Annotated in this window: 99 protein-coding genes, 2 tRNA genes and 1 pseudogene (2 of these 102 only partly in view); 62 read left to right on the top strand and 40 right to left on the bottom strand. The window is 67.0% G+C overall.

Annotated features, from left to right (window positions below; translation table 11 throughout):
• Together A5740_RS05675 and holA are read left to right on the top strand one after the other, a co-directional pair.
• Window positions 1-871 carry the 3' portion of a ComEC/Rec2 family competence protein gene (locus A5740_RS05675; protein ID WP_076192152.1) on the top strand. It extends 695 nt beyond the left edge of the window, so the window shows 871 of its 1,566 coding nt (coding positions 696-1,566); its start codon lies off the left edge, out of view; it ends in the stop codon at window positions 869-871.
• A gap of 24 nt (window positions 872-895) precedes the next feature.
• Complete coding sequence (holA, locus tag A5740_RS05670; RefSeq protein WP_175616175.1) at window positions 896-1,846, top strand: DNA polymerase III subunit delta; 951 nt, start codon at window positions 896-898, stop codon at window positions 1,844-1,846.
• Window positions 1,847-1,879: 33 nt separating this feature from the next.
• Here the strand turns inward: holA and rpsT are convergent, their stop codons facing one another.
• A complete protein-coding gene (gene rpsT / locus A5740_RS05665) occupies window positions 1,880-2,140 on the bottom strand; it encodes a 30S ribosomal protein S20 (protein WP_076192150.1) in 261 nt (86 codons plus the stop codon).
• Between the two features lie 393 nt (window positions 2,141-2,533).
• On the opposite strand from rpsT, the gene A5740_RS05660 reads away from it, so the two are divergent.
• From A5740_RS05660 to A5740_RS05650, 3 genes are read left to right on the top strand one after another with little or no spacing between them, the layout of a single operon-like run.
• Entirely contained in the window at window positions 2,534-4,039 is a 1,506-nt protein-coding gene (locus A5740_RS05660; RefSeq protein WP_254849086.1) for a circularly permuted type 2 ATP-grasp protein, read from the top strand.
• Between the two features lie 12 nt (window positions 4,040-4,051).
• Window positions 4,052-5,026 (top strand): alpha-E domain-containing protein, encoded by a 975-nt coding sequence (locus A5740_RS05655; RefSeq protein ID WP_076192274.1) that lies wholly within the window; start codon window positions 4,052-4,054, stop codon window positions 5,024-5,026.
• A 35-nt stretch (window positions 5,027-5,061) separates the two neighbouring features.
• Window positions 5,062-5,901, top strand: coding sequence for a transglutaminase family protein (locus A5740_RS05650; protein WP_076192148.1), 840 nt, complete (start codon window positions 5,062-5,064; stop codon window positions 5,899-5,901).
• Here A5740_RS05650 and A5740_RS05645 read toward each other — a convergent pair.
• Window positions 5,885-6,745, bottom strand: coding sequence for a ribonuclease Z (locus A5740_RS05645; RefSeq protein ID WP_076192271.1), 861 nt, complete (start codon window positions 6,743-6,745; stop codon window positions 5,885-5,887). The genes A5740_RS05650 and A5740_RS05645 overlap by 17 nt on opposite strands.
• Window positions 6,746-6,844: 99 nt before the next feature.
• On the opposite strand from A5740_RS05645, the gene A5740_RS05640 reads away from it, so the two are divergent.
• Both A5740_RS05640 and A5740_RS05635 read left to right on the top strand, forming a co-directional pair.
• Window positions 6,845-7,279: a CBS domain-containing protein gene (locus A5740_RS05640; protein ID WP_076192269.1), complete on the top strand. Its 435-nt coding sequence runs from the start codon at window positions 6,845-6,847 to the stop codon at window positions 7,277-7,279.
• A gap of 107 nt (window positions 7,280-7,386) precedes the next feature.
• Window positions 7,387-7,995 (top strand): annotated as a pseudogene (locus A5740_RS05635) (GNAT family N-acetyltransferase).
• Between the two features lie 12 nt (window positions 7,996-8,007).
• Here the strand turns inward: A5740_RS05635 and A5740_RS05630 are convergent.
• Both A5740_RS05630 and A5740_RS05625 read right to left on the bottom strand, forming a co-directional pair.
• Window positions 8,008-8,256 (bottom strand): DUF6480 family protein, encoded by a 249-nt coding sequence (locus A5740_RS05630; protein WP_076192146.1) that lies wholly within the window; start codon window positions 8,254-8,256, stop codon window positions 8,008-8,010.
• 41 nt (window positions 8,257-8,297) lie between these two features.
• Window positions 8,298-8,933: a type II toxin-antitoxin system PemK/MazF family toxin gene (locus A5740_RS05625; protein ID WP_139334945.1), complete on the bottom strand. Its 636-nt coding sequence runs from the start codon at window positions 8,931-8,933 to the stop codon at window positions 8,298-8,300.
• Window positions 8,934-9,012: 79 nt separating this feature from the next.
• Here A5740_RS05625 and lepA point away from each other — a divergent pair, with 79 nt between their 5' ends.
• The 6 genes from lepA to A5740_RS05595 all read left to right on the top strand — a co-directional run bounded on the left by lepA (window position 9,013) and on the right by A5740_RS05595 (window position 17,520).
• A complete protein-coding gene (lepA, locus tag A5740_RS05620) occupies window positions 9,013-10,887 on the top strand; it encodes a translation elongation factor 4 (RefSeq protein WP_076192142.1) in 1,875 nt (624 codons plus the stop codon).
• 72 nt (window positions 10,888-10,959) lie between these two features.
• A complete protein-coding gene (locus A5740_RS05615; protein WP_076192140.1) occupies window positions 10,960-12,264 on the top strand; it encodes an NtaA/DmoA family FMN-dependent monooxygenase in 1,305 nt (434 codons plus the stop codon).
• On the top strand, window positions 12,261-13,643 hold the full coding sequence (locus A5740_RS05610) for an LLM class flavin-dependent oxidoreductase (protein ID WP_076192138.1): 1,383 nt from the start codon (window positions 12,261-12,263) through the stop codon (window positions 13,641-13,643). Before A5740_RS05615 ends, A5740_RS05610 begins: the two co-directional genes overlap by 4 nt.
• Before the next feature lie 125 nt (window positions 13,644-13,768).
• Window positions 13,769-15,301 carry an APC family permease gene (locus A5740_RS05605; protein ID WP_076192136.1) on the top strand — a complete coding sequence of 511 codons (1,533 nt, stop codon included), beginning with the start codon at window positions 13,769-13,771 and terminating at the stop codon, window positions 15,299-15,301.
• The gene (locus A5740_RS05600) at window positions 15,298-16,284 is read left to right on the top strand and encodes a GNAT family N-acetyltransferase (RefSeq protein WP_076192134.1); all 987 of its coding nucleotides are present in this window, start codon (window positions 15,298-15,300) and stop codon (window positions 16,282-16,284) included. Before A5740_RS05605 ends, A5740_RS05600 begins: the two co-directional genes overlap by 4 nt.
• Window positions 16,285-17,520 carry an acyl-CoA dehydrogenase family protein gene (locus A5740_RS05595; protein WP_076192132.1) on the top strand — a complete coding sequence of 412 codons (1,236 nt, stop codon included), beginning with the start codon at window positions 16,285-16,287 and terminating at the stop codon, window positions 17,518-17,520.
• A gap of 7 nt (window positions 17,521-17,527) precedes the next feature.
• Here the strand turns inward: A5740_RS05595 and A5740_RS05590 are convergent, their stop codons facing one another.
• A complete protein-coding gene (locus A5740_RS05590; protein ID WP_076192130.1) occupies window positions 17,528-18,442 on the bottom strand; it encodes a zinc-binding dehydrogenase in 915 nt (304 codons plus the stop codon).
• 66 nt (window positions 18,443-18,508) lie between these two features.
• Here A5740_RS05590 and A5740_RS05585 point away from each other — a divergent pair, with 66 nt between their 5' ends.
• On the top strand, window positions 18,509-19,051 hold the full coding sequence (locus A5740_RS05585) for a bifunctional 2-polyprenyl-6-hydroxyphenol methylase/3-demethylubiquinol 3-O-methyltransferase UbiG (protein ID WP_076192268.1): 543 nt from the start codon (window positions 18,509-18,511) through the stop codon (window positions 19,049-19,051).
• A gap of 29 nt (window positions 19,052-19,080) precedes the next feature.
• Here A5740_RS05585 and A5740_RS05580 read toward each other — a convergent pair whose 3' ends face one another.
• The gene (locus A5740_RS05580; RefSeq protein ID WP_076192128.1) at window positions 19,081-21,111 is read right to left on the bottom strand and encodes a glycoside hydrolase family 15 protein; all 2,031 of its coding nucleotides are present in this window, start codon (window positions 21,109-21,111) and stop codon (window positions 19,081-19,083) included.
• Between the two features lie 114 nt (window positions 21,112-21,225).
• Between A5740_RS05580 and A5740_RS05575 the strand changes: the two genes are divergently transcribed.
• The 6 genes from A5740_RS05575 (at window position 21,226) to A5740_RS05555 (ending at window position 25,655) form a co-directional block, all read left to right on the top strand.
• Complete coding sequence (locus A5740_RS05575) at window positions 21,226-21,429, top strand: hypothetical protein (RefSeq protein WP_076192127.1); 204 nt, start codon at window positions 21,226-21,228, stop codon at window positions 21,427-21,429.
• Between the two features lie 139 nt (window positions 21,430-21,568).
• The gene (locus tag A5740_RS29385) at window positions 21,569-21,661 is read left to right on the top strand and encodes an Ms4533A family Cys-rich leader peptide (protein WP_353588723.1); all 93 of its coding nucleotides are present in this window, start codon (window positions 21,569-21,571) and stop codon (window positions 21,659-21,661) included.
• A gap of 181 nt (window positions 21,662-21,842) precedes the next feature.
• Window positions 21,843-22,874, top strand: a complete 1,032-nt coding sequence (locus A5740_RS05570; RefSeq protein WP_076192266.1) for a sulfate ABC transporter substrate-binding protein — start codon at window positions 21,843-21,845, stop codon at window positions 22,872-22,874.
• The gene (gene cysT, locus A5740_RS05565) at window positions 22,871-23,731 is read left to right on the top strand and encodes a sulfate ABC transporter permease subunit CysT (protein ID WP_076192125.1); all 861 of its coding nucleotides are present in this window, start codon (window positions 22,871-22,873) and stop codon (window positions 23,729-23,731) included. The genes A5740_RS05570 and cysT overlap by 4 nt, the downstream gene beginning before the upstream one ends.
• A complete protein-coding gene (gene cysW / locus A5740_RS05560; protein WP_076192123.1) occupies window positions 23,728-24,549 on the top strand; it encodes a sulfate ABC transporter permease subunit CysW in 822 nt (273 codons plus the stop codon). The genes cysT and cysW overlap by 4 nt, the downstream gene beginning before the upstream one ends.
• A gap of 35 nt (window positions 24,550-24,584) precedes the next feature.
• Window positions 24,585-25,655, top strand: coding sequence for a sulfate/molybdate ABC transporter ATP-binding protein (locus A5740_RS05555; RefSeq protein ID WP_076192122.1), 1,071 nt, complete (start codon window positions 24,585-24,587; stop codon window positions 25,653-25,655).
• A gap of 12 nt (window positions 25,656-25,667) precedes the next feature.
• On the opposite strand, the gene A5740_RS05550 is transcribed toward A5740_RS05555, so the two are convergent.
• The 9 genes from A5740_RS05550 to A5740_RS29380 form a co-directional block, all read right to left on the bottom strand.
• Complete coding sequence (locus tag A5740_RS05550) at window positions 25,668-25,928, bottom strand: metal-sensitive transcriptional regulator (RefSeq protein ID WP_076192120.1); 261 nt, start codon at window positions 25,926-25,928, stop codon at window positions 25,668-25,670.
• Between the two features lie 63 nt (window positions 25,929-25,991).
• Window positions 25,992-26,852, bottom strand: a complete 861-nt coding sequence (locus A5740_RS05545) for a sulfite exporter TauE/SafE family protein (protein WP_076192118.1) — start codon at window positions 26,850-26,852, stop codon at window positions 25,992-25,994.
• Window positions 26,849-27,445 (bottom strand): rhodanese-like domain-containing protein, encoded by a 597-nt coding sequence (locus A5740_RS05540; protein ID WP_076192117.1) that lies wholly within the window; start codon window positions 27,443-27,445, stop codon window positions 26,849-26,851. The genes A5740_RS05545 and A5740_RS05540 overlap by 4 nt, the downstream gene beginning before the upstream one ends.
• Window positions 27,445-28,656, bottom strand: a complete 1,212-nt coding sequence (locus A5740_RS05535) for an FAD/NAD(P)-binding oxidoreductase (protein WP_076192115.1) — start codon at window positions 28,654-28,656, stop codon at window positions 27,445-27,447. Before A5740_RS05535 ends, A5740_RS05540 begins: the two co-directional genes overlap by 1 nt.
• A 22-nt stretch (window positions 28,657-28,678) precedes the next feature.
• Complete coding sequence (locus A5740_RS05530; RefSeq protein WP_076192113.1) at window positions 28,679-30,058, bottom strand: rhodanese-like domain-containing protein; 1,380 nt, start codon at window positions 30,056-30,058, stop codon at window positions 28,679-28,681.
• A 112-nt stretch (window positions 30,059-30,170) separates the two neighbouring features.
• Complete coding sequence (locus A5740_RS05525) at window positions 30,171-30,884, bottom strand: sirohydrochlorin chelatase (protein WP_076192112.1); 714 nt, start codon at window positions 30,882-30,884, stop codon at window positions 30,171-30,173.
• Window positions 30,885-30,891: 7 nt separating this feature from the next.
• On the bottom strand, window positions 30,892-31,635 hold the full coding sequence (locus tag A5740_RS05520) for a phosphoadenylyl-sulfate reductase (protein WP_371454718.1): 744 nt from the start codon (window positions 31,633-31,635) through the stop codon (window positions 30,892-30,894).
• Entirely contained in the window at window positions 31,632-33,350 is a 1,719-nt protein-coding gene (locus A5740_RS05515) for a nitrite/sulfite reductase (RefSeq protein WP_371454717.1), read from the bottom strand. Before A5740_RS05515 ends, A5740_RS05520 begins: the two co-directional genes overlap by 4 nt.
• Window positions 33,351-33,443: 93 nt before the next feature.
• Window positions 33,444-33,548, bottom strand: coding sequence for an Ms4527A family Cys-rich leader peptide (locus A5740_RS29380; protein WP_371454723.1), 105 nt, complete (start codon window positions 33,546-33,548; stop codon window positions 33,444-33,446).
• A gap of 94 nt (window positions 33,549-33,642) precedes the next feature.
• On the opposite strand from A5740_RS29380, the gene hemW reads away from it, so the two are divergent.
• The 3 genes from hemW (at window position 33,643) to A5740_RS05500 (ending at window position 41,741) form a co-directional block, all read left to right on the top strand.
• Window positions 33,643-34,815 carry a radical SAM family heme chaperone HemW gene (gene hemW, locus A5740_RS05510; RefSeq protein WP_076192108.1) on the top strand — a complete coding sequence of 391 codons (1,173 nt, stop codon included), beginning with the start codon at window positions 33,643-33,645 and terminating at the stop codon, window positions 34,813-34,815.
• Between the two features lie 128 nt (window positions 34,816-34,943).
• Complete coding sequence (locus A5740_RS05505; protein ID WP_076192107.1) at window positions 34,944-36,341, top strand: salicylate synthase; 1,398 nt, start codon at window positions 34,944-34,946, stop codon at window positions 36,339-36,341.
• 216 nt (window positions 36,342-36,557) lie between these two features.
• Window positions 36,558-41,741: a type I polyketide synthase gene (locus tag A5740_RS05500; protein WP_076192105.1), complete on the top strand. Its 5,184-nt coding sequence runs from the start codon at window positions 36,558-36,560 to the stop codon at window positions 41,739-41,741.
• Between the two features lie 7 nt (window positions 41,742-41,748).
• Here A5740_RS05500 and A5740_RS05495 read toward each other — a convergent pair whose 3' ends face one another.
• Window positions 41,749-43,398, bottom strand: a complete 1,650-nt coding sequence (locus A5740_RS05495; protein WP_076192103.1) for a (2,3-dihydroxybenzoyl)adenylate synthase — start codon at window positions 43,396-43,398, stop codon at window positions 41,749-41,751.
• Between the two features lie 121 nt (window positions 43,399-43,519).
• On the opposite strand from A5740_RS05495, the gene A5740_RS05490 reads away from it, so the two are divergent.
• The 9 genes from A5740_RS05490 (at window position 43,520) to A5740_RS05450 (ending at window position 64,404) form a co-directional block, all read left to right on the top strand.
• Window positions 43,520-47,089 carry a non-ribosomal peptide synthetase gene (locus tag A5740_RS05490; RefSeq protein ID WP_076192263.1) on the top strand — a complete coding sequence of 1,190 codons (3,570 nt, stop codon included), beginning with the start codon at window positions 43,520-43,522 and terminating at the stop codon, window positions 47,087-47,089.
• A 90-nt stretch (window positions 47,090-47,179) separates the two neighbouring features.
• Window positions 47,180-47,920, top strand: coding sequence for an AMP-binding protein (locus A5740_RS05485; RefSeq protein ID WP_076192102.1), 741 nt, complete (start codon window positions 47,180-47,182; stop codon window positions 47,918-47,920).
• Window positions 47,917-48,663 carry a thioesterase II family protein gene (locus tag A5740_RS05480; RefSeq protein WP_076192100.1) on the top strand — a complete coding sequence of 249 codons (747 nt, stop codon included), beginning with the start codon at window positions 47,917-47,919 and terminating at the stop codon, window positions 48,661-48,663. Before A5740_RS05485 ends, A5740_RS05480 begins: the two co-directional genes overlap by 4 nt.
• Entirely contained in the window at window positions 48,653-49,996 is a 1,344-nt protein-coding gene (locus A5740_RS05475; protein WP_076192098.1) for a polyketide synthase, read from the top strand. The genes A5740_RS05480 and A5740_RS05475 overlap by 11 nt, the downstream gene beginning before the upstream one ends.
• The gene (gene mbtD, locus A5740_RS05470) at window positions 49,993-53,010 is read left to right on the top strand and encodes a mycobactin polyketide synthase MbtD (protein WP_076192096.1); all 3,018 of its coding nucleotides are present in this window, start codon (window positions 49,993-49,995) and stop codon (window positions 53,008-53,010) included. The genes A5740_RS05475 and mbtD overlap by 4 nt, the downstream gene beginning before the upstream one ends.
• Window position 53,011: 1 nt before the next feature.
• Window positions 53,012-58,486 (top strand): non-ribosomal peptide synthetase, encoded by a 5,475-nt coding sequence (locus tag A5740_RS05465; protein WP_139334957.1) that lies wholly within the window; start codon window positions 53,012-53,014, stop codon window positions 58,484-58,486.
• Window positions 58,483-62,916, top strand: a complete 4,434-nt coding sequence (locus A5740_RS05460; RefSeq protein ID WP_076192093.1) for a non-ribosomal peptide synthetase — start codon at window positions 58,483-58,485, stop codon at window positions 62,914-62,916. Before A5740_RS05465 ends, A5740_RS05460 begins: the two co-directional genes overlap by 4 nt.
• Window positions 62,913-64,214 carry an NADPH-dependent L-lysine N(6)-monooxygenase MbtG gene (mbtG, locus tag A5740_RS05455; RefSeq protein WP_076192092.1) on the top strand — a complete coding sequence of 434 codons (1,302 nt, stop codon included), beginning with the start codon at window positions 62,913-62,915 and terminating at the stop codon, window positions 64,212-64,214. The genes A5740_RS05460 and mbtG overlap by 4 nt, the downstream gene beginning before the upstream one ends.
• Window positions 64,192-64,404: an MbtH family protein gene (locus A5740_RS05450; RefSeq protein ID WP_076192090.1), complete on the top strand. Its 213-nt coding sequence runs from the start codon at window positions 64,192-64,194 to the stop codon at window positions 64,402-64,404. The genes mbtG and A5740_RS05450 overlap by 23 nt, the downstream gene beginning before the upstream one ends.
• Window positions 64,405-64,425: 21 nt before the next feature.
• On the opposite strand, the gene A5740_RS05445 is transcribed toward A5740_RS05450, so the two are convergent.
• Entirely contained in the window at window positions 64,426-64,740 is a 315-nt protein-coding gene (locus A5740_RS05445; RefSeq protein ID WP_076192088.1) for a type II toxin-antitoxin system VapB family antitoxin, read from the bottom strand.
• Window positions 64,741-64,968: 228 nt separating this feature from the next.
• On the opposite strand from A5740_RS05445, the gene hrcA reads away from it, so the two are divergent.
• From hrcA to era, 8 genes are all read left to right on the top strand, one after another.
• Window positions 64,969-66,012 carry a heat-inducible transcriptional repressor HrcA gene (gene hrcA, locus A5740_RS05440; RefSeq protein ID WP_076192087.1) on the top strand — a complete coding sequence of 348 codons (1,044 nt, stop codon included), beginning with the start codon at window positions 64,969-64,971 and terminating at the stop codon, window positions 66,010-66,012.
• A 24-nt stretch (window positions 66,013-66,036) separates the two neighbouring features.
• On the top strand, window positions 66,037-67,179 hold the full coding sequence (gene dnaJ / locus A5740_RS05435; protein ID WP_076192085.1) for a molecular chaperone DnaJ: 1,143 nt from the start codon (window positions 66,037-66,039) through the stop codon (window positions 67,177-67,179).
• Window positions 67,180-67,183: 4 nt separating this feature from the next.
• Window positions 67,184-67,933 carry a 16S rRNA (uracil(1498)-N(3))-methyltransferase gene (locus tag A5740_RS05430; protein ID WP_076192084.1) on the top strand — a complete coding sequence of 250 codons (750 nt, stop codon included), beginning with the start codon at window positions 67,184-67,186 and terminating at the stop codon, window positions 67,931-67,933.
• Between the two features lie 208 nt (window positions 67,934-68,141).
• Window positions 68,142-69,191: a PhoH family protein gene (locus tag A5740_RS05425; protein ID WP_076192082.1), complete on the top strand. Its 1,050-nt coding sequence runs from the start codon at window positions 68,142-68,144 to the stop codon at window positions 69,189-69,191.
• Window positions 69,188-69,724 (top strand): rRNA maturation RNase YbeY, encoded by a 537-nt coding sequence (gene ybeY / locus A5740_RS05420; RefSeq protein WP_067773811.1) that lies wholly within the window; start codon window positions 69,188-69,190, stop codon window positions 69,722-69,724. Before A5740_RS05425 ends, ybeY begins: the two co-directional genes overlap by 4 nt.
• On the top strand, window positions 69,721-71,004 hold the full coding sequence (locus A5740_RS05415) for a hemolysin family protein (protein ID WP_076192080.1): 1,284 nt from the start codon (window positions 69,721-69,723) through the stop codon (window positions 71,002-71,004). Before ybeY ends, A5740_RS05415 begins: the two co-directional genes overlap by 4 nt.
• 3 nt (window positions 71,005-71,007) lie before the next feature.
• Complete coding sequence (locus A5740_RS05410) at window positions 71,008-71,325, top strand: cytidine deaminase (RefSeq protein ID WP_076192079.1); 318 nt, start codon at window positions 71,008-71,010, stop codon at window positions 71,323-71,325.
• A gap of 70 nt (window positions 71,326-71,395) precedes the next feature.
• Window positions 71,396-72,295: a GTPase Era gene (gene era, locus A5740_RS05405; protein WP_076192077.1), complete on the top strand. Its 900-nt coding sequence runs from the start codon at window positions 71,396-71,398 to the stop codon at window positions 72,293-72,295.
• 18 nt (window positions 72,296-72,313) lie between these two features.
• On the opposite strand, the gene A5740_RS05400 is transcribed toward era, so the two are convergent.
• From A5740_RS05400 to A5740_RS05380, 5 genes are all read right to left on the bottom strand, one after another.
• Entirely contained in the window at window positions 72,314-72,688 is a 375-nt protein-coding gene (locus tag A5740_RS05400; RefSeq protein WP_076192075.1) for a hypothetical protein, read from the bottom strand.
• A gap of 67 nt (window positions 72,689-72,755) precedes the next feature.
• Entirely contained in the window at window positions 72,756-73,304 is a 549-nt protein-coding gene (locus A5740_RS05395) for a hypothetical protein (protein ID WP_076192074.1), read from the bottom strand.
• 4 nt (window positions 73,305-73,308) lie between these two features.
• The gene (locus tag A5740_RS05390) at window positions 73,309-73,623 is read right to left on the bottom strand and encodes an ESX-1 secretion-associated protein (RefSeq protein WP_076192072.1); all 315 of its coding nucleotides are present in this window, start codon (window positions 73,621-73,623) and stop codon (window positions 73,309-73,311) included.
• 25 nt (window positions 73,624-73,648) lie between these two features.
• Window positions 73,649-74,938, bottom strand: coding sequence for an EspA/EspE family type VII secretion system effector (locus A5740_RS29285; protein WP_076192071.1), 1,290 nt, complete (start codon window positions 74,936-74,938; stop codon window positions 73,649-73,651).
• Window positions 74,939-75,120: 182 nt separating this feature from the next.
• Window positions 75,121-76,611, bottom strand: coding sequence for an amidase (locus tag A5740_RS05380; protein ID WP_076192261.1), 1,491 nt, complete (start codon window positions 76,609-76,611; stop codon window positions 75,121-75,123).
• Between the two features lie 63 nt (window positions 76,612-76,674).
• On the opposite strand from A5740_RS05380, the gene recO reads away from it, so the two are divergent.
• Genes recO through A5740_RS05360 form a run of 4 tightly spaced genes read left to right on the top strand, consistent with a single transcriptional unit; the run spans window position 76,675 to window position 79,216 of the window.
• Window positions 76,675-77,529, top strand: coding sequence for a DNA repair protein RecO (recO, locus tag A5740_RS05375; RefSeq protein ID WP_076192069.1), 855 nt, complete (start codon window positions 76,675-76,677; stop codon window positions 77,527-77,529).
• Window positions 77,465-78,358 carry a decaprenyl diphosphate synthase gene (locus tag A5740_RS05370; RefSeq protein WP_076192068.1) on the top strand — a complete coding sequence of 298 codons (894 nt, stop codon included), beginning with the start codon at window positions 77,465-77,467 and terminating at the stop codon, window positions 78,356-78,358. Before recO ends, A5740_RS05370 begins: the two co-directional genes overlap by 65 nt.
• A gap of 1 nt (window position 78,359) precedes the next feature.
• Entirely contained in the window at window positions 78,360-78,806 is a 447-nt protein-coding gene (locus tag A5740_RS05365; RefSeq protein WP_076192066.1) for a hypothetical protein, read from the top strand.
• Window positions 78,803-79,216, top strand: a complete 414-nt coding sequence (locus A5740_RS05360; RefSeq protein WP_076192065.1) for an NUDIX domain-containing protein — start codon at window positions 78,803-78,805, stop codon at window positions 79,214-79,216. Before A5740_RS05365 ends, A5740_RS05360 begins: the two co-directional genes overlap by 4 nt.
• 60 nt (window positions 79,217-79,276) lie before the next feature.
• Here the strand turns inward: A5740_RS05360 and A5740_RS05355 are convergent, their stop codons facing one another.
• Together A5740_RS05355 and A5740_RS05350 are read right to left on the bottom strand one after the other, a co-directional pair.
• Entirely contained in the window at window positions 79,277-79,675 is a 399-nt protein-coding gene (locus A5740_RS05355; RefSeq protein ID WP_076192063.1) for a Fur family transcriptional regulator, read from the bottom strand.
• Window positions 79,672-79,965 (bottom strand): helix-turn-helix transcriptional regulator, encoded by a 294-nt coding sequence (locus A5740_RS05350; RefSeq protein ID WP_254849085.1) that lies wholly within the window; start codon window positions 79,963-79,965, stop codon window positions 79,672-79,674. The genes A5740_RS05355 and A5740_RS05350 overlap by 4 nt, the downstream gene beginning before the upstream one ends.
• Window positions 79,966-80,137: 172 nt before the next feature.
• Here A5740_RS05350 and A5740_RS05345 point away from each other — a divergent pair, with 172 nt between their 5' ends.
• The gene (locus A5740_RS05345; protein ID WP_076192060.1) at window positions 80,138-81,523 is read left to right on the top strand and encodes a glycine--tRNA ligase; all 1,386 of its coding nucleotides are present in this window, start codon (window positions 80,138-80,140) and stop codon (window positions 81,521-81,523) included.
• Window positions 81,524-81,594: 71 nt separating this feature from the next.
• Here the strand turns inward: A5740_RS05345 and A5740_RS05340 are convergent, their stop codons facing one another.
• Window positions 81,595-83,643, bottom strand: a complete 2,049-nt coding sequence (locus tag A5740_RS05340) for a TPM domain-containing protein (RefSeq protein ID WP_076192058.1) — start codon at window positions 83,641-83,643, stop codon at window positions 81,595-81,597.
• A 59-nt stretch (window positions 83,644-83,702) separates the two neighbouring features.
• On the opposite strand from A5740_RS05340, the gene A5740_RS05335 reads away from it, so the two are divergent.
• The 3 genes from A5740_RS05335 (at window position 83,703) to A5740_RS05325 (ending at window position 87,337) form a co-directional block, all read left to right on the top strand.
• Complete coding sequence (locus tag A5740_RS05335) at window positions 83,703-84,977, top strand: deoxyguanosinetriphosphate triphosphohydrolase (RefSeq protein ID WP_076192057.1); 1,275 nt, start codon at window positions 83,703-83,705, stop codon at window positions 84,975-84,977.
• A 109-nt stretch (window positions 84,978-85,086) separates the two neighbouring features.
• The gene (gene dnaG / locus A5740_RS05330; RefSeq protein ID WP_076192055.1) at window positions 85,087-86,988 is read left to right on the top strand and encodes a DNA primase; all 1,902 of its coding nucleotides are present in this window, start codon (window positions 85,087-85,089) and stop codon (window positions 86,986-86,988) included.
• A 61-nt stretch (window positions 86,989-87,049) separates the two neighbouring features.
• On the top strand, window positions 87,050-87,337 hold the full coding sequence (locus A5740_RS05325; RefSeq protein WP_175616166.1) for a hypothetical protein: 288 nt from the start codon (window positions 87,050-87,052) through the stop codon (window positions 87,335-87,337).
• A 6-nt stretch (window positions 87,338-87,343) separates the two neighbouring features.
• Here A5740_RS05325 and A5740_RS05320 read toward each other — a convergent pair whose 3' ends face one another.
• Window positions 87,344-87,607: a hypothetical protein gene (locus tag A5740_RS05320; RefSeq protein ID WP_076192052.1), complete on the bottom strand. Its 264-nt coding sequence runs from the start codon at window positions 87,605-87,607 to the stop codon at window positions 87,344-87,346.
• 194 nt (window positions 87,608-87,801) lie between these two features.
• Here A5740_RS05320 and A5740_RS05315 point away from each other — a divergent pair.
• Window positions 87,802-87,874 (top strand) — tRNA-Asn (locus tag A5740_RS05315).
• A gap of 16 nt (window positions 87,875-87,890) precedes the next feature.
• On the opposite strand, the gene A5740_RS05310 is transcribed toward A5740_RS05315, so the two are convergent.
• A complete protein-coding gene (locus A5740_RS05310; protein WP_076192050.1) occupies window positions 87,891-88,205 on the bottom strand; it encodes a hypothetical protein in 315 nt (104 codons plus the stop codon).
• 124 nt (window positions 88,206-88,329) lie between these two features.
• Here A5740_RS05310 and A5740_RS05305 point away from each other — a divergent pair, with 124 nt between their 5' ends.
• Window positions 88,330-88,821, top strand: a complete 492-nt coding sequence (locus A5740_RS05305) for an LppP/LprE family lipoprotein (RefSeq protein ID WP_076192048.1) — start codon at window positions 88,330-88,332, stop codon at window positions 88,819-88,821.
• On the opposite strand, the gene A5740_RS05300 is transcribed toward A5740_RS05305, so the two are convergent.
• Window positions 88,818-90,740 carry an acyl-CoA dehydrogenase gene (locus tag A5740_RS05300; RefSeq protein ID WP_076192047.1) on the bottom strand — a complete coding sequence of 641 codons (1,923 nt, stop codon included), beginning with the start codon at window positions 90,738-90,740 and terminating at the stop codon, window positions 88,818-88,820. The two genes, A5740_RS05305 and A5740_RS05300, sit on opposite strands and share 4 nt — an antisense overlap.
• 96 nt (window positions 90,741-90,836) lie before the next feature.
• On the opposite strand from A5740_RS05300, the gene A5740_RS05295 reads away from it, so the two are divergent.
• Both A5740_RS05295 and A5740_RS05290 read left to right on the top strand, forming a co-directional pair.
• Window positions 90,837-91,571, top strand: a complete 735-nt coding sequence (locus A5740_RS05295; RefSeq protein WP_076192260.1) for a VIT1/CCC1 transporter family protein — start codon at window positions 90,837-90,839, stop codon at window positions 91,569-91,571.
• Entirely contained in the window at window positions 91,571-92,629 is a 1,059-nt protein-coding gene (locus A5740_RS05290) for an esterase-like activity of phytase family protein (protein ID WP_076192045.1), read from the top strand. Before A5740_RS05295 ends, A5740_RS05290 begins: the two co-directional genes overlap by 1 nt.
• Before the next feature lie 96 nt (window positions 92,630-92,725).
• Here the strand turns inward: A5740_RS05290 and A5740_RS05285 are convergent, their stop codons facing one another.
• Genes A5740_RS05285 through A5740_RS05275 form a run of 3 tightly spaced genes read right to left on the bottom strand, consistent with a single transcriptional unit; the run spans window position 92,726 to window position 95,153 of the window.
• Window positions 92,726-93,403, bottom strand: coding sequence for a YoaK family protein (locus A5740_RS05285; RefSeq protein ID WP_076192044.1), 678 nt, complete (start codon window positions 93,401-93,403; stop codon window positions 92,726-92,728).
• 50 nt (window positions 93,404-93,453) lie between these two features.
• Window positions 93,454-94,665, bottom strand: a complete 1,212-nt coding sequence (locus tag A5740_RS05280) for an MFS transporter (RefSeq protein ID WP_076192042.1) — start codon at window positions 94,663-94,665, stop codon at window positions 93,454-93,456.
• 17 nt (window positions 94,666-94,682) lie between these two features.
• Window positions 94,683-95,153: a MarR family winged helix-turn-helix transcriptional regulator gene (locus A5740_RS05275; protein WP_076192040.1), complete on the bottom strand. Its 471-nt coding sequence runs from the start codon at window positions 95,151-95,153 to the stop codon at window positions 94,683-94,685.
• 105 nt (window positions 95,154-95,258) lie between these two features.
• Here A5740_RS05275 and A5740_RS05270 point away from each other — a divergent pair, with 105 nt between their 5' ends.
• Together A5740_RS05270 and A5740_RS05265 are read left to right on the top strand one after the other, a co-directional pair.
• On the top strand, window positions 95,259-97,301 hold the full coding sequence (locus tag A5740_RS05270) for an ABC transporter ATP-binding protein (RefSeq protein WP_076192039.1): 2,043 nt from the start codon (window positions 95,259-95,261) through the stop codon (window positions 97,299-97,301).
• The gene (locus A5740_RS05265) at window positions 97,298-98,140 is read left to right on the top strand and encodes an energy-coupling factor transporter transmembrane protein EcfT (RefSeq protein ID WP_076192037.1); all 843 of its coding nucleotides are present in this window, start codon (window positions 97,298-97,300) and stop codon (window positions 98,138-98,140) included. Before A5740_RS05270 ends, A5740_RS05265 begins: the two co-directional genes overlap by 4 nt.
• 7 nt (window positions 98,141-98,147) lie before the next feature.
• Here A5740_RS05265 and A5740_RS05260 read toward each other — a convergent pair whose 3' ends face one another.
• From A5740_RS05260 to A5740_RS05250, 3 genes are read right to left on the bottom strand one after another with little or no spacing between them, the layout of a single operon-like run.
• Entirely contained in the window at window positions 98,148-99,431 is a 1,284-nt protein-coding gene (locus A5740_RS05260) for a sugar ABC transporter substrate-binding protein (RefSeq protein ID WP_076192258.1), read from the bottom strand.
• Between the two features lie 38 nt (window positions 99,432-99,469).
• Window positions 99,470-100,282, bottom strand: coding sequence for a carbohydrate ABC transporter permease (locus tag A5740_RS05255; RefSeq protein ID WP_076192036.1), 813 nt, complete (start codon window positions 100,280-100,282; stop codon window positions 99,470-99,472).
• Complete coding sequence (locus tag A5740_RS05250) at window positions 100,269-101,141, bottom strand: carbohydrate ABC transporter permease (protein ID WP_076192034.1); 873 nt, start codon at window positions 101,139-101,141, stop codon at window positions 100,269-100,271. The genes A5740_RS05255 and A5740_RS05250 overlap by 14 nt, the downstream gene beginning before the upstream one ends.
• A 291-nt stretch (window positions 101,142-101,432) precedes the next feature.
• Here A5740_RS05250 and A5740_RS05245 point away from each other — a divergent pair, with 291 nt between their 5' ends.
• On the top strand, window positions 101,433-102,191 hold the full coding sequence (locus tag A5740_RS05245; RefSeq protein WP_254849075.1) for a cutinase family protein: 759 nt from the start codon (window positions 101,433-101,435) through the stop codon (window positions 102,189-102,191).
• A 9-nt stretch (window positions 102,192-102,200) separates the two neighbouring features.
• Here the strand turns inward: A5740_RS05245 and A5740_RS05240 are convergent, their stop codons facing one another.
• Both A5740_RS05240 and A5740_RS05235 read right to left on the bottom strand, forming a co-directional pair.
• Window positions 102,201-103,187, bottom strand: a complete 987-nt coding sequence (locus A5740_RS05240; RefSeq protein WP_076192031.1) for an NAD-dependent epimerase/dehydratase family protein — start codon at window positions 103,185-103,187, stop codon at window positions 102,201-102,203.
• Window positions 103,188-103,294: 107 nt separating this feature from the next.
• Window positions 103,295-104,962 (bottom strand): sulfatase-like hydrolase/transferase, encoded by a 1,668-nt coding sequence (locus A5740_RS05235; RefSeq protein ID WP_076192029.1) that lies wholly within the window; start codon window positions 104,960-104,962, stop codon window positions 103,295-103,297.
• A gap of 52 nt (window positions 104,963-105,014) precedes the next feature.
• Here A5740_RS05235 and A5740_RS05230 point away from each other — a divergent pair, with 52 nt between their 5' ends.
• From A5740_RS05230 to A5740_RS05215, 4 genes are read left to right on the top strand one after another with little or no spacing between them, the layout of a single operon-like run.
• Window positions 105,015-106,532 (top strand): TldD/PmbA family protein, encoded by a 1,518-nt coding sequence (locus A5740_RS05230; protein WP_076192028.1) that lies wholly within the window; start codon window positions 105,015-105,017, stop codon window positions 106,530-106,532.
• Complete coding sequence (locus tag A5740_RS05225) at window positions 106,529-107,890, top strand: metallopeptidase TldD-related protein (RefSeq protein WP_076192026.1); 1,362 nt, start codon at window positions 106,529-106,531, stop codon at window positions 107,888-107,890. Before A5740_RS05230 ends, A5740_RS05225 begins: the two co-directional genes overlap by 4 nt.
• 5 nt (window positions 107,891-107,895) lie before the next feature.
• Window positions 107,896-108,594: a TIGR02206 family membrane protein gene (locus A5740_RS05220; RefSeq protein ID WP_076192024.1), complete on the top strand. Its 699-nt coding sequence runs from the start codon at window positions 107,896-107,898 to the stop codon at window positions 108,592-108,594.
• Window positions 108,595-108,618: 24 nt separating this feature from the next.
• Complete coding sequence (locus A5740_RS05215; protein ID WP_076192023.1) at window positions 108,619-109,446, top strand: carboxymuconolactone decarboxylase family protein; 828 nt, start codon at window positions 108,619-108,621, stop codon at window positions 109,444-109,446.
• Between the two features lie 60 nt (window positions 109,447-109,506).
• Here the strand turns inward: A5740_RS05215 and A5740_RS05210 are convergent, their stop codons facing one another.
• Together A5740_RS05210 and A5740_RS05205 are read right to left on the bottom strand one after the other, a co-directional pair.
• Window positions 109,507-110,547, bottom strand: a complete 1,041-nt coding sequence (locus tag A5740_RS05210) for a low specificity L-threonine aldolase (protein ID WP_139334940.1) — start codon at window positions 110,545-110,547, stop codon at window positions 109,507-109,509.
• Between the two features lie 17 nt (window positions 110,548-110,564).
• Entirely contained in the window at window positions 110,565-110,933 is a 369-nt protein-coding gene (locus A5740_RS05205) for a phage holin family protein (RefSeq protein WP_076192021.1), read from the bottom strand.
• 94 nt (window positions 110,934-111,027) lie between these two features.
• Between A5740_RS05205 and A5740_RS05200 the strand changes: the two genes are divergently transcribed.
• Both A5740_RS05200 and A5740_RS05195 read left to right on the top strand, forming a co-directional pair.
• A tRNA-Ile gene (locus A5740_RS05200) sits at window positions 111,028-111,101 on the top strand.
• Window positions 111,102-111,310: 209 nt separating this feature from the next.
• Complete coding sequence (locus A5740_RS05195) at window positions 111,311-113,452, top strand: P-loop NTPase fold protein (protein ID WP_175616165.1); 2,142 nt, start codon at window positions 111,311-111,313, stop codon at window positions 113,450-113,452.
• An 84-nt stretch (window positions 113,453-113,536) separates the two neighbouring features.
• Here A5740_RS05195 and A5740_RS05190 read toward each other — a convergent pair whose 3' ends face one another.
• Together A5740_RS05190 and A5740_RS05185 are read right to left on the bottom strand one after the other, a co-directional pair.
• Window positions 113,537-113,899 (bottom strand): hypothetical protein, encoded by a 363-nt coding sequence (locus A5740_RS05190; protein WP_254849084.1) that lies wholly within the window; start codon window positions 113,897-113,899, stop codon window positions 113,537-113,539.
• A gap of 321 nt (window positions 113,900-114,220) precedes the next feature.
• A complete protein-coding gene (locus A5740_RS05185) occupies window positions 114,221-114,874 on the bottom strand; it encodes a type IV toxin-antitoxin system AbiEi family antitoxin (RefSeq protein ID WP_076192255.1) in 654 nt (217 codons plus the stop codon).
• Between the two features lie 196 nt (window positions 114,875-115,070).
• Between A5740_RS05185 and A5740_RS05180 the strand changes: the two genes are divergently transcribed.
• A protein-coding gene (locus A5740_RS05180) for a sensor domain-containing protein (protein WP_076192018.1) crosses the window boundary here: on the top strand, window positions 115,071-115,343 show its start. 441 nt of this gene lie beyond the right edge of the window; only the first 273 of its 714 coding nucleotides appear in the window; its start codon is at window positions 115,071-115,073; its stop codon lies off the right edge, out of view.

The raw sequence follows: 115,343 nt of genomic DNA, 5'->3' as shown, positions 1-115,343 counted from the left end.
CACTTCGGCGGTCACCGGGCAGACGACAGCCCAGTTCCGCACGGCGGGCCTGACCCATCTGACGGCGGTGTCCGGAGCCAACGTGACGATCGTGTGCGGCGCGCTGCTGCTGTCGGCTGCGGTGCTCGGGCCGAGGCCGGCCGTGCTGCTCGCCGGCGTCGGGCTGGTCGGTTTCGTCATCGTCGTGCAGCCCTCGGCGAGTGTGCTGCGCGCCGCGGCGATGGGCGCGGTGACCCTGCTGGCCGTGCTGACACATCGGCGGCGCCAGGCGGTGCCGGCTCTGGCGGCCAGCGTGGTCGTGCTGATGATCGCCGCCCCGGAGCTCGCCGTCGACGCGGGCTTCGCGTTGTCGGTGTGCGCGACGGCGGGAATCGTCGTCGTGGCCCCGGTGTGGGCGGACCGGTTGCGGGCCCGAGGCTGGCCGCGCCCGCTGGCCGCGGCGGTCAGCGTCGCGGCGGTGGCCCAATTGGTCACCGCCCCACTGGTGGCCGGGATCTCGGGCTCGGTCAGCCTGGTGGGGGTGGCGGCCAACCTCGCGGTGGCCGGCGTCATCCCGCCGATCACCGTGCTGGGCACCGCAGCAGCCGTGGGCTCGGCGATCTGGCCGTCCGGGGCCCAACTGTTGATCCGGTTCACCGGACCGGAACTGTGGTGGTTGCTGTCGGTGGCGCGGTGGGCAGCGGCGGTGCCGGCCGCGGCGGTGCCGTCGCCCTCGGGGGCGTTCGGCGTGCTGTCGGTGGCAGCGGCCGGGGTGGCGCTGACAGTGCTGTGGCGGCTGCGGTGGGTGCGCCGCGGGCTCGCCGGCTTGGTGTTCGGCATGCTGGCCTGGACGCTGGCGGGCCAGGTGCTCGGAGCTGTCGGCTCGGCGTGACACCATCATCGGGTGAGTCAACAGATCGACGGTCTGCACCTGGTTCTGGGCGATGAGGAACTGCTGGTCGAGCGAGCGGTGGGGGCGGTGCTGCGAGCACTGCGCCGGCAGGCCGGATCCGATGACGTCCCGGTGGACCGGATGCGCGCCGGTGAGGTCAGTACCAGCGAGCTTGCCGAGCTGCTGAGCCCGTCGCTGTTCGCCGAGGAACGCATGGTCGTGCTGGAGGCGGCGGCCGAGGCCGGTAAAGATGCCGTGGCCCTGATCGCCTCGGCGGCAGCCGATCTGCCGCCTGGCACCGTGCTGGTGGTCATCCACTCCGGCGGTGGGCGGGCCAAGGCATTGGCCGATCAACTGAAAAAACTTGGGGCACAAGAGCATCCGTGTGCCCGCATCACCAAGCCGGCCGAGCGGGCCGATTTCGTGCGGGGTGAGTTCCGGCAATTGCGGGTCAAGGTGTCCGACGACACCGTGACCGCGGTGCTTGATGCAGTCGGCTCGAATGTCCGTGAGCTCGCCGCGGTCTGTTCACAGCTCGTGGCCGACACCGCCGGGCAGGTCGATGCGGCAGCGGTACGCCGGTATCACAGCGGCAAGGCCGAGGTGAAGGGCTTCGACATCGCCGACAAGGCGGTCGCCGGGGATGTCGCCGGGGCGGCCGAGGCGCTGCGATGGGCGATGCTGGCCGGTGAACCGCAGGTGGTGTTGGCCGACGCGTTGGCCGAGGCCGTGCACACGATCGCGCGGGTGGGTCCCCTGTCTGGTGATCCGTACCGGTTGGCCGGTGAACTGGGGATGCCGCCCTGGCGGGTGCAGAAGGCGCAGAAGCAGGCGCGCGGGTGGTCCCGTGACTCGGTGGCCGAGGCGATGCGCGTGGTGGCCGCGCTCAATGCAGACGTAAAGGGCGCAGCCGCAGATGCTGACTACGCCCTTGAGACAGCGGTACGCCGGGTGGCGCAACTCGCCACCCGGTGAACCGGGAAAACTACTTCGGTGTGAACCGAAAGATCAGAGCTTGTTGAAGGCCAGCGCCAGCGCCGACTTCTTGTTGGCAGCCTGGTTGGCGTGGATGACGCCCTTGCTGGCGGCCTTGTCGAGCTTGCGGCTGGTCGACACCAGCAACTCACCGGCCTTGTCCTTCTCGCCGGCCTCGACGGCCTCGCGGAAGCCGCGGACGGCCGTGCGCAGCGACGACTTCACCGACTGGTTACGCAGCCGACGACGCTCGTTGGTGCGGATGCGCTTTTCCTGCGACTTGATGTTGGCCACGTAAAAGTTCCTTCGTAATTTCTCGCTGGGGTTACCGAAGTCTGGGTGCGCTCGCCCGCACTGCGGGTAGCGACTGTTCAGGGTACCAGCGAGGTCCTTGAACTCCCAAAGCGCGACCGCCCGCCACGACTGGATCCGCTGCCCTGAGGCCCCCGCCATACCACCTCAACCGGCCTTTGGCCTGCCGAAACGGTTGCGTCGTTGACCCGGCGAAATCAGCATCGGTGCGGCAGCATGATGACGGTGAGCCCGAGAACCGCCCGTGCGCAGGGAGCCGAGTCGAACGGGTCGGTTCCGGCCGGGTCACGCGGTGCGCCGTCACGTCGCGTGCGGCTTCAGGGTGTGTTCGACGGCTACAACCGGCTCGGTCGGTACTCGGAGGCCTTCGACGAGATGTTCGACGCCGCCGGCAACGTGCGCGGACCGTACAAGGGCATCTTCGCCGAGCTTGCTCCCTCGGACGCCTCGGAACTGCGGTCGCGTTCGGATGCGCTCGGCCGGGCGTTCATCGATCAGGGCATCACGTTCTCGCTGTCGGGCCAGGAGCGGCCCTTCCCGCTCGACCTGGTGCCGCGGGTGATCTCGGCAGCGGAATGGTCGCGGCTGGAGCGTGGGATCACCCAGCGGGTCAAGGCGCTGGAGATGTATCTCGACGACATCTACGGCGAGCAGGAGATCCTGCGCGACGGCGTGATCCCGCGCCGCTTGGTGACCTCCTGCGAGCACTTCCACCGGGAGGCCGCGGGCATCGTGCCGCCCAACGGGGTGCGCATCCACGTCGCCGGCATCGATCTGATCCGTGACGCCTTGGGTGATTTCCGGGTGCTCGAGGACAACCTGCGCTCACCGTCGGGGGTGTCCTACGTCATGGAGAACCGGCGCACGATGGCCCGCGTCTTCCCGAACCTGTTCGCCACCCATCGGGTGCGCGCGGTCGGCGACTATTCGTCGCATCTGCTGCGGGCGCTGCGCAATGCCGCGCCCACCAACGTCGCCGACCCCACGGTGGTCGTCCTCACCCCCGGCGTCTACAACTCGGCCTACTTCGAGCACTCCCTGCTGGCCCGGCAGATGGGGGCCGAGCTCGTCGAGGGCCGCGACCTGTTCTGCCGCGACAACGCCGTCTACATGCGCACCACCGAGGGGGAGCGTCAGGTCGACGTCATCTACCGCCGCATCGACGACGCGTTCCTGGACCCGATGCAGTTCCGTCCCGATTCGATGCTCGGGGTCGCCGGGCTGCTCAACGCCGCCCGGGCCGGAAATGTGGTGATCTCCAGTGCGGTGGGCAATGGGGTGGGCGACGACAAGCTGGTCTACACCTATGTGCCGACCATCATCGAGTACTACCTCGGTGAGAAGCCGGTCCTGGCCAACGTCGACACCTACCGTTGTTGGCTGGACACCGAACGGGAGGAAGTGCTCGACCGGATCGACGAACTGGTCATCAAGCCGGTCGAAGGCTCTGGTGGGTACGGGATCGTGTTCGGCCCGGACGCCTCGGGCAAGGAACTGGCGGCAATCGCCAAGAAGATCCGCACCGACCCACGTGGCTGGATCGCCCAACCGGTGATGCAGCTGTCCACGGTGCCCACCCAGATCGACGACGAGCTGGCGCCGCGGCACGTCGATCTGCGTCCGTTCGCGGTCAACGACGGTAACGACGTCTGGGTGCTGCCGGGCGGGCTGACCCGGGTCGCGCTGCCCGAAGGCTCGCTGGTGGTGAACTCCAGTCAGGGCGGCGGGTCGAAGGACACCTGGGTGCTGGCGTCGCGGACGTCGGCGGCCGACCGCGAGCTGGCTGCCGCCGAGGTGGTGCGGTCCCTGCCAAAAACTGCCCAGGCGTCCAACGGCGATGGCGCACTTGACGGTTCGTCGTCTCAACAACAGCAGCAGTAGGCGGTGGTCTTGATGTTGGCGCGCAATGCCGAGTCGTTGTACTGGATCGGCCGTTACGTGGAGCGGGCCGATGACACTGCACGCATCCTCGATGTCACGGTGCATCAGCTGTTGGAGGATTCCAGCGTCGACCCGGATGTCGCGTCGCGAACGCTGTTGCGTGTGCTGGGAATCGAGCCACCCAAAGCGCGCCTGGACGTCTGGTCGCTGACCGACATCGTGGCGTTCAGCCGGGACAGCAACGGTAACTCGATCGTCGATTCGGTTTCGGCGGCACGGGAGAATGCGCGCGGTGCCCGCGAGGTCACCTCGACCGAGATCTGGGAGTGCCTCAACACCACCTACAACGCCCTGCCCGAGCGGGAGCGGGCGGCAAAACGGTTGGGCCCGCATCAGTTCCTGTCCTATGTCGAAGGCCGCGCGGCGATGTTCGCCGGGTTGGCCGACTCGACGTTGAGCCGTGATGACGGTTACCGGTTCATGCTGTTGGGCCGGGCCATCGAGCGCGTCGATATGACGGTGCGGCTGTTGTTGTCGCGGGTTGGGGACAGCGGGTCGTCACCGGCCTGGGTCACGTTGCTGCGCTCGGCCGGAGCCCACGACACGTATCTGCGTACCTACCGCGGCGTTCTCGACGCCGGCCGGGTGGTCGAGTTCATGCTGTTGGACCGGCTGTTCCCGCGATCGATCTTCTATTCCCTGCGATTGGCCGAACACAGTCTCGACGAGTTGCTCAACCGACCGCACAACCGGCTGGGTGCCACCGCCGAGGCACAGCGGCTTCTCGGCCGGGCCCGCAGTGAGCTGGAGTTCCTACAGCCGGGCGCGTTGCTGGAATCACTGGACGCACGGCTGGCCGGATTGCAGAAAACCTGCCGGGAGGTCGGAGATGCCTTGGCACTGCAGTACTTCCACTCCGCGCCGTGGGTGGCTTGGACGGACGCCGGGCACGATGACGCGGTCGTGATCGAGGAAGGCGAGGTCTAGTCGGTGATGAGCGCTCGCGCGAAGAGGAGACCGTGATGTGGCGCCTACGCGTGGTGCATTCCACCGGATACGCCTACAAGTCGGCGGTGACGGCCTCCTTCAACGAGGCGCGGCTGACGCCGCGGTCGGACTCGCGGCAGAACGTGATCCTCAACCGGGTGGAGACCATCCCGGCCACCCGCTCTTATCGCTATGTCGACTACTGGGGCACCGCGGTGACGGCGTTCGACCTGCATGCCCCGCACACCGAGTTGGAGGTCTCGTCCGCTTCGGTGGTCGAGACCGAGGCCGCCGAGAAGCCCGAGGACGTGGCCGGCTGGGACGATCTGGGTTCGGAGTCGGTGATCGATCGGTTCGACGAGGTGCTCAGCCCGACGCACTACACGCCGCGCAGCAGGCGCATCGCGCGCGTGGGGCAGCGGATCGCCAAGGACCACGACCCGTTCGAGGCGGTGATGGAGGTGGCGCAGTGGGTGCGTAGCGAGCTCGACTACGTGCCGGGCACCACCGGCGTGCATTCCTCGGGCCTGGACGCCCTGCGGGAGGGCAAAGGGGTGTGCCAGGACTTCGCCCATCTGTCGTTGATCATGTTGCGCTCCATGGGCATTCCGGCCCGCTATGTGTCGGGCTATCTGCATCCCAAGCGGGAGGCGGTGGTCGGGGACACGATTGACGGCCAGAGTCATGCCTGGATCCAGGCCTGGACCGGTGGCTGGTGGGATTACGACCCGACCAACGACACCGCGATCAACGAGCAGTACGTCAGCCTCGGCGTGGGCCGGGACTACTCGGATGTGGCTCCGCTCAAGGGAATCTATTCGGGTGAGGGTTCGACCGACCTCGATGTGGTCGTCGAGGTCACCCGGCTGGCTTGACGCATACCCCCGGATGGACTTGCACGCGGTGCAGGTCGTCGCCCAGTTCGATCTGCCGGTCGAACTCGGTGGCCGCCAGTGCCCGCCACTGGTCTTCGGTGCCGGGAGCGATCGCCGGCACGTAATGGGTGAGGATCAGGATCCCGACGCCGGCCCTGGTCGCGGTGGCCGCCGCCTCCTGTACCGAGGAGTGGTAGTCGCAGATGTCGCGGATGCGTTGTTGGGGAAGCAAATCGATCAGATCCTTGCGGATCACGGTGTGCACCAGCGCCCCCGCGCCCGCGGCGAGGGCGTCGAGGCTGGGGCATGGCACGGTGTCGCCTGCAGCCACCACCGCGGCGCCGGCATGCTCGACCCGGAATGCGATGGTCGGTGTCACGGGCCGATGATCGGTGGGCGCCACCCGGATTCGCACGTCGTCGCGGTCCCAGACCGGTCCGTCGGTGTATTCGTGCACCTCGACTGGCGGCGGGCCGGTCAGGTCGGCGTGATGGGCGATGCGGTAGCCGATGTCGAAACCGAAAGCCTTCAGCGTGGCTGCCACCACTTCGGCAGTGCCCGGCGGACCGATGATCGGAAGCGGTGCGGCGTCCGGGGTGAACGTACTGACCCAGCGGGTGATGATCACGTCACCCAGATCGGCGATGTGATCACTGTGCAGATGGGTGAGCAGCAGGGCGCTGAGTCCGTTGGCCCCGGAGCCGGCCGCGGCCAGGCGTTGCAGCACACCACGACCGCAGTCGACCAGGAACGACTGGCCGCCGGCCCGCAGCAGGGTCGAGGGTCCGGCCCGCTGCGGATCGGGGATCGGGCTGCCGGTGCCGAGCAGGGTGACCTCGATCATGGCCCACATATACCCGTTCGGGTGTTCTGCGGAATACCTTTCGTCCAGACTGATGCGGACCTAGCCTGGTGTGAGGTGGATCACGATCGGAGGCGGCCGATGCGAATCGCGGACGTGCTGAAAAACAAGGGCACGGCGGTGGTGACGATTTCACCCGAGACCACAGTGACCGAACTGTTGGCCGGGCTGACCGAGTTGAACATCGGGGCCATGATGGTGATGGGCCCCGACGGCGGGCTGGCCGGGATCGTCTCGGAGCGCGATGTGGTGCGCAAGCTGCACGAGCGGGGAAGCAGCCTGCTGGCCCAGCCGGTCTCGGAGATCATGACCACGGTGGTCGCCACGTGTACGCCACGCGACACGGTGGATCACCTCAGCGCCTTGATGACCGAGAACCGGGTGCGCCACATCCCGGTCATCGACGACGGCCGGCTGGCCGGCATCGTCAGCATCGGAGACATCGTCAAGACCCGGATGGAAGAACTGGAGGCCGAGCAGGAACAGCTGCAGGCCTACATCACCCAGAGCCGGTGACCCGCGCATCCCGAGCCGCCGAAACTCCGGTCATCGGTGCGAATTTCGTCAAATTTCGCACCGATAACCGTAGTCTCCCGGCGGGTGTTGTGTGCGATCGTGAGCGGGTGTCTGCCATCGATGTTCGCCCCGCCCACAAAGCCGACGTCAAGCAGCTTGCTGCGGTTCTGGCGCGGGCCTTCTATGACGACCCGGTGATGATGTGGATGTTGCCGGAGGCCGCACGCCGGGAGCGGGCGCTGAGCCGGATGTTCGCCACCATGACCCGACACCATTTCCTGCCCGGCGGCGGTAGCGAGGTGGCGCTGCGGTCGGGCACCATCGGCGCGGCGGCGCTGTGGGATCCGCCTGGCGGCTGGAAGCAGACCGGGCTGCAGGAGTTGCTGATGATGCCCGGATTCCTGCGGGCCTTCGGGCGTCGGGCCACCCGAGGGCGGGAGGTCGCCGAGCTGATGAAGCGACATCATCCCGAGGAACCGCATTGGTACCTCGGCGTGATCGGCAGCGATCCCACGGTGCGCGGAGGTGGCTTCGGCCATGAATTGATGCGGTCGCGTCTGGAGCGCGTGGACGCCGAGCATGCGCCGGCCTATCTCGAATCGAGCAATCCCGACAACGTTCCGTAATACCTGCGGTTCGGATTTGAAGTGACCGGGGAGATCCCGCTGCCCGAGGAGGGCCCGGTCATGACCGCGATGTGGCGCCGTGGACGCTGACCGGCGACGCGTCTATCCGAAAACTCCCGAGATCTTCATGATCAACAGCACGCCGACGGCGACGAACACCGCGATCAGTAGTACCAGGCCGATGATCGCGGTCACCGAAGACGGGGTGTACTTGTGTTTGGGGCGGGCTTCCGGTTCCCCCAGGCCGGAGGTCTGCGCGGAGTCGGGCGGCGTGGCGCCGGGAGCGACGCCGCCGCCGGGCTCGAGGTCGGGTATCTCGGCCGGGTCGGGGTCGGGAGGCAGTGCAGTCATCGTCTGGGAATTCCCACGGACGCCGATTTAATGCATCGGCGTCAGCTCCAGGAGTACTGGGCGCGCAGCCGTACGGCGACCGCCTCGAACCGGGACCGGTCCAGGATCGCGCCCTCGCGGCGAATGCCCTCCTCGGGCACGTCGAGCACCCGGTCGAGCCGCACCCAACTCGGCCTGCCGTCGTAGTCCCAGGTGCCGGTCCCGATGGCGATCCAGTCTGGATCATCGCGGTGGTAGTCCTGGCTGGACAACATCAACCCCAACAACGTGCGTTGATCGCGGCCTACCACCAGCACCGGGCGGTCCTTGCCCTGCGTCGGATCATCCTCGTAGACCACCCAGGTCCAGACGATTTCGCCGGGATCGGCGCGTCCGTCGAGATCGGGGGCATAGACGATTTTGCGGGCGCGATGTGCGGTGGGAACGCTGTGCTTGGACACCGGCCGGCCTTCGGTGATCGCCTTCGGGGGCGGGGCGGTTGCGCCGGCGAGCGCCCCCAGACCCAGCTTGAGGCCCTGCTGAATGCCTTGTTGGATGCCCTGCTGCACGGTACGCGGCACGTTGTCGGTGGTCTGGAGCTGGCGAACGAACTTCGGTGCTTCGTTGAACACCAGGTTCTCGGCGCCATGGCGGACGCCCTTGAGAACCTGCTGGAACGCCTTCCACTGCGACGCCATGGTGTCGAGCATAAGTCAGTGCCGCGCTGGCGATTGTGTTGCAAGGGTCCCGGCTCGATACCCTGGAAGCGCACACCACGTGCTTGACACCCGCGCTCACCAGGAGATTCCCATCAGTAGCTTCGCCGACAAGACGTTCACTGCGCCGGCGCAGATCAGGAACTTCTGCATCATCGCCCACATCGACCATGGCAAGTCGACGCTGGCGGACCGGATGCTGCAGCTCACCGGCGTCGTCGACGACCGGTCGATGCGCGCGCAATACCTGGACCGGATGGACATCGAGCGGGAACGCGGCATCACCATCAAGGCGCAGAACGTGCGGCTGCCTTGGAAAGTTGGTGACGAAGAGTTCGTCCTGCACTTGATCGACACGCCGGGTCACGTCGACTTCACCTACGAGGTGTCCCGCGCGCTGGAGGCGTGCGAGGGTGCGGTGCTGCTGGTCGATGCCGCCCAGGGCATCGAGGCGCAGACGCTGGCCAACCTGTACCTGGCGCTCGACCGCGACCTGACGATCATCCCGGTGCTCAACAAGATCGACCTGCCGGCCGCGGATCCGGAGCGGTACGCCGGCGAGCTGGCCCACATCATCGGCTGCGAGCCGTCGGACGTGCTGCGGGTGTCCGGCAAGACCGGGGTGGGCGTCGCCGAGCTACTCGACGAGGTGGTCCGGCAGGTGCCGGCCCCGACCGGTGACGCCGACGCCCCGGCGCGGGCGATGATCTTCGACTCGGTCTATGACATCTACCGCGGCGTGGTCACCTATGTGCGGGTCGTCGACGGCAAGATCACCCCGCGCGAGAAGATCGCGATGATGTCTACCGGGGCGACCCACGAACTGCTCGAGGTCGGCATCGTCTCACCCGAACCGAAGGCCAGCGACGGCCTGGGTGTCGGCGAGGTGGGTTACCTCATCACCGGGGTGAAGGACGTCCGGCAGTCCAAGGTCGGCGACACGGTGACCACGGCACGCAAGGGTGCGACCGAAGCGCTGACCGGCTACCGCGAACCCAAGCCGATGGTCTACTCGGGCCTGTACCCGGTGGACGGGTCGGACTACCCGGTGCTGCGCGAGGCACTGGACAAGCTGCAGCTCAACGACGCCGCGCTGACCTACGAGCCGGAGACCTCGGTGGCGCTGGGATTCGGGTTCCGTTGTGGGTTCCTCGGGCTGCTGCACATGGAGATCACTCGCGAGCGGTTGGAGCGCGAGTTCAATCTCGACCTGATCTCCACCTCACCCAACGTGGTGTACCGGGTGATCAAGGACGACGGATCCGAGCTTGTCGTGACCAACCCGTCGGACTGGCCCGAGGGCAAGGTTCGCGAGGTCCACGAGCCCGTCGTCAAGACCACCGTGATCGCGCCCAGCGAGTTCATCGGCACCATTATGGAGCTGTGCCAGTCCCGGCGCGGTGAACTCGGCGGCATGGACTACCTGTCGCCCGAGCGGGTCGAGCTGCGCTACACGATGCCGTTGGGCGAGATCATCTTCGACTTCTTCGACTCGCTGAAGTCGCGCACCCGCGGCTATGCCAGCCTGGACTACGAGGAGGCCGGTGAACAGGAGGCCGATCTGGTGAAGGTCGACATCCTGCTGCAGGGCGAGGCTGTCGACGCCTTCAGTGCCATCGTCCACAAGGATTCGGCTTCGGCGTACGGCAACAAGATGACCACCAAGCTCAAGGAGCTCATCCCGCGCCAGCAGTTCGAGGTGCCGGTGCAGGCCGCGATCGGCTCGAAAATCATTGCTCGCGAGAACATTCGGGCCATCCGCAAGGACGTGTTGTCCAAGTGCTACGGCGGTGACATCACCCGTAAGCGCAAGCTGCTGGAAAAGCAGAAAGAGGGCAAGAAGCGGATGAAGACCATCGGCCGGGTGGAGGTCCCTCAGGAGGCGTTCGTCGCGGCACTGTCCACCGACGCGGCCGGGGACAAGCCGAAGAAGTAGCCGGCGTTCGGGATTGCTTCGCGCTGAGCGCAACCCTCGGCGTGATCTGGTGAGGATCGTAGTGTCGCCGGAGTGTCCAGAGAGCTTCATCTGCTGGCCTTCGGAAACACCCGGTCCGCCGGGCCGTGGCGGCATCCCGATATCGACAACAGCACCGCGGGGGTACGCCGGCGGCTGATCAACTATGCGCAGACGGCCGAGGCCGGCACGTTCGACGCACTGTTCTTCGCCGACGGGCTGAACTATGGGCCCCCTGCGACGTGGGCGTACAAGATCACCGAGGACTTCGAGCCGCTCACCGCGACTGCGGCGCTGTCCTCGGTCACCGAACGGATCGGATTGGTGGTCACCGGTTCGGCCACCCTGGCGCATCCCTATCATCTTGCCCGCCAACTGCTTTCACTCGATCACCTCAGCGTCGGGCGGGCCGGCTGGAATTTGGTGACCAGCTTCGCGCAGGCCGCCGCCGACAACTTCAGCGCCCGGGGCGTGGTGCCCCATGACGAGCGGTATTGCATCGCCGAGGAAGCGCTGGAGGTGGTGCGCAAGCTGTGGGACGGCTGGGGTGAGGACACCGTCGTCGAGGACCGCTCGGCGGGGATCTTCAACGACGTCAATCGGATTCGGCCGGCCGACCATCACGGCCGGTACTTCGACGTGGCCGGACCGCTCGGTGCGGCGCGATCGGCCCAGGGGCAGCCGGTTCTGTTCCAGGCCGGATCGTCGGAGACCGGACGGGGTTTTGCCGCCCGTCATGCCGAGGTGATCTTCACCAGCCACGGCAACCGGGCCCGGGCCCGGGATTTCTACACGCAGATCCACCAGGAGGCGCGGTGCTTCGGCCGGACCACACCGCCCCTGATCACTCCGTCGCTGCGATACATCATCGGTTCCACCGAGGACGAGGCAAGGCGCGCCGAACGCGCAGAATACGAATACTTCAGTCCTGAATATCAGGCCGGGTGGCTGCTGGAGGTCGACGTCGACGTTACCGGCGCCGACCTGGACGGGCCGGTGCCGGCATCGGCCTTCCCGGCGCACACCGAGACGCATCAGACCGCGCTGGCCGGCTACCGGCTGCTGGCCAGTGACGGAAACCCCACGGTGCGGGAATTCCTGTACCGCACGGTCAACGGGTGGGGCGCTGCCGTGGTAGGGACTCCCGAGCGAATCGCCGAGGAGATCGAGCAGTGGTTCAGCACGGGTGCGGCTGATGGTTTCGTCCTACGCGACTCCGGACTGCCCGGCCAGCACGAGCTGTTCGTCGAGCAGGTGGTCCCGGTGCTCCGTAAACGCGGGTTGTTCCGCCACGAATATGCCGGCAGCACCTTGCGGTCCCATCTCGGCCTCGACATCCCGCAGCGGCCGCCGGCATGACCGAACCCTATGTGTTGTCGGCATTCACGATGTCGACGGTGTCGCACGGCAACTTCGGCTTGTGGCGGCACCCGGCCGACCGCACCGCCGACTACACCGATGTGCGGTATTGGGTGGAGTTGGCCAAGCTGCTCGACGACGGCGGCTTCGACGCGTTGTTCGTCGCCGATGCGGTCGGGCAACTCGACGTGTTCGGCGGTGACGCGAGCGCGGCACTGGCTCGGGCGGTGCAGACACCGGTCACCGATCCGCTGCTGGCGGTCTCGGCCATGGCCGCGGCGACCCAGCGGTTGGGCTTCGGTATCACTGTGTCCACCACCTACGAGAGCCCCTATCTGCTGGCGCGCAAGTTCAGCACGCTGGATCACCTGACCGGTGGCCGGATCGGGTGGAACATCGTGACATCACTGTTGGACAGCGCGGCCCGCAACATCATCGGGCGCGAGCAGCAGATCCCGCACGACGAGCGCTACGCGATGGCCCAGGAATTCCTCGAGGTCACCTATAAGCTCTGGGAAGGCTCGTGGGAGCCGGACGCGGTGCTGCGCGACGCCGACCGCGGCGTGTATACCGATCCCGCGAAGGTCCACGACATCGCCCACCACGGCCGATATTTCACCGTGCCCGGGGCGCATCTGGTCGAGCCCTCGCCTCAGCGCACACCGGTGCTGTTTCAGGCCGGCACCTCACCGGCCGGCCGTGAATTCGCCTCCCGTAACGCCGAACTCGTCTTCGTCAGCGATCCTCGACCCGAGGTGTTGCGATCCAATGTCGAGGACATCCGCCGGCGGGCGGTCGGCCACGGCCGGGACCCGGACTCGCTGAAGTTCATCACGTCCGTCGAGATCGTCACGGACAGTACTGATTCCGCAGCTGAGGCCAAAGCTCGCGACCTCGCCCGATATCACGACCTGGAGGCCGGATTGGTGCTGCTGTCGGCGCTGTCCGGCGTTGACTGGTCGACCTACGGCGTCGACCGTCCGATCGAGCAGTTCGACACCGATGCCAGCCGGTCCATTCTGGCCGCGGTGACCGACACCGGGGCTCGAGCACGCCTGACGCTGCGTGATTACGTCGGTGGACTCGGTGGTTTCGGCGGTGAGTTGTTCGTCGGGTCGGCGAGCACGGTTGCCGATGCCCTGGAGGCCTACGCCGGCCGTAGCGGGGTGGACGGATTCAACATCGCGTACCACGTCACGCCGGGCAGCTTCGCCGATGTGGCCACCTACCTCATCCCCGAACTTCGCCGCCGGGGCCGGGCCCGTGAGCTCGGCGAGCCGACCACGTTGCGCCAGCGGTTGTTCGGCGCTGACAGCGCTCTGTTGGCCGCCGGCCACCCGGGCGCCGCATTCCGCCGGAATTCCGTTCATCCACAATAGAATCCCGCCGATTCGATAGCTGCCGCCGCGAATCCGTCTGCGGCAGTGTGGCACCCATACCGACTTGTCCACCCCCGGGCCGGCTCACGGCCCGGGAGGCGTCGCGGTCAGAAAGGGATATTGCCGTGACTACTACAGACGACCCGAAGACGCGCCCCGGTCCAACGCGCCCGCGACGCACGCTGATCGCTGCCGAATCGACCGGGCTCGAATCCGGCGCTCTCGGCCCCTGGGGCGTATTCGCTCAGGGCCTGGCGGCCGCCGCACCCAGTGTGGCCCTCGCCGTGGTGCCGTTCTCGTTGTTCGTGGCGGCAGGCAAAGGCGCAGCGTGGGCGGCGGTGATCGGGTTGTCGATCGTGGTGCTGGTCGCGGTCACCATCAGCTTCCAGGCCAAACGCACGGTGTCGTCGGGGTCGCTGGGGACCTACACCGGAAACGGGCTGGGACCTGGGTTCGCCTTCGCCGCGGGTTTCAGCCTGCTGTTCGGCTACATCGGCTTCGCCACCACCGGCACTCTCGGCGGCGTCTTATACCTCGACGCGTTTCTGGAGTCCATCGGGCTGGGCTCACAGGCGGTGTGGTTCCGGCTGCTGCTGGTGATCGTGGTGGTCGGCGTCGCGGTCTACCTGCCGTACCGCGGGGTGTCGCTGGCGGCAAAGTATGAGCTGGCCTTCGAACTGCTGGCCATCGCGTCGATCCTGGTGATCATCGTGTCCTCCTACATCGGCTACGGGTTCCGGGTCGACTGGGAGCAGTGGAACCCCCAGCACCTCGGCTCCAGCGCGACGTTCATCGCCGCTGTCACCGCGGTGGGTTCCTACGCCGGCTTCGAAAGCGTCGCCTCGCTGGGAGCCGAGGCCAAGGATGCGCATCGCAACATCGCCAGATCGCTTCTGCGGGTGGTCATCCTGATCGGCGCCCTCTACGTCTTCGCGACCTATCCACAGATCCTGCACTTCGGTGAGATCGACGGCGACAAGGCCGTCCTGCCACAGCTGGCCACGAGCGTCGGGGTCGAATGGGTGAACCAGGTCGTCAGCGGTGCGGTCGCGATCGCCTTCATCGTGTTCGTCACCGCTGTCACCACCGCCGCGGCGCGTTCGCTGTTCACCTTCGCGCACGAAGGCGCCTTGCCTCAGGTCTTCACCAAGGTCCATGCAAGCTACAAGACGCCGTGGGCCGGGGTGGTTTTCGTCGGGCTGCTGGCGTTCGCGTTCTCGGTCGCGGCCACCTTCAGCTCGGCCGGGCGGTTGGTGTTCGACGTCTACGGCGGCTACGTGGCCAATTGGGGTTTCCTGGTGAGCTATCTGCTGGTGGTCATCGCGACCCCGATCTGGTTGCGTAAGATCGGCGCGCTGACCCCGCTGCGGCTCGCGGTCGCGGTGGCGGCCACCATCGGTCTGGGCTATGTGATCATCAGCAACTTCTATCCCGTGCCCGAGTTCCCGTTCAACATCCTGCCTTTCGTATTCGGTGCCATCCTGGCGGCCGGGCTGACCTGGTACTGGTATCTCAAGCGGACCCGGCCCGAGGTGGCCGGCCGGATCGGCAGCATCCAGACCTTGTCGGAAGCCGAGCAGCAGCGGCTGGCTGACGAGGGTATCGGTGAGGTGCTCCGACAGTCGGATCCGGCGCTGACGGACGAGGCGCACAAATGACCCTCACCGACCATCGGCCGACCACCGGCGCGGCGGTGTCACCGGCCACCGCACGCGACTATCCGCTGATCGCCGATTTCCTGGCCACCACGCCGGGTCTGGCCGGACGGAAGTTCGCCGCCGATTCGCGCGATGTCGCCGAGCAGTTCGACGGCGTGTATCCCGGGTCGGCGGTGGTGCTGCGCGGTGAGTCCGACGAGGTCCTCGGGTACGCGGCGCTGCACCGGCCCGACGGTGCCGAGCCGGAAGTACTGGCCGACTTCGTCTTTGGACCTTCGGTCGCCCATGTCACGATCGAGACGATCGTCGGCGACACCGTCGACCGGTTTCGCCGCGTGGCGCCGGCGGATGCCTATCTGCGGGTCTACATCGGTGCCGACCAACCCGCCGCGATCGAGGCGCTGGTGCACCGCGGGGCGCGCCGCGAGCGGCAGTTCGTCGCCACCCGAAAGTCGTTGCTGGGCGAGGATCCAGGCACCCTGGCCGCTGCGCACATCGACGGCTTGAGGATTTTGCCCTGGACGGAGGTGATCTCAGGCGGTTATGCCGAGCAGGTTCGACAACTGCAATTCGACACCTTCAGCGAGCATTTCGGCAATATGTCGAAAACTCCGCAGCGCTGGGAACATCACCTGCACAGCCGCGCCTTCACACCGGACTTCAGTATCGCTGCGGTCGACGACGGCGACGTGGTGGTGGGCTACGTGTTGGGATCGACCTACACCACCGGCGTGGGCGCCGACCAGGAACACAGCGCACACACCGATTACATCGGAGTGCGCCGGGACCGCCGGACCCGCGGCACCGGGGAGCTGCTGTTGCGCAAGATCTGGCTGGCGGCGCTCAGGCGTGGCCTCACGGTGGCGTCACTGGGCACCGACATCGACAACGCGAGCAGAGCCCACGAGCTGTACCGGCGGCTCGGCTACCTGGCGGTCAGAGACCAGTACGCCTACCGAATCGACGCCGAGGAGCGCCGCTAAATGCCCACGGAGAACACCTATCTCAAGCAGCCGTCCGGCTATGACGCCGAATTGCGCTCGGTCTTCGAGCCGATCTTCGAACGTATCGCCGAGGGTAATCGTGAGCGTGAGGCCGACCGGGTTTTTCCTCATGAACAGGTACGCTGGCTCAGCGATGCCGGTTTCGGCACGCTGCGGATTTCAGCCGAGCAGGGCGGGTTCGGCGCCTCGCTGGAGCAAACCTTCCTCCTGCTGGCGGAACTGGGTGAGGCCGACGCCAACGTCGCCCACATCTGGCGCAACCACCTGGCCTTCGTCGAGGACCGGCTCAACGCCGCGGTGACGGAAGACAACACCACCTGGATCAAGCGATTCCTGGCCGGCGAATTCGTCGGCGGAGGCTGGACCGAGGCCAACAACCTGACCCTGGCCAATCTGGCCACCACGGTCACCGCGCGCGACGACCACTGGCTCGTGACGGGCGCGAAATACTATGCCACCGGTAGTCTTTACGCCGACTGGCTCGACGTCCTCGGCCGTGATGAGGATGGAGAGCTGTGGACGGCGCTGGTTCGTGCCGATGATCCGGGCGTCACCCTGATCGATGACTGGCGCGGATTCGGTCAGCGCACCACGGGCAGCGGTTCGGCCCGATACGAGCAGGCTCGGGCCGAGCGCGGCAATGTGTTTCCGGCGGCCGAGCGGTTCACCTATCAGGCGCACTTCTACCAGACCGCGATGCTGGCGGTCCTGACCGGCATCATCCGGGCCGCCCAGCGCGACGGCTCGGCTGCGTTGGCCGCGCGTCGGCGCAACTATCCGCAGGGCTTGGCCGAGGTCCCGGCCGCCGATCCGCAGCTGTTGCAGGTGATAGGTGAGGTGTCGGCCGAATCGTTCGGCGCCACCGCCGCGTTGGGGCAGAGCGCGCGGGCCCTGGACCGGATCGTGGCCGGCCGGCTCGCCGGTAGCGACGATCAAGCTCGCCGGCTGCTCGTCGATGCCGAGGTGGCGGTGACCCAGGCGCAGTTGGTGATCGTGGCGGCGGCATTGCGGGCCACCACCCGGGTGTTCGATGCCCTCGGCGCCTCCGGAGTGTCCGAAGAGCTTGGGCTGGACCGGCATTGGCGCAATGCTCGCACCCTGGCGTCGCACAATCCGGTGGTGTACAAGGCGCGAATCCTGGGTGACTGGTTCATCAACGGCAAGGATCCGGTGTCCGACCTGGTGTCCCGGGGGCGCGGCGGGCAGGGCAACTGAGCCGGCCTCAGGCGACCCGCAACACCGCCTTGCCGGCGACCTGCCGGCCGAGCAGGGCTCGTGCCGCCGCGGCGATGTTGTCCCACGAATCACGCAGCCCGATCTGCGGGTCGAGTTCGCCGTCGGCCAACAGGTTCAGCAGGTAGGCCAGATCGTCGGCCACCGGAAAGCGAACCATGAAGGGCTCCAACCGTTTACGCCTGCCGATCCGTCGCTCCTCCTCGAAGTTGATCGTGGTGGGCTCGTTGGAGGCCATCCCGATCGATTGCACCGAGCCGCCGTCGTCGACGAGCCGGAAGGCCTGTGCCAAGAGCGTGCCACCGACGTTGTCGAGCACCCCGAACACCGGTTCCGTCACCGTGTCGAGTCCGACCACCACCTCGGCGGCGCCCAGCTCGGTGAGGCCCTCACCGCGGGCGGGGCTGCCGACGGCGGCGATGACGTGCGCGCCGGCCCGAGCGGCCAACTGCACCGCGAACCGGCCGACGCCGCCGGAGGCGCCGGTGATGAGGACCCGGCGCCCCACCACGGGCCCGAGCGCCCGCAACGCCTGCAGCGCGGTCACTCCGGCCACCGGCAGCGCCGCGGCCTCCTCGAATTCGACGAACTCGGGCAGCACGGCGAGGTTTTCGGTGGACACGGCCCGCCGCTCGGCCCAGCCGGCCGCCGCACCGAAACCCACCACACGGGTTCCGGCCGGCGGCCCGGACCCATCGGCAGCTGCCTTGACGATCACCCCCGCGCTGTCCCAACCGGGCACTTCGCCTGGCCTGCGGGCGTGGTCGATGAAGTGCAGTTCGCCGAAGTTGAGCCCGATCGCGTCTACTTCGATGAGTGCTTGGGAGTCGGTGACAGACGGTTCGTCGACGTCGTCGAAACGGAGGTTGGCCGGGGCCTGCGGGTCGTAGACGATGGCTCGCATGCAGGGGCAAACCTCGCCGCCGGCCGCATCTATTCCCACTCGTCGACCTTTCGTATGGTGGCGCTGATGAGTCAGCAGGATCGCCTCGACTGGGACACGACGTACCGCGGTTATGACGTGGCCGTCGGGACTCCTGGCCTGCCCGCGGTGTTCGCCGCCCACAGTGACGTCTTCCCGGTGACCGGGGCAGCACTCGACATTGCGTGCGGCGCCGGTGCCGCGTCGGTCTGGCTGGCCCGACGGGGGCTCAGCGTGCGGGGCGTCGACGTCTCACCGCTGGCGCTCGGCCATGCCGGTGCGTTGGCCGCCCGGCACGGAGTGGCCGAGCAGTGTCGCTTCGACGTCGTCGACCTCGATGACGGATTGCCCGACGGCCCACCGGCCGACGTCGTGGTCTGCCACCGATTCCGCGATCCGCGGCTGTACCGACCGATGGCCGAGCGGCTGACCGGCGGCGGCATCCTCGCGGTCTGTGTACTCAGTGAGGTCGGGGCCGCGCCGGGGAGGTTCCGGGCCGCGCCGGGAGAGCTGCGCGACGCCTTCGCCGCCCTTGAGGTGATCGCCGCGGACGAGGGCGGCGGTCAGGCCTGGCTGCTCGCCCGCAAGTGATTCCTCCCGCTCGCGCTGGTGCAGGTGTGCTACATCGGGGCGTTGGCGGGCTGGAACACCCCGGAGCTGTCGGATTCCTCCTCGGCGCGGATGACGTGCACCACGGCGTTGATCAGAGCCAGGTGGGTGAAGGCCTGCGGGAAGTTGCCCAGATGCCGGCCGGTGCGCGGCTCGATCTCCTCGGCGTACAGATGCAACGGGCTGGCGAATGACAGCAACCGTTCCAGCAGATGCTTGGCCCGGCTCACCTCACCGATCTCGACGAGTGCGGACACCAACCAGAACGAACAGATCGTGAACGTGCCTTCTTCACCGGACAAACCGTCGTCGGTCTCCTCGACCCGGTAGCGCAGCACCAGGCCGTCCTCGGTGAGCTCGTCGGCGATCGCCAGCACGGTGGCCCGCACCCGCGGATCGTCCGACGGGAGGAACCGGGTGAGCACCGCCAGCAGCAGCGAGGCGTCCAGCGCGTCGTCGTTGTAGCGCTGGGTCAGCACCCCGCGCGAATCCACACCGCGCGCCAGGACGTCGGCCTTGATCTCCTCGGCGGTCGCCCGCCACTGCTGCGCATAGCTCTTCTCGCCTTGGAGTTCGGCCAGCTTCGAACCGCGATCCAACGCCACCCAACACATGATCTTGCTGGAGGTGAAGTGCTGCGGCTCGCCGCGAACCTCCCAGATTCCGCGGTCGGGTTCCTTCCAGTGCTTGATGGCTTCTTCGACCTGGTTCTTCAGCACCGGCCACAGGGCTTCGGGAATCTGCTCGCGCGACTTGGCGTGCAGGTACACCGAATCGAGCATCGTGCCCCAGATGTCGTGCTGCATCTGGTTATACGCGCCGTTGCCGATGCGCACCGGCCGGGCGTTGTCGTAGCCCGACAGGTGGTGCAACTCTTCCTCGACGAGGCTGCGTTCCCCGCCGACCCCGTACATCACCTGCAGCGGGTGGCGTTCGCCGTTGTTGGCCCCCGACACGTCGGCGATGAACGCGAAGAAATCGTCGGCCTCACGATCCAGGCCGAGGGTGTACAGACCCCACAGCGCGAACGTCGAATCCCGGATCCACGAGTAGCGGTAATCCCAGTTGCGTTCGCCCTGCGGCGTTTCCGGCAGCGACGTGGTCGGCGCGGCCAGCAGGGCGCCGGTCGGGGAGTAGGTCAGACCTTTCAGCGTCAGCGCGCTGCGCTGCAGATAAGACCGCCACGGATGGTCCGGGAAATCACCGATGTTGATCCACTGCCGCCACGCCTCGCTGGTCTTCCACATCTTCTCGGCGGCCTCTTCATACGTTTGAGGAGCCGGATGCTTGGACCAACTCAGTGCGACGAACACGTTGTCGCCTTCGGTGAGCCGGGTCCGGGCCCGGGCCTCACGGCCCTCGATGCCGATCCGCAGATTCGTGGTGAGCCGCAGAGTCGGGTGCGAATCCGGATTGCGCGCGGCCCGGGCGATGGCCTCGCCATAGGCCGGGCCGGAGTACTCCCACGACGCGCTGACCCGGTGGTAGTCGAAGGCCGGCTCACAGTTCATCACCAGTTCGACGGTGCCGCTGACGCACCGCACCGTACGCAGCAGGATGTGCTCGGCGTCCCAGTCCATCGGAGTGCGTCGATGCGTGCGTGAGCGGGTCTCGATGTCGTGCCACGGTCCCATCACCAGGGCGTCGCGCACGATCAGCCAACCGGTGTGGGTCTGCCACGTGGTCTCCAGGATCAGGCTTCCCGGCAGGTACCGGCGCGCCGAGGGTACGGTGACGCCGTAGGGGCCGAGGCGGAAGTGGCCGGCGTTGCGGTCCAGGATCGCGCCGAACACGCTCGGCGAATCCGGCCGGGGGACGCACAACCACTCCACCGATCCGGCCGACGAGATCAGGCAGGTGTTCTCGCAATCGGACAGGAAGCCGTAGTCCGCGATCGGCGGGAACGGGTTCCGCAGCGACCCACTCGACGAGTACGGCACCGGGGCCGTCACGGTCAACGGTGTGTCCGATGTCTTCGACGTCCCTGGTGTCTTTCCGAGTGCCGCGGCGGCATCCGTGGGCTCGGTGTGTTGCAGAACCATCCGCACATCATCATCTGCGGATACAGGCGGCGTCTACCCACGCCGGACGTGGCGAATGTTACGGGCGGGACGGGATGAACAACCGCGATCCGTCGATCGCCTACGCTTGGGCCCATGACGGCAATCCTGAGCTGGTGGGACGGCGTCGAATTGTGGCTCACCGGGCTGCCGTTCGTCGTGCAGACCGCGGTCGTGATGCCGGTGGTGCTGGCGCTGGCCTACGGCAGTGCCGTGGTGCTCGACGGTTCGCTGGGCTGGGGGATCACCGGGTTGCACCGGCTCCGCCACGCCCCGACAGACGAGACGGAATCGGAGTGAACGGTATGCCTCGGTCGCGTGTCACCTTGATCTTGGTTCTCCTGGTCCTCCTGGTCATCGTCATGTGGTTGCTGACGCGCTGACTCCGACCCACACAGCTCAGCGGGCGCGGCGACGGAACTCTGTTATTCTTCGCGCCATGCATTCAGCGTCCGGCAAGACCGAGAGCCATGTCTTGGCTCTCATTGCCGTGGGTTCACGCGCTGTTGCTGACGTCGCCTGTTGTCGCTGACCCAACCCGTCCGCGGTTTGGTGTCGGTGGCGGTTCTGTGCCTGGATGCTCGTCTGTTGCCTCCCTCAGCTCCCTCGCCTTTCCGCAGGACGGACCTCGCAATGTCCGCTGTCTGTCAGAAAGGTCCGCAGTGCCCGTCAACAAGACCGACCCCGTCAACAAGAGCAACTTCAGCCGATCGGTGGTCTCCCGTGCGCGACGGTGGCGCACCGCCGCCGTCCTGGCCACCACCAGCGTTTTGGCGATCGGGTGCGCCGGCGGCGCCAGCGATGTTCCCGGTGGGGACGCCGCCGCCGCGGGGGCCGACACCACGCTGACCCTTGTCGCCTACGCGGTGCCCGAGCCGGGGTGGAGCAAGATCATCCCGGCGTTCGCCGCCACCGAGGAGGGCAAGGGTGTAGCGGTGACCAAGTCCTTCGGTGCCTCCGGTGACCAGTCGCGGGCCGTCGTCGACGGCAAGCCGGCCGACATCGTCAATTTCTCGGTCGAACCCGACATCACCCGTCTGGTCAAGGCCGACAAAGTGGCCGAGGATTGGAATGCCGGCAACACAAAGGGCGTCCCGTTCGGATCTGTGGTGTCATTGGTGGTGCGCAAGGGCAATCCCAAGGGCATCAAGGACTGGGACGATCTGTTGCAGCCCGGACTCGAGGTGGTGACCCCGAGCCCGCTGAGTTCCGGTTCGGCCAAGTGGAACCTGTTGGCGCCCTATGCGGCGAAGAGCAACGGCGGTAAGGACTCGGCGGCCGGTCTGGACTTCGTCAACAAGCTGGTGACCGAACACGTCAAGACCCGCCCGGGCTCTGGTCGCGAGGCCACCGACGTGTTCCTGCAGGGCACCGGGGATGTGCTGATCAGCTACGAGAACGAGGCGATCAACGTCGAGCGGCAGGGCAAGCCGGTCGAGCACGTCAACCCGCCACAGACTTTCAAGATCGAGAACCCGGTGGCCGTCGTCAAGACCAGCGCCCACGCCGAGGCGGCCAAGGCCCTGCTGAACTTCCTGTTCACCCCCGAGGGCCAGAAGCTGTGGGCCGAGGCCGGGTTCCGGCCGGTCGACCCGGCGGTGGCGGCGGACTTCACCAAGGACTTCCCGACGCCGGAGAAGCTCTGGACGATCGCCGATCTGGGCGGCTGGGACGAGGTCGACCCGTCGTTGTTCGACAAGGACAACGGTTCCATCACCAAGATCTACAAGCAGGCGACTGGATGACGTCGGTAGCCCAGAGCGATGCGGCCCAGACCGATCCGGCCGGGCCGGCAGATCAGCGGCCCGGCCGCTACGGCAGCACCTCGCTGCGCGTGGGGGCGGCATCGATCTGGTTGAGCATCATCGTGCTGCTGCCGTTGGCCGCGATCGTGTGGCAGGCGGCCGGCGGCGGGTGGAACGCCTTCTGGCAGGCGGTCACCTCCAACGCGGCGCTGGACTCGTTCCGGGTGACGCTGACCATCTCGGCCGGCGTGACGCTGGTCAACTTGGTCTTCGGCCTGATCGTGGCCTGGGTGCTGACCCGGGACGAGTTCCCGGGTAAACGACTGGTGGACTCGGTGATCGATCTGCCGTTCGCGTTGCCGACGATCGTGGCGAGCCTGGTGATGCTGGCGCTGTACGGACCGGCCAGTCCGGTCGGTCTGCACCTGCAGCACACCAAATGGGGCGTCGGTGTCGCGTTGCTGTTCGTCACACTGCCGTTCGTGGTGCGCTCGGTACAGCCGGTGCTGCTCGAGCTCGACCGCGAGACCGAGGAGGCCGCGGCCTCGCTGGGGGCCAGCAACCGGGTCATATTCGTGAAGGTGATCCTGCCCGCGTTGCTGCCCGCGCTGCTGTCCGGTGCCGGGCTCGCGTTCTCCCGGGCCATCGGCGAGTTCGGTTCGGTGGTGCTCATCGGCGGTGCGGTGCCGGGCGAGACCGAGGTGTCCTCACAGTGGATCCGCACCCTGATCGAGAACGACGACCGCACCGGTGCCGCGGCGATCTCGATTGTGCTGCTGCTGATCTCGTTCGTGGTGTTGTTCGTGCTCCGCGCGGTGGGTTCGCGGGTGGCCAAACGTGAGGAGCTTTCGGCATGACGCTCTCGCCGCGGACGCGTTATCTGTTGCGGTTCCTGGCCCTGGCCTATGTGGCGGTGCTGGTGGTGGTGCCGGTCGGCCTCATCCTCGTGCGTACGTTCGGCCCGGGGCTGGGCGAGTTCTTCGCCTCGGTGGGTACGCCCGCCGCCATCTCGGCGCTGAACCTGTCGTTGTTGGTGGTGGCGATCGTCGTGCCGCTGAACGTGTTGTTCGGCGTTCCCACGGCCCTGGTCTTGGCGCGCAACAAATTCCGTGGCAAGAGTGCGTTGCAGGCTGTCATCGACCTACCGTTCGCAGTGTCGCCGGTGGTGGTCGGTGTGGCGTTGATCCTGCTCTGGGGGTCGGCCGGGTTGTTCGGCTTCGTCGAGAACAACCTCGGGTTCAAGATCATCTTCGGTTTCCCAGGCATCGTGCTGGCCAGCATCTTCGTCACGGTGCCGTTCGTCATCCGCGAGGTCGAACCGGTGCTCCACGAAATCGGAACCGATCAGGAGGAAGCCGCGGCGACACTGGGATCGACGTGGTGGCAGACATTTTGGCGGATCACGTTGCCGTCGATCCGGTGGGGCCTGACCTACGGCATCGTGTTGACCGTGGCTCGCACCCTGGGGGAGTTCGGTGCGGTGCTCATGGTGGCGTCGAACCTGCCGGGCACCTCACAGACGCTCACGTTGCTGGTGGCCGACCGTTACAACCGCGGCACTGCCGACTCGGTGTACGGGGCGTACGCCATCTCGACGTTGCTCATGGCGGTGGCCGTGGTGGTCCTGGTGGTCCAGGTCATCCTCGATCGTCGTCGAACCAAGGCTGCGCAGTAGGTCCGAGAAGTCGGCCCGAGGAGGAAACAGAAACTATGACCGACGCGATCGTGGTTCGGGGCGCGAACAAGCATTACGGTGATTTCGCCGCGCTCGACAACATCGACTTCGAGGTGCCGTCCGGTTCGCTCACCGCCCTGCTGGGTCCGAGCGGCTCGGGCAAGTCCACCCTGCTCCGCGCCATCGCGGGGCTGGATCAACCCGACACCGGGACCATCACCATCAACGGCCGTGACGTGACCGGTATCCCGCCGCAGCGGCGCGGTATCGGTTTCGTGTTCCAGCACTACGCGGCGTTCAAACACCTGACGGTCCGCGACAACGTGGCTTTCGGTCTGAAGATCCGCAAGCGCCCCAAGGCCGAGGTCAAAGAGAAGGTCGACAACCTGCTGGAAGTGGTGGGACTGGCCGGTTTTCAGACCCGCTATCCCAACCAGCTCTCGGGCGGTCAGCGTCAGCGGATGGCGCTGGCGCGGGCGCTGGCGGTCGACCCGCAGGTGTTGCTGCTCGACGAGCCGTTCGGCGCGCTGGATGCCAAGGTGCGCGACGATCTGCGTACCTGGCTGCGCCGGCTGCACGACGAGGTACATGTCACGACCGTGCTGGTGACCCACGACCAGGCCGAGGCCCTGGATGTGGCGGACCGGATCGCGGTGCTCAACAAGGGCCGCATCGAGCAGGTCGGCTCACCGACCGAGGTGTATGACGAGCCGGCCAACGCGTTTGTGATGTCGTTTCTGGGCGCGGTCTCCGAGCTCAACGGGATCCTGGTGCGCCCGCATGACATTCGTGTCGGACGTAATCCCGAACTGGCGGTGGCAGCCGGTGACGGCACGGCCGAGGCCACCGGGGTGTTGCGGGCCACGATCGACCGGATCGTGATGCTGGGCTTCGAGGTGCGGGTCGAGTTGACCAGCGCCGCAACCCATGTGCCGTTCACGGCCCAGATCACCCGTGGCGACGCCGAGGCGCTGGGCCTGAAGGAGGGCGACACCGTGTACGTGCGGGCGACGCGGGTTCCGCAGATCGCCGGTGATGTGCAGGTTCCGTTGAGTGACAAGAACTCTGCCGGTAGCGACGAGGACGAGGTGGTGGCCGTCAACTGACCCCCGGCAGGATCATGCCAGGGTCAGGAACAGCTTTTCCAGTTCGGCCACATCCATCGGCTCGTCGCTTTCGCCGGCGATGCATTCACGTAGACCGGTGGCGACGATCTTGAACCCGGCGCGGTCGAGTGCGCGGGAGACCGCGGCGAGTTGGGTCACGACGTCCTTGCAGTCGCGGCCCTGTTCGATCATGGTGATGACGCCGGCGAGTTGCCCTTGGGCGCGCCGCAGCCGGTTGAGGATGGCGGCGATCGATTCCTCGTCACAGATCATGGTGTTTCCTTTGACGTGAGGTTATGGGTTCCATCATACCCGCGGGGGTATGTGGTCGGTCGGTCATGTTGCGGCCGCGGGTGGGCCGAAGAGCCACCGCAGCGGACACCACCCCAGCCGGGCGCAGCTGGCGGTGCCGAGGCCGGCCAGTGCGGTCAGGCCGGCGGCGGTGAGCCCGACGGCGGGATGTACCTCCTGACCCAGGACGACCGAGGCCATCAGCAACACGAACCAACCGAAGGCCCGGCGCACCGCGTCGGGGTCCACGTGGGCGGTCAGTCGGGAGCCGATCAGGCTGCCCAGCACCGCCGCGGTGGTGACTGCACCCGCGATCGTCCAGTCGATCGGCACGGTACTGAGATGGCCGGCCAGACCCGCCGCGGAGTTCAGTGTGATCACCAGCAGCGAGGTTCCCACCGCGACGGGCATGGGCAGCCCGCCCAACAGTGCCAGGGCGGGCACCACGAGAAATCCGCCACCGGCGCCGACGGAACCTGTCACCAGCCCGACCCCGAGCCCCATCAGCAGCACCTTGGCAACGGGCAGGGTCCGCGTGCACGGAGCACAGGCCGTGCGCGACTTGAGCATTGCGATGCCGGTGGCCACCATCATTGCCGTGAAGGCGATCAGCAGGAGCGATCCCTCGACCACATAGCTCAGCAGACCGCCGAGATACGCCCCGACCATGCCGGCCGCCCCGAACATCAGCCCGCTGCGCCACTGCACCCGCCCGGCGCGGGCGTGGGACAGGGTGCTGACCGCACTGGTGACCCCGACCACCACAAGCGAGGTGGCGATCGCCTGCTTGGCCTCCATGCCGGCCACATAGGCCAGCAGTGGAACCGTCAGGATCGACCCGCCCCCGCCGAGGAGTCCGAGCGACACCCCGACCAGGACGGCCAGTGCGACAGCGAGCCAGATCATGCCAACGCGCCGGAATGTGTTTGTCTGGCACCGATCAGCTGTTCGACGACGGTCTGGGCATCACCGGACGAACCCCGGTTGTACGGCAGCTTTGCCAGCAACATGCCCATCGCGCAGGTGTTCGTCAGTGCTGCGGTCGTCAACCCGGCCCCGATCCCCGCGGCGACCCATTTCAACCTGGGGGACGCGATGCTGCCCAGGACGCTGCTGAGCACGATCGAACCGGCGACCAGGCGGACCTGGCGTTCGAGGTCCCAGCGTCGGGCGCCGCGGCGCACTGCGAATCCCTTGTCCAGCCAGGCGGTCATGCCGCCGTCGAGGATCGAGACATTGGGCAGGCCGGCTTCGTGCAGGGTCTGGCCGGCAGTGCTCGCACGTTGCCCGGATCGACAGATCAGCACCACGTTCTCGTCGAGATGCCGGGCGATCTCGTCTCGATGCTCCTGTAGCAGATCCAGTGGGACGTTGTAAGCGCCTGGGATGTGCGCGGTTTCGAACTCGCCGGGGGTGCGGACATCGATGAGCCGCGGACCCACGTCGTTCCGCGTGAGCTCGTTGAGTTCGGCGGCGTCGATGATCGACGAGGTGGACATCAGGCCAGACCTTTCAACATCAGGTTCCAGTACAGGGCGGGCAAGCCGTACTTCTTGAGGTACCAGTACGGCCGGTGCGGCTTGACCGGATCGAGCAGCGGGAAGGACGGTTTGAGGGTGAAGTCGTAGTCGAACTCGGCGAGCAGCATGTCCTGCGAGGACGTGACGATCGGGCAGGACGCGTAGCCGTCGTACGACCCGGTGAGCGGTCGCCCGCTGAGCACCGCGCCGATGTTCTCCACCACGACGGGCGCCTGCTTGCGAATGGCCGCACCGGTTTTCGAGTTCGGCGACGAGCCCGCATCGCCGAGCGCGAACACGTTCGGGTAGCGCACGTGCTGCATGGTGTGCTTGTCGATGTCGACGTAACCGTTGGCGTCCCCGCCGACGTGGCTGGTGGACAGCGGGCTGGTCTTGATCCAGTCCGGTGCCGACTGGTGCGGCACCGCGTGCAATACGTCGTACGGCAGCGTCGTCTCGATTCCGTCGGCAATGTTCGTCATCGTGATCTTGCGGGCCGCCGAATCGATGGACCGCACTTCGCTTCCGGTGTGCAGCGTGATGCCGTAATCGGCGATCACCTTGTCCAGGTTGTCGGCGATGGCCGGGATGCCGAAGATCCGCGGGGTCGGCACCACGAGGTGCACGTCGATGTTTTCGAGGACCCCTTGACGGCGCCAGTGATCGCAGGCCAGGTAGGCAATCTTCTGTGGCGCACCGGCGCACTTGATCGGACCCGACGGCATGGTGAACACCGCGGTCCCGGATCGGGTGTTGCGGATGAATTCCCAGGTTCGCGGGGCGAGGTCGAAACGGTAGTTGGACGAGACCCCGTCCTTGCCGAGGGCGCCGGCCAGGCCCTCGGTGCGGTCCCAGTCGAGTTGGATGCCCGGCGCCACGACCAGGACGTCGTAACCGTACGTCGTGCCGTCGGCACAGGTGACGGTGTTGGCTTCTGGGTCGACGGCGCTCACCGCGGTCTTGATCCAGGTGGCGCCACGCGGCATCACCGACGCCTCGGCACGTTCGGTCGCGGCGGCGCTCGCCTGGCCACCGCCGACCAGTGTCCACAGCGGTTGGTAGTAGTGCTTGTCGGACGGTTCGACGATCGCGACGTCGGTGTGGTGCGTGCGCAGCAACCGTGCCGCCACCGTGATCCCGGCCGTTCCGCCGCCGATGATCAGTACCTCATGCTTGCGTGGGCTGGACATACCTGTCGTATTCTCCTGTCTCTCAAACAGTCTGGGTTGCGGTCAGCCAGGCGCCGTAGCCGCCGAGGATGTCGCTGACATCGGTGAAGCCGCGCCGGCGTAGCAGGCTGGCCGCCACCGACGAGCGGTAGCCACCGGCGCAGTAGACGACCGTCGGACGCGTCGGATCCAGTTCGGTGGCCCGCTCCGGTAGTTGTCCCACCGGAATGTTGCCGGCACCGGGGATCATGCCGGCCTCGGTTTCGCCCGGATTACGCACGTCGACGATCTGCAGGTCGGCGACGTCGGCGGCGCGTTCGCCGAAGGTGTGCGCGGTCAGCCGCGATGCCACGGCCACCTCGTCGCGGTGTTCGAACATCACGCGTTCCGGGTCGTCGAGGTAGCCCAGTACCCGGTCGAAACCGATACGGGCCAACCGGTTCTTGCCCTCGCGTTCTTCGCCCGGGGCGGTGATCAGCACGATGTCGGTATCCGGTGTGATCACCGAACCGGCGAATTCCGCATAGCGACCGGCCAGACCGATGTTGATCGCGTGGCGCAGGTGCCCCTGTGCGAACTCCTCGGGGCTACGGCCGTCGATCAGGATCGCGCCGGCCGCCACCGCGTCGGCAGCGCGACGGTAATCCAGCGCCTCGGGCACCGCCTCTTCGTCCAGGAGTGCGCGGTCCTTCCGGTTGAGGATCGCGTCGTACCCGAAATAGCCTGGTGCGGGCGGCTGTCCAGCCGTCACGAGCTCGATGAACGACTGCTTGTCCGGCGCGCGTAGCGCGTAGTTCGTCTGCTTCTGCTCACCCATGGTGGACGACAGTTCGGTGGACAGGTTCTTGCCACACGCCGACCCCGCGCCGTGCGCCGGGAACACCCGGGTGGCGTCGGGCAGCGGCAAAAGCTTCTCGTGCAGCGAGTGGTAGAGCTGTTCGGCCAGCTCGTCGCGGGTGTAGCCGATCGACGCCAGCAGGTCCGGCCGGCCCACATCACCGATGAACAGGGTGTCACCGGTCAGCACACCGTAGGGGGTCGCGTCGTCGGCGTGTTCGTACACCACGATGCTCATCGATTCCGGGGTGTGGCCAGGGGTGTGCCGGAACTCCAGCACCACCTCGCCCAGTGAGAGACGTTGGCCGTCTTCGACTCCCAGGTGAGCGAATTCCGGCTGGGCGACCGACGAGTACACGATCGCCGCGCCGGTGGCCTCGGCCAGCTCGAGATGACCGGAGAGGAAGTCGGCGTGGAAGTGGGTCTCGATGACGTGGGTGATCCGCAGGCCGAGGTCCTCGGCGTCGGCGATGTACTCGGCGACGTCGCGCTGCGGGTCGACGACGACGGCGCGCCCGGATGTCTCGTCACCGATCAGGTACGACGCGTGGGACAGACAGTCCAGGTAGTACTGGATGAACTTCATTGTTCGACTCCTCGAAGGACATGGCATATACCCATGGGGGTATATCGATACTTGCCAATATACCCACGGGGGTATAGGAGTCAAGCGATCGGGAAAGGAGGGAAGCGGCGGATCAGGCGGCGAAGCCGGCGCGACGGGCGGCCAGTGCCTCTTCGTAACGGTCCAGCACGGTGGCCGCCACCAAGCGATGTGCGCCCAGTGGCTCGGCCATGGGAATTCCTGCAACAGAAGCGAATTCGGCCACCCGATCGGTGATACGACCGTGTGCGAGGAACCAGGGCGCGATCACCAGTCGGCGGGCGCCGCGGTCACGTAGCCGGTCCGCCGCTTCGGGCAGGGACGGAGTCTGGCCGGTGGCGAACGCCACATGAGTGCCGGCCCAGCGGGTACCGACGGCCAGCGCGTCGGCCAGGGCAGCCGTACGCGCATTGGCGGCTGGATGTGACGAGCCCACGCCGACCAGGATGACCCCCAATCCGGCGTCGAAGCGCGACACCCCGACCGCGGTGAGCCGTTCCCGCACCACCTGCAGCAGCCGCGGATCGTCACCGAGCACGTCGGCCTGGATCACCTCGGCACCGGAGCCGGCAATCAACTCCGGAATGTCGATCCGGGCGTGATAGGCGCTGCCGAGCAGCATCGGCACCACCACGGCGCCGGCTTCGACCTTGGGCAGCACCTCGGTGAGATTGGGCGCGTTCTGCTCACAGAACGCGACCCGTACCTCGGTCTCGGGCAGCAGCCGGCGCAGATGCCCGCCGATGGCGCGCGCGTTCGCCGACGAACGCGGATCCGCGCTGCCGTGTGCGGTGAGGACGAGCGTCACGGAAACCTCACGAGGCGTGCAGACCGCATTCGGTCTTGGTCTGGCCGGCCCACCGGCCGCTGCGCGGATCGGCGCCCGCGACCGGCTTGCTGGTGCACGGTGCACATCCGATGGATGGATAGCCTTCGTGGACAAGGGGATTGACCAAGATGTCGTTGGCGTCGATGTAAGTCTGCATGTCCTCGTCGGACCAGGCCGCAATCGGGTTGATCTTGACCAGCCCGAACGCGCTGTCCCAGCTGATCAGCGGGGCATTGGCCCGCGTCGGCGCCTCGACCCGGCGGATTCCGGTAACCCAGGCGCGGTAACCCGACAGGGCTTTGCTCAGCGGCTCCACCTTGCGCAACCGGCAGCACTCGCCGGCGTCCCGCGAGAACAGGTCCTTGCCGAGAAGTTCGTCCTGCTGGGCGACGGTGCGCTCCGGGGCCACGTTGACCACCCGAACGTCGTAGACCGCCTCGACGGCATCCCGGGTGCCGATGGTCTCGGCGAAGTGGTAGCCGGTGTCGAGGAACAACACGTCCACTCCCGGACGCACCTTGGCGGCCATCTCGACCAGGACGGCATCCTGCATGTTCGACGCGACTACGTAGGACCCACGAAAATGCTCGTCGGTCCAGCGCAGCAGGTCTTCGGCGCCGGCATCGGCCAGTTCGGCCGCCCCGCGCTCGGCAAGCTCGATCAATTCCGCTTCACTCAATGCGCTCACCTCGGTCATCGTGTCTGTCAGCTCTTCGCGCGAGCGGCTCATCGCAAATCGTCTTCGTCGGCACGCACCGCCCATTGGGCGAAACGCTCGCCGTCCTCGCGTTGTTTCACGAAATTGCGGACCACCCGATCGATGTACTCGACGAGCTCGGTCGCCAGCACCTTGTGCTGGCGCAGTTTGCGGCCGAATCCGCTGTCCAGGCCGAGGCTGCCGCCGAGGTGCACCTGGAAGCCCTCCTCCGGACCGTTCCCGTCGTCGACCATCTGACCCTTGAAGCCGATGTCGGCGACCTGGATGCGGGCGCACGAGTTGGGGCAGCCGTTGAGGTTGACCGTGATCGGCACGTCGAGCTGGGCGTTGAGGTCGCCGAGCCGGGCCTCCAGCTCCGGTACCAGGTGCTGGGCCCGGCCGCGGGTGTCGGCGAAGCTCAGCTTGCAGTACTCGATGCCGGTGCAGGCCATCAGGTTGCGGCGCCAGTGTGACGGCCGGGTGTCCAGACCGAGGGCTTCCAGCCCGTCGCGCAGCGCGTCGAGCTTCTCATCGGGCACGTCGAGGATGATCAGCTTCTGGTAGGCGGTCAGCCGCGCACGGTCCGAGCCGGCGGCCTCCATCAGATCGGCCACCTTGGTCAGGATCGTGCCCGAGACGCGGCCGGCGATGGCCGAGGCGCCTACCGCGTTCAGCCCGTTGCGGATCTTCTGCACGCCGACGTGGTCGACGGTGTGAGGCACCTGCTCGGGTGCCGGCCCGTCGATGAGGGGACGCTTGAGGTACTCGGTTTCGAGCACCTCACGGAACTTCTGCGGCCCCCAGTCCTTGACCAGGAACTTCAACCGCGCCTTGGACCGCAACCGGCGGTAGCCGTAGTCCCGGAAGATCGAGGTGATGCCTTCCCACACGTCGGCGACCTCTTCCAGCGGCACCCACACCCCGAGGCGTTGGGCCAGCATGGGGTTGGTGGACAACCCACCACCGACCCACACGTCCAGACCTGGACCGTGCTCAGGGTGGTTGACCCCGATGAACGAGACGTCGTTGATCTCGTGGGCGACGTCCTGAAGCCCCGAGATCGCGGTCTTGTACTTGCGCGGCAGGTTGGAGAACTCCGGGTTGCCGATGTAGCGCTGTTCGATCGCCCGCAGTGCCGGAGTGGGATCGACCACCTCGTCCAGCGAGTCTCCGGCCAGGGGAGACCCGAGCATGCCGCGCGGGCAGTCGCCGCAGGCCTCCATGGTCTGCAGTCCGACCTCGTCGAGGCGGCGCCAGATCTCCGGGATGTCCTCGATGCGCAGCCAGTGGTACTGCAGATTTTCCCGGTCGGTGATGTCAGCGCTGTCGCGGGCGAAGTCGACCGAGATCTGACCCAGGGTGCGGACCGCCTGCGCCGAGAGCGCCTTGCCGTCGGTGCGCACCCGCATCATGAAGAACTTGGCTTCCAGCAGGTCGGCATTGTCGTCGCCGGTGAACGTGCCGTCGTAGCCCTCGGTGCGCTGGGTGTACAGGCCCATCCAGCGGAACCGGCCGCGCAGGTCGTCGGTGGCGATCGAGTCGAAACCCTGCTTGGAGTAGACGTCGAGAATCCGTTGCCGGACGTTGAGGGCGTCGTCCTCCTGCTTGAACGTCTCGGGGTGGTTGAGTGGTTCGCGGTTGCCCAGCGCCCACTGACCTTCGTCGCGGGGCTTCTTCGCGGGGCGGTCGGCCTTCACGGGGGCCTCGGGGGTTGTCACTGTTGTGCTCCTTCGCAAAGGAGCTGGCATTCAGACGCGCAGATCACCGGTGGCTGTCCGGCGGCGCAGATCCGGTGCCAGCTGGAACTATGGGGGCGGGCGGGGTCCGAAATCAACGCGAGGTCAAGGCAGACAGCAACAGCTACAAACGCGCTTGAAATCGACATGCCGACGAGCCACCAGCTGAATGCGGGTGGCGCTGTTGCGGGCGGCAGTCACGCTCGCCATTGTGCCACGATTGTCGTCACCTGCCCTAACCGGGCCATATTTGCGTTCACGGTGAGCAAAAGTCATCGCTGGACAATCTGGGAAAATTGATGCCATGAACACCCGTACCGCGACCGCCGGCCAACCCGAGTTGGCGCCCCATCCCGGCCGTCCGTTCGGGATCTACATCCATGTCCCGTTCTGCGCCACCCGGTGCGGATACTGCGACTTCAACACCTATACGCCGGCTGAGCTCGGGGGCGCCAACCCCGACGGCTGGCTGGCCGCGCTGCGCGTCGAACTGCGGCTGGCCGCCGCCAAGGTCGGTTCGGTGGCGGTGCAGACGGTGTTCGTGGGCGGCGGCACTCCGTCGTTGCTGGGCGGGACCGGTCTGGCCGCGGTAATGGAAGCCGTCCGCGACAACTTCACCCTGGCCGCCGGCGCGGAGGTCACCACCGAGGCCAACCCGGAATCCACCTCGCCGCAGATGTTCGCGACGCTGCGCGAGGCGGGTTACACCCGGATCTCGCTGGGCATGCAGTCGGCGGCGCCGCAGGTGCTGGCTGTGCTGGATCGCACGCACTCGCCGGGACGGGCCCCGGCAGCGGCCAGGGAGGCCCGCGCCGAGGGATTCGAGCACGTCAACATCGACCTGATCTACGGGACCCCGGGGGAGTCCGACGACGATCTGCGACGCTCGATCGACGTCGCGGTGGGCGCCGGCGTCGACCATGTGTCGGCGTACTCGCTCATCGTCGAGGATGGTACGGCGCTGGCGCGACGCGTACGTCGCGGTGAGATCGCCCGGCCCGACGACGACGTGCTCGCGCAGCGTTACGAATTGCTCGACGCCCGGCTGTCGGCGGCCGGCCTGAATTGGTACGAGGTGTCGAACTGGAGTCGGGCGGGCGGGGAGTGCCGGCACAACCTCGGCTACTGGAACGGCGGCGAGTGGTGGGGCGCCGGTCCGGGAGCGCACGGATTCCTGGGAGCGACTCGGTGGTGGAACGTCAAGCATCCCAACGCTTATGCGCAGGCGTTGGCGGACGACACGTTGCCGATCGCTGATTTCGAGGAGCTGGATACACGCGATCGGCATGTCGAGGACGTGATGCTGCGGGTCAGGGTTCGCGACGGGCTTCCGGTGGCACTACTCGATCCCGCTGAGCGGTCGCGGGCCGAAACCCTGTGTGGTGAAGGCCTTCTGGCCTCGCACCAGTCCTCGCTGGTGTTGACCGACCGTGGCCGTCTGCTTGCCGATGCAGTGGTACGCGACTTGCTGGGGTAGGGAGGGGAGCGTCACGCTTCCTGTGTGAAATCTGTGCGTTGTCTGTGTGAAAGCTTGCGATCTCGCAAAGCAACCGTGTTCGGTACGTAGGTCTGTGCAATGAGTTAGGCGAGGCTATGCTTTGCCGAATGCTCACCAGGAATGCCCAAGCTGACTGCAGTGCTTCGGCCGCCCTCGTCTCGATCGAGCTGCCGACAGGTGATGGCGCGATCTGTCCTGCCGATCTGGTCGCCGAGATCGCCCGCGCGGGTGACGCTGACGGAAATGACTATGTGGTCTACGAGCGGGGAAACCGATGGCTGTTGGCGTCCGGATCGCAGCGCGGCGTCGAACTGGACAGCGATGAGATACGGCTCACCCACGAGGGCGCCGTGGTGGCCAGTCGGTCGTGGACCGGCAGGCCGGGCAGCGTGCTGGGGCAAGCGGTGGATCAGATGCTCGCCGACCCTGAAACCAGTTCCGACACCGCGTTTGGTTGGGTCGCATTCGAATTCGGGGCGTACAAGTTCGGCCTGGCCGACCGACTGCCGCCGAAGACACCGTTGGCTCGCGTATTCAGTCCGCTCACCCAGATCGAGGTGACCGCTGAGCGGGTCATACTGCGCGGTGCCCACCCGAGTCACCACGATGTCGTGCGGCGGCTGATCGCCGACGGGCTCCCGGTGACGTCCGCTCCGCGGGCGGTCGACATTCGCCAGGACGGCAGCGCCTACCGCGAGCGGGTGGCGTCGGCGATCGATGAGATCGTGGCGGGCCGTTATCAGAAGGTCATCCTGTCGCGGCGATTCGACGTTCCGTTCCGGCTCGACTTCCCGTCGACGTACCGGTTGGGCCGCCGGCACAACAACCCCGCGCGGTCATTTCTGTTGCGGCTCGGCTCACTTCGTGCGCTGGGCTACAGCCCCGAACTCGTCGCCGCCGTGCGAGGAGACGGTTCGGTGATGACGGAGCCGTTGGCGGGCACCCGGGCTTTCGGTCGCGGCGCCGCCAATGACCGTGCGGCGCGCGACGACTTGGAGTCCAACTCGAAGGAGATCGTCGAACACGCGATCTCGGTGCGCAGCTCGCTGCAGGAAATCGCCGAGGTCGCCGAACCCGGCACGGCGACGGTTACCGATTTCATGACGGTTCGCGAGCGCGGGAGCGTGCAGCACCTGGGGTCCACGGTGGGCGCGCGTCTCGACCCGTCGATGGACCGGATGGACGCACTGGAGGCGCTGTTCCCGGCGGTGACGGCATCGGGTATTCCCAAGGCCGAAGGGGTCGACGCGATCCTGCGCCACGACGAACTCCCACGTGGTCTGTACTCCGGAGCGGTGGCGATTTTCTCGGCCGACGGTTCGCTCGACGCCGCGCTCGCACTGCGGGCGGTCTACGAAGCGGACGGGCGCACCTGGCTGCGGGCCGGCGCCGGAATCATCGCCGAATCCACACCCGCTCGGGAGTTCGAGGAGACCTGCGAGAAGCTGAGCACGTTGTCGCCGTACCTGGTCGGCATGCCGGAAGCGGGGCTGGTATGTGAGTGAGCTAACAGGGGGCAAAGCCGGCGAAACTGCCGGTCTTACCGAGCGTGTCGGACGTATAACTGCACCTCACGGCCGGTCGGGATGCTCCCAGTAGATTCACAGGTTCGGGCGGGGTAATCCTCCCGAACCCGCTGACCTGTGCCACTATGGTCCGCATGTCCGCAGCGTATTTAGGCAAGCCTATCCAGACTTTCCTTCGCTCGGGATCCTGCTGACATGGCGCCGGAACCTTTCGTCTCCGAGCCTGTCGCTGTGATCGGCTTGGCGTGCCGTGTCGCCGGCAGCGTCGCCACGCCTTCCGACTTCTGGAACTTCCTGCTGGACGGGCGCAGCCACGTCACCGAGGTGCCCGAGGATCGGTGGGAGCCGTATCTGCAGCGGGACCCGCGCAATGCCGCGGTGCTGCGTGAGGTCACCCGACTGGGCACTTTCCTCGACGATCTCGCCGGATTCGACGCTGAGTTCTTCGGTGTCTCGCCCCGCGAGGCCGAGGTGATGGACCCACAGCAGCGGTTGGCGCTCGAAGTCAGCTGGGAGGCGCTCGAACACGCCGGGGTGTCGCCCAGGGCGCTGGCCGGCAGTGACACCGCCGTGCTGATGGGCGTCAATTCCGACGATTACGGCAAGTTGATCATGGAAGACCTGTCCGGCATCGACGCCTGGACCGGCATCGGAACATCGCTGTGCGGTATCGCCAATCGGGTTTCACATCTGCTGGATCTTCGCGGCCCGAGTGTGGCGCTGGATGCGGCATGCGCAGCCTCGTTGGTCGCGGTGCATCAGGCGTGTCAGATGCTGCGCGCCGGGGAGACGTCGTTGGCTCTGGCCGGTGGGGTCAGCGCATTGATCGGCCCCGGCCTGACCCGGGTCCTGGACGAGGCCGGCGCCACCGCGCCCGACGGTCGCTGCAAGACCTTCGATGCCGCCGCCGACGGCTACGGGCGAGGCGAAGGTGCCGGTGTGGTGGTGCTCAAACGGCTCGCCGACGCCGAACGCGACGGTGACCGCATCCTGGCGGTGGTCCGCGGCGGTGCCACTGCTCAGGACGGGCGCACGGTCGGCATCATGTCACCCAACGGTGCCGCCCAGGCGGACATGTTCCGGCTTGCCTGCCGGGCCTCCGGGGTCGATCCGGCCAGTGTGGGATACGTCGAAGCCCATGGAACCGGCACTCCCACAGGCGATCCCACCGAGGTCGGGGCGCTCGCCGAGGTATACGGCGCCGGGCGTGACGGTCAGGATCGGTGCCGTATCGGATCGGTCAAGCCCAATATCGGCCACCTGGAGGGCGGCGCCGGGGTGATGGGCCTGATCAAGACGGTCCTGGCGCTGCACCACGAGGCGATCCCCCCCACCGCCGGGCTGCGGCAACTGACGGATGCCGTCGACTGGGCCAACAGCGGGCTTCGGGTTCCCACCGAAGTCGAGCCGTGGGCGCGTACCGATACCCCGCGTCGGGCGGCGGTCTGCAGCTACGGCTACGGCGGCACGATCGCGCACATTCTGCTCGAAGAGGCTCCGGCACAACAGGACACGACAACGCGAACATCCGGTCAGCTGGTTTTCCCACTGTCCGCGCGGTCCGGTTCGCGCCTGATCCGCCAGGCGGAGGTGCTGGCGGATCACCTGCGGGCCGGCCATCAGGATGTGGCGCCGGTGGCCGCGGCATTGTGGGCTCGGCGGTCACACGAGCCGGTGCGGGCGGCGGTCATCGCCGAACATCGACATGAACTGATCGCCGGCCTCGACGCCCTCGCGAGGGGGCAATCCGGCGCCGGGCTGGTCACCGGAGAGGTTCCCGGGGGGCAGGCCCGGGACGCGGTGTGGGTGTTCTCCGGGCACGGTTCGCACTGGGCCGGTATGGGACGCGAACTGCTCACGGCAGAACCAACTTTCGCCTCCGTCATCGACGAGGTCGACGAGGTGTTCGGTCCGGAGCTCGGCTTCTCCGCCCGCGAGGCGCTGAGCACCGGGGTACTCGGTGGCACCGACCGGGTTCAGGCGCTGACCTTCGCCATGCAGGTCGGACTGGCCGCGGTCCTGCGTGAGCGCGGAGTACGGCCGGCCGCGGTGATCGGACACTCGGTCGGTGAGGTCGCAGCCTGCGTGGTTTCCGGGGTGTTCGAGTTGCGCCAGGGCGCTGCCGTCGCCTGCTATCGCGCCCGTGGATTCCGTGCGGTGATGGGCCATGGTGCCATGGCGCTGGTGCGGCTGCCGTTCGCGGAGGCCGAAACCCGGCTGGCCGGACGCACCGATGTGGTGGCTGCGATCAGTGCGTCGACCGAATCCTGTGTCATCTCAGGCCTCACCGCCGCCGTCGACGAGGTCTGCCGCCTGTGGGCCGAGCAGGGCATCGTGGTGCGCCGAGTCAACACCGACGTGGCTTTCCACAGTCCCGCGATGGACGATCTGACCGGCGCGCTCGCCGAAAACGTCGCCGGGCTCGACCCGGCCCGGGATGCCGTGATCCCGCTCTACACCACGGCTTTGGCCGATCCGCGTTCCGCCGCACCGCGCAACGCCGACTACTGGGTGCAGAACCTGCGTGGGCAGGTGCGGTTTGCCGAGGCCGTCACGGCAGCCGCCACGGACGGGCACCGGCTGTTCCTGGAGGTGTCTGCGCATCCGGTGGTATCGCATTCGATCGTGGAAACCTTGCTGCACCTGGGCATGGACGATCACGCCGTCATCCCGTTGCTGCGACGCAACTCACCTGAGTCGTCTGCGGTCACGACGGCGGTCGCGTCGCTGTACTGCCATGGTGCCGACCTCGAGCATGGTGTGGCAGCAACCGATTCATGGGACGCCGAGCTGCCGGTCACCCAGTGGCAGCACCGACGGTTCTGGCGGACGCCCAGCCCGCCGCCGGGCGGGCGCGCCGTACACGACACCACCAGCCACACGTTGCTGGGCGGATGCACCGAGGTGGCCGGAACCGTCGCCACCCGGATGTGGCAGACCCGGCTCGACTTAGACACCCGGCCCTACCCCGGCGACCATCCGGTGCAGGGCACCGAAATCGTACCTGCCGCAGTGCTGTTGAACACGTTCCTGACCGCCGCCGGCGCGGGCGCCGCATTAGCAGCCGGCACTGCAATAACGGACGTGCGGTTGCGTACCCCCGTAGCGCCGGGGCGCGCCCGCGATCTGCAGGTGGTTTTGCAGGACCGTGAGCTGACCCTGGCCTCCCGCCTCGCCGAAGGTCAGGACGGCGGGTGGCTGACGCACAGCAGCGCAGTGGTGGCAGCCGGCGACATACCGGTCGAGAGTGCTCCTGGTGCAATCGATCTGGCGGCCGCACGGACGCGCTGCGCCGAGCAATTGCCGCCCCGGCACGTGATCGACACCCTTGCCGAGCTCGGCGTGGCAGCCATGGGATTCGATTGGGACATCAAAGTTTTGCACCGCGGCGATGATGAACTGCTGGTGTCGGTGAGCTCGGCAGCCGATGGCTCACAGCCCAGCACCTGGGCGCCGTTGGTGGACGCGGCGACCTCGGCCGCCTCGACGATCTTCGACGGGCCGCCGCGGCTGCGAATGCCCGCCCGTATCGAGCGGGTGCAGGTCAACGGGGCCCCGCAGGCCACCGCAATACTGTCGGTGCGGCGGCGGCCGGGCACCACCACAACCGATGTGGTGATCGCCGACGAAACCGGGGCAGTGCTGCTGGCGATCGGCGGGATGACCTTCGAGGAACTGGAAAACCCCGGACGTGAATGGTCGGCCGTCGACACCCGCCGGATCGTGCATCGGGTGGCGTGGCACCCGGTGTCGGCTCGCGGCGAGCAGCCACCGACCGGCGTCGTCCTCGTTGGTGGAGACGTCGACCGGCTGGAATCCGCGGTCGACGATCTCACTGCGGCGGCGGTGCCTTATCGGGCGGTGGAAGAGCCCGAGGAGCTGGAATCGCTCACCGAGTTCGGTTCCCTTCCGGCCACACTCGGAGAATCCCCGGTGGTCCTGGTGCTGCCGCGGGACGACGACTCGCCCGAAGCGGCGGTGGAACTCGTGACCAGGACACTGGCGCTGCAGCAGCGGCTGGGCGTGTCCGCGCGATTGTGGGCGCTGACCATCGGCGTCCACGAGGGCGACAATCTCGTCCACGCACCGCTGTGGGGACTGGGCCGCGTGGCCGCCGCCGAGCATCCACAGCTGTGGGGCGGTGTCGTGGACGTGGCCGACGGATGTTTGCCGCTGGGTGCGCTGGGCTCACTGCCCGGCCACGGCGTAGTGGTGGTTCGCGACGGCGTGAATCTCGCAGCCCGCCTCGGCGCCTCGGAATCGAGTGCCGCCGTCGCGCAGGACGCTCAGATGCATTGTGTACCCGGGGGCACCTACCTGATCACCGGGGGGACCGGGGTCCTGGGCCTGCGCATGGCCCAGCGTCTGGCTGATCTCGGGGCGCGGCGTCTGGTGCTGCTGTCGCGCTCTGGCCTGGAGGATCGGTCGGCCTGGGCGCACGGCAACCCGTCGGCGGCGGTCCGCGCGGTCACCGCATTGGAAGAGCGTGGCGTATCGGTCACCGTGGCCTCGGTCGACCTCGGAGCGCCCGGATCGGCCGAGGCCCTGCGCGCGGTGCTGCGCCCGCTGCCACCGGTGCGCGGGGCGATCCACGCCGCCGGCGTGGAAGCCGGTGCGCTACTGATGAATACCACGTCCGACGAGTTCACCGTGGCGATGCATCCGAAGGTGCGCGGCACGTTGGTCCTGCACGAGGTGTTCCCGCCCGAGCAGCTCGACTGGATGGTGCTGTTCTCCTCGTGTGGCTATCTGGCCGGCTTCCCGGGCCAGGGTGCCTACGGCTGCGCCAACTCGTTCCTCGACGTGATGGCGCGTCACCGGCGTAGCCTGGGTGACCGCACCACGGCCGTGGCCTGGACCGCATGGCGCGGGCTGGGGATGGGATCGACATCGGAATTCGTTGCCGCCCAACTTGATGCGCTCGGCATGGGGACGGTGGGCGCCGACGACGCGATGCTCGCGCTGGATCTCGCGATGCGTGAAGACACCGCCAATGTCGTGGTGCTGCCGGTCCTTCCGGCCGCGGCCGCCGTTCCGATCCTGGCCGATGTGGCGCCTCAAGAGGAACCTGACCGTGGCACCGAGCCGGCGCCGACGGCGGGGGAGCTCGACACCGAACAGCTCGCTGCACACGTTTTGACGGCGGTGGCAAGCCAATTGGGTCTGCCGGAGGCCGACGTCAACGTCGACCTGCCGCTGGTCGAGCTCGGTGTCGACTCGATCATGACCGTGCGCCTGCGCCGTCAGCTGGAGAAGCAGACCGGGCTGTCGCTGCCGCCGACACTGTTGTGGGAGCACCCCACCGCGGCGGCCGTGACGGCCCGGATCATCGAGCTGCTGTCCCCCGACGTGGAGTGCGAGGTTCGGGCGGGCGGTTAGTCGGGGGTCACCCGGTGATCGTGGCGACGAGCTTCTTCTTGTCGACCTTGCCCACTGCCGTGGTGGGCAAGGTCGGCATCGGGACCAGAACGTCGGGCCGGGCGTGGGCGGATGCGCCACGGTGGTCCAGGAATTCGTTGAGCTGGGTCAGGCTGACCGGCTCGGACTTGAAAACCACCGCAGCGCAGATCTTCTCACCGAGATACTCGTCTGGCAGTGCCACCGCAGCGGCCGCGTACACCGCGGGGTGGGCCAGCAGGTGGTCTTCGAGGTCGGTGGCCGACACCGTCTCACCGCCACGGTGGATGACGTCCTTGATGCGCCCGGTCACCTCGACATAGCCGGCCCGCGGGCCGTCGGTGAAGATCCGGACCCGATCCCCGGTGCGGAAGAACCCATCGGGACTGAACGAGCGTGCGTTGGCCTCCTCGGCGCGGTAGTAGCCGTTGAACGTGTAAGGTCCACGCACCAGCAGCTCACCCTCCCGGCCGGACGTGACCTCGTGGCCGTCCTCGTCGACCACCCGCATTTCGTCGTGCGGAGACATCGCCCGGCCCTGGGTGTTCTCCACCACGTCCACCGGATCGCCGGGCCGGGTGAAATTCAGCATCCCTTCGGCCATTCCGAAGATCTGCTGCAGACCAGGGCTCAGGCCCTCGCGGACGAACCGGGCCTCCTCCGGGGACATTCGTGATCCGCCGACCTGGACCACGCGCAGTGAGGTCGGCAGTACCGGTTCCCAGTCGCAGGCCTGGGCCCACAGCTTGGCCAGGGCGTTGACCAGGCCGGTCACCGTGACACCGTGGGTGTTGATCAGGGCGAAGGCCGATTCGGGGCTCGGGTCGTCGGTGTAGACGGTGGTCGCCCCGACCGTCATCGAGCCGAGCAGCCCTGGGCAGGCCAACGGGAAGTTGTGGCCGGCCGGCAGTGCCGCGAGGTAGACGTCGTCGTGCACCATCTCGCAGGCCTGGGCGCAGGCCGTGGCGTTGTAGAGGTAGTCCTCATGGGTGCGGGGGATGAGCTTGGGCAGTCCGGTGGTGCCACCGGACACCAGCAGCACTGCGGGTGACGTGGTGTCGACGGTGACGTTCGGCGGGCCTGGCTCGGCGAAATCCTTGAGAGCAGACCAGGATTCGAAGGCGCCGGGCTCGCCGTCCACCAGCACATGGTGCAGCCGCGGATGTGCGGCCACCAGTTGTGCGGCCAGGTCGCGGTAGTCGAAACCGGCGGCGACGTCGGGGATCACCAGCCCGACGGCCCCGCTCACCTCGGCGAAATGCCCGAGCTCGGCCGAGCGGTGACCGGGTAGGCAGAACACCGGAACCGCCCCGGCGCGCAGCAAGCTGAAAGCGGCGACAGCGAATTCACGGGTGTTGGGCAATTGCACCAGGATGCGGTCGCCCGGCGCGATGCCACGGGCGCCGAGCGCAGCACCGATGCGGTCGGCGAGGGCGTCGAGTTCGCCGAAGGTATGGCTCCCGGTGACATCCGCCACGGCCGGCTTGTCCGGCCAGCGTGCGGCGGCATCGCGCAGGATGCTGTCCAGGGTTTTGCCCTGCCAGTACCCGGCCTGGCGGTACACCTCGGCGCGGTCCTCGGGGAACGGCGTGAATCCGTTTGCCAGTTCATCCTGTTCACGGTCAAAACCGGTGGTCATCGGTGTTGTGACTCCCGTCGGGTGGGTCTGTTGACAGATCGAATATAGGGTAACCTCCACAAAGTTAGGACAGCCTGCACTAAGAGTTCGGTGCGAATGATTTCAATGATTCGGAGGCGTGGTGAGTGTGGTTGCGACAAGTTCCCAAACGGTTCGTGACGAGGTCGCCGCGCTCCTGGGTGTAAGCCCCGACGAGGTCGACCCTGACGCCGACCTGATCGCCTCCGGGCTCGACTCGATCCGCATGATGTCGCTGTCGGGCCGGTGGCGCAAGCAGGGCATCAATGTCGGATTCGCCGCTCTGGCAGCAAATCCCACCGTCTCCGCGTGGATCGACCTGGTCGCCGAGCACGTCCCGAACGCGGATGTGGAAGACCCGGTCCCCGACACCGCCGGTGGCGGCGAGGGCAATGAGCCGTTCCCGCTGGCACCCATCCAGCATGCGTTCTGGGTGGGGCGCAACAACGACCAGCAACTCGGCGGCGTCGGCGCCCATCTCTACGTCGAATTCGACGGCGCCGGAGTCGATCCACAGCGGCTCAGCGCCGCGGCGGAGAAGTTGGCCGCGCGTCATCCGATGCTGCGGGTCGAGATCCTGCCCGACGGCACGCAGCGGATCGGTGACCGCCCGCTGCCGGTCACCGTCTATGACCTGCGCGACCTGGAACCGGCAGTCGCAGAAGAACAGTTGGAACTCACCAGGGAGTCCAAATCCCACCAGATGCTGCACGACGAGGTGCTACAGCTGAGCCTGTCGCTGCTGCCCGGCGGACGCACGCGCCTCCATGTCGATATGGACATGCAGTGCGCGGATGCAGTGAGTTACCGCAATTTCATGGCCGACCTGGCCGCGCTCTACCGCGGTGCTGACCTGCCCGAGTTGGGCTACACCTACCGCGAGTACCGGGCCCGGCTGACCGCTACGGCGCCGCCGCCGTCGCAACAGGACGTGCAGTGGTGGACCGAGCGGGTGCCGGATCTGCCGGATCCGCCTGCGCTGCCGCTGGTTCCGTTGTCCGATCAGCGCAATCCGCACCGCAGTATCCGGCTGTGGGAGATCCTCGACGTGCCGACGCGCGACGCACTGTTCGCCGCGGCCCATCGGCGCGGCATCACCCCGGCCATGGCGGTCGGTGCGTCGTATGCGAATGCACTGGCGCACTGGTCGACGCAGTCGCGGTTTTTGCTCAATCTGCCGATGTTCGGCCGCGAGCCCTATCACCCCGACGTGGACAAGCTGGTCGGTGACTTCACCTCGTCACTGTTGCTCGACATCGACTTGACCGGCGCCGAAACGGCCACCGAACGGGCCCGGGTGGTGCAGGAGACGCTGCACGCCACGGCCGCGCATTCCTCGGTATCCGGGCTCGACGTGCTGCGTGACATGAGCCGCCACCGCGGCAGCCAGACCCTGGCCACCATCGTCTACACCAGTGCCCTCGGCCTGGGTGACCTGTTCGCCGGTGATGTCACCGATCAGTTCGGCGCCCCGGTGTGGACCATCTCGCAGGGCCCCCAGGTGCTCATCGACGCCCAGGCGACACCGCTGGCCGAGGGTCTGATGATCAACTGGGATGTGCGGACCGAGGCCTTCCGGCCCGGTGTCGCCGAGGCCATGTTCGCCTATCACCTCGCCGAAGTGCGTCGCCTGGCAGCTGATGACGCGGCCTGGGATGCAGCGGACCCGCCGGCGATCTCCGCGCAGCAACGCCGAGTGCGGGCCGAGCTCAACGCGTCGGTCTCGACTCCCAGCGGCGATGTGCTGCACACCGGTTTCCGTGCCAACGCGGCAGCCGCGCCCGACGCGCCCGCGGTGTTCTGCAATGCCGGCAACCTCAGCTACGGCGAGCTGCAGGACAAGGTGCTGGCTGTCGCGGCCGCGCTGCAGTCCCGCGGCGTGTGCCGCGGCGAGGTGGTCGCGGTGCTGGGTCCCAAGAGTGTCGAACAGGTCGTTGCGCTGCTGGCCATCTCGATGGTCGGTGCGGCGTATCTGCCGGTCGGGGTGGATCAACCCGCGGATCGCGCTGCACGCATCCTGCACACCGGCGGGGTGGACTTCGCGTTGATCTGCGGGACGGGGGACGACCATCCCAACCTGCCACACTTGACTGTGACCGATGCCGAGATCATCGGTGACCCTACGCATTTCATTCCAGTTGAGGTCGCACCTTCGGACCTGGCCTACGTGTTGTTCACCTCGGGTTCCACCGGCGAGCCCAAGGGCGTCGAGATCACCCACGATGCGGCGATGAACACCATCGAGTTCATCAACGATCATTTCGACATCGGCCCGGCCGATCGTTGCCTGGCATTGTCGCACCTGGAATGCGACCTGTCGGTGATCGACGTCTACGGAACCCTGCGCTCAGGTGGTTCGATGGTCGTCGTCGACGAGGAGCACCGCCGTGATCCGGACGTCTGGGTGAAGCTGATCGACCAGCACCAGGTGACGGTGCTGCACTTTCTGACCGGTTGGCTGGAGATGCTGGTGTCTGCCGGCGGAGCCGGCACATCTGGCACCGCCGGCGGAGCCGGCACATCTGGCACCGCCGGCGGAGCGGGCACATCCCTGTCGTCACTGCGGGTGGTGCCCACCGGAGGCGACTGGGTGCGTCCCGACCTGGTGCGCGCGTTGCGCGCCGCGTCGCCGCGGGTGCGGTTCGCCGGGCTCGGCGGGGCCACCGAGACCGCGACGCACAACACCATCTTCGAAGTCGGGTTCGACGACGACGCCCTGCCCGCGCACTGGACCGCGGTGCCGTTCGGCGTCCCGCTGCCCAACAACTGCTGCCGGGTGGTCGACGCGCGGGGCGGGGACTGCCCCGACTGGGTCCCGGGCGAGCTGTGGGTCGGCGGACGCGGCATCGCCCGCGGCTATCGCGGACGGCCTGACCTGACCGCCGAACGCTTCGTCGAACACGACGGGCGGCGCTGGTACCGCACCGGGGACCTGGTGCGGTCCTGGCCGGACGGGACGCTGGAATTCGTCGGCCGAGCTGATCACCGGATCAAGGTCAGCGGCTTCCGTATCGAGCTGGGCGAGATCGAGGGCGCGTTGTGCCGGGTCCCGGGTGTGGACGCGGCGGTGGCGGTGCTGGTACCGGTCGACGGTGGCCACGATGTGCTCGGCGCGGTGGTCCGGGCGGATCGGGCCGGCGGCGATGCGGAAGCGGCTGCTGCGGCGATCCTCAAGGCGATGGCCGAGCTGGTGCCCGCCCACATGATCCCGCAGATACTTCTGGTCGTCGACGAGATTCCGTACGCCCGGGGCAAGACCGACCGCACCACGGTGGTCCGCATGCTGTCGGCTGTCGGCGCGCCCGCGGCCAGGGGCTACCGCGCCCCGTCGGGACCGTTGGAAACCGCCCTGTGCGCGATCGTCGGCGACGTTCTCGGTCAGTCCGGCGTCGGAGTCGACGACGATTTCTTCGCGCTGGGCGGGGACTCGGTGCTGGGCACCCAGCTCGTAGCCAGGATCCGCGACTGGTTGGACACCTCGACGGTGATGGTGGCCGACATTTTCGCGGCGCGCACCGTCGCGGCCATGGCCGCGCTGTTGACCGGGCGGGAAGCCGGGTCGGATCGTCTTCAGCTGGTTTCCCAGCTGTATCTGGAGGTCACCGGCATGGACAGCGCCGAAGTCGCTTCCGAGTTGGGACGCACATCCCCAGAACCGGCGTTCGGCAACTAAGGTTAGAGTTACTTCAGTTAGGGCAGGCTTGCTTATCGTCAGGAGGTCGTTGTGGACGCAGTAAGTCGAACGACTACACAGATCACGCACGTGGGACCGGTCGAACCGTTGCACCAGGGGTTCTTCACCCACGCGCAGGCCGCTCCCGACGACGTGGCGGTGTACGGGCCGACGACGCGCCTGAGCTACGGGCAGCTGCGTGAGCACGCGCTCGCGGTGTCCGGTGCCCTCGCGGTGGCCGGGGTGCGTCCCGGGGACCGGGTGGCCGTGATCGGTTACACCGGCCTCTCCGCCGGCATCGATGCGGTGATCGCCACGCTGGGAATCCTGGCGGCCGGTGGGGTGTGTGTACCGGTCGACGCCCTCGAGCCGACCGAGTCGGTGCTGGAGCGCACCGGTGTGCGGATGGCATTGTTCACCGGCGACGGACCGCCGAACTGGCTGCCCGCGCTCACCGTGTCCGAAGCGTTGCGAATCGGCGCGCGCACGTACGACATCTCCCCGCTGTGTTCGGCCCCCGGCGACGGCGCATTCTTGGCCTCTGTCGACGAGGCGGTCGCCACGGCGGTGACCCACGCCGCCGCACGCGAGGCCGTGGCGGAACTCACCGGCAGGCTCGGTGTCCGCAGCGGCGACCGCATCGGCGCCTTCTCGGCGCCCGGCGCCGCGGCTCCGATCCTGATGGTGATGGCAGCGCTGACCGCAGGCGCGGGCATCGTCGTCGCCGACGACGCGCCACGCCGCGATCCCGAGCGGCGGAGCAACGGCTTCGCGCGCGCCGCACGGCGTCGGGATGCGGTGGCCGCGCTCGACACCGCCGTGCCATCGTGACCGGACCGGACACCCAGATCACCGTCAAGCCCTGGGTCAAGCGCTATCCAGGGTCCGAAAACTCAACAGCCACATTGATATTCCCGCACGCCGGTGGGGCGGCGCTGGCCTACCGCGGATTCGGGATGGCGCTGGCCGCAGCCGGTTCCGACGCCTACGTGATGCAGTACCCGCAACGCGGTGACCGATTGACCCATCCGGCAGCGCCGACGGTCCCCGAGCTCGCCAAGGATCTCTTCGACGCGGGTGACTGGGCCGGGATCGGGTCGATCCGGCTGTTCGGACACTGCATGGGCGCGGTGGTGGCCTTCGAGTTCGCCCGCATCGCCGAACGTCACGGTGTCACGATCGACGCCGTGTGGGTCTCGGCCAGCGAGGCGCCGTCGGCGGTGGCCGCGGCGCCCGCACTGCCGATGGCCGAATCCGAGATCCTCGCCGAGATGGTCGATCTCGGCGGCACCGACGAAGCGCTGTTGGCCGACGAAGATTTCGTCGAGCTGCTGCTGATGGCGGTGCGGGCCGACTACGCGGCGTTCAACCGGTACGCCTGCGCCGAGGATGTGACCATCGCCGCGGACATCTACGCCCTGGGCGGAGACCGTGACCACCGCATCAGCGAGGACATGTTGCGACGCTGGGAAACCCATACCACGGGCGCCTACACGTGCTCGATGTTCGACGGCGGCCATTTCTATCTCAACTCCCAGCTCGAGGACGTGGCGGAGCTGGTCAATGAGCTCTAGCGGGCAGAAACCCGTCGACATCGCCGATCCGGTGGTGATCGTGGGGATGTCACTGGAGGCTCCCGGTGGAATCGACACGGCCGACGCGTACTGGGCGCTGTTGGCCGAACAGCGCGAGGCGTTGAGCCGATTCCCGACCGATCGCGGTTGGTCAGTGCGTGAGCTGCTCCAGGGGTCGCGTCGCGACGGGTTCAAACGCATCCACGACCTCGGTGGATTCCTTTCCAGCGCAGCGACGTTCGATCCGGCGTTCTTCGGTATCTCGCCGCGGGAAGCCGTCGCGATGGACCCCCAGCAGCGGGTCGGCCTGCGCCTGGCCTGGCGCGCCCTGGAGAACAGTGGTATCAACCCTGACGATCTGGCCGGACACGATGTCGGCTGCTACGTCGGTGCGTCGGGGTTGGAGTACGGTCCGCCGCTGTCGGAGTACTCGCACCACAGCGGTCATCTGATCACCGGCACTTCCCTCGGGGTGATCTCGGGACGCATCGCCTACACCCTGGATCTGTGCGGTCCGGCGCTGACCGTCGACACCTCGTGCTCGTCGGCGTTGACGGCGTTCCACACCGCGGTCGGTGCGGTGCGGGCGGGAGACTGCGACATGGCACTGGCCGGCGGCGTGTGTGTGATGGGCACCCCCGGCTACTTCGTCGAATTCTCCAAGCAACACGCGCTCTCCGACGACGGGCATTGCCGTCCCTACAGCGCCCATGCCAGCGGGACGGTATGGGCCGAGGGCGCAGCGATGTTCGTGCTGCAACGCAAGTCCGCCGCGCTGCGGGACGGCCGACCCATCCGGGCCGAGATCCGCGCCACCGCGGTGAACCAGGACGGCCGAACCACCGGCCTGACCGCCCCCAGCGGCAGCGCTCAGCAGCGGTTGTTCGCCAAGGCGATCGAGCAGGCCGGGGTGCGCCCCGAAGACGTCGGCATGATCGAGGGTCACGGCACCGGCACCAGACTCGGCGACCGCACGGAATTGCGATCACTGGCACAGACTTACGGGGCCACCGCACCCGGTGCCGGGGCGCTGTTGGGCTCGGTGAAATCCAACGTGGGGCACGCTCAGGCCGCTGCCGGCGGACTCGGCCTGGCCAAGGTGATCCTGGCCGCCGAGCGGGCCGCTGTCCCGGCCACCTTGCACGTCGACCAGGTCAGCCGCGAGATCGACTGGGAGACCCAAGGTTTACGGCTGGCCACCAAGCTGACCCGGTGGCCCGCGGTCGACGGGCAGCGCATTGCGGCGGTCTCGGCCTTCGGCATGAGCGGGACCAACGCCCATGCCATCGTCTCGGTGCCTGATGTTTCCGGCGCCCCTGAGGCCGCCGCATGAGTGAAGCCCGCGAGCGAATCGCCTTTCCCGATACCCGCATCCCCGTTCTGGTCAGTGCGCACACCGAGGATCTGATCGGCACCGATGCTGCGGCGATCCTGCGTTACCTGGACACCCGCCCGAAGGTGGGCCCGGCCGACGTTGCCGCCACGACGCTGTCGACCCGGCGCCTGCGCCGCCACCGGGCTGTGATCCGGGCTGCCGGCCGCGACGAGCTGGCAGCGGGTCTGCGAGCGCTGGCCGAGGGCGCCGATCATCCGCTCGTGACCCGGACCCAGGGCGGTCCGACGCCGCCGGGCTCGAGTGCGCGCATCGCCTTTGTGTTCCCTGGGCAGGGCAGCCAGTGGCCGTCGATGGGGGTGCAGGCATACCAGCAGCTGCCCGTCTACCGGGCCGAGGTGGACAAGTGCGCCGCCGAGTTCGAGGCCGCCGGCGCCGCGTCGCCGCTGGATTACCTTCTGGCCGACCCGAATTCGGGTGTGGTCACCAACGATTTCTCCCAGGTGCAGATCCAGGGCGCCCAGTTCGTCCACGGTGTGGCGCTTGCCGCGGTCTGGCGTTCCTGCGGGGTGCTACCGGATATCACGGTCGGGCACAGTCTGGGTGAGATCGGTGCCGCCTATGTGGCGGGCACCGTCACACTGCCCGAGGCGGTCGCCGTGGTGATCGCCCGCGCGACCGTACTCGACCGGTTGACCGGCCCCTACCGGGTCGCCGTACTCGGGATCACCCCTGACGAGGCAGCAAAAGTGGTTGCCGAGACACCGGGTTGGCTCGAGCTGTCGGTGGTGAACTCCCGCTCGTCAGTTGCCGTGTCGGGGGAGACCGACGCGGTCGCCGCGGCGGTGGCGACCGTCACCGGACGCGGATCCTTCGCCAAGGAAATCGAGATGTGGTTCCCCGCGCACACCACCGCGCTGGACACCGCCCGCGACGAACTCGAATCGATGCTGCCTGCAGCGCAATTCGACGAATCTGCGGTGCAGTTCATCGGCTCGGCCACCGCCGATGTGGTCGAGGCGGGTACCGGCTTCGCCGACTACTGGTACACCAACCTGCGCAGCACCGTGCGCTTCGACCGCGCCGTCGAGACGGCGGCGCGCCGCGGAGCGCGCATATTCGTGGAACTCTCGGCACATCCGGCGCTGTTGTTTGCGATGGGCGACCTGCTCGACGACGCGGCCGAACTCACCGGAGGTCCGGTCCTGATGGTGGGATCGGGTCGGCGTGACGAGCCCATCACCGAGCGCCTGAGCGCCAACATCGTCGCGGTCGCGATGGCCGACCCCGGCTACCGCTGGGGCGACATCGCGAACCACGGCGACCGGTCGCTGCGCGACTTCCCGTTCGCCCCGATGCGCGCCGAACATCTCTGGGCCACACCACAGCCACTCCCGCCGGTCGCCGGGCTGACGGTGGCGGTGCAGCACTGGGAACCCTGGCCGCTGCACGCGGCGCCCGGACAGCGCCGCGTCGCGGTGCTCGACCTGGCCGGCGGACAGCGGCCGGCGACGGTGGCGACGGCACTGCGCCGTGCGGTCGACGAGGACACCCGCACCACGGCCGTCGCACCGGCCGAGGCCGATCTGCTGATCGTCGTGGCCCCGGTCTCCGAACGCGTCGATGCCTCGCGTGCGGGCGAAGACCTGAGCCGGCGGGTCGCCGACGGGCTGCTCGGCTACGCCGATGCGGTGAGCGCCGAAACCCGCGACGTGTGGCTGGTCACCGTCGGTGGTGAGCAGGTGAGCAGCTCGGAGCAGTCGCATCCCGAAGCGGCCGCACTGGCCGCGATGCACCGCAGCCTCGGCTACGAACATCCGGACCAGACCTTCCGGCACCTCGACCTGCCCCCGACGGCGCTCGACCCGGCCGCCGCTGCCCTGGGGCTCACCGCGATGCTGTCCGACGCCGACGTCATCGCGATGCGGGACAACGGTTCTGGATACACGGTGTGGCGGCGCGGCATGCGCGACGAAACCTCCGATGCACAGCCGTGGGATGCCGAGTCGGGAATCTTCGACGAGGTGGTCATCACCGGTGGCGCCGGGGCGGTGGGGCTGCACTACGCCCGTCACCTGGCCGAGCAGGGTGCCCGCCGCATCGTGCTGCTCAGCCGCCGCGGACTCGACGACGAGCAGCTGGCCGCATTGACCGGCCTCGGAACCGAGATCGTCGCGCCCCGCTGCGATCTCACCGATCCGGCGCAGCTCGCCGCGACGGTCGCGCAGCTGACGATCGGCCCGGCGTCGCTGGTGATCCATGCGGCCGCATCGGCGATCATCGCTCCGGGCGGAGAACTGACGGGCCAGGCCGTGCGGGATACCTTCGCGGCCAAGGTCGACGGGCTGGCCAACCTGACGAAGGTCTGGCCGATGCGCCCGGATGCCCGTATCGTCGTGTGCTCCTCGGTATCCGGCTTGTGGGGCGGATACGGTCACGCTGCATACTCGGCGGCCAACCGGCTGCTGGATGCGCTCGCCGGGGAACTGCGCGCCGCGGGAAGGCACTGCACCGCGGTGCGCTGGGGGCTGTGGCCGGGCGACGGCATCATCGATTCGGCTGAGATCAGCCGGGTCGAGCGGTCTGGGCTGCGGGCCATGGCGCCCGACCTGGCGGTGGAGGCGGGACTGCGGGATCACCCGGCTGATCCGCTGGTGTTCAGCGCCGACGCCGACCGGTTGCGCACGTTCCTCGGGACAGCTGATGCCTCAACCGTTTCGGTGACCGCCGAAGCGGCGGTGGCGGACGATGTCACCGACGCCGCCGATGCCGCCGGTGCCATGCGGAACGCACTGGCAGCGGTGCTCAAGCTCACCGACACCACCGGCCTCGACCTGGAGGCGTCGTTGCTGGATCTCGGTGTCGACTCGCTGTTGGCAATCGACCTACGTAAGAAGCTCAAGAAGGCCACCGGCCGATCGGTACCGCTGGCCACCATCCTCGGTGGCGCGACCGCCGTCGAACTGATCGAGCAGATGGAAAGACCTGAAAAGGAAGCATTTTCGCGTGACTGACATGGTTAGTGCCGACACCAACGCCGACCGGGTGGCCCCCCACACCTCCGACGCGCGTCTGGAGCTGATGCGGCGGCGGCTTGCCGAACGGGGTCTGGCCTCGGCGTCGGGATCTGGCTCCGAAGCCGAAAATGGCGGTGCACCGGTCGATCCCACCGTGCTCTCCGACGGGCAGCGGCGGATGTGGTTCGTGCAGGGGCTCGACCCGAGCGGGGTGCTGCTCAACATCTGCCTGTCCTATCGGCTCACCGGGGTGATCGACGCTGAACGCCTGCACGGCGCGCTGAACGCGGTCGCGGCCCGGCACCCGATACTGCGCACCACCTACCACGCCGACGACAACGGCGAGCCGACGGCGACGGTGCACGACGACCTCACCCCGAGTTGGGCGGTCCACGATCTCTCCGACAAATCCGAGCGGGCTCGCAAGCTGCGCCTCGAGGTGCTGGCGCAGCGGGAATTCGGCACGGCCTTCGATCTGGGCAGCGATTCCCCGCTGCGCATCACGCTGATCAAGACCGGGCCGGCAGAGCACGTGATGCTGCTCGTCGCCCACCACATCGCCTGGGACGACGGGTCCTGGCGGGTGTTCTTCACCGACCTCACCCGGGCCTACTCCGGCACGCAGCTGCCCGAGACGCCGCGCGTGCCGGCCTCCGCCGTGGCCAGTACCGACGAGGATCTGGCGTACTGGCGCGAGGTCCTGGCGAATTCGCCCGAGCCGCTGGAGTTGCCCGGTCCCGCCGGGTCGGTGGTGCCCACCGGTTTCCGGTCCCAGCGCAGCACCGTGCGGTTGTCTGCCGAGACCGTCGAGCGGGTGTCGGCGCTGGCTCGCGAGACCGGGGCCACGCCGTACATGGTGCTGCTGGCCGCTTTCGGTGCCCTGGTCCACCGCTACACCCACACCGGCGATTTCCTGATCGCCACCCCGGTGCTCAACCGCGACAGCGACGAGACCATCGGCTATTACGGCAACACGGTGGCGATGCGGCTGCGGCCCAAGGGGTCCGCCGGTTTCCGTGATCTGGTGTCCGCCACCCGCGACACCGCGATCGGTGCCTTCGCCCATCAGCGCGTCAACCTCGACCGGGTGGTGGCCGAGCTCAACCCGGACCGGCGTCACGGTGCCGAGCGGATGACCCGGGTGAGCTTCGGATTCCGCGAATCCGACGGCGGCGGATTCGCTCCTGACGGTGTGGTGAGTGAGCGGGCGGATCTGCGTGGCAACCACACCCAGCTGCCGCTGGGGTTCATGGTCGAACTCGACGGTGAGGGCGCCGTGGTCGAGGCCGAGCACCTCACCGAGGTGCTCGATGCCGACCTGGCCGCACAGATGCTGCGTCACTTCGCGGTGCTGCTGGAGAGTGCCCTCGCCGAGCCCGAGCGGCCGCTGTCGCGGCTGCAGTTGTTCACCGCCGACGACGCCGAATGGCTGCGCGCGGTGTCCACCGGCGAGCAGTTCGACACCCCGGCGACGACGCTGACCGCGTTGTTTTCCGAGCAGGCCGCGCGCACACCGGAGTCCACCGCAGTGGTCTACGAGGGTCGCCATTACACCTACCGCGAGATCAACGAGTCGGCGAACCGGATGGCGCACTGGCTGATCGAGCAGGGCATCGGCACCGAGGAGCGGGTGGCGGTGCTCCTGGAGAAATCTCCGGAGCTGGTCATCACCGCACTGGGCATCGTCAAGGCCGGCGCGGTGTACTTGCCGGTCGACCCGACCTATCCCGAAGATCGGCTCACCTACATCCTCGCCGACTCGGACCCGAAAATTGTTCTGCGCGAGCCGGTTACCGGGCTGGAGAACTATCCGGGCACAGACCCCACCGACGCCGAGCGGGTCCGTCCGCTGTACCCGGACAGCACCGCCTACCTGATCTACACGTCCGGCTCGACCGGCCTGCCCAAGGGAGTGCCGGTACCGCACCGGCCGATCGCCGAGTACTTCGTCTGGTTCGGCGGGGATTACCAGGTCACCGAGCACGAACGGCTGCTGCAGGTGGCCTCGCAGAGCTTCGACGTGTCGATCGGTGAAATCTTCGGCATGCTGTCCGCCGGCGCGCGCCTGGTGATCCCGAAGCCCGGCGGTCTGGCCGACATCGGCTACCTCACCGATCTGCTGCGCAACGAGGGCATCACCTCGATGCACTTCGTTCCGTCGCTGCTCGGCTTGTTCCTGTCGCTGCCCGGCGTCAACGAATGGCGCACCCTGCAGCGCGTACCGATCGGTGGCGAGGCGCTACCCGGCGAGATCGCCGACAAGTTCCGGGCCACGTTCGACTCGCTGCTGCACAACTTCTACGGACCCACCGAAACCGTGCTCAACTGCACGCGCTACAAGGTGGAGAGCAAGCAGGGCGCGCGGATCGTGCCGATCGGCACGCCGAAGATCAACACCACGATCCATCTGCTCGACGACGCGTTGCAGCCCGTACCGGTCGGCGTGATCGGCGAAATCTACATCGGCGGAACTCATGTCGCACACGGGTATCACGACCGCCGGAGCCTGACCGCCGAACGGTTCGTCGCCGACCCGTTCAACCCGGGAGGGCGGATGTACCGCTCCGGTGACCTGGCCCGACGCAACGCCGACGGGGACATCGAATTCGTCGGCCGGGCCGACGAACAGGTGAAGATCCGCGGCTTCCGCATCGAGCTCGGTGAGGTTTCGGCCGCCATCTCGGTCGATCCGTCGGTCGGTCAGGCCGTCGTGGTCGTCAGCGATCTGCCGTCCCTGGGCAAGAGCCTGGTCGCCTACATCACGCCGGCCGCCGACGCCGAGCGGGTCGAGATCGAGCGCATCCGGGCCCGGGTGACCGCCGCACTGCCCGAGTACATGATCCCGGCGGCCTTCGTCGAACTGCCCGAGATCCCGATCACCGCGCACGGCAAGATCGATCGCCGGGCGCTGCCGGAGCCGCAGATCCAGTCGGCCACGGCGTTCCGCGCCCCCGAGACCGACACCGAGCACGAGATCGTGGCGCTGTTCGGCGAACTGCTCGAGCGTGACGGGGTCGGCGCCGACGATTCGTTCTTCGACCTCGGCGGCCATTCGCTGCTGGCCACCAAACTGGTTGCCGCCGTGCGGTCCCGCTGTGGTGTCGAACTGGGCGTGGCCGATGTCTTCGAGCACGCCACGGTGGCGGGCCTGGCCGCCCGGGTCGACGAGCTGCGCGCCTCGGGAGCCGGCGGAGGGTGGCCTGCGATCGTCGCGACCGCCCACGACGGCCCGGCACAGATGTCGGCGGCTCAGCACCGGCAGTGGTTCCAGTTCCGCATCGACGGCCCCAACCCGGTCAACAACGTGCCCTTCGCGGCACGTTTGACGGGACCCTGCGACGTCGACGCACTGGCGGCCGCCGTCGGCGATGTGGTTGCCCGTCACGAGATCCTGCGCACCACCTACCGCGAAATCGACGGTGTGCCTTATCAGATCATCCACCCGGCTGCCCCCGTGACCGTGCGTCGTGCCGACGGCGACGGCGAGGAGTGGGTCGAGCGCGAACTCGAGGCCGAGCGACGCTACTGCTTCGACCTGGAGAACGAGTGGCCGGTGCGGGCCGCGATGCTGTCCACCCGTGACTCGCATGTGCTCTCGCTGATCGTTCACCACATTGCTGCCGACCATTGGTCGGGCACGGTGCTGTTCACCGATCTGCTGACCGCTTACCACGCCCGCAAGGCGGGGAACGCCCCGGAGTGGGCGCCGCTGCCGGTGCAGTATGCCGACTTCGCCTCGTGGCAGACCGAGCTGTTCGCGAGTGCCGACGAAACCATCGAGAGCCAACGGGCGTACTGGAGCGGGCAACTGGCCGGGCTGTCCGGCGACAGCGACGCCGAGAACGGGCTGCAGCCCGATTTTCCGAGGCCGCCGGTCCCGACCGGAGAGGGCGCGGCGTTCGACTTCACCATCGACGGCGCGACCCGGGCCAAGCTCGTCGAGCTGACTCGCGAACTCGGGGTCACCGAGTTCATGTTGCTGCAGGCCGCTGTTGCGCTGGCCCTGCACAAGGCCGGGCAGGGCACCGACATTGCACTGGGCACCCCGGTCGCCGGGCGCACCGCGCCCGAACTCGACGCGTTGATCGGGTTCTTCATCAACATCGTGGTGCTGCGCAATGATCTGTCCGGTAACCCGACGTTGCGTGAGGTGCTGCGCCGGTCCAGGGACATGGCGCTGTCGGCCTACCAACATCAGGACCTGCCGTTCGACCGGGTGGTCGATGCGGTCAGCCCGGTGCGGTCACTGGCCCGCAACCCGCTGTTCGGCGTGGTGGTGCACGTGCGTGAGGACGTGCCCGCCGACCAGCTCATCGACTCCGGCGCGGCCGGTGAAACCCGCTTCACCGCACTGGTTCCCAGCTTCGAGGTGGCGCATGCCGACCTCTCGCTGAACTTCTTCGCGGAGACCGGATCCGACTCCGGGTACAAGGGGACCATCATCTACCGCACAGAGCTGTACGAACCTGCCACCGCGCAGCGATTCGTCGGCTGGTTGCAGCGCATCGTCGAGGGGTTCGCCACCGACGCCGATCAGTCGCTGCGTGACATCGCGATCATCGACGCGGCCGAAAGTGAACTGCTGGCACAGGATTGGAGCCGCAAGGCGGTGCCGCCGGCCGGTCTGCCGCAGACCCGCGACGCCGACCGGGTATACGTGCTCGACGAGTGGTGCCGCCCGGTCGCGATCGGTGTGACTGGGGACGTCTGTTTCGCCGGCGGTGCCGTCGACGAGGCCGCCCACGCCGCCCGCAGAGCAGCCGCAGAACGATTCGTGCCCAACCCCTTTGGCGACGGGGTGCTCTACCGCACCGGGGACCGGGCCCGCTGGACGGCCGATGGGCGCCTCGAGCCGGTCACTGCGGGGGAGCCGCGCCTGCAGGCCGCGCTGGAAGCCCTTGACGGGGTGGCGGCCGCCGCGACCCGGTACTGGGAGGCCCGAGGCGCTGCGATGCTGGCCGGCTACCTCGTGCTCGAACCGACGGTGGCGGACGCCGAAAGTGTTCTGGACGCTGCGCGTGCCGGCTTGCCCGAAGAATTCGCCGGCGCCGTGCTCACGGTGGTCACCGACCTCCAGCCGGCTTCGCTGACCCGTCCGCGGGCCACCGCCTCGGCACCGTCCGAGCCGCCGGCCACCCCGACGGAGCAGACGCTGGCAACCATGTTGGTGGATCTGCTCGGCGTCACCGAGGTGGGCCGGTATGACGATTTCTTCACCCTCGGCGGCGACAGCATCCTGGCAGTCCAACTCGCGGCGCGGGCCCGTGACGCCGGTGTGGGCATGACGGCGCGGATGGTGTTCGAGCACCCCGTGCTGGCCGAACTCGCCACCGCGATCGATGCCAGGCCGGCCGATGGGGACGGCTCGGGCGATGACGTGCACCACGCCCCGATGTCCGCCTCCGGCCTGTCGCCGGACGAGCTGGCCGCGCTGACCGCGGGATGGGGCCAGGATCAGGGGATCTCGACATGACCACTACCGGAGCGCCGCCTGGTGTCGAGGATGTCCTGGCGCTGAGCCCGCTGCAACAGGGGCTGTACTCATTGGCCGGTCTGACCGAAGGCGATGACGGTGCCGACCCGTATGTCATCGCGATGGCCGCCGACGTCGAGGGCGCAGTCGACGTCGAGTTGTTGCGGTCCTGCGCCGAGGCGATGCTGGTGCGCCACCCGAACCTGCGGGCCAGCTTCTTCCAGGGCAACCTGAGCCGTCCGGTGGCGGTGGTGCCCTCGGCCATCGACCTGCCGTGGCAACACCGACACGCCGATGACGAGGAGGCGTTGCGGCTGGAAGCCGAGGAACGGGCTCGGCGTTTCGACCTGGGCCGCGGACCGCTGATCCGGTTCCTGCTGATCGAAAAGCCGGGCCTGCGCTGGCGTCTGGTGATCGTGGCCCATCACATCGCAATCGACGGATGGTCGCTACCGGTCTTCGTCGGGGAACTGCTCGCGCTCTACGGGGCCAAAGGTGACGTCGCGGCACTGCCTGCCGCGGTGCGCCCCTATCGCGATTACATCGGCTGGCTGGCCGGCCGGGATCAACAGGTCAGCCAGGCCCGCTGGCAGGCACATCTGTCCGGCTTGTCCGCACCCACCTTGCTGTCCCCGGTGCTGTCCGGCCGGGAAACACAGCCGGGCCTGCCCACTCGCACCGAGGTGTTCCTCGGCGAGCAGCAGTCCGCCGAGCTCTTCGAGGCGGCCCGCAGCCGGGGCGTCACGGTGAACACCCTTTTCCAGATGGCCTGGGCAGCAATTCTTTCGGTCTTCACCGACCGCACCGACGTGGTCTACGGCGTCACGGTGTCGGGACGTCCCGACGAGCTGGCCGGGGTGGAGTCGATGGTCGGCCTGTTCATCAACACCGTGCCGCTGCGGGTCCGGCTCGACCCGGTTGCCTCTGTCGCGAGCCAGTGCCTGGCCCTCCAACGCGAGGCTGCCGACCTGCGCGACCACAGCTACCTCAGCCACACGGAGCTGCGGTCGCTCGGTGGCATCGGCGAGCTCTATGACACCCTGCTGGTGTACGAGAACTTCCCACCCGGCGGACTGGTCGGCAGTGACGAGTTCGAGCTCGGTGAGGCGGTGCTGCGGCCCTCGGCCCTGGAAAGTTTGTCGCACTTTCCGGTCACCATCGCCGCGCATCCCACCCATGGCCGGCTCACGGTGTTGGTCGAAATCCTCGAGGGTGCGCTGGGATTGCTCGACCCGCACGTCCTAGGCCTGCGGGTGCTGACGGTCGTGCAGCGACTGTTGGACAACTGGGACCGCCCGCTGCGCGAGGTCGCGTTGTTGCTCGACGACGAGCCACAACCAGCCGGCCCCTCCACACCGGCCAAGTCTGACGGCGGTTTTCACACTGCGTTCAGTCGGGTCGCCGCAACCCGGCTCGGTTCGGTGGCATTGAGTTGGGACAGCGGAGAACTCAGTTACCGCGAACTCGACGATGCCTCGGATCGCTTGGCCGCAGAGCTGAGCCGCCGCGGTGTGGCGGACGAGACCCCGGTGCCGATCCGGTTGTGTCGTGGGCCCGACTACGTGGTGGCGATGCTCGCGGTGCTCAAGGCGGGCGGGCTCATCGTTCCGCTGGACCCGGCCATGCCCGAGGAACGGGTGACCGAGATCGTCCGTCAGATCAGCGCCGACCGGCCGTCGCCGGTGCTCATCGATGACACGTTGCTGGCCGTCGCCTACTCCCGCGCCGACCCCGACCTTGCCTCCGACGTCGACTACCGGCCCGCCCCGGCGCACGCCGGCCAGGGCGCCTATGTCGTGTTCACCTCCGGAACCACCGGAAAGCCCAAGGGCGTCATCGGCACTCACCAGGCGCTGCTGGCCTACGCCGCCGATCACGCCCGTCAGGTACTACAGCCTGCGGCCAAACGGCTCGGCCGGCCGTTGCGGGTGGCGCACGCCTGGTCGTTCACGTTCGACGCGGCGTGGCAACCGTTGGCGGCCCTGCTCGAAGGGCACACCGTGCACATCATCGGTGATGCGGTGCAACGCGATGCCGAGGCCCTGGTGGACACCATCGGACGTTTCGCAATCGACATGATCGACACCACGCCGTCGATGTTCGCCTCACTGCGGGCCGCCGGGCTGCTCACCCGGGTGCCGTTGGCCGTGCTGGCCCTGGGCGGCGAGGCCATCGACCCCGCGACCTGGCAGGGAATCCAGGACGAGTGTGAGCGGACCTGGATGTCGGCACACAATTGCTATGGCCCGACCGAGACCACGGTGGAAGCGGTGGTGGCGACGATCGCCGATCATCGCCAGCCGTGTATCGGCCGGCCCACCGATTCCACCGCGGCCTACGTGCTCGACGGTTGGCTGCGCCCGGTTCCCGACGGGGTGTACGGCGAACTGTATTTGGCCGGAGGTCAGTTGACCCGCGGTTACCTCGGCCGGGCGGGGGAGACCGCCGCGCGGTTCGTCGCCGACCCGTTCACGCCGGGTGCGCGCATGTACCGCACCGGCGACGTCGTCCGCCGCAATCCACAGTCGGCTGCCATCGAATTTCTGGGCCGAAGCGACGATCAGGTCAAGATCCGTGGTTTTCGGGTGGAACCCGGCGAAGTGGCCGCCACGCTGCGTGCCCATCCCGGTGTGCGCCACGCCCACGTCGCGGTACGACAGCATCGCAGCGGTCCGCGACTCGTGGCGTACGTGGTGTCGGACACGCCGGTGGCGGAGTTGCGCCGGATGCTGAGCGACACTCTGCCAAGGCATCTGGTGCCGCATCACATCGTCGTGGTGGACGAGATCCCACTGACCACCAACGGCAAGGTCGACGATGGCGCCCTGGCGGCAGTCAGCGTCGGCGGCTCGGCAGAGGGCTCCGCGCTCCCGGCCACCGAGACCGAACGGGTGCTCGCCGAGGTGCTGGGCGAGATGTTGGGTATCGCCCAGGGCGCCGAGTTGGACGTCACCGCGGATTTTCTCGACCTCGGGCTGGACAGCATCGTGGCGCTGTCGGTGGTCCAGGCGGTGCGCCGGCGGGGCCTGGCGTTGCGGGCTCGGCTGATGCTGGATTGCGCGACCGTGCGCGAACTCGCGGCCGCGATGGATGCCGACGCGGCCACCGTCGATCGAGCCGACGAGGCCGCTCCCGAAACCGGCCCGATTCCGTTGCTGCCCAATGGTCGCTGGCTCTACCAGTACGGAGACCCACGACGGATCGCACAGACAGAGGTGTTCCGGCTACCGGCCGACGTCACCCGGTCACACCTGGAAACGTTGTTGCAGAACGTGATCGACGGACATGAGGTCCTGCGCTCGCGGTTGGACCGCGACACTTTGACTCTCGTCGCGCACTGCCCAGGCGAGGTGCTCACGGAGGCGACGGGGTCGGGTGATCTCAATGCCGCGGTGGCCGAGCAGGCCGAGCTCGCCGTGGAACGCATGAACCCGGAGACCGGGTCGATGTTCGACGCGGTCTGGTTGCGGCATCCGGAGATTGACGGTGGTCTGCTGATCCTGACCGCGCACGTCCTGGCATTCGATCCGGCGTCGTGGCGGATCGTGGTCGGCGAGCTGGAGAATGCCTGGCATGCCCTGGCAGCCGGACGGACCCCGGTCCCGGTGCGCGAACACACCTCGCTGCGGCAGTGGTCGCGACTCCTGACGGCACGCGCCGCCGAACTCGATACGTGTGACTTCTGGGAGCGCCAGTTCGACGGGGACGATCCGGACATCGGTGCCCGCCGGATCGATCCGACCGTCGACCGGATGGCCGATGTGACGATCAAGATGGCCGTGGCCGATCCGGACCTGACCGGCCGACTGTTGACCGGTGACGTGCCGGTGACCGAGGTGTTGGCCGCGACAACCGCCCGCGCCCTGACCGAGTGGCGTCGGCACCGCGGTGGGCCGGCCCCGGCGCCGCTGCTGGCGCTGGAGACGCACGGCCGGGTGGATGCGGTGGTCTCCGAGCACGATGAGGTGGACACCGGTGACACCGCGGGATTGCTCAGCATGATCTACCCGTTGCGCCTGTCCGCCGTCGACGCCCGCGGTGTGGCCGACCAGGTGGCCGCCATCCCTGGGGATCCCATCGATTACGGACTGCTGCGGTATCTGCGTGCGGATACCGCCGAGCAGCTCGGCGCGCACCGGGATCCACAGGTGCTGCTCAACTATCTGGGCCGTATCGAGCTCGATGCGGCCGACCATGCCCTGCTTCAGGACCGCTCCCTGCAGAGTGGGGTGACGCCGGTGCCCGAGCCGAATGTTGCTGTGCGCCATGAACTCACAATCATGGCTGCGGTGATCGATCGCGACGGGTCAGCGGTGCTCGGTACACAGTGGCGGACCCTGCCCGACATTCTGTCCGCCGACGAGGTCGCCACCATGCAGGCGATGTGGCTGGACGCGTTGCGAGAGGTGTTGAAAGAGGTGAGTTCATGAGTGCCCCAGCGGCCCGGACCCTGGCCGTCATCGGCGCCGGTCCCAAAGCGATCGCAGTGGCCGCCAAGGCTGCCGAGCTGCGGGCGATGGGTGCGCCTGCGCCGGAGGTCGTCGTCGTCGAACGTGCCGGGGTGGCGGCCAACTGGCAGGCCGTCGGTGGCTGGACTGACGGTAACCACCGGCTCGGTACGGGTCCGGAGAAAGACGTCGGTTTCCCGTACCGGTCGTCCCTGGTGCCGCGACGCAACGCCGAACTCGATGAGCGGATGACCCGGCACAGCTGGCAGGCGTACCTGATCGCCACCGGCGGGTTCGCCGAATGGGTGGACCGCGGCCGGCCCGCGCCGACCCACCGGCGTTGGAGTCAGTACCTGCGCTGGGTTGCCGAAGACATCGGGATGCACGTCGTTTCCGGTGAAGTGGAGCGTATTTCGGTCGACGGTGATGCGCAGCGCTGGGTGCTGCACACCGCTGAGGACACCGTCGACGCCGACGGCTTGATGATCACCGGACCCGGTCAGGCCGAGCGTTCGGTGTTGCCCGGCAATCCCCGGGTCATGTCGATCGCGCAGTTCTGGCATCAGGCCGGCAAGCACGAGCTGATCACGGCCGAGCGGGTGGCGGTGATCGGTGGCGGTGAGACCGCCGCCTCGATGCTCAACGAGCTGTTCCGCCACCGGGTTTCGACGATCACCGTGATCTCGCCGACGGTCACCCTGTTCACCCGCGGCGAAGGGTTCTTCGAGAACACGCTGTTCTCGGACCCGACCGGATGGACCGGCCTGACCCTGGCCGAACGCCGGGATGCCTTGGCCCGCACCGACCGTGGGGTTTTTTCGGCGCGGGTGCAGGACGCGTTGCTGGCCGATGACCGGATCCGGCACCTACGCGGCCGCGTTGCCCACGCGGTGGCCCGTGACGAGCGGATCCGGTTGACGTTGTCCACCAACACCGGCGGCGAAGCGGTCGAGACCGTGCACGGCTTCGACCTGGTGATCGACGGGTCCGGTGCGGACGCCTTGTGGTTTGCCCCGCTGTTCAGCCAGGATGCCCTCGACCTGCTCGAGTTGGGCCTCGGCGGACCGCTGACCGGTGACACGCTGCAGGAGCACATCGGCCACGACCTCGCCCTGACCGACGTGTATCCCAAGTTGTTCCTGCCCGGGCTGGCCGGGTTGACCCAGGGTCCAGGCTTCCCGAATCTGAGTTGCCTCGGCCTGTTGTCCGACCGCGTGCTGGGGGCGAACCTGGCCCGTCCCTCGATGAGGAGTCTTGATGAGTTCCAATCCGTTCGATGACGAGGACGGCACGTTCTACGTACTGGTCAACGACGAGGACCAGCACAGCCTGTGGCCGGCATTCGCCGATGTGCCCGCGGGATGGCAGGTGGTGTTCCGGGAGGCCAGCCGCGCGGCGTGCCTCAGCTACGTCGAGGAGCATTGGGCGGATCTGCGCCCGCGCAGCCTGCGTGAGGCGATGAGCAACTGACACTCTGGCCCGACCCGGCCGTCAGGCCGGGCTGGGCGCCAGCGCATCCATGTCGAACACCCGGGCGTGCAGGATGGTCCGGTTGCGCAGGGCCGCACGCACGGCGCGGTGCAGGCCGTCCTCCAGGTAGATGTCTCCGCGCCACTTCACCGCGTGTGGGAACAGATCGCCGTAGAACGTGGAGTCCTCCGACAGCAGCCGGTCCAGGGCAAGCACCGTGGTCGTGGTGACCAGTTCGTCGAGGCGCAACTGCCGCGGTGGGATGCGGGACCAATCCCGATGCGAAAGCCCGTGTTCGGGGTACGGCTTGCCTTCTTGGACGCCTTTGAAGATCATCGCCGGACCGCCGCTGGGCGACCTTGGGTCGGGATTGCCGTCGGCATGGTTGCCTAGGCTAGTCCCGGTGTCGCACGTCGCGGGCAGTAGCCGTCAGGAACCCAGCCGCAGCGCCCGCCGGGCGCCGGTGGTCGACCCACCAAATACACCCCGGTAGACGATGCTGATGAATAAGTAAACTGGACCAGGCCAAATAATGCTTCGTGGTCGAGAAGGGCGGGTGAGCACGTGGGCAGTGCCGATGATCGTCGCTTCGAGGTGCTGCGTGCCATCGTCGCCGACTTCGTGTCCACCAAGGAGCCGATCGGCTCCAAGACCCTGGTGGAGCGGCACAACCTCGGCGTATCAAGCGCCACGGTGCGCAATGACATGGCGGTGCTGGAGGCCGAGGGCTACATCACCCAGCCGCACACCAGCTCGGGGCGCGTGCCCACCGAGAAGGGGTATCGCGAGTTCGTCGACCGGATCGACAACGTCAAGCCGTTGTCGTCGTCGGAGCGCCGCGCGATTCTCAACTTCCTGGAGACCGGCGTCGACCTCGACGATGTGTTGCGTCGTGCGGTGCGACTGTTGGCGCAGTTGACCCGCCAGGTCGCCATCGTGCAGTACCCCACGTTGTCCACCTCGACGGTGCGGCATCTGGAGGTGGTGGCACTCACCCCGGCCCGGTTGCTGCTGGTGGTGATCACCGACAGCGGGCGGGTGGATCAACGCATCGTCGAACTCGGTGATGCGATCGACGATCAGGACCTGGCCAAACTGCGCGAGCTGCTCGGACAGGCGCTCGACGGCAAACCGCTGGCCACCGCTTCGATCGAGGTGTCCGAGCTGGCGACCCATTTCACCGGGGGCGGTGGTCTGTCGCCGGCACTCGGCGATGCGGTCGGCCGCGCCGCCACGGTGCTGGTGGAAACGCTGGTGGAGCACACCGAGGAACGATTGCTGTTGGGCGGTACGGCCAACCTGACCCGCAACACCTCCGACTTCGGCGGGTCGCTGCGACCCGTGCTCGAAGCGCTCGAGGAGCAGGTGGTGGTGCTGCGGTTGCTGGCCGTCCAGCAGGAGGCCGGTAAGGTTACGGTCCGAATCGGCCACGAAACCGAGGCCGAGCAGATGTTGGGTACGTCGGTGGTGAGCACCGCCTACGGCAGCTCCGGCAAGGTATACGGCGGTATGGGTGTGGTAGGCCCCACTCGGATGGACTATCCGGGAACGATCGCCAACGTCGCCGCAGTTGCCCTCTACATTGGTGAAGTTCTAGGCAGCCGCTGAGCTGCGGCATGTGAAAGGTCTGGCGTGGCACGCGATTATTACGGCTTGCTCGGAGTGAGCAAGGGCGCGAGTGATTCGGAGATCAAACGTGCCTATCGGCGGTTGGCACGTGAGTTGCACCCCGATGTCAACCCCGACGAAGCGGCGCAGAGCCGCTTCACCGAGATCCAGGTCGCCTACGAGGTGCTCTCGGATCCCGAGAAGCGCCGCATCGTGGACATGGGCGGCGACCCGATGGAATCCGTCGGCGGCGCTCCCGGCGGGTTCAGCGGCTTCGGCGGTCTCGGCGACGTCTTCGAGGCGTTCTTCGGTGGTGGGACCTCCTCGCGCGGGCCGATCGGTCGGGTCCGCCCGGGTGCTGACTCGTTGCTGCGGATGCGACTGGACCTGGCCGAGTGCGCCACCGGCGTCACCAAGCAGGTGACCGTGGACACCGCGGTGCTGTGCGATCTGTGTCACGGCAAGGGCACCAACGGCAACTCCACGCCGGTGGCCTGTGACACCTGCGACGGCCGCGGCGAGATCCAGACCGTGCAGCGCTCGCTGTTGGGGCAGGTGATGACCACCCGTCCGTGCCCGGTATGCGGCGGGATCGGCGAGGTCATCCCCGATCCGTGCAACCGCTGCGGCGGCGACGGGCGGGTGCGCGCCCGCCGCGAGATCAGCGTGAAGATCCCGGCCGGTGTCGGCGACGGCATGCGGGTGCGGCTGGCCGCCCAGGGTGAGGTCGGTCCCGGCGGCGGTCCGGCCGGAGACCTGTACGTGGAAGTCCACGAGAAGCAGCACGACACGTTCGTCCGCGACGGCGACGACCTGCACTGCACGATCTCGGTGCCGATGGTCGACGCGGCGCTGGGCACGACCGTCACCGTCGACGCGATCCTCGACGGCCCCACCGAACTCACTGTCGAGGCGGGGACCCAGCCCGGTGCGGTGACCACACTGCGTGGGCACGGTATGCCGCATCTGCGCTCGGGGGTCCGCGGTGACCTGCACGCCCACATCGACGTCGTGGTGCCGTCACGGCTGGACAGCACCGACACCGAGCTGCTGCGCAAGCTGAAGGAGAACCGCACCCGCGATACCGCCGAGGTGCGTTCGACGCAGGCCGCGGCGAGTTCCGGGGGTCTGTTCAGCCGGCTGCGCGAGACGTTCTCCGGCCGCTGACCCGGTGAGTGCGGCGCTTTTCTACGTCGACGCGCTGCCGGGCGCGGGGCAGATCGCCGTTGTCGACGGCGACGAGGGATTCCATGCGTCCAACGTGCGTCGCCTCCGGGTCGGTGAACACGTCGACCTCAGCGACGGCGCCGGCGCATTGGCGCACTGCGTGGTCGAGGAGACCGCCAAGGGCCGGTTGTCGGCGCGGGTGACCGAGCGGCTCGAGATCGCGCCGTCGTGTCCGGCTGTCACGGTGGTGCAGGCGCTGCCCAAATCGGATCGGTCGGAGCTGGCCGTCGAGCTGGCCACCGAGGCCGGTGCGGACGCGTTTCTCGCCTGGCAGGCGTCGCGGTGCGTGGCCCGTTGGGAGGGTCCGAAGGTGGACAAAGGCGTGCGACGGTGGGAGGCGGTGGCGCGTTCGGCGGCTCGGCAGTCCCGCCGTGCCCACGTCCCGGTGGTCGAGGGTGTGGTGTCGACGGCGGCGTTGACGCAGCGGGTGGCCGACGCGGTGGCTCGGGGGGCGCAGGTGCTGGCACTGCACGAGTCGGCCACCGAGCCGTTTGCCGAATTACCTCTGGCCCAAGCTGATTCGGTGATCCTCATCGTCGGCCCCGAGGGTGGCATTGCCGACGACGAGATCGCTTCGCTGACCGAGGCCGGTGCCAAAGCCGTGCGGTTGGGTCCGACGGTGCTTCGGACGTCGACGGCAGCGGCCGTGGCGCTCGGGGCGATCGGTGCGCTGACGGCGCGCTGGCAGATATAGCGGTTTCCGCATCAGGGTCGTGACCGGGCGCGCGGATTCACCGTGCGGTGGAAGTCGAGGTGGGCTACGCGGCTGTGACCTGGATCTTCGGCGAATCTCGCCGGCCGGCGCTCAATCATTGGGGCGTGTTGTCGACCAGCGGTAAACTGACCACAGTACAACGGCAGCCAGCCGTTATGAGAACACGGAAAGCAGGCACAAACTCCACGTGACGCCCCGCGACACGACCGCTGACTCGTCGACCACCGCATCGGAATCGGTCCGCAGCAGCATCACTGTTCCGCCCGACATCATCGTGGGCCTGCTCGGCTCGGCCGATGAGAATCTGCGGGCACTCGAAAGACTTCTGACCGCCGACATCCACGCGCGCGGCAACGAGATCACCTTCACCGGCGAGCCGGCCGACGTGGCTTTGGCCGAGCGGGTGATCGCCGAGCTGATCGCCGTCGCCTCCAGCGGGCAGGCGGTGACACCCGAGGCGGTGCGCCACAGCGTCGCCATCCTCACCGGCACCGAAGACGCGTCGCCGGCCGAGGTGCTCACCCTCGACATCCTGAGCCGTCGCGGCAAGACCATCCGCCCCAAGACGCTGAACCAGAAGCGCTACGTCGACGCCATCGACGCGCACACGATCGTCTTCGGCATCGGACCGGCAGGTACCGGAAAAACGTACCTGGCGATGGCCAAGGCGGTCAGCGCCTTGCAGGCCAAGCAGGTCAACCGGATCATCCTGACCCGTCCTGCGGTGGAAGCCGGTGAGCGCCTGGGCTTTCTGCCGGGGACGTTGACCGAGAAGATCGACCCGTATCTGCGCCCGCTCTATGACGCGCTACACGACATGATGGATCCGGCGGCAATCCCGAACCTGTTGGCCGCCGGGGTGATCGAGGTGGCGCCGCTGGCATTTATGCGTGGGAGAAGTCTCAATGACGCATTCATCATCCTCGACGAGGCGCAGAACACCACCGCCGAGCAGATGAAGATGTTCTTGACCCGGCTGGGCTTCGGCTCGAAAATCGTTGTCACCGGCGACGTTACGCAGGTCGATTTGCCCGGGGGAGCGCGATCGGGTCTACGGGCCGCGATGAGCATTCTCGACGGTATCGAGGACATCCATTTCGCCGAACTCACCAGCGCCGACGTCGTTCGGCACCGGTTGGTGTCGGAGATCGTCGACGCATACGCCCGACATGAGGAGCCGGCTTTGCTCAACCGTGCCCAACGCCGTTCGTCGAACGGGCGGCCCCGCCGATCATGAGCATCGAGGTATCCAACGAGTCGGGCATCGACGTCTCCGAGGACGAGCTGATCAGCGTCGCCCGCTTCGTCATCGCCAAGATGGACGTGCACCCGGCGGCCGAGCTGTCGATGGTGCTGCTGGACAGCGCGGCGATGGCCGATCTGCACATGCGGTGGATGGACCTGCCCGGTCCCACCGATGTGATGAGCTTCCCGATGGACGAGTTGGAGCCCGGTGGTCGCCCCGACGCGCCCGAGCCGGGTCCGGCGATGTTGGGCGACATCGTGTTGTGTCCCGAGTTCGCCGAACAGCAAGCGGCCAAGGCCGGGCACTCCCTCGGTCAGGAGCTGGCCCTGCTGACCGTGCACGGGGTGTTGCACCTCCTCGGCTACGACCATGCCGAGCCGGACGAGGAAAAAGAGATGTTCGCGTTGCAACGTCAGTTGCTGGAGGAGTGGGTGGCCGAGCAGGTCGAGGCGTATCACGCCGACCGGCAGAGTGAGAAAGACCAGCGGTTGCTGGACAAGTCGCGATATTTCGACGAACCGTGACGGGCATCCTTCCGCTGCTCGGCGCCGTGGTGCTGGTCGGTTTCGGCGGGTTGTTCGCGGCCATCGACGCCGCGCTGTCCACCGTCTCGATAGCGCGGATCGAGGAACTGGTCCGCGAGGAGCGTCCCGGCGCCGCACGGCTCGGTCGAGTTGTCGCCGAGCGACCCAGATACACCAATCTCGTTGTGCTGCTGCGGATCACCTGCGAGATCAGCGCCACCGTGCTGCTCGTGTCCTTCCTGGACGGGCTCCTCGGTGTCGGCTGGGGACTGGTGGCCTCGGCCGCGATCATGGTGGTGACGAGCTTTGTGGTCATCGGCGTCGGCCCACGCACGGTCGGCCGGCAGAATGCCTATTCCATCGCGTTGATGTCGGCGCTGCCGCTGCAGGCAATCTCGGTGCTGCTCACCCCGATCAGCCGCCTGCTGGTGCTGATGGGCAACGCGTTGACCCCGGGGCGCGGCTTCCGCAACGGGCCGTTCTCCTCCGAGATCGAGCTGCGTGAAGTCGTCGACCTGGCTCAGCAGCGCGGCGTGGTGGCCGACGAGGAACGCCGCATGATCCAGTCTGTTTTCGAGCTGGGCGACACCGCCGCCCGCGAGGTGATGGTGCCGCGCACCGAGATGGTGTGGATCGAAAGCGACAAGACGGCAGGCCAAGCGACGTCATTGGCGGTGCGCAGCGGCCATTCCCGCATCCCGGTGATCGGTGAGAACGTCGACGACATCGTCGGCGTGGTCTACCTCAAAGACCTTGTTCAGCAGACCTACTATTCGACCAACGGTGGCCGCGACACCAACGTGGCGCAGGTGATGCGTTCAGCGGTGTTCGTCCCCGATTCCAAGCCGCTGGACGAATTGCTCAGCGAGATGCAGCGCGACCGCAACCACATGGCACTGCTCGTCGACGAGTACGGTGCCATCGCCGGTCTGGTCACCATCGAGGACGTGCTGGAGGAGATCGTCGGGGAGATCGTCGACGAGTACGACGCCGGCGAGGTGGTTCCGATCGAAGACCTCGGCGAGCGGGAATACCGGGTCTCGGCACGACTGCCGATCGAAGACGTATGTGAGCTCTACGATCTGGCGCCGGACGAGGATCTCGACGTCGACACGGTCGGCGGTCTGGTCGCATTCGAACTGGGCCGGGTGCCGTTGCCCGGCGCCGAAGTGACGTGGAACGGTCTGCGGTTGCGCGCCGAGGGCGGTTCCGACCATCGCGGGCGGGTCCGGATCGGCACGGTGCTGGTCCGCCCGGCTGAGGTTGAGGAGAACGAATAACACATGACCGAACTCGATGCCGAGGACACCAAACTCGTGGTGCTGGCCCGTGGTGCGATGGGCCGCGCCGAGGCGTCCAGCGGCGCGGCGGTCCGCGACCAGGACGGGCGCACCTACGCCGGCGCGCCGGTGTCCTTGACGGCGCTGCAGTTGACAGCCCTGCAGGCAGCGGTCGCCGCGGCGGTGTCCAGTGGTGCCACCGGGCTTGAGGCTGCCGTGCTGGTGGGTGGGGCCGCCGACGATGCGGGCGTGGCCGCCGTGCAGGAACTGTCGGCCGACGCCGCGGTGATCGTCACCGATCGGGCGGGGAACGTCTCATGACCGTCGAGCGTGCACTGAGATCGTCGTTTCGGTTGATTTCGCGATCTGAATGCACCCTCGAGGAGCTCGAATGAGTGAATTCCGTTCCGGCTTCGTGTGTTTCGTCGGCCGGCCCAACACCGGCAAGTCGACGCTGACCAACGCCCTGGTGGGCCAGAAGGTCGCGATCACCTCGAACCGGCCGCAGACCACCCGGCACACGATCCGCGGCATCGTGCACCGCGAAGATTTTCAGATCATCCTCGTCGACACCCCCGGTCTGCACCGTCCGCGCACCCTGCTCGGGCAACGGCTCAACGACTTGGTCAAGGACACCTATTCCGAGGTGGACGTGATCGGGCTGTGTATCCCGGCCGATGAGCGCATCGGTCCCGGCGACCGCTGGATCTATCAGCAGATCCGAGCCGTGGCGCCGAAGACCACGCTGATCGCCGTCGTCACCAAGATCGACAAGGTGCCCAAAGACCGCGTGGCCGAACAGCTTCTCGCAGTCAGTGAGCTGGTGGGTCCCGACACCGAGATCGTTCCGGTCTCGGCCACCGCGGGCGAACAGCTCGACGTGCTCACCGAGGTCCTGGTATCGAAACTGCCGCCGGGGCCGGCCTATTACCCCGACGGTGAGCTGACCGACGAGCCCGAAGAAGTGCTGATGGCCGAGCTCATCCGCGAGGCTGCCCTGGAAGGGGTGCGCGACGAACTGCCGCACTCGCTGGCCGTGGTCATCGAAGAAGTTGAAGAACGCGAAGGCCGTGATGACCTCATCGACGTGCATGCCATCCTCTACGTCGAGCGGGACAGTCAAAAAGGCATCGTGATCGGCAAGGGCGGGGCCCGGCTGCGTGAGGTCGGTACCGCGGCCCGCACCCAGATCGAAAAGCTGCTCGGCACAAAAGTTTATCTGGACCTTCGGGTCAAGATCGCCAAGAACTGGCAGCGCGATCCCAAACAGTTGGGTCGGCTGGGGTTCTAGCCGGCGGGCGAGTCGCCGCTATTTGCTCGTCATCATGACCACCGTGATCATGAGGGCGATCGCCAAAAACGTTGTGCCAAAAATGATCAGCGCTGTCTTGACGCGTTCCCGTGACGTTTTGCCAAGGCCGTAAGACGATGAACCGCTGAAGAGATCCAACAACCCCTCCATCACCCGCCAGCCCCACGAGTTGCCGCTGTGCTTCTTGGCATCCGGTTGCGGCGGGACGGGCGGCGGGGGGTAATACGGCGGTTGTGGTTGGGCACCGTGAGGTGCGGTGGGCGGGTAGCCACCGTTGGGCGGATATCCATAGCCGTGGGGGCCGGGTGGCGGCGGTGGATACTGGCCCGGCGGAGGTTGCTGTTGGGGCTGATACGGATCCGGATAGCTCATTGCGGGACTCCCCTTGCCCTGTTCGATAGCCTGCAAAATCCTACCTGGCCGGCACCCTGGGGACCGGTCACCGTCCATCCCGCAGATATGCGACCGATACCTCGGCCTGGGCAGCCTCGGACTGCGCCGGTGTCGGCAGGTCGGAGATGTCATCGATAAATTGCGCGGCGAGGTCGGGGTCCATGCCCTGATTCATGAGCAGGCTTTGGACCATCGCGCGCTGGATTGCTCGGGCCTGGATGTTCGCCAGCTGGGCGGTGGCCATGATGTCGCGTGCGAGGTCCGATTCGGTCATCGTCGCTGTCGTTGAAGACAACTCGATTCGATTGATCGCACCCGAGATAGTGGCTTGCGCGGTGATCGTTCCGGCCGGGTTGGTCGCTCCGAAGGTCACCGGCCCTTCTGGACCGTTCGCGGCATCAGGACCGGGCGTGGTCGGCCCCAGCTGGTCTGCCGTTGGCCCGGCGGCGGTTTCATCGACCGTGAATGCGTCGAGCCCGGACCAATCATCGTGGTCGTCATTGCGGTGTTGCACGTCGTCGAAGCCCAGCGCGTCGAGTTCGCCGGCGAACCGCTCGTCTTCGGGATCATCATCGTCCCAGCTGTGATCGGTCATGTGGCTAGCAGTGCATGGTCCGGTCGAGATGGCCGGATTCGTGCGCGTCCGTCTGGTCGTACTGTGTGGCTGCCGTGGTCAGCTTCTGGGACAGGTCGTTGGACGTCTTCATCATCGCTTCGGCGGCGGATTTTCTGGCTTCGTTCGCCTCGCACAGCGCTTGCTGGGACGACCAGCAGATCGGTCCGTGCGTAGCCAGCACCTTCCATTCCACAAACGACGTCGTATCGCCCGCCGCGGAGAATCCTGCCGCGGCAGCGTCGTGCGTGGTCGACATATCTCGGAGATCCGAGGTGAGAACGTTCAATTCATCGGACATGTTTGACTCCCTGCTCCTTCCGCGGTTACCGGTCGGTGGTGAGGCGCTGCGGCGCAGCGTGGTTCGTGGTGTCAGCGCCGAACGAAGCATTGACCGGGGCGCGCCCGGCCTGAGAGTGGTCACCGGTCGCGACACCGGATTCGCCGTCGTTCTGCGCGTCCGAGTCTTGTTGCTCCGCTTGCTGCACTGCCTGAGTCACGGTTTCGACGATCTGTCCGGCCGCCCCCATGAAGCCGCCGAGCATGCCGGTGCCGCCGCCACCGGAACCGCCACCCATTTGCGGAAGCGACGGCAAACCACCCATGCCGCCGCCCGAGCTCGCGGCGCCAGTCGGCATGCCGGTCGTGCTGGGTATCGATGTCGCCGATCCCCGGCCGCCACTGGAGCCCGATCCGCCGCTGCCGGCGCCAGACCCGCCCCCGGCGCCCGAACCCGAGCCGCCGCCGGCACCCGAACCGCCACCGCCGGACTGATTGCCCGAACTCGGGGTACTCGTAGGCGCGCTCGGGGTGCCCGGGGTGTCCTGTCCAGACCGGTCACCCTGGCTGTCAGACCCGTTCTGGTCGCCCGAACCGGACCGTGAGACCGGTGCCCCTGAGCCTGACGGGCCCACCGCGCCGGCTTGCCGGTACTTTTCCGTGGCTTCTCGAATCTGCGCGGCGTTGTCTTGCGAATAGTTCACCAGATTGGCCGCCGCCGCCCCCGCGACGGCGCTCGCCACGGCCACCGCCGAGAACTGGAGCGCCATCGACTCGGGGGCGCCCAATACAGTGGCTTCCAGCGCCATTGCCACCGGAATCATTGCGGCCAAACCTTTTGAGGCCCAGTCGACTTCGGTCCGGGCATGGTTGACCTGTCCGGCCTGTGTGGACAGGATTCGAACGATGTCGTTGTCCGCCTCCAACATCGTCGACGCACGCTGGATCTGGTGTGAGTTCTGCGCCGTGTAGGCGTTGGAGGCAGAGCCGGACCACGTCTCGGTGGGGTAGGCGCCTTCGAGGGCCTTCCCGTGAGTTTGGAACTGTTTCGCGCCGTCGCTGAAGGCCCCACCACCGTCGGGGCTTCCCATCCCCATGCTTTTGCTGATTCCGGTCAGGACATACAGGCCGTACTGGATCACCGGTGTGGCAATGGCTTCGGGAATGAGTAGTTGTGCCCACTTACCGGCATCGCCCAACAGGCCGACCGCGCCGATCGGGTCGCCTTCCATGAGCTTCTTGAAATCGCTGTAGGTGCTGAAGGCGGTTGTCGCTATACCGAGCTTGCTGGGGCCTTTCGGCCCGTTGGCGCCTCCGTCGTCCTCTGCACCGCTCACTCGGATCCCTGCCCATTGCACATGGATTGATCAGTGCGCACGCCTCTTGGCCCTCCCGGCAGATTCAACGAATTCATCGCGGCCCCCACGACGTGGATTCGAGCGTAGCAGCGGCTGTAAGGCGCCAAACACACTAATTTTCACAGCAATTCGGCAGCTGACTGCCAGCAAGGCCCGGCGGCCTAACCCGCCCGCCGCTCGAACGCGTTGATCGCCGCCGCGGCCTGGGAGGCGTCCGTCTGTGACGGGGGATTCCACCAGGGCTCGGGTTGTTTGGCAGCCCAGCCCGTGACCGCCTCCAGCTCGGCCGCCAGCGAAATCAGCAGTGGCTCACTGTCGGCCGGTCCCATCAGCTGGACACCGATCGGCAACCCGTCGGAGGTGAACCCGGCGGGCACGTTGATCGAGGGCCAGCCGAGCAGGTTCCATGGCCAGGTCAGTGGGCAGGCCGCGATCGAGGCGCGTTCGGTGGCCGACCACCCGCGGCGGTCGAATTCGTGTGTGAGCGGCGGTGGTTGGGCTGTGGTGGGCGCGACGATGACGTCGACGAGGTTGAAGGTCCACGACATCCTGCGCTGTGCGGCGGCCTCGTGCACGCGGGCCTTGCGCAGCGCATTCTGTGACAGCAGCCGGCCGATGCGCATGTTGGCCAGAGTGCGCTCGTCGTACTCCGTATTACCAAGGCGGTCGGCCCAGTCCAACAGGCCGGCGGTGGAGCGGGCCAAGAAGTCCCACGACATCTGCAGGCTGTAGTTGGGATCCTTCTCCACCACGCTGTGCCCCAGTTGCTCGAGAAGTTTGCCGACGCTCTTGAGTGCGGCACGGATCTCGGGGTGCAACTCGGCCGGGAAGCCGGTGAACGGGAACTTGGTGGACAGCGCCACCCGCAGTGGCCCGGGGGCACGGCCGACATATTCGGCTGCCTGGATCGGTGCCGGCTTGTGCAGATCCCCCTCGGCGTTGCCGGAGGCGGCGTCGAGCACCAGGGCGGCGTCGGTGACGGTTCGGGCCAGCACGCCGTTGACGGTGATGCCGTTGAACGCCTCGGGCAGCGGCCAGGTGGAGATGCGTCCGCGCTGCGGCTTGATGCCGACCAGGTGGGTCCACGCCGCCGGGATGCGCACGCTGCCCGCGCCGTCGGATCCGACCGCCGCGGTCACCAGACCGGCGGCCACGGCCGCGGCGCTGCCACCGGAGGAGCCGCCGGGGCTGTGCTTGCGCGACCAGGGGTTGCGGGTATGTCCGAAGCCGGGTCCGCCGGAGAACGGCCACTGGCCGAGCTCGCAGGTGTTCGTCTTGCCGACGATGACCGCGCCTGCCGCCCGCAGTCGGCGCACCACCTCGGCGTCGGAGGTCGGCAGGTACCCGTCGCCGGCGGTGCCGAACCGGGTCGGCACCCCGGCGATGTCGACGTCGTCCTTGACTGCGATGGGGATCCCCGACAACAGGCGATACCGGCCGGCGGCCCGCTCGCGGTCGGCGCGGGCGGCGTCGGCCATGGCCTGCTCGGTCAGCACCACCCGAAAGGCGTTGAGGGTGGGCTGGCTGGCCGAAATCGCTTGCAGGGAGCGGCTTACCAGTTCCTGGCAGGTCAGGGCGCCGCTGGCTAATTCATAGAGCTGATTGGTCAGGGTCGGAAAGAGTGGAGCAGTGGAGTCGGTGGATTTGGCCATCACTTTCGAGGATATCGGCGGTGCGTAACGGAACCTGTCCGGCCATGGTGCGACACTGTCACGATGCGGCTGTACCGGGACCGGGCGGTGGTACTGCGCCAGCACAAGCTCGGCGAAGCCGACCGGATCGTCACCTTGCTCACCCGCGACCATGGTCTGGTCCGCGCGGTGGCCAAGGGCGTTCGGCGTACCCGCAGCAAGTTCGGTGCTCGGCTGGAGCCGTTTGCCCACATCGATGTGCAGCTGCATCCGGGTCGCAACCTCGACATCGTCACGCAGGTGCAGGCCATCGACGCGTTCGCCGCCGACATCGTCAGCGACTACGGCCGCTACACCAGTGCCTGCGCGATGCTGGAGACCGCCGAGCGGCTGGCCGGGGAGGAGCGGGCACCGATGCCCGACCTGCACCGGCTCACGGTGGCCGCGCTGCGGGCCATCGCCGACGGTCGCCGAGCCCGGGAGCTGGTGCTCGACTCCTATTTACTGCGGGGGATGACGATCGCCGGGTGGGCACCGGCGCTGACCGAATGCGCGCGCTGCGCCGCGCCGGGCCCGCACCGGGCGTTTCACGTCGCCGCCGGTGGCAGTGTGTGCGTGCATTGCCGGCCCAGCGGGTCCAGCACCCCACCGCAGCCCGTGCTGGAGCTGATGTCGGCGCTGCACGAGGGCGACTGGGAGTATGCCGAGGCCTCCTCATCGGGGCATCGCAGCCAGGCCAGTGGACTGATCGCGGCGCATCTGCAGTGGCATCTGGAAAGGCAGCTGCGGACATTGCCTCTGGTCGAGCGGGTGTACCGGATCGATCGGACAGTCGCCGAGCAGCGCGCCACGCTGGTCAGGCAGGATATGGCCCATGGTTTTGAAGCGGGACAAGCAGCAGGGCAAGACCACCTACCCACAGCTGCCCCCGGCGCCTGAGGACTATCCGGTCTTCCCGGATACCTCGACGTGGCCCGTCGTCTTCCCGGAGATCCCGCCCGGTACCAACGGTCGCTTCGCCCGCCCGCCGCAGCACACCTCCAAGGCCGTCGCGCCGCGGATCCCGGCTGATCAAGTACCCAACCACGTCGCGGTGGTGATGGACGGCAACGGCCGATGGGCCACCCAACGCGGGCTGGGTCGCACCGAGGGACACAAGATGGGTGAGGCGGTGTTGATCGACATCACCTGCGGCGCCATCGAGCTGGGCATCAAACACCTCAGTGTCTATGCGTTCTCCACCGAGAACTGGAAGCGCAGTGCCGAAGAGGTCCGGTTCCTGATGGGGTTCAACCGGGAGGTGGTGCGCCGCCGTCGGGAAAATCTCAACGCCATGGGCGTGAACATGCGCTGGGTGGGGTCACGGCCCAAGATGTGGCGCAGCGTCATCAAAGAGTTCGACATCGCCGAGCAGATGACCGTCGGCAATGACGTCATCACGGTCAATTACTGCGTCAACTACGGCGGGCGCACCGAGCTCGTCGAGGCGGCGCAGGCGCTGGCCGCCGAGGCCGCCGAAGGCAAGATCAACCCGAACCGGATCAGCGAGGCTGCTTTCGCCAAGCATCTGCACCGCCCTGACATCCCCGACGTGGACCTGTTCATCCGGACGTCGGGGGAGCAGCGAGCCAGTAACTTCCTGCTGTGGCAATCGGCGTATGCCGAGTTCGTGTTCCAGGACAAACTGTGGCCGGATTACGACCGGCGCGACCTGTGGGCGGCCTGCGAGGAGTACGTGAACCGCAACCGTCGCTTCGGCAGGGCCTGACATGAGCGCCCTGCTGCAACGACTATCCGCGGTGCTCGGCGAGGTGTCCTCGGTCGTCGAGGAATCCGACGGCGCGCTGACGGTGACGGTCGACGGTTCGGTGGCCTCGGTGCGGGTGGTGGCGATCGCCGAGGACCTCGAGATGGTCTCGCTGACGCAGCCACTGGCGTGGGATTTGCCGCTGAACAACAAGATTCGCGAGCGGGTATCCGACCATGCCAGCAAGACCATGCTGGGCACCGTCGTGCTGGTGGAGAAGCTCGTCGAGACTCCCACAAACGGTGCGACACCCAAGGGCGCCGCACGCAAGCGGCCGGCCAAGAAGGTCGCCGACGTGATGCTGCGTTACAACTTCCCGGCCGCTGGGCTCACCGACGATGCGTTGCGCACGTTGATCCTCATGGTGCTGGCCACCGGTGCCGACGTGCGCCGGGACCTGACGACGTGACCGCCCCGGTCCTTCGGATCGTCGCGGCCGTGGTGCTCGATGCGAACGGCCGGTTGTTGGTGGTGCGTAAACGCGGGACGACGGTGTTCATGCAACCCGGCGGGAAGATCGAACCGGGGGAGCAGCCGATCGGCGCACTGGCCCGGGAAGTTCGTGAGGAACTCGGCGTCGGATCGGTCACCGCTGAGGAGCTCGGCCGCTTCAGCGCGCCGGCCGCCAACGAGCCGGGCTATCACGTCGACGCGTGGCTGTATCTGGTCCACCTCGACGGTGAACCGCGGCCGCAGGCCGAGATCGCCGAGATGATGTGGGTCGACCTGTATGCACCCGGCGATGTCGAGCTGGCACCGCTGACTCGTGACACCGTGCTGGCGCTGGCGCGCGATCGGGCTCAGCGGCCCCGCGTGTGAAGCGCCATGGCGGAAAATTGCCCTTGGAACCGCCACCACGCTTCATACGCGGAAAGCTGGTCAGCTGACTGCGTCGCTGCAGGCGCGGCACATCCCGAAGATCTCGATGGTGTGGCTGACGTCGGAGAAACCGTGTTCGCGGGCCACGTCGGCGGCCCAGGTCTCGACCTGACCGCCGGTGATCTCGACCGTCGCGCCACAGGCCCGGCACACCAGGTGATGATGGTGATCTTCCGAGCAGCGGCGGTAGACCGATTCGCCGGTATCGGTGCGCAAGGTGTCGACGTTGCCCGTGGTGGCCATGGCCTGCAGCGTGCGGTACACCGTGGTCAGGCCGATGCCCTGGCCGCGGCGCCGCAACTCGTCGTGCAGTTCCTGGGCTGAACGGAATCCGTCGGTCTCGTTGAGCAGGTCAGCGATGGCCGCCCGCTGCCGGGTGGACCGGACCGCGCCCGTCACTGGTGGTCCTCGCCGGCGTGGGCCACGGCGTCGGCGACGATGTGGGCCAAGTGGTGGTCGACCAGTTGATAGAGGACTTCGCGGCCGGCTCGCTCGCTCGCGACCACTCCGGCCTGCTTGAGAATCCGCAGATGCTGGCTCACCAGCGGTTGTGGCACGTCGAGCGCATCGACCAGTTCGTGCACACAGCGCGCTGACTGCTGCAGCTGCAGCACGATGGCGATCCGCAGCGGAGCAGCCAGTGCGCGCAGCAGTTCACCTGCGGTGTCGAGGACCTCGCGCGACGGCATCGCCGGCGCCGGGGCGGCGGTGTGCTCACGGGCGTCGTCGTGCTGGGTGTCGGCCAAGTTGGAAACCGTTTTCATTACCGGTCAGAATACATGCGCGGAATTGCATGTCAACCGGTCTGACCGTCGCGGCGGATTATCGCTGCCAGCGTGCCTGTGGCTACGCTGTTGGACCGTGGCATCCATCATCGACACCGTTGCGAACCTGGCGAAACGCCGTGGCCTGGTCTTCCAGTCCGGAGAGATCTACGGCGGGACCAAGTCCGCGTGGGATTACGGGCCACTCGGGGTCGAGCTCAAGGAGAACATCAAACGGCAGTGGTGGAAGTCCATGGTCACCGGCCGCGACGATGTCGTCGGCCTCGACAGCGCGATCATCCTGCCGCGCCAGGTCTGGGTGGCCTCCGGTCACGTCGACGTCTTCAACGACCCGCTCGTGGAGTGCCTCAACTGCCACAAGCGTCATCGTCAGGACCACATGCAGGAGGCGTACGCAGCCAAAAAAGGTCTTGATGATCCCGACGCGGTGCCGATGGACGAGATCGTGTGTCCGGACTGCGGCACCAAGGGCCAGTGGACCGAGCCGCGTGACTTCAACATGATGCTCAAGACCTACCTCGGCCCGATCGAGTCGGAGGAAGGTCTGCACTATCTGCGTCCGGAGACGGCGCAGGGCATCTTCGTGAACTTCGCCAATGTGGTCACCACCGCGCGTCGCAAGCCGCCGTTCGGCATCGGCCAGATCGGTAAGAGCTTCCGCAACGAGATCACCCCGGGCAACTTCATCTTCCGTACGCGCGAGTTCGAGCAGATGGAGATGGAGTTCTTCGTCGAGCCGTCCACGGCGCCGGAATGGCACAAGTACTGGATCGAGACACGGCTGCAGTGGTACGTCGATCTCGGCATCGACCGGGACAACCTGCGGCTCTACGACCATCCCAAGGAAAAGCTGTCGCACTACTCCGACGGCACCGTCGACATCGAGTACAAGTTCGGATTCGCCGGCAACCCATGGGGTGAGCTGGAGGGCATCGCCAACCGCACCAACTTCGACCTGTCCACGCACGCAAAGCATTCCGGTACCGACCTGTCGTTCTACGACCAGGGAACCGACGCCCGATATGTGCCGTACGTGATCGAGCCGGCAGCCGGCCTGACCCGCTCGTTGATGGCGTTCCTGGTCGACTCCTACACCGAGGACGAGGCGCCCAACGCCAAGGGCGGAGTGGACAAGCGCACCGTGCTCAAGCTCGATCCGCGGCTGGCCCCGGTCAAGGCGGCGGTGCTGCCGCTGTCGCGCAATGCCGATCTGTCACCCAAGGCTCGGGATCTCGCCGCGGAGCTGCGCAAGAACTGGAACGTCGAGTTCGACGACGCCGGCGCGATCGGCCGGCGCTACCGCCGCCAGGACGAGATCGGCACACCGTATTGCGTGACAGTCGATTTCGACACCCTCGAGGACAACGCGGTGACCATCCGCGAGCGCGACGCCATGACCCAGGAGCGCATCGCGCTGGACAAGGTGTCGGACTACCTGGCGGTGCGGCTCAAGGGCTGCTGACTCTTTCTGCCGAGCAGACGTAAAACTGCCCCTTTTCGCTTGAAAAGGGGCAGTTTTGTGTCTGCTCGCGATCAGAAGCGACCGCCGCCACCGCCGTAGCTGCGACCCGACGAATGCGACGCCCCGCCGTATGAGGTCGGACGGCCCATGCTGCGGCCGCCGCCGAAACCTCCGCCCCAGCTGCCGCCGAATCCACCCCCGTAGCCGCCGCCGAACCCACCACCGGAAAAGCCGCCCCGCAACACGTTGCCGATGAGGATGCCGCCGAGCACCGCACCCATGTCGGAACCGCCGCCCCCGCCGTACTGCGAGGTGTAGGTCCGCTGCGCGGCCCGCACGTCGTCGTTGGCCAGACCCTGTGCCTGCGCGGCCAGTGTCGAGGCTCCGTTGGCGTGCGCGACGGCTTCGTTCGCGTTGTCGGCCCGCTTGGCCAAGGCCGCCTCGAGTTGCCGCTGCGCCTCGGCCAACCGGGTGCGGGCCTCCGGACCGATGCTGCCGCGGCGGGTTTCGATGAAGTCCGACACCGCCTTGATCCGTGACTGCGCGGTGAACAGCGCCTGCTCCAGGGCCCGGGCCAGCCGCTCGGCGGCCTCCTGCTGTTCGTGCACACCGGCCAGCAGCTGATCGAGTTCGGCATCAGCCTTCGTGAGCCGCGTGAACGTGCCCAGCGGGTCGCTGTTGCCGTTGGACTTCGCATCCTCGGCGGCCTTGACCGCCGCGTCACGGGTGGTGGTGAGTTTGTCGGCCTGCGGCGTACCGGATTGCGCCAGTAACGAATTCGCCTGGTCGATGCCGGCCTGGATGTCGGTGAGAGCCGCGGGCAAGCCGGCCAGCGCCCGGTTGATGTCCGAGGCCGCACTGTCCACGGCGTCGAGCAGGGTTCGGGCCTGATCGAGGGCGGATTCGGCCGAGCGCACCGCATCCACCAACGCGGTCTGATCGGTGGCAGGTCGCGACACCAGGCCGCGAGCCGTGGTGATGCTGCGGTCGGCGAACGCCAGCCGCTCCTTGGCGGTGTCCACATTGGTCGCCACCGAACTCAATGCGCTCGCGTCGAACTGGGTGTGCAGGTTGGCCAACGTCTGCGCCGACGGTTCGATGCGTGCGGTCAGGCCGACCATCTGCTGGGTCATGGTGTCCAGGCGCGCCGGCGCGTTGATCACCAGGTCGCGCAACTGCTCGAAGGCCTGGCTCTGGGCCTCCAACTCCCGGTCGGCCCTGGCCGCCGAGACCACCACCTGCGTCAACAGCTGACGTTGTTGCAGCGGGGTCTCCGGCGCCTCGTCGTCGAGAGTCTGACGCACGGTGAACGCTTGGGCCAGAGCCTGTTTCGCATTCTGCAGGGCCGCGGTGAACGGTTCGGTGCGGTGGGCGCCGAACTCCTCGACCGCCAAATCAAGCTCGGCCGCACTGGTACGCACGGCATTGTCGACGTCGACCACGATCGAGCGGGACAACTCGTCGAGCGCCTCCAGCGGTACCGTGGCCAGCGCGTCGGCGTCGGTGGGATCGAGACGTTTGGCGGCCTCGAACTCGGCCCGTCGCCGCTTGGCGCGACGCCGGCGCGACCACCACCACAACAACCCGACCAACACCAGCACCACACCGAGGGCGATCAACATCCCCGGCCACGAGATACCGGTTGCGGCGGGGGATTCGGGTTCGGAGTTCAACCCGTTCGCTGCGGCGATCGCCGCCCCGGCCCAGTCATCGCGGCGCAGGGCCGGGGTGACGCTGTTGCGCCGCAGATCGTCGGCGCGGGCCGAGGTGGTCACGGTGTCGGGCACCTGAAACGCGAACGCCCGGTCCACCGTCGCCACCGCCAGCAGCACGTCGTCGTCGCCGAAATCGCTCAGCTGCATGGTGTTCTGCGCCCAGCCGATCGGGTTCTGCCGATCGAAGGTCTCGACGAACACCACCCACAACTTGATGTGGCGGTCGTCGTAGAGCCGGTCGATGGCGCGCTGCACGTTGCCGGTCTGCGCGGCCGACAGCACGCCGGCGTTGTCGGTGAGCTGGGTGGCCACCCGCAGCGGCGGTTCGGCGGCGGCAGCCGGGGCGACCAGCAGCCCGGTCAGCAGGATCGCGAGCAGCATGGACAGCACACGGGCGATACGCATGACCGCCAATCTAGTGCGCTGCGGGGGCGGCGCGTCGGTTCCTGGCAGACTGTGCGTCGGTGAACGCGGATAGGCAGTCGGTGTATGACGACTTCGACCGGGAACGTCTCGTGGTCGAAGCGCCGAAGGGTGCTGTCCTGCCGGGGACGGATGCCGAGCACCGGACCGATTTCTCGCGGGACCGGGCTCGGGTGCTGCACAGTGCGGCGCTGCGGCGGTTGGCCGACAAGACGCAGGTGGTCGGGCCACGCCACGGGGACACCCCGCGGACCCGGCTCACCCATTCGCTGGAGGTCGCCCAGATCGGACGCGGGATGGCGATCGGGCTGGGCTGCGATCCCGACCTGGTGGATCTGGCCGGGTTGGCCCACGACATCGGGCACCCGCCGTACGGACACAACGGCGAGCGGGCACTGGACGAGATCGCCAAACCGTTCGGTGGGTTCGAAGGCAATGCCCAGAACTTCCGCATCCTCACCCGGCTGGAGCCCAAAGTTCTTGATGCCGACGGATGTTCGGCCGGGCTCAACCTGACCCGGGCGGCCCTGGACGCCGTCGCGAAGTACCCGTGGGCCAGCTTCGGCACCCGCAAGAAGTACGGCTTCTACGACGACGACGCCGAGGCTGCCGCCTGGATGCGAGCTGGTGCCCCCGTCGATCGGCCGTGCCTGGAAGCCCAGGTGATGGACTGGGCCGACGACGTCGCCTACTCGGTGCACGACGTCGAGGACGGCGTGATCTCCGGACGCATCGACCTGAGGGTGCTCGGCGATCGCGATGCCGCCGCCTCGCTGGCCGAGCTGGGAGCAAGGTCGTTTCCCAGCGTCAGCCACGACGATCTGCTGGCCGCGGCCGAGCGGCTGTCGCAGATCCCGGTAGTGGCCGGGGTGGGCCGCTACGACGGCACCCTGGCGTCTTCGGTCGCGCTCAAGACCATGACCAGTGAGCTCGTCGGCCGCTTCGCCAACGCCGCGATCACCCAGACCCGGGCGGTTGCCGGGGAAAAACCGCTACGTCGTTTTGCTGCGGAGCTCGCGGTGCCGCCGCTGGTGCGCGCCGAGGTGGTCCTGCTCAAGATGCTGGCCCTGCAGTTCATCATGTCCGACCACCGGCACCTGCAGATCCAGGCCGATCAGCGCACCCTGATCCACGAGGTTGCCCTGGGACTGTGGGCGCAGGCCCCCAGCAGCCTGGACCCGTTGTTCGCCCCGGAGTTCGACCGGGCTGCCGACGACGGGGCCAGGTTGCGCGTCGTGGTCGACCAGATCGCGTCCTACACCGAGAGCCGCCTGGAAAGAGTGCACGAGGCACGCTCGCCGCGGCCTCTGGGCTGAGTAGCCGTCGAGCGTTGGCTCGTGGCTGAAAAAGGGATGGAATCTCGAACACGAGCCGACGTTCGATGTTCGCGAATTGCCCGCTTCGGCGCCCGCATACACTAGGCCGGTGGCTGGCAGAATCCCCGATCGCGACATCGCCGCCATCCGCGAGAAAATCCGCATCGAGGACGTCGTCGGTGACTACGTCCAATTGAGGCGGGCCGGTGCCGACTCGATGAAGGGCCTGTGCCCGTTCCACGACGAGAAGTCACCGTCGTTCCACGTCCGGCCCAACCACGGCCACTTCCACTGCTTCGGCTGCGGTGAGGGCGGTGACGTCTACGCCTTCATCCAGAAGATCGAGCACGTCACTTTCGTCGAGGCCGTCGAGCTGCTCGCCGACAAGGTCGGTTACACCGTCACCTACACCGGCGGGTCCACCACCAATGTTCAGCGTGACCGGGGTAGCCGCAGCCGGTTGCTGGCCGCCAACGCCGCCGCACAGGAGTTCTACGCTCAGGCGCTGGCCTCGGACGAGGCCGTTGAGGCGCGTAAGTACCTGACGGAGCGGAATCTCGACGCCGCTGCGGCCGCCCAGTTCGGCTGCGGGTACGCCCCGTCGGGCTGGGACACGTTGACAAAGCATCTGCTGCGCAAGGGGTTCGAGTTCAAGGAGCTGGAAGCCGCGGGGCTGAGCCGGGAGGGCAAGCGCGGGCCGATGGACCGGTTCCACCGCCGGCTGCTGTGGCCGATCCGGGTGTCCTCGGGCGAGACCATCGGCTTCGGCGCGCGCCGGTTGTTCGACGACGACCAGAACCAGGCCAAGTACGTCAACACCCCGGAAACGGTGCTGTACAAGAAGTCTCAGGTGCTGTTCGGGCTGGATCGGGCCAAACGTGACATTGCCAAGGGACATCAGGCCGTCGTCGTCGAGGGCTACACCGATGTGATGGCCATGCACTTGGCCGGGGTGACCACTGCGGTGGCCTCGTGCGGCACCGCGTTCGGTGAGCAGCACCTGTCGATGTTGCGCCGGCTGATGATGGACGACAACTTCTTCCGCGGCGAACTGATCTACGTGTTCGACGGTGACGCCGCTGGTCAGGCCGCCGCGGTCAAGGCGTTCGAGGGGGAGCAGAACCTGTCCGGGCAGTCGTTCGTGGCGGTGGCCCCCGACGGGATGGACCCCTGTGATCTGCGGCTGCGCTCGGGCGACGGTGCGTTGCGGGATTTGGTGGCGCGCCGAACCCCGTTGTTCGAGTTCGTGATTCGCAGTGCCCTGGCCGAACACGACCTGGACAGCGCCGAGGGCCGGGTGGCGGCGTTGCGGCGCTGTGTGCCGATGGCGGCGCGGATCAAGGATCCGACCCTGCGCGACGAGTACGCCAGGCAGCTGGCCGGCTGGGTCGGTTGGGACAACGTGGCTCAGGTGATCGGGCGGGTGCGGGAGGAGGCCAGCGGCGGCCGCAAGGACAGCCGACGCTCATCGGCAGGTGCGCCGGGCCGGCCCGCGGCGCCGGCCGTGCAACGCCCGAATCCGACCGACCCGACGCTGTGGCCGCAGCGTGAGGCGCTCAAGGCCGGCCTGCAGTATCCGGCGACCGCCGGCCCCGTCTTCGACTCGTTGACCACCGAGAGCTTCACGCACCCGGGATACGCCGCGGTGCGTTCGGCCATCGAGGCCGCCGGCGGCACCGCGGCGGGCAAATCCGGTGCGGAGTGGATCGAGGCGGTCCGGGACCAGGTGGCGTCGTCCCCGGCGGCGGCCAACTTGGTCAACGAACTGGGCGTGGAGGCGATCAACGTCGAGGACGACGAGCACCTTCCGCGCTACATCGGCAGCGTGCTGGCCCGCCTGCAGGAAGTGTGGGTGGGGCGGCAGATCGCCGAGGTGAAATCCAAGCTGCAGCGGATGTCGCCGGTGGAGCAGGGAGACGAATATCACGCGTTGTTCGGCGACCTGGTGGCGATGGAGTCCTACCGCCGCAGCCTGCTGGAACAGGCAAGCGGTGACGACCTGACTGCATGATCTGCCGCACCGCGATAGGCTGAGGCCAGTCGGGCATCCAGATGCGAAAGAGGCAATCCCGGTGACACTTCTCAGCACTCAGACGCGGCGGTTCGTCGCCGTCGGCGCGTTCGTCCTGGCGGCCGGCGCCGCTGCGGCCGCCCCGGCGTTCATCGCGACGACCACGGCCGAGGTCACGGCCGGGCCGGCCTGCCTGGCCTGGTTCGGCAACAAAGAGGACGGCAAGTGCCTGTCCTACTCCAACGGCATGCCCGCCCAGGTCGGGACGCCATGGGTCGGCGTCGGGCAGAACGGTGTGGTGACGGGTCCGCTGCTGCCTGGTTCCACGATCAACCAGGGGATCGGCTAGCCAGCCCTACCTGCGAGTTTTCGACGAAGCGTCGGTGCTCTCCTTGGTGGAGAACACCGACGTTTCTGCGTCGATGGGGGTCAGGGTGAGGAACTGCGGATCCGGTGAGACTCGCTTCGCGATCTTGCGTCGTCCGGCGTCCAGGACCGCCTTGGTGGCCGGGTTGGCGGTCACCGCGCGATAGGTGCTGGCGATCTGCTCGTAGCGGCGTCGGCCGGCTTTGGCGCCGAGCACGTAGCCGACGGCGATCACGGCGGCATAGCGGATCACAGGATTCCTCTCAAAGCGACGGCCCTCTCAACGCGACGCCCCTCCCAGAGCAGACGGGCCTCCCAGACGACCGATGTGTCTGCTCCATCCTGCCTCACCGCGGCCCCGACGCGCCCGTCCGGGAGCGAGTTGGCGACAGCGGTGGTCCGTACGCTAGAGTCAACGCTCGGCCGCGGAGCTTCCGCGGAAGGTAGTCCCCTGTAGCTCAATTGGCAGAGCTCCCGACTGTTAATCGGGCGGTTGATGGTTCGAGTCCATCCGGGGGAGCAAATTCTCCCCGGCGTCAGCCTTGAGGCCGGGCCTGCTTTTGCCGGGCTGCTTGCGCAAGCGCTTCCACCAGTGGATTCGACACCGATGCCAGCGCCTTTCGTTCCTCTTCGGTCAGTTGGTAGAACGTCCACACTCCCCAGGCTGCCGGCCGGACGTACACCGTCACCTGTTGCTTGTTGTTCTGCAGCACGGCGGGCACGGGCACCGCGCGGTCGAGGGTGGCGGCACTGACCATCTCCTCGGCGATCTGATGGACGTTGACTGATTCCTGCAGTTGGTACAGGACGGCCTTGTTGGCGGGGCCTTCCATGGCGAGGAACCAAGCCATCAGTGTCTCCTTGGGGTAGGTGGTGCGGTGTGGTCAGGGATCCAGACCGCACACAGTGTCACCTATCGGCGTGCCGCCGTCAGCTCGGCCCGATGGCCCGGCCGGATTCGCTACCCTCGAGGATGTGTATCCACGGCTGATCGCCATCATCGCCTTCGTCGGTCTCCTCGCGGTGGGTTGCGGCTGGAAGCCGTCGTCCGCACCGCCGCCGAAGCCGGATGCCTGCGCACCGACCGACGGCCCGAGTGCCGATACGATCGCCGATCAGATCGCCAAACTGCCCGTGCCCGAGGCAGGTAAACAGTGGACGCAGGTCAACGCCGGGCACACCACGAACTGCCGGCTGTATTGGGTGCAGGTGGGCCAGTCGAACCCCGAGCCCAACAGCGTGGGGCAGTTGCTGTTCTTCGACCGGCAGACCCCGCTGGGCCCGGCCACCCCGGAGCCACGGCCCTACATCAACGTGGTCTCCAACGCCGATGACAGCGTGGTGGTCAACTATCAGTGGCAGCAGGGCCAGGATCCGCCGAAGTCGCCGACCGGCATCGCCACGGTGCGGTTCCGGATCGGGGACGACGGCAAACTGGTTGCCGTCGACCCGATTCCGAAGCCTTAACCGTTGACGAGTTCCTCGGGGTCGAGCATCGCCGCGTAGCGCAGCTGCTCGGGGACGCCGAACCCGTCGACGAGGGTTTCCACGTGCGGGCGCAGTGAGCGGCAGCGTTCGTTGATGCCGCGGGTGACGGCCTTGGCCCGTTCGGTGGACAGGAAGCGGTGCTCGATGAACCACGCCTTGTCGCCCTCGATCACCGACAAGGCGTACAGGTCGCAGACATCGGAGAGCAGGCCGCGGGCGGTCTCGTCCTCGCAGGCATCGATGCCGGCGACGAAGGCCTCCATGATCACCCGGTCGATGTGGGCCTGCGCGGCGTGCAGCACGTGGTCCTGGACGGCGTTGAACGCGTCGAAGGCCGACATCTCCTTGGCCTTGCCCTGTAGCCGCCTGGCGACCGAGGCCAGCATGTACTCCTCGCGATCCTCGAACATCTGGACCTGGGTGCCTCGGTTGAACAAGCTGCCTTCCTCCTCGTTGTCCTGGCGGGTGTCGAGGATGGTCTGCATGATGGTCTGCGCGGCGGTGCGTTTGAGCACCCGTTCGCCGGCATAGTTCGCCGCGAACCGCACCCATTCGACCGGGCTCATACCCTTGATGTCGTCGGCGTAGGCAGTCAGCAGTTCCTTGGCCACCAACTGGGTCAACACATGGTTGTCCCCTTCGAAGGTGGTGAACACGTCGGTGTCGGCGCGCAACGCTATCAACCGGTTCTCGGCGAGATAGCCTGCGCCACCGCAGGCTTCGCGGGCCTCCTGGATGCTGTGGCTGGCGTGCCAGGTGTTGGCAGCCTTGAGGCCGGCGGCTCGCGCCTCCAGCTCGCGTTGCTCCTCGGCGTCAGGGTCGTCGGAGGTCTGCAGCTCATGGCATTTGGCCACCAGTTCGTTCTGGGCGAACTGCAGCGCGTACGACTTGGCGATCAGTGGCAGCAGCCGGCGCTGATGCACCAGGTAGTCCATGATCAGGACTTCGCCTTCGTCGCCGGGGGCGTCGAATTGCCTGCGTTCCAACGCATATCGGACGGCGATGTCGAGCGCCACCCGAGCCGCCGCGGCGGCGCTGCCACCCACCGTGACACGGCCGCGGATCAGGGTGCCCAGCATGGTGAAGAACCGGCGCCCCGGATTCTCGATCGGTGAGGAGTAGGTGCCGTCTTCAGCGACGTCGGCGTACCGGTTGAGCAGGTTTTCCCGCGGGATGCGCACCTGGTCGAACACGATGCGGCCGTTGTCGACACCGGGCAGTCCGCCCTTGTAGTGACAATCCGAGGTGGTGATGCCCGGTAGGTCGTTGCCCTCGTCGTCACGGATCGGCACGACGAAGCAGTGCACCCCGTGACCTTCGCCGTCCGGGGTGATCAGCTGCGCGAAAACGGCTGCGACATGGGCGGTCTCGGCCGCTCCACCGATGTAGTCCTTGCGGGCCGACGGGGTAGGGGAGTGGATGACGAATTCCTGGGACGCCGGATCGTAGGTGGCGGTGGTCTCCAGTGACTGCACGTCACTGCCGTGACCGGTCTCGGTCATCGCGAAACACCCCGGCAGTTCCAGGTCGATCAGCGGCCGGACGTAGGCCTGGTGGTGGCGTTCGGTACCGAGGTTCTCGATGGCGCCACCGAACAGGCCCCACTGGACCCCGGCCTTGACCATCAGGGACAGATCGCTCATGGCCAGCATCTCGATCTGGGTGACGGCCGCCCCGACGTCGCCGTTGCCGCCGTGCTCCTTGCGGAAGCCGTCCTCGGCTGCCCCGGCCGCGGCCATGATCTTGAGTTGCTCGGCCACCTTGGCTCGGGCGATGACAGTGTTGGGCGTGTAGTGCGGCCGGAAGACTTCGTCCGACAGCCTGGTCCGCATGGCGTTCTTGACGTCGCGCCAACGGCCGTCCAGCGCGTTTCGAAGATGCTCGGCAGTGGTGGTCATACCCGACGGTAACGCGTACCGCGGTCACCGTGCGGCGGTTGTCACCAAGGTTTGCCTTCCTGGACACCTGTGATCGGGCAGCGCAAGATTGGCGTCATGCCGGAGTCCGTGGGTAAGTCACTGTCTCCCACCGGTTTGCCGCACGTGAGTTATCACCGGCACGCCGACGTCACCGGCGGGTGGCTACGTGCGGCGACCTTCGGCGCGATGGACGGCCTGGTCAGCAACACCGCGTTGATCGCCGGGGTGGGGGCCAGCGCCTCGGCCCAGACCGTCGTGCTCAGCGGTGTGGCGGGCCTGTTGGCCGGTGCCTTCTCGATGGCGCTCGGTGAGTACACCTCGGTGACCACGGCCAACGAGCAGGTCGATTCCGAGGTGAGTGTCGAACGGAAGTCGTTCCTCAAGAATCCCAACGCCGAGCGGGCCGAACTCGTGGCCATGCTGCAGGAGATGGGGATGACCCCCGAGACCGCGCTGAAGGCGACCGAGGAAATCCACCGTGACGAGAATCGGGCCCTGAACTTCCACCTCGTGCAGGAGTTGGGCGTGGACCCGCGGGAGAAGCCGTCGCCGTTCGTGGCCGCTGGCTCGTCGTTCGTGATGTTCGCGATCGGGGCGATCATCCCACTCATCCCGTACCTGCTCGGCTTCGAATTGTTGTGGGCCGGGCTGGCCTGTGGCGGGGTCGGCCTGTTGATCGCCGGCGCGGTGGCGGCACGGTTCACCCGCAAGCCGATGGCCGTCGCCGGGCTGCGGCAATTGGTGTTCGGCGCCATCGCGATCGCGTGCACCTACGTGGTCGGCATCCTGGTTGGCGCTGTCATCACCTGATGTGGGTTCGAATTCTGACGGCCGGTCTGTTGATTGTGGCCGGGTGCGCACCGGCGCGTGCCTCGGCGAGCCTGGAGTTTCTCGGCCAACACCAAGTTGCCCACGGCGCGATGCTGGACGGCACGGTGATCGGCGGCCTGTCGGGAATCAGTTACGACCCGGCCGCCGATCTCTACTACATCGTCAGCGACGACCGCTCGGCCCACAGTTCGGCGCGCTTCTATACTGCCCGGATCAGGTTGTCGAACAACGGTATCGACGACGTCCAATTCGTCGGGACCCGCCCCTGGCTGGACCGCGACGCACAACCGTTCCGCCCCTTGGACCTTGGTGCCGTCCCACCCGTGGTCCCGCCAGATCCCGAGGCCATCGCGTTCGATCCACATCGGCAGCGGCTGTACTGGACCAGTGAGGGGGAGCGGCGGGCGGACGGGCCGGGGCCCAAGACCTTGCTGGACCCGTGGGTGCGGACTGCCGGGCTCGACGGCAGCTTCCTCGGTGAGTTCGCCCTGCCCGACGCGATGCGGATGACGGCCGGCGAACACGGCGCCCGCCGCAACAGCGCCCTGGAAGGCTTGTCGCTGAGTCCAGACGGGCGCTACCTGTGGGCGGCGATGGAGGGGCCCGGCTACGACGACGGTCCGCCACCGGACGAACAGCATGGCGCCGACACTCGCATCGTCCGCTTCGACGTGGACACCGGGACGGTCGACGGCCAGTACACCTACCCGCTGGATCCGGTCAGCGCCGGGCCGGGCGGGGGCAATGGTCTGTCCGATCTGGTGGCGCTCGACGACGGCTTCTTGGTGATCGAGCGCGGCTACGGCACGCATGTGGCCGTACGGATCTACCGCGCTAGCCTGGTCGACGGCTCCACCGAGATGACGAAAACGCTGCTGGCCGACCTGACTGCCGCCGGAGGTCCGGTGCCGCTGGACAACATCGAGGGAATCACGTTGGGGCCCAAGCTGGCCGATGGTCGGCAATCGGTGATCGCAGTAAGCGACGACAACTTCTCGCCCACGCAGGTGACCCAGTTCCTATTGTTCGCGCTGTGAGCGGCAGGCCTTCACCACGTTGGTAACGCCGTGGCGGTCACGGTCGACTTTTCTCGCCACAGCGTTACGAACGTGAACGCGCCGACGCACGAACAGCTACTTCAACAACGCGTGGCGATCGAAGTAGAAGTAGGTGTAGCTCGCGGTGATGGCACAGACGAGTGTGGCTACCAGGAGCATCTGCGAACCGCTGACCGCGTAGCTGATAAAGCCGCCGATTATGGCGCCGCCGGCGAATCCGGCCCACAGCAGGAAGTAACCCAGCCAGTCGCTCACCTGGCCTCCACTGAGGTGGCGTTCGATGCCCTGGCCCATCTTGACGAGCGTCCCGGTCACATAACTCAGCGGGATCGACACCTCGCCGTCCTTGACGAACGAGGTATTGAGGGCGCCGACGCCGAAGGCCACGAACAGGATTGGAACGAACGGCACATCCCGGGCGGCCCATCCCTTGATCACGATGTCGACCACTGTCGACACCACGAGCGCGAACGTGGTCAACACGGTGGCGCCGTGGGGATGGTTGACCCACAGGTGGCGCCGGCACAGCGACGCGATCACCACACCGCTGACAAAGGCCACCAGGAGAAGCGCCGCTCCGACCGCCAGCCACTCCTCTCCCTGGAACAGCCCGAGGAAAGCCCGTTCGGTGTTGCCGGTCATGAAGGTGACGAAATATCCCGCGGAATGGGTGAACGCCGCTGCTCCCAGTACTCCGGCCAGGCCGGCCAGAATCCACGACAACCGGGCCTCGCCGTCGAAGTGTTGCGACATTCCCTCATTGTGGAGAGCGTTGCTGACGACTGGGTCGGATTTCGCCGGCGTCAGGTGTCGGAGCCGACGGTGACCGCTGTCGCTTCCTCGGTCAGCTCGTCGAGTTCGTCCTCCTCGGCGTCGATTCCGGCCAGGTGTGGTCGGGTCGCGAACAGCACACCCGCGCCGGCCAACACGGCCGCCGCGCCCACCCAGTAGGGCAGGTGCACGTTCACCTGTTCACCGAGCACGCCGGCCAGCCACGGTGCGACGGCCGCGCCGCCGAAGCGCAGGAAGCTGTAGGCCGCCGAGGCCACGCCGCGTTCGACCGGTGCCGCCTTCATCACCGTTTCGGTGATCAAGGTGTTGTTGATACCGATGAACAGCCCGGCGATCACCACGCCCGAGGCCAGCACGGCCTTGGAATCGGTCCACACCGCCATCACGGCCAGCACGGCGGTGAAGGCCATCAGGTTCAGGATCAGCACCCGCACGGTGCCGAACCGGTGTTGCAGTCGCGGGGCGACCACCACGGAGGTGAAGGCCAGGGCCAGGCCCCAGCCGAAGAAGATCAGCCCGATCTGGTGGGCGGTCATGTCCAGCGGGAACGGGGTGAAGGCCAGCAGCGTGAAGAAACCGAAGTTGTAGAGCAGTGCCGTGACGGCGACCCCGAGCAGCCCGCGGTGGCGCAGTGCCCGGAACGGGTCGGCCAGGGTGGTGGCGCGCGCCGCGCGCGGGGTGGCCGGCAACAGGAACGCGGTGATCACCAGCGCGAACGCCATCAGGGCCGAGACGCCGAAGAACGGGCCGCGCCACGAGATCGTGCCGAGCACCCCGCCGACCAGCGGGCCGATTGCGATGCCCAGGCCGAGCGCGGCCTCATAGAGGATGATGGCTTGCGCCACAGAGCCTTTCGCGGAGTTGACGATGGTGGCCAACGCGGTCGCGATGAACAGCGCGTTGCCCAGACCCCACAGTGCGCGCCAGCCCACGATCTCCATCACGGTGTCGCTCATCCCGGCCAGGCCGGCGCCGGCGATGATGATCACCAGGCCGAGCAGCAGGGTGCGCTTGGGGCCGATGCGGCTGGAGACCACGCCGGTGATCAGCATGGCCACGCCCATCACCGCCATGTAGCTGGTGAACAGCAGCGACACCTGCGACGGCGAGGCGTCGAGGTTGTCGGCGATCGGTTTGAGGATGGGGTCGACCAGTCCGATGCCCATGAAGGCGACCACGGAGGCAAAAGCGACGGCCCAAACGGCCTTGGGTTGACGCCACATAGGGCGGTGACTCCTAACTAGTTGTCGTGCGAGAGCGGGTGTTCGTCGACATCGCTGAGCAGCTTGCGAATGATGTCGACGGAGGCCACCAGCGTTCTGCGTTCGTCGGCGCTGAGGCGCTCAAGCCTCGGGTTGATCGCGGCGGCGCGATCGGCCCGGGCTTGACCGAGCGTGCGCCGGCCCTGCTCGGTGATGCGGATCAGGACCGCGCGCGCATCGCCGGGATCGGTGGTGCGGGTGACCAGGCCGGCGTCTTCGAGACGGCGCACCTGAGTGGTCATGGTCGGCTGCGAGCAGTGGTCGAGGAGGGCGAGGTCGGAGATGCGCGCCTCGCCCTGGTCTTCGATCGTGGAGAGCAGCCGTGCCTGCGCCCAGGGCAATGGGAGCCGGGTGCGTTGCGTGGCCAGCCGGTTCAACCGGGCGACGACCGAAAGTAGGTCGGCGCCGAGTTCGGTTTCGTCGGTAACCGTGACATCCTCGGTGGGCATCTTCCCATAATTACATAGATTTGCTATGCAGTCGAGTTTGGGTGCGTGCCCTCCCTCACAGGACGGCGACCCGACGGTGACGATTCCGGCTGGCAGAATCGAGCGATGACCGCGAAACCTCCGGCGACGACGCCTCGGCGCGGCCTCACTCCCGGCGAGCTCGCCCAGGCAGCGGTGATGGCGGCGTTGTGCGCCGCCACCGCGATCATCGCGGTGGTGGTGCCGTTCGCGGGTGGCCTCTCGGTACTGGGAACGGTGCCCATGGGCCTGCTGGCCTACCGCTACCGGCTGCGGGTGCTGTTGGCCGCCACTGTTGCGGCGGGCGCCATCGCCTTTCTCATCGCCGGCATGGGCGGGATGATGACCGTCGTCGATTGCGCCTATATCGGTGGGTTGACCGGTGTGGTCAAGCGCCGCGGCCGCGGCACTGCCACGGCATTCGGCGCCGCCGTCGTTGCCGGCGCGGTGTTCGGCGCAGCAGCCGTCGTGGCGCTCACCGTGCTGACCCGGTTGCGCAACCTGATCTTCGATTCGCTGACCGCCGGCATCGAAGGGATTGCCAAGGTTTTCGAGCAGATCCCGATGCTCGATGCGGCAGCCGACCCGCTGCGGACCACCTTCGCCACCATGCTGGACTACTGGCCGCTGTTGATGCTGCTGCTCGGCATCTTCAGCATCACCTCCGTCAGCATGGTCGGTTGGTGGGCGCTGTCGCGCATCCTGGCCCGTCTGCTCGGCGTCCCCGACGTGCACAAGCTCGATGCCGACGCCGAGGGGGACGCCGTCGTCGCCCCGGTCCCGGCGCGGTTGACCGACGTACGGTTCCGGTATCCCGGGGTCGACCGCGACGCGCTGGGGCCGGTGTCGATGGAGTTGCAACCGGGCGAGCACGTCGCGGTCACCGGTCCCAACGGCTCGGGCAAGACCACGCTCATGTTGCTGTTGGCCGGGCGTCAACCCAGTGCCGGCAGCATCGAGCGCGCCGGCGCGGTGGGACTGGGACGCATCGGTGGCACCGCGGTGGTGATGCAGCATCCGGAAAGCCAGGTGTTGGGCACCCGGGTGGCCGACGACGTGGTGTGGGGGCTTCCCGTCGGCACGACCGTCGACGTCGAGCGACTGCTGGGTGAGGTGGGGCTCGACGGCCTGGCCGAACGCGACACCGGGGGACTCTCCGGCGGGGAACTGCAGCGGCTGGCGGTCGCCGGTGCGCTGGCCCGTGAACCCTCGTTGCTGATCGCCGACGAGGTCACCAGCATGGTCGACCAAAAGGGCCGCGACACCTTGATGAACGTGTTGTCCGGGCTGACCGGCCACCACCAGATGTCGCTCGTGCACATCACGCACTACAACGACGAGGCGGCCTCCGCCGACCGGACTGTGGCGCTCAGCGGCAACGGCGGCACCGCCGACAACACCGACATGGTGCCCACCTCGGCGGTGCCGACGGCGGTTGCGCCGACCGCTCACACCAGTGCGCCGGTGCTGGAACTGACCGGTGTCGGCCACGAATACGCCAGCGGAACCCCGTGGGCCAAAACGGCTTTACGTGACATCACCTTCACGGTCAACGAGGGCGACGGTGTCCTGGTGCACGGGCTGAACGGCTCGGGTAAGTCCACCCTGGCGTGGATCATGGCCGGGCTGACCGTCCCCACCTACGGTGCCTGCCTGCTCGACGGGGTGCCGGTGGCCCAACAGGTGGGTTCGGTGGCGCTCTCCTTCCAGGCGGCGCGGCTGCAGTTGATGCGCAGCACCGTCGACAGGGAAATCGCCTCGGCCGCAGGGTTTTCCGTTCGGGAGGCCGACCGGATCGCCGCCGCGCTGGAGATGGTGGGGTTGGACGGGGCGCTGGCCGAGCGGCGCATCGACCAACTTTCCGGCGGTCAGATGCGTCGGGTGGTGCTGGCCGGCCTGCTGGCCCGCTCGCCGCGCGCGCTGATCCTCGACGAGCCACTCGCCGGTCTCGACGCCGCCAGCCAGCGCGGTCTGCTGCGACTGCTGGAGGACCTGCGGCACAACAACGGGCTGACCGTGGTCGTCATCTCGCATGACTTCACCGGGCTCGAAGGCCTGTGTCCGCGCACGCTGCACCTGCACCGCGGCGAACTCGCGTTGGCCCCGACGGCAGCCGGAGGTGCCCGATGACCGCTCCTGCACGGGGACAACGCAAACCCGTGGTGCTATTGCGTCCGGTTCCCGGCGACACGGTGATCCACCGACTGTGGGCCGGCACGAAACTGTTGGCGGTGGCCGGAATCGGCGTGCTGCTGACGTTCTATCCCGGTTGGGTACCGATCGCCTCGGTCGCGGTGCTCGTTCTGGTGACGGCCCGGCTGGCGCACATACCGCGCGGTGTGGTTCCTTCGATCCCGTTCTTCCTGTGGATTCTGTTGTTCATCGGCGGGGCGCTGGCATCCCTGGCCGGCGGATCCCCGTTCGTCGACATCGGTTCGGTACAGATCGGCTTGGGTGGGCTGCTCAACTTCCTGCGGATCACCGCGCTGTCGATCGTGCTGCTGGGCCTGGGGGCGTTGGTGTCCTGGACGACGAACGTCGCCGAGATCGCCCCAGCGGTGGCCACATTGGGCCGGCCACTGCAGCTGGTGCGCATTCCGGTGCACGACTGGGCGGTCACGATCGCCTTGGCGCTGCGGGCCTTCCCGATGCTGATCGACGAGTTCCGCACCTTGTACGCCGCACACCGGCTGCGTCCCGTCGAACCGGCCGAGACGTTCCGTGAGCGACGCAAGCAACGGGTGTCCAACCTCGTCGACCTGTTGGCGGCCGCGGTCACCGTGGCGCTGCGCCGCGGCGACGAGATGGGTGACGCCATCACCGCCCGCGGTGGCGCCGGCCAGTTCTCGGCCGCACCGTCACGGCCCGGTGCGCGTGACTGGATTGCCTTCGCGATTCTGATCCTGGTCTGTGGCACCGCTCTGGCCTTGGAGCTGACGATCCTGCCGACCAGCCTGCCGCGTCGGTGACGCGGGATCAGCGGGCGGCTGCGGCATTGGCCGCCCACTGCGCATCGGACAGCGTGGTTTCCACGTCGCGACGGCCCAGGAACATTTCATTGAAATACGGCTGCAGCGCCTGATAGCCGGCCGGGAAGCCGGCGGCGCCGGGAGCCGCGATGCGCGGCCCGCGCAGGACGCGGAAGAACGGGCTGACATCAACACCGCGCCCCGCCCAATAGTCGTGGTAGACCGGCTGCGCGGCCAGCACGGCCGGGATGGCCGCACCGTTGGCGCCCAGGTATTCGTTGCCGTGCTTGCTGCCCATCCAGGCCAGCACCTCGCGCACTGCATCGGGATGACGGGTCGCCGAGTTCGCTGCTGCTGCAATACCGTTGGTGACGCTGACGCGGCCTTTCGGGCCGACGGGCAACATCACCACGCCCCACCGGAACCGGGCCTGGTTGGCGATGGCGGCGAGGTTGTAGGTGCCGGACTGGAACAGCGCCATGCGGCCCTGCAGAAAGGCATTGCGGGAGAAGTCACCGTTGTTGTTGGTCGCCGACGCCGGCGGGGCCACGTGATCGTCGTTGATCAACCGCACCAGAAATCGGAACGCCGCGACGGCCTGCGGGTTGTCGAATGCGAACCGGTCGCCGATGGTGAAGATGCCGCCGGCAGAACCGATGTAGTTGAGGTAGATGCCCTGGAGATCATTGGCTGCGTTGTAGCCCCACTGCCGGATTCGGCCGGCATCGAATCCCTCGGTTGCGGCGGTGCGGCCCTGTTCGTCGAGGGTCAGCCGAGCCGCCACCGACCGCAGTGTGTCGTCGGGACCGTCCGACCAACGCAGCGTGGTGAGCTCGGCCAGGTCCACGTCCGAGGCGTCGAGCAGGTCGGCGTTGAAGTACACCGCGATACCGGCATCGGTCAGCTGGGGGACCGCCCACAGGGCACCGTTGCGGGTGAACTGGTTGACCACCGAGGGTTCCCACTCCCGGGAGGCGGTGGTGCCCAAGGTCGTCCCGATGTCCAACAGCCGGCCGTTGTCGGCATACCCGGCGAGGTAGGCGTTGGACAGCCAGAAGATGTCGTCGGCGCTGCCACCGGCCACATCGGTGCGCAGGCTGTCGAAGTACGCCGAGTACGCGACGGTGTTGACCCGTACCTCGATGCCGGGATGTTCCCTGCTGAACTCGGCAAAGGACTCCCGATAAGCGGCCGCCACCTGGGGATCCCACAGCCGGACCGTGACGACGGTGCGGCCCTCGGGTTCGGTCGTGCGGCCCAGTAGCACCGCGGCCACGAGCAGCACGGCCATGGTCAGGGCCAGGCCGGTGGCCCACAATGTCGAGCGCCTCACTTGATGCCCGTCACGACGATCGACCGGACGATGTTGCGTGAGAACGCGATGAACAACCCGATCAACGGCACGATCGCCACCGTCGTCGCCGCCATCACCAGCGTCCACTGAGCGTTGTACTGCGTCTGCAATCCCGCAGTCGCCACCGTCAGCACCTGCCACTTGCTGCCGCTGGTGATCACCAGCGGCCACAGGAAGTTGTTCCACTGGCTCACCACGGTGATCAACGCCAACGTCACCAGGATCGGCCGGCTGGCCGGCACCACCACATGGGTGAGCACATCCAGGGTGTTGGCGCCGTCGAGGCGGGCGGCACTGATCAGCTCACCCGGAATCGACCGAAAGTACTCACGCAGCAGGAAGATTGCGTACGGCGAACCGAACATGAAGGGCAACACCAGCGCCCAGAAGGTGTTGCGCAGTCCCGCCTCGGCCATCATCAGGTACAGCGGCACCACAGTCACCGTGGCCGGCACCATCAGGGTGGCGATGTAGACCCAGAACAGTACGTCGCGCCCCGGGAACCGCAGCCGGGCAAAGGCATAGGCGGCCAGCACCGAGCACACCAGTTGACCCAACAAGATCACCGCGGTCATCAATGCCGTCACCAGGAGGGCGCGGCCGAATCCGGCGTCGGACAGCCCGATGTAGTTGCCCAGGGTCGGCGGATCGGGCACCGACAGCGGTGCCTCGGCGGCGAACTGCTCAGCCGAGGTGAACGAGGTGAGCAACCCAAGTCCGAACGGCAGCAAGGTGATCGCCGCCCCGAGGAGCAACCCCGCGTAGACCAGCGCGTTACGTGAGGTCATAGCTGATCCTGCGGCGGAAGTAGATGTGCTGCGCGAGCGTGATGCCGACCAGGATGACGAACAACACGATGGCCATCACCGAGGCGCGCCCCACCGCGGCCGCGCCGAACGCCTCGGCATAGATGCGGTGGGCCACCAGGTCGGTGCGCCCCTGCGGGCCGCCCGCGGTCAGCGCGTACACGGTGTCGAATACCTGCGCCGCACTGACGATTCCGGTGACCAGGACGAAGAACAAGGTCGGGCGCAACATCGGCAACGTGATATGCCGGAACCGCTGCCAGTCGGTGGCACCGTCGGTGCGGGCGGCGTTGTGCACATCAGCGGGGATGTTGAGGATGCCGGCCAGGAAGAACAGCGTCACATAGCCGACGTTGGTCCACACCACGACCGCCGACACCACTGGCAGGGCCAGTCCCGGATCGGTCAGCCACTCGACCGGCCGACCCAGCACCGTGCTCAACGCCCCGTCGGTCGGAGCCAGAATCCATTTCCACAGCACCGCGATGGCCAGCGGCGCACAGATCCACGGCAACACGTACACGGTGCGGAAAAACCCGGTCCCGGGCAGGCCGCGCGCCAACAACGAGGCCGCGATCAAGCCGAGCACGGTCTGCACCGGCACCACCAGGGCGACGAACACCAACGTCACCGCCAACGACATGGCAAACGAGGAATCAGCCAGTACCGACTGCCAATTGTCCAGGCCCACATACTCGATCGGACCGAGCAGATCCCACCGGTGCAGGCTCAGCCAGACGACCACCAGCATCGGTAACAACAGGAAGGTGACGACGCCGAACAGGCTGGGCGCGACAAGGGCGTAGCCCAGCGCGGTCGTGCGGACACGCGAGGTGGCCATCGGGTCATTAAAGCGGGTCGATGATGTGGTGTGTCACACCGGGCTCACCGACCAGACTGCCATGCGACTACGCAGAAGTTTGCAGTCAGTATCGAGCAGTAATCCTCTGCGTAGATGCCGGCAGGATCGAACACTCAGACATCGCTGCGCAATTCCCACACCCGCACTTTGCTCAGGTGGCGTACATCACTTGACTGATCCGGAATCAGGGCCCGGCTCGTTGGTCTTGTAGCAGGTAGTTGCCACTTCCACAGCGGGTGATGGCGAACGGGACGGATGGGCGGGACACACATGAACACCAGGCAGCTGGCTCGAAAAGGCATCTTCGCCGTGTTGACCGCGGCCGCAATCGCGGTTGGTTCGCCGGCCGGACCGATGATCGCCTCGGCCAATGCGGCTGACGACGGGTGTGCCGACGTCGAGGTGGTCTTCGCCCGCGGCACGTTCGAAGCTCCCGGTATCGGCGCGACCGGACAGGCCTTCGTCGATGCGCTCACCGCCCGGCTGCCCGGCGAAAGCGTGGACGTCTACGCGGTGAACTATCCGGCCTCGCTGAACTTCGGACAGGCTGCCGACGGCATCGCCGACGCCAGCGACCGGATCCAGGCGATCGCCGCGAACTGCCCGGCCACCAAGATCGTGCTCGGCGGCTACTCACAGGGCGCCGCAGTGGCCGGCTACACGACCGCCAGCAGTGTCCCTGCCGGTTTCACCCTGCCGGCCGGGATCAGCGGTCCGATGCCGGCGTCGATCGCGCCGCACGTGGCGGCCGTGGCCCTGTTCGGGACACCCGACGAGTGGGTACTGGGATTGGCCGACCGCGGTGCGCCGCCGCTGACCATCGGTCAGCCGTATGTGGCCAAGACCATCCAGCTGTGCGCGACGGGCGACCCGATCTGCTTCCCCGGCGGCCGGGACCGCGCGGCCCACAGCTCCTACAAGGACAACGGGATGGCCATCCAGGCAGCCGATTTCGCGGCCCGCCAATTGGGCGGCAGTGTTCCGGCCGCGACCGTGATGCAGACGGCGGGTGAGGTCACCGGAAACTGACCCGGTCCTTCAGCGGTCGAGTTCGCGAAACCCGGCGACCGTATCGGCCAGCGTGGCGCGGGGATCGCGGTAGGTGATTCCGAGTTCGCGTTCGCTCGGTGAGTCGTCGGACTCCGGCATCTGGGTGTAGTACTGCATTCCCGCTTCGGTGATCGGGAGGTCGAACGGCACGAACGGGCCCAGACGGTCGAGCACCTGCCCGGCCATTCGCAGAGCGGTGTCCGGGACCGGAACGGTGAGCATGCGCTTCTTGCCCACATCGGCGAGCAGGCTCGCCAGCTCACTCACCGGCACCCGCCGACCACCGGCCATATAGCGGCGCGGTCCGCGTCCGGGTTCCAGCAGGGCCACGTGCAACTCCGCGAGATCGCGCACGTCGACAATGGTCCAGGCGGCGCTGCGCCCGGGAATCCCGCCGAGTTGCAATGCGGCGGCGACACCTTCACCGGCTTCGCCGAACTGATCGCCCACCGGTGGTCCGAGCACCATGCCGGGATAGGTGATGTTGACCGGCGCACCGCCGTCCTGCATGCCGCGCGCGTAGATCTCGACGTGGGCCTTGGACTGTCCATATCCGTCGGTGCCGCCCACCACCGGCAGGTCGGCGCTGAGGGTTTTCAACCCGGGATGGAACAGTGCGGTGAAACTCGACACGTGGATGATCGGATCAAGCCCCAGCTTGGCGGCACCCCCGAGCACATTGCGGGCGCCATCCATGTTGGTGGCCAACATCTGTGCGGTCTGGCTCGGATCGGTGGCGACCAAGGCGGCGCTGTGCAGGACGGCGTCGCAACCCTGCATCGCCTCCAAAGTCGAATCCCGATCGGTGATGTCGCCCACCGCATAGTCGGAGACGTCGACCCCGAGCTTGGCGACGCTGGTGTGGAGCCGGTCGGGATTGCGGACCAGAAACCGCACGGAATGGCCCGCATCGGCGATCGCTTTCGCGCTCCAACCACCCACAAAACCGGTTCCGCCGGTGACCAATACGCGCATGGGCTCAAGCTAGTACCTTCGACGCCGCTGGGAAGTGGTTTGAACGGTTGTCGGCTCAGCCTCAGTGCTTGTTTGGTCGGCTCAGCCTCCGTGCTTGATTTGTCGGCTCAGCCTCCGCGCAACTCCGCGAGCTCCCTCATATTCGCCAACCCCTCCTCCTGCGCCTCGTCGAGGAAGCCCGGCAACGGCGCCCGCAGCTCGGGCAGCACCTCGTTGTCGAGCAGCGCTTGCAGATCGGCCTGCCGGTTGCTGCGGCCGGCCAGGTTGTCCAGCTCCTGGATGCCGGAATCGGTTGCGTAGTCGTACAACTCGTGGTGGACGGGGCGTGAGGTGTCGATGTCCATGGTGCCGGGCTTCCAGTACGTGTACATGGCGAGCTTGGCCTCGGGCGTACGGACGGCGACGATGTGGCTGGGCGCCGACGTCGGGATGTTCGTCGGAGGTCCGGTGGGGCCGAAAAACTTCTGCGCCAGCGGTGATTTCATCAACGCGGCCATCTCTTCGACCGACATGTCGTCGGTGGCGTGCGCGATCCAGGGCCGACCCGGCGCGCCGGCGTCGGCCGCAATGGCGGCGATGTCGCCGCGACCGGCCAGGTAGGTGTAGCGGGAATCGGAGCGCCACCCCACGCCGCCGTGGGCGATCGTCAGCAGCAGCGGCGCCAGGTCGGCGGTGGAAGTGAGCTGCGTCCGCGTTTCGCCCGCCGTGGGGGTGAGGTGGCCGAACGGATCCCGGATGTAGAGCGGCACCCGGATGCTCTCCTCGTAGACCGCCGCGCCTTTACCGCGCAGTCCGTGAGAGCCGGCGTATTCGCCGTGGTCCGAGGTGAAGACCACGATGGTGTTGTTGTCGACCTCGGGTCTGGCGGACAGGGTGTCGAGCACCCGGCCGATCTGGGTGTCCACCTGCTGCTGCAACCACAGGTACATGTCCAGACACCGTGCCCACTGCGCCGCGGCGTCAGGGTCGGTGTAGTCCATCGCCCCGGTCATCAACGGTGACATGAAGTTCATGTAGTCGATCTGTAACTGGGGCTTGCCGCGGCGCCGCAGATCTTCGGTCGTCTCGAAGTTCGCCGGCTTCCCGTTGAAGACGTGGGGAACCTTCTCCGGCAGTGGGTTTTTCGGCCACCAACAGATGTCATGCGGGTTGACCAGCGACACCGTCGTGCACCACGGACCCTCGGACGCGCGGGCGTCGAACCACCCGACGAACTGGTCGACGATCGAGGGGTCCTGCTGCAGGCCCTGGTTGGGTGCACCGTTGGGGGACGGGTATGTACCGCCGGAGAAGCCGTGGACGTCCAGGCCGTCGGGGGTGTTGTCGGCCACACTGCCCAGGTGCCACTTGCCCCACCACCAGGTGCGGTAGCCGGCGTCGCGCAGCATCGTCCCCCAGGTCGGAAATCGGACGGCCAGCGTCGACTCGGTGGGCCCCTCACCGGTATACAAACAGCCGGTCTGGTGGGAATACAGCCCGGTCGTCATCACGCCGCGCGACGGCGTGCACATGTTCGACGCGGTGTAGTGCGATCCGAACGCGGTGCTGCGGGCCCGCAGCTTTTCGAGGTTCGGCAGCAGTGCGCCGAGTTGCTGAGTATCGGGAAACCACTGTGGTGCCCGCATCTGGTCAACGATGACGACGAGGATGTTCGGTTGTGCGGCCATCTCGGGGCTGCGCCTCGTGAGCAATTCGTATCCCCCGAAACCCACGGCCGCCGCACCGGCGACAGCCGCCGCGCCGCCCAGGACGGCCCGTCTGCTGAGCTCTGCCATCCCGTCAGCGTATGAGGTCATGCTGAGAGCGGACCCTTTACTGTGGGAAACCGTGACAGCTCACCGAAACGTGGACGCCGACTTCCTGGAGCTGCCCCGGTCCGAGTTGGCTGACGCGGCGTTGTCCGCGGCAGCTGCGGCCGGTGCCGGCTATGCCGATCTGCGGATTCACCGCATCACCACCGAGATCATCCAAATGCGCGACGGCGAACTGGAGATGTCGGTGGTCAACCGCGAGATCGGGCTGGCGGTGCGGGTGATCGTGGACGGTGCGTGGGGTTTCGCCTCCCACGCCGAGCTGGCGCCTGAGGTGGCGGCCCAGACGGCCCGCCGTGCCGTGCAGGTGGCCACGACACTTGCCCCGCTCAATGCCGAGCGCATCGAGCTGGCCGCCGAGCCGGTCTATCGCGATGTGACCTGGGTGTCCGACTACGGCGTCGACCCCTTCGTGGTACCGGCTGCCGACAAGATCGCTCTGCTCGGCGAATACTCGGGCCGGTTGCTGGCCGCCGACGGCGTGGACCATGTCTCGGCGGGGGTGCATGCCGTCAAAGAACAGACCTTCTACGCCGACACCTTCGGCTCCTCGATCACCCAGCAGCGGGTCCGGGTGCTGCCGACGATGGAGGCGGTGGCCGTCGACTCCGCGGCCGGGTCTTTCGAGACCATGCGCACGCTGGCGCCGCCGACGGCGCGAGGCTGGGAAGCGCTGGCCGGTGATGACGTCTGGGACTGGACCTCTGAGCTGGCCGAGCTGCCGACGCTGCTGGCGGAGAAGACCAAGGCGCCGTCGGTGGTCGCCGGCCCCACCGACCTGGTGATCGACCCGTCCAACCTGTGGCTGACCATCCATGAATCGATCGGGCACGCGACCGAATACGACCGGGCCATCGGGTATGAGGCGGCCTACGCCGGGACGTCGTTCGCCACCCCGGACAAGTTGGGCACCATGCGCTACGGCTCACCGGTGATGAACGTGACGGCCGACCGCACCGTCGAATTCGGCTTGGCCACCGTCGGTTTCGACGACGAAGGTGTGCAGGCGCAGAGCTGGGACCTGGTGCGCGACGGCGTGTTCGTGGGTTATCAGCTGGACCGGGTGTTCGCGCCGCGACTGGGGCAGGCACGCTCCAATGGCTGCGCATATGCCGACTCGCCTCACCATGTCCCGATTCAGCGGATGGCCAACGTGTCGCTGCAACCCGGTTCGGAGGATCTCAGCACGCAGGATCTGATCTCGCGGGTGTCTGACGGGATCTACATCGTCGGTGACAAGTCGTGGTCGATTGACATGCAGCGGTACAACTTCCAGTTCACCGGGCAGCGGTTCTACCGGATTCGTGACGGGCGTCTGGACGGACAGCTGCGCGATGTGGCCTACCAGGCCACCACCACCGACTTCTGGGGTGCGATGGAAGCCGTCGGCGGAGCGTCCACTTGGCGGCTCGGTGGGGCATTCAACTGCGGCAAGGCCCAGCCCGGGCAGGTTGCGCCGGTCAGCCACGGCTGCCCGAGTGCGCTGTTCCGCGGCATCAACATACTGAACACCCGGACGGAGGGCGGCCGATGATCGGCGCACAGCAGGTCGTCGACATCGCCTTGGGCGCAGCGGACCCTGGCGCCGAAACCACGGTACTGGTGACCGACCGCGCCGACGCATCACTGCGGTGGGCAGGCAACTCGATGACCACCAACGGCGAGACCGTCAGCCGCACCACCACCGTGATCTCCGTCGTGCGCCGCGGGGACAAGGCGCATGTCGGGTCGGTGCGCTCGGCTGAAGTGGATCCGGCGGTGATCCCCGAGCTGGTGGCTGCTGCCGAGCGTGCCGCGCTGGCGTCGCCGGCAGCCCGTGACGCTGCGCCCCCGCTGCCGGGCACCGAGGCGCCCGCCGACTGGGATTCCCCGGTGGTGGGCACCGGGGCGCAGGTGTTCACCGGCATCGCCGGTGATCTGGCCAAGGGCTTTGCCGGTTCCGATCAGCTCTACGGATATGCCCGCCACGTCATGGAGACGACATTCGTGGCCACCTCGACCGGGCTGCGCCGTCGCTACACCCAGCCGACCGGATCGGTGGAGATCAACGCCAAGCGCGATGGCGCCAGTGCCTGGTCCGGGGTGAGCACTCCGGATTTCGTTGATGTGGGTGTTGATTCGATGCTCGACGAATTGTCGTTGAAGCTGGGGTGGGCGCAGCGGACGGTCGAACTTCCGGCCGGCCGCTACGAGACCCTCATGCCGCCGTCGACCGTGGCCGACATGATGATCTACCTGGCCTGGACCATGGACGGCCGAGGAGCCCAGGAAGGCCGCACCGCGTTGTCGGCCCCCGGCGGAACCCGGGTGGGGGAGAAACTCACCGACCTCGGGTTGACGCTGTATTCCGACCCGTTCGCCGATGAGCTGGCCTGCCAGCCGTTTGTCGCCGTACCCAGTTCTTCGGAGCGGGTGTCGGTCTTCGACAACGGCATGGACATCGACCGGGTGGACTGGATTCGCGACGGGGTGGTCAACGCACTGGCCTATCCGCGCGCAGTGTCCGCCGAATACGGCACACCCGTCGCGGTGCCCGCCGACAATCTGCTGATGACCGGTGGTACAACCGAACTGGCCGACATGATCGCCGGCACCGAGCGGGGCCTGCTGCTGAGCACGCTGTGGTATATCCGCGAGGTCGATCCCACCGTGCTGCTGCTGACCGGGCTGACCCGAGACGGTGTCTATCTGATCGAAGACGGTGAGGTGACCGCTGCGGTCAACAACTTCCGGTTCAACGAGAGCCCGCTGGATCTGTTGCGGCGCGCCACTCAAGCCGGGATCAGCGAAGTGACCCTGCCGCGGGAGTGGGGCGACTGGGCCACGCGCGCCTGGATGCCGACACTGCGAATCCCGGATTTTCACATGTCCTCGGTGAGCCAAGCGCAATGAGGTAGGTGTTGATCCAACGGCAATTCACGGTTTACGGCCCGTCGCACTGGGCCGCAATCGCCGTGTTTGTCGTCGGTGCGGTGGCGTTGATCTGGGTGGGGCGCCGCCAGACCGAACACCAATCGCGGGTGTTGGGCCGCATCCTCGGCGGGCTGACGGCTGCGATCTATGTCGCGATGTTGGTGTACACGCTCATCCCGCCCACGATCGAGCGGTCGGTACCACTGCGTTTGACCGACCTGGCGACCGTCGCGGGGGCGTATGCGCTGTGGTCTCAACGACAATGGGCTTTCGTGCTCACCTATTACTGGGGTTTGGTGCTGAGTACACAGGCGCTGATCTCACCGGTGCTCAAGAGCCCGGATTTCCCGCACTACGAATACCTGGCGTTCTGGTCGATCCACCTGCTCGTGGTGTGGGCGGCCATCTATCTGACGTGGGGGCGGGGGATGCGGCCGACCTGGCGCAGCTACCGGCTTGTGGTGCTGGTGACCGCGATATGGGCGGCGGGGACCATGACCTTCAACGCTGTTGCGGGGACCAACTATGGATTCCTCAACGCCAAACCCGCCACCGCCTCGTTGCTCGATCTGATGGGGCCGTGGCCGGTGTATGTCCTGGTGGCCAGCGCTGTGGTGGCGGTGGTGTGGGCGCTGATGACCTGGCCCTGGGAACGGCGGCGACGAAACGCTGCGGGCCGATAAACCTGCCCATCGGCGCCGACGGTGATGGATACTGCCGGTGTGTCTGCCGATCTGCTCAGGGAGTTGACGCGCCTGGTCGCGGTATCGCCACCACAGTTGGCCGATATCAACGCCGCGGTGCGTGAAGTGTGTGCCTCGACGCTGGGGTTGGCGCCCCTTCCGGCCGAGACCAGGGGCGGAGCCGTCGACCCGATGGTGACCGAGTTCGCCGAGCAATTCAGCATCGATGTCAGCGCGATCAACGCCGCGCAGCGGGCGGCCTTCTCCGATCTGCTCGGCGCCGACGTGTTCACCGTGTCGACGCTCATCTACATCGCCGATTTTGTGCCGCGGGTTCAGGCGGGATTGTCGGTGCTGGGCGTGGAGTGGCCCACCGAGTCCGTCGCGTGGGACCACGACACCAATCCGCCCGACTACGTGCTGGACTCCTTTGTGCCCGCGGTGGGACGGATGCGTGCGCTTGACCCGGTGACTTCCGAGATCGTGCGGCTGCGCGGCGCCCGCCAACACAACTGCCGACTGTGCAAATCGTTGCGGGAGGTCGCGGCGTTGGAGGCCGGCGCGACCGAGTCGGACTACGACAGCATCGACCAGTTCGAGCGGTCGAGCCTGTCCGAGCGGCACAAGGCGGCCCTGCGTTACGTCGACGCGTTGATCTGGACTCCGGCCCAGGTGTCCGCTGAGGAACTACGGCAACACTTTTCGCAGGACGAAGCCGTTGAATTGACCCTTGATGTCATGCGCAACGCCTGCAACAAAGTGGCGGTCGCACTCGGGGTCGACGAGGCTCATGTCGACGAGGGAACCGAACAGTACCGGCTCGGTGCCGACGGGCAGCCGGTCTACAGCTGAGCCTTGTACGGACTCGCGAGGTTCGCCGTTTTCTACGTCCGGGTGGTGCGCGTCGCGGATCTACGACCCCGCGGTGGAAACCGACGTCAACAGTTTCAGGGCGTCGTCGACCTCGGACTCGGTCGTGGCCCACGAGCACACGAACCGCACCGTGGGCCGCAGCGTGTCGGGCCGATGGACGGCATAGTGCGGCGTCACCGCGGCGTAGGCGACGGGATCGAGGTCGACGAACACTTCGTTGGCCTCGGTGGGGCAGGCCAGCTTCAGCCCCAGTGCTTCCAGGCCCACACTGAGCCGGGCGGCCATCCGGTTGGCATGGGCGGCGGTCTGCAACCAGAGGCCGTCGTCCAACATCGCCTCGAACTGGGCCGCCACGAACCGCTGCTTGCTGGCCAGGTGACCGATCTGCTTGTGCACGAAGCGGATTCCGTCGAATACTTCCGGGCGGCGCACCAGGATCGCATCACCCATCAGCATGCCGTTCTTGGTACCACCGACGGTGACGATATCGGCATCGGCGATCGCTTCCGATGGTGAGATGTCCAGTGCGGCAATTGCGTTGGCCAGACGGGAGCCGTCGACATGGACCAGCAGTTCGAGGTCGTGTGCGTGATCGACGAAGTCTTTGATCGCCTGCGGCGTCCAGACCCGCCCGTTCTCGGTGGACTGGGTGATGGTAACGATCCGCGGTTGCGAGTGATGCACCGGCCCGCGCCGAGCGACCGCGGCGTCGAGCGCGGCCGGGTCGATCAGGCCATTGTCGCTGGGCAGCTTGGTCAGCGGGGCGCCGGAGAGCCGAACCGGGCCGCCGGCCTCGTCCACGAGCGAATGCGCGACGTCGCTGCACAGGATCTCCTGCCACGGACGCACCGCCGCAGCCAGTGCGATGACGTTGGCCGCGGTGCCGGTGAGCGCGAACAGCACCTCGGCGTCGGGGGCGTCGAAGACGGCCTTGATGGCGTCGGTGGCGCGCCGTGTGGCGGGATCGTTGCCGTAGGACGCGACGGCACCGGCGTTGGCCGTGGCGATCGCCTCGATCATCTTCGGATGTGCGGGGGCGGCGTTGTCGGAGGCGAACGCGTGAGAGGGCACGTCCGCCATGATCCCACCGTCGAGCATTACGTCGAGGTCGCCTTCTTCTTGAGCAGCAGCGCCGGCAACACCGCCGTGACCAGCCAGACCACCACCGTCGCCGCGATCCAGGAGCCGATGCCGCTGATACTGAGCCCGTGGGTGAACACCGAGGCCAGGATCAGTGCAACGAGGGTGGAGACCAGCCCGATGCCACCGAGGAATGCTGACGCGTAGCGGGTGGCCATCTTGAGAAAGAACGGGGACAGGACCGCCTGGGCCACGGAGAAGATCACCACCGCGGTGATGAAACCCCACGCCGACACCGAGACACCGGGAACCAGCCATGCCGCCACCAGCAGACCGATGGCCGATGCGCCCAGGAAGATCGCGATACGCAGCAAAAAGCGGACCATGCGGCGAGCGTAACCGTGGCCGGCGGGTCCAACCCCCTCATGGGCGTGCGTGCCTGCGGCGTGTGGGACCATATTGGGCGCGCAGACGCGCCCGGGGGCGGTAGCTCAGTCGGTTAGAGCCGTGGACTCATAATCCATTGGTCGCGGGTTCGAGCCCCGCCCGCCCCACCGAGAATTTTTGGAAGCAACGTCCAATTTCAGCGGTCTGTCATCAGCCTTCGCGAAACCAGCAACCTCATTAGGGAGGACGCGACACAGCAGCGCCGTCTTTCCCCGGAACCGTTGCCACAACGATTGCGGTACCCATGCGCCAGGCGCGAAACGCTTGGAGTAACTTCAGCCTTCGATTGATCTGGGAGGGCTATCGAATGTTTGGGATGAAGTCTCGGCGCTCGCAAAACACTGAAACAGTCGCCGCTGAAGTTGAGCGTTCCGATCCGCTAGTCGACGCCCTTTGGACCGATGACGCACTCGACTCCGATGATGGAGACGACCTCGACCGGAAACGATTCGCGGATATGGTTGCCGCCCGTATGGACGCGTGCGTGCCTGGTCAGAAGAGCACTGTGTTTGGCCTTGTGGGTCCTTGGGGGAGCGGGAAGACGTCACTCATAAATATGGTTCGGAAGCGTTTGGGCGACGACTGGAAAATTGCAGTATTTTCACCGTGGGCGTCGGACACGGCTGCCGGGTTACAGTTCGAATTCCTTGCTGCCGTTGCATCTCTGCTCGACGGGGAAGACGAGAAATCGCGAAAGGCCAGGGAAAGCCTCAGGAAGTACGCGACTGTGTGCGCTCCGCTGTTGAAGGCGATTCCATATGCGGGCGCGGGCCTCGGCGGAGCTGCTGAGAAGGCGTTGGAGCTTTCTAATCCACCGTGGCACAGACAGTTTGAGGATGTTTCCAAAGTGCTGGCGTCTCTTGGATCAAGAGTGTTGTTGATTGCGGATGATGTTGATCGGCTTGATGCAGACGAACTACTATCCCTACTCAAGGTGGTGCGACTACTTGGCCGATTCCCGAATGTGCATTATCTAATTGCGTACGATCAAGCCACGGTTGTCAGCCTGTTGAGAGGCAAAAATTTGGCGTCTCGATCAACGGAATTTATGGAGAAGATTGTCCAATATCCTTTTGAGGTACCACCAATTGCCGGGGTAATCCAACGAAGACTCTTGACGCAAACGATTATCGAACTAATCGAGGCCCACAAAGTGCGCCTCAATCCGACGCACTCCGATCGCCTCTCTGAATATACCGAGATACTCGGCCACGCGCTGGTAACACCAAGGGCGCATGCACGATTTCGGGAGCAATTATCAGCATATGCAGCGATGTTCCCTCTTCAAGAGGTCGATATCGTCGATTTCATAGCTCTTAGTTTCTTACGGGTCTTTTTCCATAACATTTATGACAGGATTCCTACGTGGAAGACTTCCCTTCAAACCGGTAAAGAGCGGGTGGGTCTCCTAGAAGAGGCTGAAATTGACCAGAAGGAGTGGTTCAATCGGATTCGATCTTCCGTTGATACCGATGAGGATGCCGCGCTCGTACAGCAAGTGTTAAGTGGGCTCTTTCCGGGAATCAAATCAAACAAAATGTACTTTAAGGAACATAAAAAAGCTCTGTCCGATGACGCGTACTTTCAGCGATATTTCGTTTTTGGTATAGCGGAAGATGACGTCGAGGATCAGCTTATTGAAGCGGCGGTTGACTCTATAATAATGGGATCTGAAGCGGTCGATGATGTCAAGAGATACCTCGATATTGTTGACGGTTCGAATAATCAGCGAGCTGCGCTGGCGTACGAAAAGAGCCTGACCTATAGATCTGGACACCTTGTGGAGCCGAGTAAGAACCTGGCCCTTTTTTTGTTTGAGCGAAAATGTAAGTCGAGCGAGGATGAGCCAGCGTTCGATTCGGCGCAGCGGGTGCTTTGGCGCTGGCTTGAAGCGGAAGTGTTCAATGCCCTTTCCGTCGGGGTTCTGGGAGCCTCTGATGTGCTAGGGAGCCTCGAACCGAAAGATGTGCTTCACCTCGTAGTCCGGATATTGCGCGATCGACGCCATACGGAATACCAAAGCGGCGTTGCGCTTCAGGAGTTGGGCCGCTACTACTACCGTCGACTAACGACTGATCTGGTCGGCCTACTTGATTCTGGATTAGATCTAAATACACTTGTTTCTGTCGTGGTATTTCTAAGCGATAAAGAGAATTTTTACAGCATCGGCGACAAGCTATTAAATGCAGATTCCGCTTCGCTCTTGAGCCGAGTCGTACCGGCGATGGTGACTGTGAACAAGTGGCAAGGCAAAGATGGTGTCTCGCCAGAACTGGCCTTTAACGGCGATACGCTTTTCCAATTATTCAGTAACGAAGCAACCATTCGCCTTGCAGCAAGTTTCCCCGACGCTCCCTGGCTTTCGCAGATCAACAAGGAAGACACGTCACCTAACAACCGCGTTGACTTCGCGCGCGCCTCGATCAGGTCGATCGCCGAAGGTATCCCTCGCGGGTAGCGCGGCTGTCGAGAAAGACTGACCGTCGGGACTTATATTCCATTGGTCGCGGGTTGTCACGGCTTCGAGCCCCGCCGCCCCACTTCAGGCTGACTGATCATGAGTCGGTTCTTTCTCATCGATCGCAAGCCTCTGGCTAGTCAGGGCTGAGAACGAAGACGGCGTCGAGGCATGCGGCAACGCGGCAACCAAGGCGAGCTGGTTGTCGAGGATCTCTTCGCAGGCGGTTTCGAGGTGTTCCTTGCGTCGCCATGCGGCCCATTTCGCTTGTGCTACTGCGCTGTAGCCGGCGAGGTGTGGTCCGACGTCTTCGAGGTTGACACCGCGGTGTCTGGCGACGGCCCGGGCTGCGCCGAGGAGCTCGGCGGAATTGTTTCCGGCTCGGGCGAGCGCAACGATGTCAACGTAGTCGTGCCAGCGGGTACAGGTGATGCCGCGTTCGAGTATGGTGACACCCTTTTCGGCGATGGTCGTTTCGGGCGCGTAGCCGAGCAGCGTGATCGGCTCGCCAAGGATTCGAGGTTACCTGTCGGGGCGGCGGAACGATGGGGTCTCCGGTGGACACATCCCAGGCCGCGTTGCCCTTCCATGGTCCGATCGACACCGCGACTCGCATGCGTAGCGGCAACAACGCCGAGGTGGTGGTCTGGTGACACGACGCACCGGAGGGGTCCGGTTGAGTCGGTTCATCACCAAGAATTGGTCCGCCGCTTTACGGCTTCTGATGGCAATGAGATCATCGGCGACACCGAATTGAGTTGCAATTCATCAGGCCCGATCGTGAGTTTCAGCCCAGTCATCCGCGCGGCGCAGGGAAGCTACTCGACGTTGTTCGACTGCGAGCCGCCCGAGGCGTTGCCTGTCGCTGCGCGCGTAGAGGGCAGCGATGGCGGCTGGCGCGTCGGTTTCGTTGTCCCCCAGGGACGGTCGATGGGCCAAATCTAGAATTGTCTGTTCCGGTGTGGTCACCAGCACGGGTCCTAGCTCGGACTCGATTCGCTCTACGTCCAGTGCGGTGATGTCGCGTTTGACGAACCGCACCGTTGCTGGTCGATCAGACAGTGCTATCGGCCGGTGCTGTCGTGGCACCGCCACGATCGCAGTGGCCAAGGCACGAGGGATCGCACCATGGAGGCGCGCGGCGCTGACGCCCATGACGGCAATGTTGTCGAAGCCGAAAATCGCCGCGGCGACGCCCGCCGACGCTGATTCCAGGCTCGGCATCCATTGTCGACCCGCCATTTCCGGCGGCTTGACGACGTAATAGCCATCAGCGAGCCGATGGAGGACTCCGTTTCGTTCCAGGCGGGCCAGCTGCGCTCGAGGATGCTGGTACACAGCCGCGGCGTGCCGGGGCCGGATCGTTTTCAGTGGGGCTAGCGCGAGGGCGGGCGGGAGCGGAGTGCTTCGGCGCAGCGCCATGGTCACCTCTTGAGTATGCATTTCGTAGTCCCCAAGAGTACGAAATGCATACTGGCCGCCTCAACCCTGTCCTGGCTGATGGTGTTTCGGTAACGTTTGCGAAAATACTTCACCCAGTACCACAGATGTTCTGCGCCGAATGTGACTTCGTTGTTTCCCTGGAATTGGCCACCATGCGTCCAAGGGGGAGTTTCGAATGCGCTTTGTGACAACCACGATCGCCATTGCCACCACCTGTGTCCTGGCCGCGGGCTGCGGCGGGAAGGCTGAAGAGCAAGCGGCTGAGACGACGACCAACAACAAACCGATGATCACATCGTTCGCCCCGGTACCGCTCGCGGTGAAAATCCTGCCCCGGCTGGTGCTTTCGCCCGAGCAGATCAACGCGGCGATGGCGGCACAGGGGATGGTGGTCACGGATACCAGCTCCAAAATGTCCGATGACAGTTCGACGATGGAGCCTCGAGAG

This window comes from Mycobacterium sp. GA-1841 (genome assembly GCF_001954135.1).
GTDB lineage: Bacteria > Actinomycetota > Actinomycetes > Mycobacteriales > Mycobacteriaceae > Mycobacterium.
Note: the sequence above shows the minus strand (reverse complement) of the source record. Positions and strands in the feature narration are given on the sequence as shown.

Coding starts and splice junctions, on each gene's coding strand:
- A5740_RS05660 (WP_254849086.1), top strand. CDS start 2,534: ATGTTCGACGCCGCCGGCAACGTGCGCGGACCGTACAAGGGCATCTTC.
- A5740_RS05655 (WP_076192274.1), top strand. CDS start 4,052: ATGTTGGCGCGCAATGCCGAGTCGTTGTACTGGATCGGCCGTTACGTG.
- A5740_RS05650 (WP_076192148.1), top strand. CDS start 5,062: ATGTGGCGCCTACGCGTGGTGCATTCCACCGGATACGCCTACAAGTCG.
- A5740_RS05645 (WP_076192271.1), bottom strand. CDS start 6,745: ATGATCGAGGTCACCCTGCTCGGCACCGGCAGCCCGATCCCCGATCCG.
- A5740_RS05640 (WP_076192269.1), top strand. CDS start 6,845: ATGCGAATCGCGGACGTGCTGAAAAACAAGGGCACGGCGGTGGTGACG.
- A5740_RS05630 (WP_076192146.1), bottom strand. CDS start 8,256: ATGACTGCACTGCCTCCCGACCCCGACCCGGCCGAGATACCCGACCTC.
- A5740_RS05625 (WP_139334945.1), bottom strand. CDS start 8,933: ATGGCGTCGCAGTGGAAGGCGTTCCAGCAGGTTCTCAAGGGCGTCCGC.
- A5740_RS05610 (WP_076192138.1), top strand. CDS start 12,261: ATGACCGAACCCTATGTGTTGTCGGCATTCACGATGTCGACGGTGTCG.
- A5740_RS05600 (WP_076192134.1), top strand. CDS start 15,298: ATGACCCTCACCGACCATCGGCCGACCACCGGCGCGGCGGTGTCACCG.
- A5740_RS05595 (WP_076192132.1), top strand. CDS start 16,285: ATGCCCACGGAGAACACCTATCTCAAGCAGCCGTCCGGCTATGACGCC.
- A5740_RS05590 (WP_076192130.1), bottom strand. CDS start 18,442: ATGCGAGCCATCGTCTACGACCCGCAGGCCCCGGCCAACCTCCGTTTC.
- A5740_RS05585 (WP_076192268.1), top strand. CDS start 18,509: ATGAGTCAGCAGGATCGCCTCGACTGGGACACGACGTACCGCGGTTAT.
- A5740_RS05580 (WP_076192128.1), bottom strand. CDS start 21,111: ATGGTTCTGCAACACACCGAGCCCACGGATGCCGCCGCGGCACTCGGA.
- A5740_RS05575 (WP_076192127.1), top strand. CDS start 21,226: ATGACGGCAATCCTGAGCTGGTGGGACGGCGTCGAATTGTGGCTCACC.
- A5740_RS29385 (WP_353588723.1), top strand. CDS start 21,569: ATGCATTCAGCGTCCGGCAAGACCGAGAGCCATGTCTTGGCTCTCATT.
- cysT (WP_076192125.1), top strand. CDS start 22,871: ATGACGTCGGTAGCCCAGAGCGATGCGGCCCAGACCGATCCGGCCGGG.
- cysW (WP_076192123.1), top strand. CDS start 23,728: ATGACGCTCTCGCCGCGGACGCGTTATCTGTTGCGGTTCCTGGCCCTG.
- A5740_RS05555 (WP_076192122.1), top strand. CDS start 24,585: ATGACCGACGCGATCGTGGTTCGGGGCGCGAACAAGCATTACGGTGAT.
- A5740_RS05550 (WP_076192120.1), bottom strand. CDS start 25,928: ATGATCTGTGACGAGGAATCGATCGCCGCCATCCTCAACCGGCTGCGG.
- A5740_RS05545 (WP_076192118.1), bottom strand. CDS start 26,852: ATGATCTGGCTCGCTGTCGCACTGGCCGTCCTGGTCGGGGTGTCGCTC.
- A5740_RS05540 (WP_076192117.1), bottom strand. CDS start 27,445: ATGTCCACCTCGTCGATCATCGACGCCGCCGAACTCAACGAGCTCACG.
- A5740_RS05535 (WP_076192115.1), bottom strand. CDS start 28,656: ATGTCCAGCCCACGCAAGCATGAGGTACTGATCATCGGCGGCGGAACG.
- A5740_RS05530 (WP_076192113.1), bottom strand. CDS start 30,058: ATGAAGTTCATCCAGTACTACCTGGACTGTCTGTCCCACGCGTCGTAC.
- A5740_RS05520 (WP_371454718.1), bottom strand. CDS start 31,635: ATGAGCCGCTCGCGCGAAGAGCTGACAGACACGATGACCGAGGTGAGC.
- A5740_RS05515 (WP_371454717.1), bottom strand. CDS start 33,350: ATGCCAGCTCCTTTGCGAAGGAGCACAACAGTGACAACCCCCGAGGCC.
- A5740_RS29380 (WP_371454723.1), bottom strand. CDS start 33,548: ATGGCGAGCGTGACTGCCGCCCGCAACAGCGCCACCCGCATTCAGCTG.
- hemW (WP_076192108.1), top strand. CDS start 33,643: ATGAACACCCGTACCGCGACCGCCGGCCAACCCGAGTTGGCGCCCCAT.
- A5740_RS05505 (WP_076192107.1), top strand. CDS start 34,944: ATGCTCACCAGGAATGCCCAAGCTGACTGCAGTGCTTCGGCCGCCCTC.
- A5740_RS05500 (WP_076192105.1), top strand. CDS start 36,558: ATGGCGCCGGAACCTTTCGTCTCCGAGCCTGTCGCTGTGATCGGCTTG.
- A5740_RS05495 (WP_076192103.1), bottom strand. CDS start 43,398: ATGACCACCGGTTTTGACCGTGAACAGGATGAACTGGCAAACGGATTC.
- A5740_RS05475 (WP_076192098.1), top strand. CDS start 48,653: ATGAGCTCTAGCGGGCAGAAACCCGTCGACATCGCCGATCCGGTGGTG.
- mbtD (WP_076192096.1), top strand. CDS start 49,993: ATGAGTGAAGCCCGCGAGCGAATCGCCTTTCCCGATACCCGCATCCCC.
- A5740_RS05465 (WP_139334957.1), top strand. CDS start 53,012: ATGGTTAGTGCCGACACCAACGCCGACCGGGTGGCCCCCCACACCTCC.
- A5740_RS05460 (WP_076192093.1), top strand. CDS start 58,483: ATGACCACTACCGGAGCGCCGCCTGGTGTCGAGGATGTCCTGGCGCTG.
- mbtG (WP_076192092.1), top strand. CDS start 62,913: ATGAGTGCCCCAGCGGCCCGGACCCTGGCCGTCATCGGCGCCGGTCCC.
- A5740_RS05450 (WP_076192090.1), top strand. CDS start 64,192: ATGAGTTCCAATCCGTTCGATGACGAGGACGGCACGTTCTACGTACTG.
- A5740_RS05445 (WP_076192088.1), bottom strand. CDS start 64,740: ATGATCTTCAAAGGCGTCCAAGAAGGCAAGCCGTACCCCGAACACGGG.
- ybeY (WP_067773811.1), top strand. CDS start 69,188: ATGAGCATCGAGGTATCCAACGAGTCGGGCATCGACGTCTCCGAGGAC.
- A5740_RS05410 (WP_076192079.1), top strand. CDS start 71,008: ATGACCGAACTCGATGCCGAGGACACCAAACTCGTGGTGCTGGCCCGT.
- era (WP_076192077.1), top strand. CDS start 71,396: ATGAGTGAATTCCGTTCCGGCTTCGTGTGTTTCGTCGGCCGGCCCAAC.
- A5740_RS05400 (WP_076192075.1), bottom strand. CDS start 72,688: ATGAGCTATCCGGATCCGTATCAGCCCCAACAGCAACCTCCGCCGGGC.
- A5740_RS05395 (WP_076192074.1), bottom strand. CDS start 73,304: ATGACCGATCACAGCTGGGACGATGATGATCCCGAAGACGAGCGGTTC.
- A5740_RS05390 (WP_076192072.1), bottom strand. CDS start 73,623: ATGTCCGATGAATTGAACGTTCTCACCTCGGATCTCCGAGATATGTCG.
- A5740_RS05380 (WP_076192261.1), bottom strand. CDS start 76,611: ATGGCCAAATCCACCGACTCCACTGCTCCACTCTTTCCGACCCTGACC.
- recO (WP_076192069.1), top strand. CDS start 76,675: ATGCGGCTGTACCGGGACCGGGCGGTGGTACTGCGCCAGCACAAGCTC.
- A5740_RS05370 (WP_076192068.1), top strand. CDS start 77,465: ATGGTTTTGAAGCGGGACAAGCAGCAGGGCAAGACCACCTACCCACAG.
- A5740_RS05365 (WP_076192066.1), top strand. CDS start 78,360: ATGAGCGCCCTGCTGCAACGACTATCCGCGGTGCTCGGCGAGGTGTCC.
- A5740_RS05350 (WP_254849085.1), bottom strand. CDS start 79,965: ATGCCGTCGCGCGAGGTCCTCGACACCGCAGGTGAACTGCTGCGCGCA.
- A5740_RS05340 (WP_076192058.1), bottom strand. CDS start 83,643: ATGCGTATCGCCCGTGTGCTGTCCATGCTGCTCGCGATCCTGCTGACC.
- A5740_RS05310 (WP_076192050.1), bottom strand. CDS start 88,205: ATGGCTTGGTTCCTCGCCATGGAAGGCCCCGCCAACAAGGCCGTCCTG.
- A5740_RS05300 (WP_076192047.1), bottom strand. CDS start 90,740: ATGACCACCACTGCCGAGCATCTTCGAAACGCGCTGGACGGCCGTTGG.
- A5740_RS05295 (WP_076192260.1), top strand. CDS start 90,837: ATGCCGGAGTCCGTGGGTAAGTCACTGTCTCCCACCGGTTTGCCGCAC.
- A5740_RS05290 (WP_076192045.1), top strand. CDS start 91,571: ATGTGGGTTCGAATTCTGACGGCCGGTCTGTTGATTGTGGCCGGGTGC.
- A5740_RS05285 (WP_076192044.1), bottom strand. CDS start 93,403: ATGTCGCAACACTTCGACGGCGAGGCCCGGTTGTCGTGGATTCTGGCC.
- A5740_RS05280 (WP_076192042.1), bottom strand. CDS start 94,665: ATGTGGCGTCAACCCAAGGCCGTTTGGGCCGTCGCTTTTGCCTCCGTG.
- A5740_RS05275 (WP_076192040.1), bottom strand. CDS start 95,153: ATGCCCACCGAGGATGTCACGGTTACCGACGAAACCGAACTCGGCGCC.
- A5740_RS05270 (WP_076192039.1), top strand. CDS start 95,259: ATGACCGCGAAACCTCCGGCGACGACGCCTCGGCGCGGCCTCACTCCC.
- A5740_RS05265 (WP_076192037.1), top strand. CDS start 97,298: ATGACCGCTCCTGCACGGGGACAACGCAAACCCGTGGTGCTATTGCGT.
- A5740_RS05260 (WP_076192258.1), bottom strand. CDS start 99,431: ATGGCCGTGCTGCTCGTGGCCGCGGTGCTACTGGGCCGCACGACCGAA.
- A5740_RS05255 (WP_076192036.1), bottom strand. CDS start 100,282: ATGACCTCACGTAACGCGCTGGTCTACGCGGGGTTGCTCCTCGGGGCG.
- A5740_RS05250 (WP_076192034.1), bottom strand. CDS start 101,141: ATGGCCACCTCGCGTGTCCGCACGACCGCGCTGGGCTACGCCCTTGTC.
- A5740_RS05245 (WP_254849075.1), top strand. CDS start 101,433: ATGAACACCAGGCAGCTGGCTCGAAAAGGCATCTTCGCCGTGTTGACC.
- A5740_RS05240 (WP_076192031.1), bottom strand. CDS start 103,187: ATGCGCGTATTGGTCACCGGCGGAACCGGTTTTGTGGGTGGTTGGAGC.
- A5740_RS05235 (WP_076192029.1), bottom strand. CDS start 104,962: ATGGCAGAGCTCAGCAGACGGGCCGTCCTGGGCGGCGCGGCGGCTGTC.
- A5740_RS05225 (WP_076192026.1), top strand. CDS start 106,529: ATGATCGGCGCACAGCAGGTCGTCGACATCGCCTTGGGCGCAGCGGAC.
- A5740_RS05215 (WP_076192023.1), top strand. CDS start 108,619: ATGGATACTGCCGGTGTGTCTGCCGATCTGCTCAGGGAGTTGACGCGC.
- A5740_RS05210 (WP_139334940.1), bottom strand. CDS start 110,547: ATGGCGGACGTGCCCTCTCACGCGTTCGCCTCCGACAACGCCGCCCCC.
- A5740_RS05205 (WP_076192021.1), bottom strand. CDS start 110,933: ATGGTCCGCTTTTTGCTGCGTATCGCGATCTTCCTGGGCGCATCGGCC.
- A5740_RS05195 (WP_175616165.1), top strand. CDS start 111,311: ATGAAGTCTCGGCGCTCGCAAAACACTGAAACAGTCGCCGCTGAAGTT.
- A5740_RS05185 (WP_076192255.1), bottom strand. CDS start 114,874: ATGGCGCTGCGCCGAAGCACTCCGCTCCCGCCCGCCCTCGCGCTAGCC.